This window comes from Solibacillus merdavium (genome assembly GCF_014836935.1).
Taxonomy (GTDB): Bacteria; Bacillota; Bacilli; order Bacillales_A; family Planococcaceae; genus Solibacillus; species Solibacillus ferritrahens.
Genome location: NZ_JACSPW010000002.1, coordinates 230,687 through 318,240, shown reverse-complemented (window position 1 = coordinate 318,240; position 87,554 = coordinate 230,687). Strand labels below are relative to the sequence as shown.

80 protein-coding genes, 2 pseudogenes and 1 other annotated feature (1 of these 83 cut by a window edge) are annotated in these 87,554 nt (G+C 36.6%); of the genes and pseudogenes, 61 read left to right on the top strand and 21 right to left on the bottom strand.

Annotated elements, in window-relative coordinates; all coding sequences use genetic code 11:
• Positions 1–116: 116 nt before the first annotated feature.
• Positions 117–275, bottom strand: coding sequence for a uroporphyrinogen-III decarboxylase (locus H9632_RS04530; protein WP_191702916.1), 159 nt, complete (start codon positions 273–275; stop codon positions 117–119).
• Between the two features lie 252 nt (positions 276–527).
• Between H9632_RS04530 and H9632_RS04525 the strand changes: the two genes are divergently transcribed.
• Positions 528–734 carry a hypothetical protein gene (locus H9632_RS04525; RefSeq protein WP_191702915.1) on the top strand — a complete coding sequence of 69 codons (207 nt, stop codon included), beginning with the start codon at positions 528–530 and terminating at the stop codon, positions 732–734.
• Between the two features lie 157 nt (positions 735–891).
• On the opposite strand, the gene rpsD is transcribed toward H9632_RS04525, so the two are convergent.
• Positions 892–1,494, bottom strand: coding sequence for a 30S ribosomal protein S4 (gene rpsD / locus H9632_RS04520; protein WP_191702914.1), 603 nt, complete (start codon positions 1,492–1,494; stop codon positions 892–894).
• Between the two features lie 547 nt (positions 1,495–2,041).
• Here rpsD and H9632_RS04515 point away from each other — a divergent pair.
• A complete protein-coding gene (locus H9632_RS04515; protein ID WP_225223673.1) occupies positions 2,042–3,895 on the top strand; it encodes a sensor domain-containing diguanylate cyclase in 1,854 nt (617 codons plus the stop codon).
• Positions 3,896–3,933: 38 nt separating this feature from the next.
• Here the strand turns inward: H9632_RS04515 and H9632_RS04510 are convergent, their stop codons facing one another.
• Together H9632_RS04510 and hisJ are read right to left on the bottom strand one after the other, a co-directional pair.
• Positions 3,934–4,416 carry a GAF domain-containing protein gene (locus tag H9632_RS04510; protein ID WP_191702912.1) on the bottom strand — a complete coding sequence of 161 codons (483 nt, stop codon included), beginning with the start codon at positions 4,414–4,416 and terminating at the stop codon, positions 3,934–3,936.
• A gap of 12 nt (positions 4,417–4,428) precedes the next feature.
• Complete coding sequence (gene hisJ / locus H9632_RS04505; RefSeq protein ID WP_191702911.1) at positions 4,429–5,232, bottom strand: histidinol-phosphatase HisJ; 804 nt, start codon at positions 5,230–5,232, stop codon at positions 4,429–4,431.
• Between the two features lie 140 nt (positions 5,233–5,372).
• Here hisJ and ezrA point away from each other — a divergent pair, with 140 nt between their 5' ends.
• The 9 genes from ezrA (at position 5,373) to H9632_RS04460 (ending at position 15,187) form a co-directional block, all read left to right on the top strand.
• The gene (ezrA, locus tag H9632_RS04500; protein ID WP_191702910.1) at positions 5,373–7,076 is read left to right on the top strand and encodes a septation ring formation regulator EzrA; all 1,704 of its coding nucleotides are present in this window, start codon (positions 5,373–5,375) and stop codon (positions 7,074–7,076) included.
• Between the two features lie 207 nt (positions 7,077–7,283).
• Positions 7,284–8,432 carry a cysteine desulfurase family protein gene (locus H9632_RS04495; RefSeq protein WP_191702909.1) on the top strand — a complete coding sequence of 383 codons (1,149 nt, stop codon included), beginning with the start codon at positions 7,284–7,286 and terminating at the stop codon, positions 8,430–8,432.
• Entirely contained in the window at positions 8,429–9,640 is a 1,212-nt protein-coding gene (gene thiI, locus H9632_RS04490; protein WP_191702908.1) for a tRNA uracil 4-sulfurtransferase ThiI, read from the top strand. The genes H9632_RS04495 and thiI overlap by 4 nt, the downstream gene beginning before the upstream one ends.
• A gap of 109 nt (positions 9,641–9,749) precedes the next feature.
• Positions 9,750–9,953 carry an alpha/beta-type small acid-soluble spore protein gene (locus H9632_RS04485; RefSeq protein ID WP_191702907.1) on the top strand — a complete coding sequence of 68 codons (204 nt, stop codon included), beginning with the start codon at positions 9,750–9,752 and terminating at the stop codon, positions 9,951–9,953.
• A 165-nt stretch (positions 9,954–10,118) separates the two neighbouring features.
• Positions 10,119–11,690 carry an acyl-CoA synthetase MbcS gene (mbcS, locus tag H9632_RS04480; protein ID WP_191702906.1) on the top strand — a complete coding sequence of 524 codons (1,572 nt, stop codon included), beginning with the start codon at positions 10,119–10,121 and terminating at the stop codon, positions 11,688–11,690.
• Between the two features lie 160 nt (positions 11,691–11,850).
• A complete protein-coding gene (sppA, locus tag H9632_RS04475; RefSeq protein ID WP_191702905.1) occupies positions 11,851–12,861 on the top strand; it encodes a signal peptide peptidase SppA in 1,011 nt (336 codons plus the stop codon).
• 14 nt (positions 12,862–12,875) lie between these two features.
• The gene (locus tag H9632_RS04470) at positions 12,876–13,367 is read left to right on the top strand and encodes an RDD family protein (RefSeq protein ID WP_191702904.1); all 492 of its coding nucleotides are present in this window, start codon (positions 12,876–12,878) and stop codon (positions 13,365–13,367) included.
• A 182-nt stretch (positions 13,368–13,549) separates the two neighbouring features.
• Entirely contained in the window at positions 13,550–14,056 is a 507-nt protein-coding gene (tpx, locus tag H9632_RS04465; protein ID WP_191702903.1) for a thiol peroxidase, read from the top strand.
• A 189-nt stretch (positions 14,057–14,245) separates the two neighbouring features.
• Positions 14,246–15,187 (top strand): class I SAM-dependent methyltransferase, encoded by a 942-nt coding sequence (locus H9632_RS04460; RefSeq protein WP_191702902.1) that lies wholly within the window; start codon positions 14,246–14,248, stop codon positions 15,185–15,187.
• A 103-nt stretch (positions 15,188–15,290) separates the two neighbouring features.
• Here H9632_RS04460 and H9632_RS04455 read toward each other — a convergent pair whose 3' ends face one another.
• Positions 15,291–15,737 (bottom strand): universal stress protein, encoded by a 447-nt coding sequence (locus tag H9632_RS04455; RefSeq protein ID WP_191702901.1) that lies wholly within the window; start codon positions 15,735–15,737, stop codon positions 15,291–15,293.
• A 324-nt stretch (positions 15,738–16,061) separates the two neighbouring features.
• Between H9632_RS04455 and ald the strand changes: the two genes are divergently transcribed.
• Positions 16,062–17,198, top strand: coding sequence for an alanine dehydrogenase (ald, locus tag H9632_RS04450; protein ID WP_191702900.1), 1,137 nt, complete (start codon positions 16,062–16,064; stop codon positions 17,196–17,198).
• A gap of 76 nt (positions 17,199–17,274) precedes the next feature.
• Here the strand turns inward: ald and H9632_RS04445 are convergent, their stop codons facing one another.
• Both H9632_RS04445 and H9632_RS04440 read right to left on the bottom strand, forming a co-directional pair.
• The gene (locus tag H9632_RS04445) at positions 17,275–18,048 is read right to left on the bottom strand and encodes an SH3 domain-containing protein (protein ID WP_191702899.1); all 774 of its coding nucleotides are present in this window, start codon (positions 18,046–18,048) and stop codon (positions 17,275–17,277) included.
• Positions 18,049–18,535: 487 nt separating this feature from the next.
• Positions 18,536–19,624, bottom strand: coding sequence for a M24 family metallopeptidase (locus tag H9632_RS04440; RefSeq protein ID WP_191702898.1), 1,089 nt, complete (start codon positions 19,622–19,624; stop codon positions 18,536–18,538).
• A 121-nt stretch (positions 19,625–19,745) separates the two neighbouring features.
• On the opposite strand from H9632_RS04440, the gene H9632_RS04435 reads away from it, so the two are divergent.
• Positions 19,746–20,426, top strand: coding sequence for a metal-dependent hydrolase (locus H9632_RS04435; RefSeq protein ID WP_191702897.1), 681 nt, complete (start codon positions 19,746–19,748; stop codon positions 20,424–20,426).
• A 170-nt stretch (positions 20,427–20,596) separates the two neighbouring features.
• The gene (locus tag H9632_RS04430; RefSeq protein WP_191702896.1) at positions 20,597–21,904 is read left to right on the top strand and encodes a DRTGG domain-containing protein; all 1,308 of its coding nucleotides are present in this window, start codon (positions 20,597–20,599) and stop codon (positions 21,902–21,904) included.
• A gap of 76 nt (positions 21,905–21,980) precedes the next feature.
• On the opposite strand, the gene H9632_RS04425 is transcribed toward H9632_RS04430, so the two are convergent.
• The gene (locus H9632_RS04425) at positions 21,981–22,292 is read right to left on the bottom strand and encodes a YtpI family protein (RefSeq protein ID WP_191702895.1); all 312 of its coding nucleotides are present in this window, start codon (positions 22,290–22,292) and stop codon (positions 21,981–21,983) included.
• Positions 22,293–22,384: 92 nt separating this feature from the next.
• Here H9632_RS04425 and H9632_RS04420 point away from each other — a divergent pair, with 92 nt between their 5' ends.
• From H9632_RS04420 to H9632_RS04385, 8 genes are all read left to right on the top strand, one after another.
• Positions 22,385–23,329 (top strand): DHH family phosphoesterase, encoded by a 945-nt coding sequence (locus tag H9632_RS04420; RefSeq protein ID WP_191702894.1) that lies wholly within the window; start codon positions 22,385–22,387, stop codon positions 23,327–23,329.
• Between the two features lie 19 nt (positions 23,330–23,348).
• Positions 23,349–26,423, top strand: a complete 3,075-nt coding sequence (gene dnaE / locus H9632_RS04415) for a DNA polymerase III subunit alpha (RefSeq protein ID WP_191702893.1) — start codon at positions 23,349–23,351, stop codon at positions 26,421–26,423.
• Between the two features lie 233 nt (positions 26,424–26,656).
• Positions 26,657–27,289: a FadR/GntR family transcriptional regulator gene (locus tag H9632_RS04410; protein WP_191702892.1), complete on the top strand. Its 633-nt coding sequence runs from the start codon at positions 26,657–26,659 to the stop codon at positions 27,287–27,289.
• Positions 27,290–27,322: 33 nt separating this feature from the next.
• Positions 27,323–28,195 carry an acetyl-CoA carboxylase, carboxyltransferase subunit beta gene (gene accD, locus H9632_RS04405; protein WP_191702891.1) on the top strand — a complete coding sequence of 291 codons (873 nt, stop codon included), beginning with the start codon at positions 27,323–27,325 and terminating at the stop codon, positions 28,193–28,195.
• Positions 28,188–29,144 (top strand): acetyl-CoA carboxylase carboxyltransferase subunit alpha, encoded by a 957-nt coding sequence (locus H9632_RS04400; protein WP_191702890.1) that lies wholly within the window; start codon positions 28,188–28,190, stop codon positions 29,142–29,144. Before accD ends, H9632_RS04400 begins: the two co-directional genes overlap by 8 nt.
• Before the next feature lie 157 nt (positions 29,145–29,301).
• On the top strand, positions 29,302–30,261 hold the full coding sequence (gene pfkA, locus H9632_RS04395) for a 6-phosphofructokinase (protein ID WP_191702889.1): 960 nt from the start codon (positions 29,302–29,304) through the stop codon (positions 30,259–30,261).
• Between the two features lie 27 nt (positions 30,262–30,288).
• Positions 30,289–32,049 carry a pyruvate kinase gene (gene pyk / locus H9632_RS04390; RefSeq protein WP_191702888.1) on the top strand — a complete coding sequence of 587 codons (1,761 nt, stop codon included), beginning with the start codon at positions 30,289–30,291 and terminating at the stop codon, positions 32,047–32,049.
• A 108-nt stretch (positions 32,050–32,157) separates the two neighbouring features.
• Positions 32,158–32,547 carry an FxsA family protein gene (locus H9632_RS04385; protein WP_191702887.1) on the top strand — a complete coding sequence of 130 codons (390 nt, stop codon included), beginning with the start codon at positions 32,158–32,160 and terminating at the stop codon, positions 32,545–32,547.
• Here the strand turns inward: H9632_RS04385 and H9632_RS04380 are convergent.
• Positions 32,531–33,499 (bottom strand): AI-2E family transporter, encoded by a 969-nt coding sequence (locus H9632_RS04380; protein ID WP_191702886.1) that lies wholly within the window; start codon positions 33,497–33,499, stop codon positions 32,531–32,533. The genes H9632_RS04385 and H9632_RS04380 overlap by 17 nt on opposite strands.
• Positions 33,500–33,760: 261 nt before the next feature.
• Here H9632_RS04380 and citZ point away from each other — a divergent pair, with 261 nt between their 5' ends.
• From citZ to mdh, 3 genes are all read left to right on the top strand, one after another.
• Complete coding sequence (gene citZ / locus H9632_RS04375) at positions 33,761–34,876, top strand: citrate synthase (RefSeq protein ID WP_191702885.1); 1,116 nt, start codon at positions 33,761–33,763, stop codon at positions 34,874–34,876.
• Between the two features lie 79 nt (positions 34,877–34,955).
• Complete coding sequence (gene icd / locus H9632_RS04370) at positions 34,956–36,218, top strand: NADP-dependent isocitrate dehydrogenase (RefSeq protein ID WP_191702884.1); 1,263 nt, start codon at positions 34,956–34,958, stop codon at positions 36,216–36,218.
• 227 nt (positions 36,219–36,445) lie between these two features.
• Complete coding sequence (gene mdh, locus H9632_RS04365) at positions 36,446–37,384, top strand: malate dehydrogenase (RefSeq protein ID WP_191702883.1); 939 nt, start codon at positions 36,446–36,448, stop codon at positions 37,382–37,384.
• 59 nt (positions 37,385–37,443) lie between these two features.
• Here the strand turns inward: mdh and H9632_RS04360 are convergent, their stop codons facing one another.
• Genes H9632_RS04360 through H9632_RS04350 form a run of 3 tightly spaced genes read right to left on the bottom strand, consistent with a single transcriptional unit; the run spans position 37,444 to position 39,939 of the window.
• Complete coding sequence (locus H9632_RS04360; protein WP_191702882.1) at positions 37,444–38,208, bottom strand: ABC transporter permease subunit; 765 nt, start codon at positions 38,206–38,208, stop codon at positions 37,444–37,446.
• An 11-nt stretch (positions 38,209–38,219) separates the two neighbouring features.
• Positions 38,220–39,158 (bottom strand): sulfonate ABC transporter substrate-binding protein, encoded by a 939-nt coding sequence (locus tag H9632_RS04355; protein ID WP_191702881.1) that lies wholly within the window; start codon positions 39,156–39,158, stop codon positions 38,220–38,222.
• A 13-nt stretch (positions 39,159–39,171) separates the two neighbouring features.
• On the bottom strand, positions 39,172–39,939 hold the full coding sequence (locus H9632_RS04350; RefSeq protein WP_191702880.1) for an ATP-binding cassette domain-containing protein: 768 nt from the start codon (positions 39,937–39,939) through the stop codon (positions 39,172–39,174).
• 351 nt (positions 39,940–40,290) lie between these two features.
• Between H9632_RS04350 and H9632_RS04345 the strand changes: the two genes are divergently transcribed.
• The 13 genes from H9632_RS04345 (at position 40,291) to thrS (ending at position 56,484) form a co-directional block, all read left to right on the top strand.
• The gene (locus tag H9632_RS04345) at positions 40,291–41,001 is read left to right on the top strand and encodes a response regulator transcription factor (RefSeq protein ID WP_191702879.1); all 711 of its coding nucleotides are present in this window, start codon (positions 40,291–40,293) and stop codon (positions 40,999–41,001) included.
• Positions 41,001–42,539, top strand: a complete 1,539-nt coding sequence (pnpS, locus tag H9632_RS04340) for a two-component system histidine kinase PnpS (RefSeq protein WP_191702878.1) — start codon at positions 41,001–41,003, stop codon at positions 42,537–42,539. The genes H9632_RS04345 and pnpS overlap by 1 nt, the downstream gene beginning before the upstream one ends.
• A 253-nt stretch (positions 42,540–42,792) precedes the next feature.
• Entirely contained in the window at positions 42,793–43,767 is a 975-nt protein-coding gene (gene hflK, locus H9632_RS04335) for an FtsH protease activity modulator HflK (protein WP_191702877.1), read from the top strand.
• On the top strand, positions 43,767–44,840 hold the full coding sequence (gene hflC / locus H9632_RS04330; protein ID WP_191702876.1) for a protease modulator HflC: 1,074 nt from the start codon (positions 43,767–43,769) through the stop codon (positions 44,838–44,840). The genes hflK and hflC overlap by 1 nt, the downstream gene beginning before the upstream one ends.
• Positions 44,841–45,007: 167 nt before the next feature.
• On the top strand, positions 45,008–45,445 hold the full coding sequence (locus H9632_RS04325; protein WP_191702875.1) for a DNA polymerase I: 438 nt from the start codon (positions 45,008–45,010) through the stop codon (positions 45,443–45,445).
• A 150-nt stretch (positions 45,446–45,595) separates the two neighbouring features.
• Positions 45,596–48,226, top strand: coding sequence for a DNA polymerase I (polA, locus tag H9632_RS04320; protein ID WP_191702874.1), 2,631 nt, complete (start codon positions 45,596–45,598; stop codon positions 48,224–48,226).
• A gap of 12 nt (positions 48,227–48,238) precedes the next feature.
• Positions 48,239–49,111, top strand: a complete 873-nt coding sequence (gene mutM / locus H9632_RS04315) for a bifunctional DNA-formamidopyrimidine glycosylase/DNA-(apurinic or apyrimidinic site) lyase (RefSeq protein ID WP_191702873.1) — start codon at positions 48,239–48,241, stop codon at positions 49,109–49,111.
• Between the two features lie 12 nt (positions 49,112–49,123).
• Positions 49,124–49,720: a dephospho-CoA kinase gene (gene coaE / locus H9632_RS04310; RefSeq protein WP_318247667.1), complete on the top strand. Its 597-nt coding sequence runs from the start codon at positions 49,124–49,126 to the stop codon at positions 49,718–49,720.
• Positions 49,721–49,902: 182 nt separating this feature from the next.
• Entirely contained in the window at positions 49,903–50,922 is a 1,020-nt protein-coding gene (locus H9632_RS04305) for a glyceraldehyde-3-phosphate dehydrogenase (RefSeq protein ID WP_191702872.1), read from the top strand.
• A gap of 274 nt (positions 50,923–51,196) precedes the next feature.
• Positions 51,197–51,664 carry a transcriptional regulator NrdR gene (gene nrdR / locus H9632_RS04300; RefSeq protein ID WP_191702871.1) on the top strand — a complete coding sequence of 156 codons (468 nt, stop codon included), beginning with the start codon at positions 51,197–51,199 and terminating at the stop codon, positions 51,662–51,664.
• A gap of 19 nt (positions 51,665–51,683) precedes the next feature.
• Positions 51,684–53,048: a replication initiation and membrane attachment family protein gene (locus tag H9632_RS04295; protein WP_191702870.1), complete on the top strand. Its 1,365-nt coding sequence runs from the start codon at positions 51,684–51,686 to the stop codon at positions 53,046–53,048.
• Between the two features lie 2 nt (positions 53,049–53,050).
• Positions 53,051–53,992 (top strand): primosomal protein DnaI, encoded by a 942-nt coding sequence (gene dnaI, locus H9632_RS04290; RefSeq protein WP_191700671.1) that lies wholly within the window; start codon positions 53,051–53,053, stop codon positions 53,990–53,992.
• Between the two features lie 560 nt (positions 53,993–54,552).
• The gene (thrS, locus tag H9632_RS04285; protein WP_191702869.1) at positions 54,553–56,484 is read left to right on the top strand and encodes a threonine--tRNA ligase; all 1,932 of its coding nucleotides are present in this window, start codon (positions 54,553–54,555) and stop codon (positions 56,482–56,484) included.
• Positions 56,485–56,592: 108 nt separating this feature from the next.
• On the opposite strand, the pseudogene H9632_RS18785 reads toward thrS, so the two are convergent.
• Both H9632_RS18785 and H9632_RS18780 read right to left on the bottom strand, forming a co-directional pair.
• Positions 56,593–56,679, bottom strand: a pseudogene (locus H9632_RS18785) (manganese catalase family protein); the annotation flags it as partial.
• Positions 56,678–56,764 (bottom strand): annotated as a pseudogene (locus tag H9632_RS18780) (manganese catalase family protein); the annotation flags it as partial. The pseudogenes H9632_RS18785 and H9632_RS18780, both read right to left, overlap by 2 nt.
• Positions 56,765–57,209: 445 nt before the next feature.
• On the opposite strand from H9632_RS18780, the gene infC reads away from it, so the two are divergent.
• The 5 genes from infC to H9632_RS04255 all read left to right on the top strand — a co-directional run bounded on the left by infC (position 57,210) and on the right by H9632_RS04255 (position 59,765).
• Positions 57,210–57,713: a translation initiation factor IF-3 gene (gene infC / locus H9632_RS04275; RefSeq protein ID WP_191700545.1), complete on the top strand. Its 504-nt coding sequence runs from the start codon at positions 57,210–57,212 to the stop codon at positions 57,711–57,713.
• A gap of 35 nt (positions 57,714–57,748) precedes the next feature.
• A complete protein-coding gene (gene rpmI / locus H9632_RS04270) occupies positions 57,749–57,949 on the top strand; it encodes a 50S ribosomal protein L35 (protein WP_036156293.1) in 201 nt (66 codons plus the stop codon).
• A gap of 76 nt (positions 57,950–58,025) precedes the next feature.
• Positions 58,026–58,385 carry a 50S ribosomal protein L20 gene (rplT, locus tag H9632_RS04265; protein WP_191702868.1) on the top strand — a complete coding sequence of 120 codons (360 nt, stop codon included), beginning with the start codon at positions 58,026–58,028 and terminating at the stop codon, positions 58,383–58,385.
• Positions 58,386–58,463: 78 nt separating this feature from the next.
• Positions 58,464–58,730 carry a DUF1294 domain-containing protein gene (locus H9632_RS04260; RefSeq protein ID WP_191702867.1) on the top strand — a complete coding sequence of 89 codons (267 nt, stop codon included), beginning with the start codon at positions 58,464–58,466 and terminating at the stop codon, positions 58,728–58,730.
• A gap of 444 nt (positions 58,731–59,174) precedes the next feature.
• Entirely contained in the window at positions 59,175–59,765 is a 591-nt protein-coding gene (locus tag H9632_RS04255; protein WP_191702866.1) for a peroxidase-related enzyme, read from the top strand.
• Between the two features lie 156 nt (positions 59,766–59,921).
• Here the strand turns inward: H9632_RS04255 and H9632_RS04250 are convergent, their stop codons facing one another.
• Positions 59,922–60,302 (bottom strand): sigma-w pathway protein ysdB, encoded by a 381-nt coding sequence (locus H9632_RS04250; RefSeq protein WP_191702865.1) that lies wholly within the window; start codon positions 60,300–60,302, stop codon positions 59,922–59,924.
• A 90-nt stretch (positions 60,303–60,392) separates the two neighbouring features.
• On the opposite strand from H9632_RS04250, the gene H9632_RS04245 reads away from it, so the two are divergent.
• From H9632_RS04245 to H9632_RS04225, 5 genes are all read left to right on the top strand, one after another.
• Positions 60,393–60,875: a dUTP diphosphatase gene (locus H9632_RS04245; RefSeq protein ID WP_191702864.1), complete on the top strand. Its 483-nt coding sequence runs from the start codon at positions 60,393–60,395 to the stop codon at positions 60,873–60,875.
• Positions 60,876–60,965: 90 nt separating this feature from the next.
• The gene (locus H9632_RS04240; protein ID WP_191702863.1) at positions 60,966–62,054 is read left to right on the top strand and encodes a M42 family metallopeptidase; all 1,089 of its coding nucleotides are present in this window, start codon (positions 60,966–60,968) and stop codon (positions 62,052–62,054) included.
• A gap of 360 nt (positions 62,055–62,414) precedes the next feature.
• The gene (locus H9632_RS04235; protein WP_191702862.1) at positions 62,415–64,160 is read left to right on the top strand and encodes a methyl-accepting chemotaxis protein; all 1,746 of its coding nucleotides are present in this window, start codon (positions 62,415–62,417) and stop codon (positions 64,158–64,160) included.
• 113 nt (positions 64,161–64,273) lie between these two features.
• On the top strand, positions 64,274–67,231 hold the full coding sequence (locus H9632_RS04230; protein ID WP_191702861.1) for an amino acid adenylation domain-containing protein: 2,958 nt from the start codon (positions 64,274–64,276) through the stop codon (positions 67,229–67,231).
• A 63-nt stretch (positions 67,232–67,294) separates the two neighbouring features.
• Positions 67,295–67,819 carry a 4'-phosphopantetheinyl transferase family protein gene (locus tag H9632_RS04225; RefSeq protein WP_191702860.1) on the top strand — a complete coding sequence of 175 codons (525 nt, stop codon included), beginning with the start codon at positions 67,295–67,297 and terminating at the stop codon, positions 67,817–67,819.
• Between the two features lie 75 nt (positions 67,820–67,894).
• Here H9632_RS04225 and H9632_RS04220 read toward each other — a convergent pair whose 3' ends face one another.
• Complete coding sequence (locus H9632_RS04220) at positions 67,895–68,347, bottom strand: CoxG family protein (protein ID WP_191702859.1); 453 nt, start codon at positions 68,345–68,347, stop codon at positions 67,895–67,897.
• 297 nt (positions 68,348–68,644) lie between these two features.
• Between H9632_RS04220 and argF the strand changes: the two genes are divergently transcribed.
• On the top strand, positions 68,645–69,610 hold the full coding sequence (gene argF, locus H9632_RS04215) for an ornithine carbamoyltransferase (RefSeq protein WP_191702858.1): 966 nt from the start codon (positions 68,645–68,647) through the stop codon (positions 69,608–69,610).
• A gap of 275 nt (positions 69,611–69,885) precedes the next feature.
• Here argF and sspI read toward each other — a convergent pair whose 3' ends face one another.
• Complete coding sequence (gene sspI / locus H9632_RS04210) at positions 69,886–70,095, bottom strand: small acid-soluble spore protein SspI (protein WP_191702857.1); 210 nt, start codon at positions 70,093–70,095, stop codon at positions 69,886–69,888.
• Positions 70,096–70,223: 128 nt separating this feature from the next.
• Between sspI and H9632_RS04205 the strand changes: the two genes are divergently transcribed.
• The 7 genes from H9632_RS04205 (at position 70,224) to pheT (ending at position 79,416) form a co-directional block, all read left to right on the top strand.
• Positions 70,224–70,985, top strand: coding sequence for a TrmH family RNA methyltransferase (locus H9632_RS04205; RefSeq protein WP_191702856.1), 762 nt, complete (start codon positions 70,224–70,226; stop codon positions 70,983–70,985).
• A gap of 612 nt (positions 70,986–71,597) precedes the next feature.
• Positions 71,598–72,485 (top strand): cytochrome aa3 quinol oxidase subunit II, encoded by an 888-nt coding sequence (gene qoxA, locus H9632_RS04200; protein ID WP_191702855.1) that lies wholly within the window; start codon positions 71,598–71,600, stop codon positions 72,483–72,485.
• Positions 72,486–72,522: 37 nt separating this feature from the next.
• Positions 72,523–74,487 (top strand): cytochrome aa3 quinol oxidase subunit I, encoded by a 1,965-nt coding sequence (gene qoxB, locus H9632_RS04195; RefSeq protein WP_191702854.1) that lies wholly within the window; start codon positions 72,523–72,525, stop codon positions 74,485–74,487.
• Positions 74,487–75,086, top strand: a complete 600-nt coding sequence (locus H9632_RS04190; RefSeq protein ID WP_191702853.1) for a cytochrome (ubi)quinol oxidase subunit III — start codon at positions 74,487–74,489, stop codon at positions 75,084–75,086. The genes qoxB and H9632_RS04190 overlap by 1 nt, the downstream gene beginning before the upstream one ends.
• 3 nt (positions 75,087–75,089) lie before the next feature.
• Complete coding sequence (gene qoxD, locus H9632_RS04185; RefSeq protein ID WP_191700527.1) at positions 75,090–75,371, top strand: cytochrome aa3 quinol oxidase subunit IV; 282 nt, start codon at positions 75,090–75,092, stop codon at positions 75,369–75,371.
• 68 nt (positions 75,372–75,439) lie between these two features.
• Positions 75,440–75,669, top strand: a binding site (T-box leader).
• Between the two features lie 286 nt (positions 75,670–75,955).
• Positions 75,956–76,993 (top strand): phenylalanine--tRNA ligase subunit alpha, encoded by a 1,038-nt coding sequence (pheS, locus tag H9632_RS04180; protein WP_191702852.1) that lies wholly within the window; start codon positions 75,956–75,958, stop codon positions 76,991–76,993.
• Between the two features lie 17 nt (positions 76,994–77,010).
• Positions 77,011–79,416: a phenylalanine--tRNA ligase subunit beta gene (gene pheT / locus H9632_RS04175; protein ID WP_191702851.1), complete on the top strand. Its 2,406-nt coding sequence runs from the start codon at positions 77,011–77,013 to the stop codon at positions 79,414–79,416.
• 55 nt (positions 79,417–79,471) lie between these two features.
• Here the strand turns inward: pheT and H9632_RS04170 are convergent, their stop codons facing one another.
• Entirely contained in the window at positions 79,472–79,948 is a 477-nt protein-coding gene (locus H9632_RS04170; protein ID WP_191702850.1) for a nucleoside-diphosphate sugar epimerase, read from the bottom strand.
• 126 nt (positions 79,949–80,074) lie between these two features.
• Here H9632_RS04170 and H9632_RS04165 point away from each other — a divergent pair, with 126 nt between their 5' ends.
• The gene (locus H9632_RS04165; protein WP_191702849.1) at positions 80,075–80,614 is read left to right on the top strand and encodes a hydrolase; all 540 of its coding nucleotides are present in this window, start codon (positions 80,075–80,077) and stop codon (positions 80,612–80,614) included.
• A gap of 44 nt (positions 80,615–80,658) precedes the next feature.
• Here H9632_RS04165 and H9632_RS04160 read toward each other — a convergent pair whose 3' ends face one another.
• Both H9632_RS04160 and H9632_RS04155 read right to left on the bottom strand, forming a co-directional pair.
• Entirely contained in the window at positions 80,659–81,201 is a 543-nt protein-coding gene (locus H9632_RS04160; RefSeq protein ID WP_191702848.1) for an ECF transporter S component, read from the bottom strand.
• 150 nt (positions 81,202–81,351) lie between these two features.
• A complete protein-coding gene (locus tag H9632_RS04155; protein WP_191702847.1) occupies positions 81,352–82,737 on the bottom strand; it encodes an amino acid permease in 1,386 nt (461 codons plus the stop codon).
• A 318-nt stretch (positions 82,738–83,055) separates the two neighbouring features.
• Between H9632_RS04155 and H9632_RS04150 the strand changes: the two genes are divergently transcribed.
• The 4 genes from H9632_RS04150 (at position 83,056) to H9632_RS04135 (ending at position 86,877) form a co-directional block, all read left to right on the top strand.
• On the top strand, positions 83,056–83,682 hold the full coding sequence (locus H9632_RS04150; RefSeq protein WP_191702846.1) for a TrkA C-terminal domain-containing protein: 627 nt from the start codon (positions 83,056–83,058) through the stop codon (positions 83,680–83,682).
• 250 nt (positions 83,683–83,932) lie between these two features.
• Positions 83,933–85,132, top strand: a complete 1,200-nt coding sequence (locus tag H9632_RS04145; protein WP_191702845.1) for a quaternary amine ABC transporter ATP-binding protein — start codon at positions 83,933–83,935, stop codon at positions 85,130–85,132.
• Entirely contained in the window at positions 85,125–85,988 is an 864-nt protein-coding gene (locus H9632_RS04140; RefSeq protein ID WP_191702844.1) for an ABC transporter permease, read from the top strand. Before H9632_RS04145 ends, H9632_RS04140 begins: the two co-directional genes overlap by 8 nt.
• 1 nt (position 85,989) lies before the next feature.
• The gene (locus H9632_RS04135) at positions 85,990–86,877 is read left to right on the top strand and encodes a glycine betaine ABC transporter substrate-binding protein (protein ID WP_191702843.1); all 888 of its coding nucleotides are present in this window, start codon (positions 85,990–85,992) and stop codon (positions 86,875–86,877) included.
• Positions 86,878–86,923: 46 nt separating this feature from the next.
• Here the strand turns inward: H9632_RS04135 and H9632_RS04130 are convergent, their stop codons facing one another.
• On the bottom strand, positions 86,924–87,554 hold the 3' portion of the coding sequence (locus tag H9632_RS04130; protein WP_191702842.1) for a coenzyme F420-0:L-glutamate ligase. The gene runs 560 nt beyond the window's last position; 631 of the gene's 1,191 nt are visible here — the last part of the coding sequence; the start codon falls outside the window, past its right edge; its stop codon occupies positions 86,924–86,926.

Sequence of the window (87,554 nt, the reverse complement as noted above, 5' to 3'; positions counted from 1 at the left end):
CCGAAGTCATCTAATCGCAGCTTAAGCACAACTACATGTCTTTTTATTATACTGTCTACAAAATAGGGTTCAGTTCAGCATCTTGTGAGTGTCTTTTTATTTTGTATAGCAAAACATTAAGAAGGGTTGATTACATCAGGACTGTTACCATTTTGAATTTGACTGTTTGATCCGGAAATGTCATAAGCAATTAATGTTACGTCCAACTTTTCTTCCAGTTGTTTGATTGCATTGAGTTTTTCATTATTCAGTTCGGCAAATTTTGCATCTTCCAAAAAATCACATCCTTTAATAAATTATAAATTAAGTATGTGAGATATTTTAATGTTTATTCGTTTGCAGAAATGAGATATTGGGGTATACAAATAGTAACGCAAGATAAGTTATATAAAGTAGATTAACCCCACAACAATACAAAATATTTTTCTCTGAAGTTGAATAAGAAAAAGTAAACTTATCAGATTAATAGTTTGTCCTTTGGTTTCTTATTTGCGTGCAATTGTAGGTAGAAGTTGGGAGGTGTAACAATGGATAAATCTTACAATGTTACTATTTTAGTAGATGGTTTAGGTCCTAATTTAGATAAAAAAGTTAAAGATAATATAAAACTTGATTATCAAACATTAGATTTAATAATCAAATCTCAAGGAGTTTGGTTTGATGAGAAAAGCCATTCAGTTTCAAGTGTTCATATAGGTTTAGAAAATGATGCAACTATTTATATTTCTGAATAAAAAAATTTTTCGTCTAGCCACACCTAATACGGTGCTGGCTTTTTATTATGTATTAAAGGAGGTCACCTTATTGCAAAATACAATAAAAAAACCTAGAAAACATTGATTTAACAACGTTTCTAGGCTTTTCCGAACTACTCTTTGCAGAGCAATCAAATTAACGAGAGTAGAACTCTACGATTAATTGTTCGTTGATTTCAGCAGATAATTCAGAGCGCTCTGGCATACGTACGAAAGTACCTACTTTAGAGTCTGCATCGAATGATAAATATTCTGGTACGAAGCTGTTAACTTCCATTGATTCAGATACTACTGAAAGGTTAGCTGATTTCTCACGTAAAGAGATCGTTTGACCTGGTTTTACTGAGTATGATGGGATATCAACGCGTTTACCATCAACTAAAATGTGGCCGTGGTTAACTAATTGACGAGCTGCACGACGAGTGCGAGCTAAACCTAAACGGTATACTAAGTTGTCAAGGCGAGTTTCAAGTAAGATCATGAAGTTTTCACCTTGTACGCCTTGTAATTTACCAGCTTTAAGGTAAGTATTTTTGAATTGACGTTCAGTCATACCATACATATGACGTAATTTTTGTTTTTCAGTTAATTGTAGACCGTACTCTGATTTTTTACCGCGAGAGTTCGGGCCGTGTTGACCTGGTGCGTAAGGACGTTTTGCGATTTCTTTACCTGTGCCGCTTAATGAAATACCAAGACGACGAGATAGTTTCCAAGATGGACCTGTATAACGAGACATAATTGTGTCTCCTCCTTTAAATTTGGTTTTTGTTGTAAAAGAAAAAACCAGTTGTACCCGACATTAAACGGTATTCTATTTTCATGTATCTTCGCCCATGCAGCCGAGAGGGTTACACAATACACCATTCTAACTAAGATAGAAGGAACAAAATACACGATTAAGTTATACAACTACTGCATTCATTTTACACAAAGGCTATTGTATCTTTTTTTTAACAATACGTCAACAAATAGTAATATTACAGTGAAGCAGTAAATTCCAAGTATGAAGTACTAGGAGAATAAAAGAAGTATAAATTAGAGGAAAGAATATCAATTGGAATAAGTAATCTCACAAAAAGAAAGGATTAGGTAATTATACATATAAGGGAAAATGGTTATGAGGCAGAAAATAATCGTTTTTCCAATAAAAACGATACTATTAGAGGTGTTTATTAGAAAAATATTACAAAAATTAATAGTCAATTAGGCATAAAAAGTGTATACTTAAGAATAAGTATTAAGAAACTGACAATGGTAATAGTGAAAGAAAAGGTGATTTAATGATGGAAAATCAACTGAAGATTGATCAATTTAAATCGAATATCCTGAACCTATATATGAATTCAAATATACAACAAAATAAACTTCAGGACTATTTTCTACTATTGGAAGAGAGCCTGAAAGATTTTTTCAATATGGAAGATTGTTTTTTATTCCATTTGATTGATAATAGCCTAAAACCGGTAAACAATATGGATTGTTATAATATCGATTTTAATTTATTATCCCCTTATTTAAAGGGAAATAAAGTTGTAGAATTACCCAAGTTTCTAGAGGAACTTTCGTATTTCAGAAACCATACGAATTTAATGCCACTTATTAGTAACGATAAAATGGATGGAATCATTGTTTTTAAATATAAAAAAACAACTACCCCTTTCGAAATACAATTAACAGATGACATTATAAGCAATATCTCCTCCATTCATAAATTTTTAGTACAAAATCATGAAGTACATTCAAATGAGCAAAAATACCGTAAACTTTATGGAATGACTGACCTTTTTCATTCCACAATGGATATTGATGTAATTTTGCAAAATGTACTCATTACGATTGAAGATAATTTTTCGGATTTAGAAGTAGAACTGATATTATCAAATGATCAGGATCGTCAAACGAAAATCCAGATGAAGCCGTTTGATTACTTATCAGAGCGACCATCAACAATTGAGGCATTTGTGTCTGGAGAGTTGAAAGAAGATATAGCTACTGAAATGGACTGTCGTTTATTAAATGTACCAATTAAAGGTAAGCAAGCAATATACGGCATTTTACAGGTAAAAGCCCCTATTAACTATTCCTTTACCAATTCAGAAAAAGAGTTCATAAAAATGCTTGCCCAGGCATCGGGCAATTCATTGGAAAATGCCAAACTGTATCATCAATCACATCGTTTAATCAGTGATTTGCAGTTAATTAACGAAACTTCACATCGTTTAAATATGAAGCTGACAATTAACGAAATGCTATTATTTTTACAAAAACAATTATTAAAGTCATTCCAACCGATGGAAGTCGGGTTTTTATTTAAAAGGAAAGATTACTATGAAATGACTGAAGTCTGTACCCCTTATTTTAATAAAGAAGAATCTCAAGTATATATTCAATATGTAGAAAAGCACTTTAAAGTAAAGCAGGATCCATTATTTATCGCTGATTTCAGTCGACTTATTGCGGAGGATATTGAATATAAGTCAGTGATGGTTATCCCAATGATTGTTGAAGAAAAGATAATTGGGTTTAGCATTGTATTGCATCAAGAACCGTATTTCTTCTCCTTCGATAGTTTTAAGTTGATGCAATCCCTTATTCATCATTCCTCTTTAGCCATTTCCAACTCTGTTTTAAGAGAGCAATTACAGGAAATGGTGGATCGTGACCATTTAACAAAACTTTATGCGCGTAGTTATTCCGATACGTATGTTGAAAAATCAATTCAAAAAGATGATTCAGGTATGTTTCTACTAATTGATATTGATAATTTTAAAAAGGTCAATGATAGCTTTGGACATCAGATTGGGGATAAAGTGCTCGTTCAAATTGCTGTTCAACTAAAAAAGAAAATTGGTTTGAGAGGAATCTGTTCGCGCTGGGGCGGTGAAGAGCTCGCTATATATATTCCGAATATTCTAGATAATGAGGCATTAAAAGTTTCGAAAGAGCTTGTTGACATGATACCGAAAGTAACGAATCCATCTGTAACAATTTCGGCCGGCATGGTTACATGGTATAAAAGAAATCGACCGGATTTTCAACATATCTTTTTACAGGCGGATACAGCGTTATACAATGCTAAAAGTAACGGGAAAAATCGCGTTTGTGTGTTTGAAAGTTCAATGGAGCTAAAATGTTAAAGGGAGAACCTGGAAAATAATTCAGGGTCTCCCTTTTTTTACTTAATATGTTTTATGAGCACACTGACAAATCGCTCTAATCCTTCTTTATCTTCCGATGTAAAGCGTGCCTCAATCGGGCTATCAATATCTAAAACTCCAAATACCGTTCCATCTGCAGTTAAAGGAATGACGATTTCCGATTTTGATGCTGCATCACAAGCAATGTGTCCAGGGAAAGCATGGACATTATCCACCATAATTGTCTCATTGTTTACAACGGCAGTCCCACAAACACCACGTCCAACAGGGATGCGAACACAAGCGGGTAATCCCTGGAATGGACCAAGCACTAATTCGCCATCCTTCATTAAATAAAAGCCAACCCAATTTATATCTTCTAAAAAGTAATTTAATAAAGCTGACGCATTGCTTAAATTTGCAATGAGGTCGTTTTCCCCGTCCAATAATGCATCAAGATGTTTTGCAAGTTGTTCGTACTGCTCAGTTAGCGTTCCGCTGTAAGTAATATTTGAAAACATATAAACCTCCGATTAAAAAATAATTTTTTGCTGTAAAACCTCATAATGCTGATGTAAATGCTGTGCAGTATGTGCGTCAGATCCAAAAATAATAGGAATTTTTAATTCTTTTGCGAATTGTACAAATGGTAATGGCGGATAGGGCTCCTTGCAGAATGGTTTACTTAAACCGGCACTATTGAAATCAAGTTCATAATGATGCTGCTTCATTAATATAAGAATTTCCTTAATTTGCAAGGAGTCATCAATTTGTTTTGAATGAGCCAGCTGAAATTTATGAATTAATGTTGGATGACCTATCCGCTTCGGCTTGAATGGACCCAGGTCTGCCAAAATCGATTTTTTAACCGTTTCATAATAGAGTTCATACATAGGGGCGATTCCGCCTACCTTATTAGCAAATTGTAAGTATACTTCGTCGGAAAAGTCAATGCAGACATACTCATCTGCTGTCTGTAAAAAGTGAACTGATAAAATGGCATCATCCAGGAAAGGTCCAAATTCATTTAGAAATTGACGTGTTTGCTGTTCAAAACCGATAATATAATCAACTTCCAAACCGATATTAATAATAATCTTTGATTGATAGTGCTCTTTTAGTGTTTTCAGCTGATGAAGATAGTTTTTCAAATATACTTTATCCATGCCACTGTCCTTATCGGGTGTGGGATCGATAAAGCCATCAGGGAGTGGGGCATGTTCTGTAAAAGATATTTCTTTGAATCCACTTTCAATTGCTTTCTCAATATATTCCTCGAATGAATCTGTGGAGCCATGTGGGCAAAAAGGGGTATGTATATGACCATCGCGCATCATTTTATGCGACCTCCTTCAAAAATATGGGATTTGCAGTAAAAAAACCTGCAAATAGTTCAACAAATAGATTAAAACATGTTATTATTAATAAGACGTATATAGGTAATTTATTGATTTTAATTGGGATTAGGGGGCTTACAATGATAAATTATATCATCATTGTTGTCGTCATACTATTAGCATTATTGATTGTAGGGTTGGTAGTACGACGCAAGCATAATGCAGAAATAGGACGATTAGATAAAGAAAAGTTACAAATCCAACACTATCCAATTTTTGAAGAGTTAGCTAAAGTAAAAGCGCTAAATATGAATGGGCAAACAGAAGAGCTATTTGAAAACTGGCGTAATAGATGGTTGGATGTTGTGGATAAACAAATTCCGAAAATTGACGAATTGTTGTTTGATGCGGAAGAATTTATTGATCGTTTCAAATTCAACAAAGCTACACATGCAGAACGGGAAATTGATCAGGAGCTTACAAAGTGCGAGCAAGTTCGTGTACAAATTATTACAGAGCTAGATGAATTAATTGGCAGTGAAGAAAAAAACCGTATCGAAATTGAGCAGTTAAAAGAATATTACCGTTCTGCTCGTAAAACGATTTTGGCACATCAACATTCATTTGGTCCCGCTCTAGAGGAATTGGAAAAGAAGCTTGAGCAGTTTGTACCAAAGTTTGAAGAGTTTGATGAGTTAACGAAAGACGGTAACTACCTACAGGCTCGTGAAATTGTACTTCAGCTGAATGATGAAGCTCAAACTATATTCAACCTACTGAACGAAGTACCAACATTACTTACAGAAATACAGACAAAAATTCCGACAGCGATTCATGAGTTGCGTAATGGGCAGCGTGAAATGGAAGAGCAAAACTATTATTTGCGTCATTTAGAGCTGACAGAATACTTGGATGGGCTTGAAAAAGAATTAGACGTATTGAAGGAAGCTATTGCCGAGTTAAACCTACAGACTGTATTGCCTCGCATTCAGACTATTAATGATGAAATTGATCATTTCTATAATTTACTAGAAAAAGAAGTAATGGCAAGAAAATATGTCGAACGCAATTGTACGGGTATGTATAGTACGATTAATGAAGTGATGCGATTAACAAAAGATATTAGCGATGAAGTGGCCTATATTCAGCATAGCTATCGATTGCAAGACAAAGAGGCTGAAATTCCAAAAGTCGGTTTGAAGCATTTGGAAGTTTTACAAAGACGCTATGAATTATTGTCTACACGTGTACAGGAAGAAAAGTCCGCATATTCAAGCCTTCAGGAAGAATTGAAGGAAATTACGGATGAAATTGAGCGCATTGCAGAAGAACAAGAGAGCTTTTCAAATAAATTAAAGAATTTACGGATTGACGAGAATAAGGCAAGGGCTGAATTGGAAACTTTAAAGCGTTTGCTGCAAAATACAGAACGCTTGCTAGGGCGCGCTAATATTCCTGGGATACCAGAGGAGATGGATGCGCGATTGGAAGAAGCGGCAGAACGTATTTTTGTGGTGGTGCAAAGTTTACAAGAAGTACCATTAAATATTGTACAGGTAAATCAACATTTACTAAGTGCAAAGCAATCCATTGAAGAAACACATGAAAAAGCACAGGAAATGATTGAGAATGTTTTAATAATCGAGCGTCTCATTCAGTTTGGAAACAGATATCGCGCAAATAATCGCCAAGTTCATGAAAGTTTGCTTGAAGCAGAGGATGCATTTAAAAAGTTCCGCTACATAAAGGCATTGGAAGACGCAGCTAGGGCAGTTGAAATTGTAGATCCTAATGCTATTAATCGTATTGAAGAGCTTGTACAAGAACAACTGATTTCAAAATGATAAGCATAACGGTTACATGTTGAACGATTTAGCGTTATAATAAATAAGCAAATTAAAGAGGTTGTGGTAATGGTTTAATAGACTATTACCACAACCTCTCTGCTTGATATGAAATTATCTATAAAGCATTGCGTTGCATTGATTAGGGGATCTCCTATCCATCCTTGTCGTAAAGCTGAATAGTTTAAAAAAGAAGGTAGAGTATAGATGATTTATTTAGATAATAGTGCCACAACAAAACCACACGAGGATGTTCTAAAAACATTCTTGGCAGTGAATGAGCAATATTTTGCAAATCCGGCTTCCATCCATCGTGCCGGTGTTGAGTCAAATGCGTTATTAACAAAAGCTCGTGAGCAATTAGCAAATATTTTGCATACTGAAGAAAAAAACATATTATTTACTTCTGGGGGAACAGAGTCAAATAATGCCGCAATTTTTGGTCTTGCAAAATCAAGTAATTTTAGAGGCAAGCATATTATTACGACTGAAATAGAGCATCCCTCGATTTTGGAAGCCGTTAAGCGTTTAGAAGAAGAAGGCTATGAAATCGACTATTTAAAAGTAAATAAATATGGGATTATATCTTTAGAGGAATTAAAACAAAAACTTCGTAAAGATACCATTATCGTGAGTATTATGCATGTAAACAATGAAATGGGTGCAATACAGCCAATTAAAGAAGCAGCACAAATAATTCATAAACAATGTCAAGCGATGTTCCACGTTGATGCGATTCAAAGTTTTGGTAAGTTGCCTGTATTGTTTGAAGGCGATGAAGGTCCGGATGTTATTTCTGTTTCAGGTCATAAAATCCATGGTCTAAAAGGGAGCGGTCTGTTAGCATTTCGTAAAAAACCACAACTGAAGGCATTTATCGTTGGCGGGGGACAAGAATTTGGTTTACGAAGTGGAACGGTTCCAGTACCACAAGCTGCTGCATTGGCAAAAGCGGCGCGTTTAGCTGTTGAGAATATGCCTGTACATGTCCAGAACTATAAAAAATGGTCAGCAGAACTTCATCATTTCTTTGAGCAATTTGACCAAGAGGTATATATACTTTCGCCAAAAGACGGAGCACCACATATTTTGTCGTTTAGTGTAAAAGGTTTAAAAGGTGAAATTTTAATTAATGCATTACAAAAGCGTGATATTATCGTTTCAACATCAAGTGCTTGTTCATCTAAACAAACGAAAACAAGCCATGTTGTGGAAGCGTTGAATATCGATAGTCGATACAAAAACGGCGTATTGCGTCTAAGCTTCGGCACAAATAATACAGACGAAGATATTGCTGCTTTTAAAAAGCAATTTTCAGTCGTTATGAAAGAGTTAAAAGGAGAAATTACGCAATGATTTTTAAAGAAATTTTAGTTCGCTACGGCGAATTATCAACAAAAGGACGTAACAAAAAAGATTTTATTAGCCGTTTACGGGATAATGTACGTTATTCATTCAATGATATTGCACCACTGAAAATTCGTGCAGAACGTGATCGCATGTTTATTGAAATTGAAAACAAAGAAAAATTTGCTGTACTAATGGACCGTTTACCAAATGTATTTGGTATCCAATCTATCAGCCCTGTTGCATCTTGTGAAAAAGATTTAGATGTAATGAAAGCATTAGCAATGGAAATTTTAGAAGACTACCGCGAACGAGGTGATTTAACGTTTAAAGTGGAAGTGCATCGTACAGATAAAACATTCCCACTGGATACGCATGAATTGCAGCGTGAAATGGGTGCAGCTCTATTACCAAACTTCCCTAACTTTAAAGTACAGGTGAAAAATCCGGATGTTGCACTACGTATTGAAGTACGTGATGATGCAATCTATATGATGGCACAAGTAATTCAAGGTGCTGGAGGAATGCCAATCGGTTCAAATGGCCGAACACTGTTAATGCTTTCCGGTGGTATTGATAGCCCCGTTGCTGGGTATTTAATGATGAAGCGTGGCGTTAGATTAGATGCCATTCACTTCTTCAGTCCACCATATACGAGCGATAATGCATTGCAAAAAGTAAAAGAACTTGCAAATGAATTAACTAAATTCGGTGCAAATATTCGTCTGCATGTCATTCCATTCACAGAATTACAAGTAGCTGTAAAAGATGCGGTTCCAGATAATATGTCTATGACTTCCACTCGTCGTATGATGATGAAAGTTGCTGATAAAGTTCGTGAAGAAATTGGTGCACTAGGAATCGTAACAGGTGAAAGCCTAGGGCAAGTTGCTTCCCAAACTTTAGAAAGCCTAACTGCTATTAATGATGTGACAAATACGCCAATTTTACGTCCGTTAATTTCAGCTGATAAAAATGACATTATTAAAATTGCGAAGGATATCGGCACATATGAAACATCAATACAGCCTTTTGAAGATTGCTGTACGATTTTTACACCATCTAGTCCGAAAACTAAGCCAAAATTAGAAAAAGTACTTCATTTTGAAAGTTTTACGGAATTTGATGATTTAATTGAGCGAGCAGTGAAAAACCGCGAAGTTCATGTGTTTCCACAAAAAGAAGTAAAAGAAGATAAATTTGCTGATTTACTATAAGTTTATACTATAGAAATGATTTCCTAATCGAACTATAAATTACCTGCCTTTTTTGTGTATTAAACTTTTCTCCTGGTGCATTCTAATGTCACAAGGAGGTGAGCAACACATGGCAAACAACAATAGTTCAAACAAATTACGTGTACCTGGTGCACAACAAGCGCTTGACCAAATGAAATACGAAATTGCACAAGAGTTTGGTGTACAATTAGGAGCAGAAGCATCATCTCGTGCAAACGGATCTGTAGGCGGAGAGATTACGAAACGCCTAGTTCAGATGGCTGAGCAACAATTACGTGGTGGAAACCAATAATAAAATTTATGAAAAAGGACCGTTACTTTATGTAGCGGTTCTTTTTTATTTTGCAGGTAATAAAAAAATTTATCCATTAAAAATGGCGGAATATTTTGATATTAATGATTTTCATTATTATACTAAATGAGTAAGATCTTTTTTAAACAAAGGGGAGATTTAAAAATGAATCAAGACTATTTAGTAGCACCGGCAAATTATAATATTGTGGATGAATTTGAAAAGCACGAAAATAAAGCGAACAAAATAGCATTGATTTTCCAGGAGGAAAATGGAAAGGAAAGTCGATATACATATGAAGAACTTTTGCTGCAAGCAAATCAAGCAGCAAATGCCTTTTACGCGAAAGGCTTAAAAAAAGGTGATGTTATTTTAATTATGTTACCACGCTGTCTGGAAGCATATGTTTCTTATATCGGCGCATTAAAAGCAGGACTAGTAATAATTCCAAGTTCAGAATTACTAAGAGCAAAGGATATTGAATATCGATTGAATCATTCTGAAGCAAAAGCAATTATCGTAATGGAGCAGTTTGTAAAAGAATTTGAAGGTGTTGAAAGTTTATCTAATGTTGAACGCTTTATTGTTGGAAACAGCAAAGAAGGCTGGACTTCGTTAATGGAGCTTGCTCAGCAACAATTAAAAGAATTTAATTCTGTTAATACATCATCAAATGACTTAGCATTTTTAGCTTATACATCCGGTACAACGGGAAATCCAAAAGGTGTAATGCATTCACATGGATGGGGATATGCGCATTTACGCACGACAGCGGCAGAGTGGCTTGGTGTACAGGATGGAGATACAGTTTGGGCAACAGCTGCACCTGGTTGGCAAAAATGGATATGGAGTCCGTTCTTGGCGGTGTTAGGGAGTGGCGCAACAGCATTTGTATATAAAGGGAAATTTGAGGCTAAGCAATATTTGCATTTAATTGAGCAGCATAAGATAAACGTGCTTTGCTGTACACCAACTGAATACCGAATGATGGCTAAATTAGATCAATTAGGTTCATTTGATTTAAATTCATTGCGAAGTGCAGTATCAGCTGGTGAACCGTTAAATCGGGAAGTAATTGAAACATTTAAGCGGGAGCATAATTTAGTAGTGCGGGATGGATATGGGCAAACGGAAAACACATTGCTAATAGGAACATTGCTAAATACAGAATTACGTTCCGGCTCAATGGGAAAACCAACGCCAGGTAACATTATTGAACTGGTAAATGAGGAAGGTGAGCCGGTTCCAGTAGGTGAAGTTGGGGATATTGCTGTACACAAATCAACTCCAGCGCTATTTAAAGGCTACTATAAAGACCCAGAGCGTACAGCAATTCAATATCGTGGTGATTGGTATATTACAGGTGACCGTGCTACGAAAGATGATGACGGTTACTTTTGGTTTGAAGGGCGCAATGATGATATTATTATTTCTTCTGGCTATACTATTGGTCCATTTGAAGTGGAAGATGCTTTAACTAAGCATCCTGCTGTACAAGAGTGTGCTGTTGTGGCAAGTCCTGATGAAGTACGGGGAAATATTGTAAAAGCGTTTATTGTACTAAAAGACCAATCGTTGAAAGATAGCCCAACAATCGTAGAAGATTTACAAAATCACGTTAAACAACTGACAGCACCATATAAATATCCACGTGTTATTGAATTTCTAGATGAATTACCTAAAACAATTTCAGGGAAAATACGTCGTGTCGAATTGCGTTTAAAAGAGTTGAAATAACAATTTCCGATATTATTTCCTGGGGAATATTGAAAAAAGGTGGCGAATATTGCCGCCTTTTTTTAGGAAATAACGATGGATATAAAACTCTAGTACTGAATTATCTTTTCATTGAAACTTTTTTAATATACCATCGTACATATAATAAGGAGGCGAAGGCATGAATACAAAACGAGTAGTAGCTTTAATAATAGCTGCCGTATTATTATTTTTCTCAATTGGGATTAATACGATTATTACTATTTTTAAAACCGATTTCTTTAGTAGCTTTGATACTATGATGGGGTCAGGTGCTCTTACATATGAAAATGTAATCGAATCAGGTGATTTTACGGAGCGCATTGCCAATTTGAAAGTTGATGGTGTAATTCAGGATGTTGGAGAACCAAGTATTTGGGAAACTGTTGATTATAATCATCAAGCATTTCTGGAACAGTTGGACGCTGTTTTAAAAGATGAAACGGTTAAGGCAGTTCTTTTAACGGTTAATACACCAGGTGGTGGTGTAATCGAATCAGAAGAAATATACCAAAAGTTATTACAAATTAAAGAAGAAAAACAAATACCGATTTATGTAACGATGGGGGCGATGGCTGCTTCTGGTGGCTATTATATCTCAGCACCAGCAGATAAGATTTTTGCCCAGCGCGAAACGATTACAGGATCAATTGGTGTAATTATGCAGTCAATCAATTATGAGAAATTAGCTGAAAAAATCGGAGTCGAATTTGAAACGATTAAATCTGGCGAGCATAAGGATATGTTCGGAGGGTCACGCCCATCTACTGAAGAAGAGCTAGCAATGCTTCAAGAGATGATTGATGAATCTTATGAACATTTTGTCGATATTATTGAAACTGGACGTAATATGTCGGAAGCAGAAGTGAAAAAGGTTGCTGATGGTCGTGTATTAGGTGGTTCACAGGCATTAAGAGCAGGCTTAGTAGATGAAATCGGTAATGAAGAAGCAGCTATCAATGCATTACGTGCAGACTATAGTTTGGAAGATGCAGAGTTGTTTGAATATACGATGGATACATCGAGCTGGGGGTTATTTTTAGGTGCCAAATTAGGCTCAATGTTCAGCCCATCAGCAGAATCACAAGTTTTATCTAAAATTATTTCATCAACGAATTCACCGCGTATGATGTATTTATACGGTGACTACTAATAGGGGGGAAAGCAATGACTGAAGCAATCGAAGTAGTTGATACAACATCTGCCGAAGAGCTGCCTTCTATTAAACAAAAAACAGCGGGTTTTTGGATGCGTTTTTGGGCTTTTGTATTGGATTCCCTTGTCATTAGTGCAATAGTAGGTATATCTATAAAGCCAATATTTGCTTTAATGGATTGGGACACAGCTAGCAATGTTTGGTATGCGCCAATGACCATTATATCTGGAATTATTTTTTATGCTTATTTTGTCCTGTTGACGAAGTTCTTTAAGCAAACATTAGGGAAAATGGTTTTTGGCATAAAGGTTGAAAAGGAAAATGGCGAATCATTGGACTGGATGACTATTCTGTTTCGTGAAGTAGTAGGCAGATTTATTAATGGAACATTATTGTACTTACCATATTTAATCGTCGCTTTTTCACCGAATAATAAAAGTATTGCAGATTATTTTGCGGATACTGTTGTCATTCATGAAAGAATTTATACTAAAGATGTTTAAAAAATATTAGAAGGGGAATTGTAAATTATCGACACCTTCTATAGAAAAGAAAGGGTTGCTTCGTGATCAATTTGATACCGAGCAACCCTTTTCTTTATTTAGTAAGTGAATGTAAGCTCAGTTAGTTGCATTTTTCAAATCATGTTTAGTAATATTAGGGAATATAAAGGAGGCGTATAGTTATGGCACAAGTAACATTTAAAAACGGTCCGGTAACATTAATCGGCAATGAGGTAAAAGTAGGGGATCAAGCCCCAGATTTTAAAGTATTAGCAAACGATTTATCAGAGGTAACACTAAAGAACTCTGAGGGTAAAATTCGCTTATTTTCAGTTGTACCATCATTAGAAACAGGTGTTTGTGACAAGCAGACACGTACATTTAATGAAGCAGCAGCCAATTTAGGTGAAAATGTAGTCATTTATACAGTTTCAATGGACTTGCCATTTGCTCAAAAACGCTGGTGTGGAGCAGCAGGTATTGACAATGTCGTAACCGTATCTGACCACCGCGATGCATCTTTTGGTGAAGCGTATGGCGTACATATGAAAGAATTACGCCTATTAGCACGTTCAATTTTTGTAGTTGATGAAGCAGGCAAAGTAACTTATGTAGAATATGTTCCAGAAGGTACAGACCACCCTAACTATGACGCAGCAATTGAAGCTGTAAAAGCCATTTCAAAATAATTTCGTTTTTTACGATTTTGTTGTAAAGTAAATAAATGAAGATGGATACCCACTCAATGATTATTGAGTGGGTTGTTCATTTGTGGATTGGAAAATAGATTTCAAAAGAGAATCCACAGTAAAGAGGTGGTGTCTCACTTTTTAGTGGGTATCGTTTCTTTGATGAATAGGAATGAGGGAGTTATTTTTATGGAGAAGTTTGAACAAATCTTTAAATACATTAATGACCATGCTGAAACTATTGTTGCCCAAGAAGAGCAGGATTATTTAGAAGCGTTGTTACAAACATTGGAAGAAACACTTGATGGGAAATTTGAGTGGCAAGTAGAAGGTGCAACTAAGGAAGATATGCGTAAAGCTATCCAAATTGCGATTCTTAAAGGTATGCGTAAAAGTGCTCAGCCAAATCACCAAATGACCCCTGACACGTTAGGACTGATTGTGAGCCATTTTGTGGAGCGCTGCTTTGAACAGGAACTCACTGAGCGATCAATATCAATAGTAGACCCAGCCTTAGGGACAGGAAATTTACTGTTTACATTAATGAATGCGTTTGAAGGTAAAGTGGAAGCTACTGGGGTAGAAGTTGATGATGTGCTAATTCGATTAGCCGCAGCAACTGGAGACTTAGTTGAACAACCTGTAACACTATTTCGCCAGGATGCACTCGAGAAGCTACTAGTCGATCCGGTAGATGCAGTGGTATGTGACTTACCTGTAGGTTATTATCCGAACGAAGAGGTAGCACTTGATTATGAATTATGTGCAGCAGAAGGAATGAGTTATTCACACCACTTATTTATTGAGCAATCGCTGAATTATACAAAAGAAGGCGGCTTTGCATTTTTCTTAGTTCCATCTAACTTATTTGAATCTGACCAAGCAAAGCAATTGCATCAGTATATTAAGGGCCATGCGTGGATTCAGGCTGTCATCCAGCTCCCTGAAAATCTATTCGCTTCAAAAGCACATGAGAAAAGTATTTTAATTTTACAGAAGCAAAGTACACAACTAAAAGCACCACGCGAAGTGTTATTGGCAAAAGTACCTAATATGTCCAATAGAGAAGCGTTGGCAATGTTTTTTGAAAAGGTACGTATGTGGAAAGAAAGCAATAATCAAAAACGTTAATATACATCATGATGTTAGTTTAACTGAAGAAACAGATATTATAGAGCCAAAAATGCCATCTACTCAATGTGAGAAGATGGCATTTTACTTTTAAACTATGAAATCATTCTGGAGTACGAATTACTAATACGTCACATTTAGCAGTACGAACGATTGATTCTGAAACTGATCCGATTAAGAAACGTTCTACAGCGTTTAAACCAGTAGCTCCACAAATGATTAAATCTGCTTCTACAATATTTGAAAGGTCTTTTGTAATAATATTTTTAGGAGAACCATACTCGATGATAAGATTTACATTCTCAACACCATCTTCTTCTGCTTGCTTTTTATAGCCATTCAGTAGTTCTTCAGCATGTTGTTGAGCACGCTCAGCAATTGAACGATCATAAGCTTCGATAGCAGCAAAAGAACGTGTATCGATAACGTTTACTAAATTAATTGTTGCACCTTCATTGCGTTTTGCTACATCAATTGATTTACGGAACGCATATTCAGCCTCTTTAGAACCGTCTACCGCTACTACAATGCTTTTATAATGATTTGCCATTTCCATTACCTCCTAATTTTTCTATGACTTCATTATAACAAATGTTTTTCGAATAGAAACACCTAACCCCGAAAATTAAAAAAATTACCATTGTTATGTCACGATTTAGGTTGGAAATGTACATAATTTGTTCAAATACTATGATAATATATTTTTATTACAATATTTAATATAATTTCTAATTTAAATATTGTCAGTGAAGCGTACTATTCTGAATAAATTTTATATTTAAAATAAATCTACTATTTTTGTGTTAAAGTTGGTAGAATGGATTTGAATTATGTTATGCATTTTTCTAAGCGATGTTTATAGGGAGGAATTACGTTGAAAATCGGGGTACCGAAAGAGATAAAAAATAATGAGAATCGTGTGGCAATGACACCAGCAGGAGTATTGTCATTAATTGCTAATGGTCATGAAGTGTATATTGAAAAAGGTGCTGGGTTAGGTTCAGCATTTACAGATGATGACTATATTGCAGCTGGCGCAAAAATTGTAGATACAGCTGCAGATGCATGGAATGCGGAAATGGTTCTGAAAGTAAAAGAACCTGTTAAGAGTGAATATAGTTATTTCCGTGAAGGTTTAATATTATTTACTTATCTACATTTGGCACCAGAACCAGAACTTACAAAGGCTTTACTAGAAAAGCGTGTTACAGGGATTGCATATGAAACGGTTCAATTACCAAACCGTTCATTACCATTATTGACACCGATGAGTGAAGTGGCAGGTAAAATGGCGACTCAAGTTGGTGCGCATTATTTAGAGAAATACCAAGGTGGAAAAGGGATTTTACTTGGGGGTGTCTCAGGTGTTCCACGCGGGAAAGTAACTGTAATTGGTGGCGGTATTGCTGGTACAAATGCAGCGAAAATTGCAGTAGGTATGGGCGCGGATGTAACAGTGATTGACTTAAGCCCAGAACGTTTACGTCAGCTTGAAGATATATTCGGTCGTGATGTACAAACTTTAATTTCTAACCCATACAATATTGCTGACGCTGTTCGCTCGGCAGATTTAGTTATTGGATCTGTTTTAATTCCTGGAGCTAAGGCACCGAAATTAGTTACAGAAGAAATGATTAAATCTATGTCACCAGGATCAGTTGTAGTTGATATTGCGATTGACCAAGGTGGTTGTTTCGAAACTTCTGAAAAGGTTACGACACATGACAACCCAACATTCGTTAAACATGACGTAGTTCACTATACAGTTGCAAATATGCCTGGTGCAGTGCCACGTACATCTACACTGGCATTAACAAATAATACAGTGCCATATGCACTGCAAATTGCCAATAAAGGATTTATTAAAGCGTGTTTAGACAATACAGCATTAAAGCTTGGTTTAAACACGGTAGATGGGCATGTTGTCTATGAGGCGGTAGCAGATGCACAGGGATTACCTTATGTAGCTGTAGATGACGTTTTAGGCGTATTGACAGGATTAAACAGCTAAAAGTAATATAAAATGTTTTAAACAAAAAATACTCGGATGTTAACCAATTAACGTCCGAGTGTTGTTTATTGATTATTTAATTCACCGAAACAAGCTCTGCTGTAATTTCACCTTCAAAGTTTTTAACTCGAATTATACCGTAATCTTTTGCTAAATAAAGTTTAGATCCATTTGGATATTTGATGACTACAACATTCTTAAAAGTCCCTGCTTTAGTCTTTAAAGTAGTCGATGTACTTTCAACAACTACTTCTGTTTTCGTATTCGATTCAATTCCATAATCCGTATCATAAATTGTCGACTTTTCCTTCATCGGATAACTTAAAGAAAAGAAGAAAACATCAGAATAGGCTACACCAAGTTCGAAACTATTTTCATTTTCGATATATGTGTATCCAATAAAATCTTCTTCCATTAAGCTAACGGAATTCCTTATATCTGGATTGATGGAAGCTTTATACGTAGTTTTTGCTCCTCCTTCAAAAGAAGGTTCATACGTATAGTTTCGATTAGCTTTAGGGAGTAGACCATTCGTAATAACAGGTGGTTTTTTAGGTTCAAATTTTTCCGGTTTTTCCGTCGTTAAAGTTTTTGAATGAATATAACCTTTATTGCCGTTATGTGTTATATAAGCCCATTGTCTATCTTTTGAAAGTACGGTAACTTTAGAAAAGTTTTCAATGAGTGATAATTGTTTTGCACTAGGTGATGGCGCATCACGTAAAAAAATATTTTCTTCTGCATTAATAAACTGAGTCGACTCGGCATGTGCTGGCTGCGTTTGTAATAAACTAATTGGCATTAGAAGCATAAGCAGGATGATTAGCATAAATAACCATAATTTTTTCATGATGCACTCCCTTTCTTGATTTTAATTTTCTCTATAAAATACCTATTCCTTAATTTTACCTATAGAAAACGAGTAAAAATATGGGAATAACCTTAAAAGTATATAAATCCGAGTAGTTCAATATCGCGAAAACATTGATATGCCTTCACTTAATAACAACTCCTCACAGCGAAAGATTATTATCAAATCCCCTACAAAAAATATTCTCATGGACAATTATATTACTGAGACTTTTCTTTATTCCTACTTTATTTTAAAAATAAAATACTAAATATGTTCTAAATCTTATAAGTGCCTAAGATTGAATAATTGCGGAAATAGAGGAATAGCATAATGTCTCTCAAAAAAGGGTTGTATTGAAGTCCAAAATGAACTAACAATACAACCTTTTATGTGTTAAATATTTTTTTGAACGATTGCTGCTAAAGCGAGGACTGTGTCAAAGCTGTTACCTGGGAATTCAGCTATGCTGACATAGCAATTAGATTTATAAAATTACTAATTCCTTAGTAAACTTCGTTAATATTTCTACGCCGTCGTTTGTTACGACTACATCATCTTCAATACGAACTCCGGCTGCGTCTGATTTATAAATCCCTGGTTCGATTGTAAATACTGTACCGGGCTGTAAAGTCATTTCATTTGTTCCTGTAATTGATGGGAACTCATGGACTGAAATTCCAAGCCCATGACCTAAACGGTGAGTGAAATATTCACCATATCCTGCATCAGTAATTATATCACGGGAAATTTTATCTAGATCCATTGCGCGAACACCTGGTTTTACTGCTTCGATTGCTGCTTCATTAGCGTGGCGTACTGTATTGTAGATTTTCATTTGTTCTTCATTTGGCTGACCGAATGCTACTGTTCGTGTAATATCTGAACAATACCCTTCATAAATAACACCTAAATCGAATAATATGAAGTCACCTTTTTGAATTTTGCGATCACCCGGAGTACCGTGTGGAGAAGCTGTTTTTTCACCTGCAAGTACCATCGTATTGAAGCTCATCGCATACCCTTTTGCCTTAATGGCAGATTCAATTGTATTTAAAATTTCCATTTCTGTTTTGCCTTCAGCGATTGCGTCACAGCCTACTTCAATTGCAAAGTCTGCTAATTGTGCGGCTTTACGTAATTTCACAAGCTCTTCTTCGTCTTTACAAATACGGAGTGCATTTACCTTTTCGTCGATATTTGTAAATTTCAAAGTATCAAAACGATCTTGGATTGCTTCTAAACGTTCAACTGTTAAATGGGATTTTTCGATTGCCAATGTATTAAATGCTACGTTTCGTGCTCGAACGGCCTTTGCCACAACATCCCATGCATTTTCAGTATCTTCATGTCCAATTACTTCATAAGACCATCCCGCTGCTACAACGTCTGGTATTTCCATTTTTGGACAAATTAAAAAAGGCTCTGCGTTTTTAAATACCATGACACCGAGTAAACGTTCATGCGGATCACTTTTAAAATTAGAAAAGTAAAACACATTATCGGGAGTAGTGATAAAAGCAGCATCCCACTCATTTTCTACTAAATATTGCTGTAATTGATTTTGCTTTGACATATTAAAAATCCCCTTTATTTCCTAAGATTGAATTCATAATAAGCATATCAAAAAAAGGAGATTTATGCATAAGTATCGAATAGATCAGAGGTGACAATATATCTTTTAGGAGGGTAATTTTATGAAAGTTTCATATCATGGGCATTCAGTTATAAAAATAGTAACGAATGGTACAACTATTTTAATAGACCCTTTTATAAATGGAAATGGTCTTACAGATTTAAAAGTTGCAAACGAAAATCCGGATGTTATTTTATTGACACACGGCCATAATGATCACGTAGGAGATACGGTTGAATTGGCCAAAAAGAATAATGCGCTTGTTGTTGCACCAAATGAGCTAGCCGATTATTTAGGCTGGCAAGGGTGCAATGTTCATAATATGCATATCGGTGGCGCGCACGAATTTGAATTTGGGAAGGTTAAGTTTACACAGGCTTTCCATGGTTCTTCATATGTAACGGAGAATAAGGAGATTATTTATACGGGCATGCCTTCAGGAATTTTATTTACAGCAGAAGGAAAAACAATTTACCATGCTGGTGATACGGCATTGTTTGGAGACATGGAACTGATAGGAAAACGACATCCAATTGATGTGGCTTTCCTGCCAATCGGGGATAATTTTACAATGGGACCAGAAGATGCAGCGTATGCAGTAACATTATTAAAACCAAAAATTGTTGTCCCGATACACTACAATACATTCCCACCAATTACACAAAACCCTGGCGAATTTGCGAAGCTTGTAGAAGGGGCGGAAGTCCAAATTCTAAAGTCAGGTGAATTTGTAGAATTTTAATATAAAAAAGCAAACTGCCCAACCTTGTAAACCTGGTTGGGCAGTTTGTCTTATTTTTTGTTGTTTTTTATAAGCAAAAATGGGGGTATAGATATGGAATATATATAATTGCAACGTTTAAATATGGTACACTAAGGACATAAATGAATGATGAGAAATAGGTGATGTAATTGTCAACAAAACACGAGAAAATATTACAATACATTGAATCACTACCAGTTGGCGATAAAATATCTGTCCGTCAAATTGCAAAGGAAATGCAAGTAAGTGAAGGGACAGCTTATCGTGCGATTAAAGAAGCTGAAAATCGTAGGCTAGTTAGTTCAATTGAACGTGTAGGAACCATTCGTATTGAAAAGAAAAAGAAAGAAAATATTGAACGATTAACATTTGCGGAAATTGTAAATATTATTGATGGTCAAGTGTTGGGTGGGAAGTCAGGTCTACATAAGACGTTAACTAAATTTGTAATCGGTGCGATGAAGCTTGACGATATGATGCGATATACAGATGCAGGAAGCCTTCTGATTGTTGGAAACCGTACACAAGCTCATGAATATGCATTAAAAACCGGTGCGGCCGTATTAATTACAGGTGGTTTTGATACGACGGATTTGAATAAAGCATTGGCTGATGAATTGGATTTACCGATTATTTCAACAACATACGATACGTTTACAGTAGCTACAATGATTAACCGTGCTATTTATGACCAATTAATTAAAAAAGATATTTTACTTATTGAAGATGTATACGTACCAATGGAGGATACTGCCGTACTAAGAAATAGTGATACCATTGCAGACTTCCATAGACAGAATCGCCGAACAACACATGGGGCATTCCCTGTTTTAACACATCAAAATAAGCTAGTTGGTATGATTACGAGTAAAGATGTTATTGGGAAAGAAGAGTCAGAACCGATTGATAAGGTTATGACAAAGAATCCAATTGCTGCTTCCATGAAAACAAGTGTAGCCTCTGCAGGCCACCGAATGATTTGGGAAGGGATAGACTTGCTTCCGGTCATAGATGAAGATGGGCTGTTAAAAGGGGTTATTAGCCGTCAGGACGTTTTAAAGGCGATACAATTAGCACAGCGTCAGCCACAGCACGGAGAGACAATTGATGATTTGGTTAAAAATGAGATGCGTGTTATGGGTGAAGAAGAAATCGCTGTGGAGTTTACAGTCACACCGCAAATGACAAATCAATTTGGCGCGATTTCCTATGGTGCCTTTACCATTTTACTTTCGGAAGTTGGAGCTTTTGCATTGAAACGTCGTAAGCGTGGAGAAGCTGTTGTAGAAAATATGAATATTTACTTTATCAAGCCTGTACAGATGGAGAGTGTGTTAACGGTCCGTCCAAGAATTTTGGACATGTCCCGTAAATTTGTGAAGATGGATTTTGAAGTATTTAGTGGAGCAAATCTTGTTGGAAAAGCGATGATGACTTTCCAACTATTAGAACGATAATGTAAAAGTGTTATTGAATTTAAATAATAAAAAGGGGTGTCCTCAAGGTCAACACCTTTAGAAACACCCTTTTCATTTACTTATTTAATTCATATTCTTCATGTACGTAACGTCCTTCATGACGCATACGTTTATAATTGTTTACACCTAAACCGGCACCTAAAACAATAAATACTGCTGCAATGGCAAATCCAATTATATCGGGATATAAGATTATTGCATTAAGGCCGAAGAAAATCAAAAATGATGCAAGTGAAACACCTGCTTTTGCAGTATACCATTTTCGGCGAATAGGCAAAGTAGAGCGGAATTGCTTCGTTTTAAAATAAAAGTAAAATACAAGTGATGCTACAATACCAGCAACGAACAGAAAATTTAAATAGACCATAGTGAACCTCCTAGTAGCCAAACTACTAAATATTGTAACGATTTTTCATAAAAAATGATATAGGTTTTCACTATGTACGAGGGGGAAATGTTGTGAAACGTCAAATAATTGACAAAATTAAACAATATGACACAATTATACTTCACCGCCATGTACGACCAGATCCAGATGCATATGGATCTCAAATTGGTTTGGCAGAATTAATACGTGCGAATTATCCGGAGAAAGAAGTATTTACAGTCGGTGAACATGATCCGTCTTTATCGTTTTTAGCTTTCCCGCAAAATATAGAAGATACGAAGTTTAATAATGCACTCATTATTGTAACTGACACAGCAAATACAGAGCGTATTGATGACGAACGCTATAAAAAAGGTGACTCTATTATTAAAATCGATCACCATCCAAATGACGATGCATATGGTGATTTACTATGGGTTGATACTAATGCAAGCTCATGCAGTGAGATGGTTTATGAACTTTTTGAAGAAGGCAGAGAGTATGCCAATTGGCAAATGTCCGATGCAGCAGCACGACTCTTATTTGCAGGCATTGTTGGAGATACGGGTCGTTTCCTTTTCCCAAGTGCGAGTCCAAAAACATTTGAAACTGCAGGTCAGCTAGTCCAATATAATTTCGACCGCAATCAAGTATTTGATGGTATGTACGAGATGGAACGCAAACTTTTAAATTTACAAGGGTACGTATACCAGCATTTTGAAATGGATGAAAACGGCATGGCCTACATTAAATTGCCTTCATCTATTTTAAAGCAATATGATGCTACACCTTCCGAAACATCCCTATTAGTTGGCTCGTTGGGCAATGTGAAAAATATCCGTGCATGGGTTATGTTTATCGAAGACAATGATACAATTCGTGTTCGTTTACGTTCGAAAGGTCCGATTATCAATGGGCTGGCAAAAAAATATAATGGCGGAGGACACCCGTTAGCATCCGGTGCAACAGCCTATACTTGGGAAGAGGCAGATCAAGTAATTGATGATTTAAAAGCTATTTGTAAAGAATATAAATAATATGTTGGAGGGATGAAGCGTGACTGTATATCCACAAATACGGACAAGTGCCGATTTATTAAAAAGTACAATTCGTCTTGAAGAGCTCATCCCTTTTTTACATCAACAAAAGGCAAAAAGCTGTGCAATCGTCAATACGAAATTGTACGGACTTTTGCCTTTTTGGTTTGAAATGAAAAGGGCCGGCATACATCCGGTAATTGGGTTGACAATACAGCTAGAATGGACAGAAGAACAGTCATTGCCGCTTGTATTATATGCGAAAACAAACGAAGGCTATCAAAATCTATTGAAGATTTCCAGCAGTATTGCGATTCGATCGGATCAAACAATTCCTTTAAGATGGTTGCTGGCCTATGGAAAAGGAATAGTCTTTATGATTCCCGCTCTTGATTTACAAGGAAGATGGCTGCAGCAAACGGCTGAGAATACATTGCTGGAGATTAAAAATGCTTATTCTAATGAGCTATATATTGGAATATCACGTGGATCAAATGAAGGCCCATTTGAAAGACAAGCTGTAGAATTTGCAGTGAAAAATGGGTTGCCAATTGTTGCGACACATGAATCACTATTTTTGAAAGAAGAGGATTTTTTTTCATATGAAGTTGCCCAAGCCATCGAAACAGGTGTGAAACTTAATGAAGCAGCAATAAACAATAAACAGGAAAGCTATGTATTAACTGCAGAGCAATGGCAAGGGAAGTTCCAGGATGAACCACAATGGCTCTTACAAATGGAAAGTTTATTAATGAGCTGTCAAGTTCAATTAACTACGAATGATGTTTATATGCCAAGATTTCCTCTACAGAAAGGGGATACGGCAGAAAAGATATTGCAGCAGCAAGTAGTTGCTGGACTGCAGCGCAGATTAAAAATGGATTCATTGCCGAGTCAGTATTTGGAACGGATGAACTATGAGTTGGACGTCATTCAATCAATGGGGTATTCTGATTATTTTTTGATTGTTGCTGACTTTATGCGATTTGCACGAGAGGAACAAATATTAACAGGTCCAGGACGAGGCTCTTCTGCGTCATCGCTCGTTGCCTATGCACTTGAAATTACACAAGTAGACCCTCTACAATATGATTTACTATTCGAGCGCTTTTTAAATCCTGAGCGCATAACTTTACCGGATATCGATATTGATTTTTTGGATACGAGGCGTCATGAAGTAATTCAATATGTGGCGAAAAAATATGGGAAGCAGTATGTCGCGCAAATTATTACGTTTGGTACGCTATCGGCAAAAGCTGTTGCACGAGATGTCGCCCGAATGTTCAATTTTGAAAGTGAAACATTGGAGATGATTTCAAAACTTATTCCAAATAAACCAGGTATTACGTTACAGGAAGCATATTCGAAATCCGAAAATTTGAGGGAGTGGATAGCAGCAGAGCCAATACGCCAAAAGTGGTTTAAAACGTCGCTTCGATTGGAGGGGCTACCACGAAATGCTTCGACCCATGCAGCGGGCGTCGTATTAAGTCCGGTCCCATTAGTAGATATCGTTCCGATTGAAGAAGGTCATGAAGGAATTTATTTGACACAATGGCCAATGCTTGAAGTTGAGCAAACAGGCTTGTTGAAAATTGATTTTTTAGGACTGCGCAATTTAACGATTCTTGAACAAATTAGGAAATCTATTCAGTTTACACATGATGTTCGACTGGATTTTAATCAAATTCCACTTAATGACGGGAAGACATTTGAACTCCTACAGCATGGAGATACTGCTGGTATTTTCCAGCTCGAATCAGATGGAATGAAAAATGCTCTACGGGAAATAAAACCAACTCACTTTTTAGATATTGTGGCAGTAAATGCATTATATAGACCCGGCCCAATGGAATTTATCCCGCTTTATGCAAGAAGGAAGCATAAAAAAGAGCAGGTAATGATGCCGCATCCGGATTTAACGCCAATTTTGGAAGAAACACATGGGGTTATCATTTACCAAGAACAAATTATGCGTATAGCCAATGTAATGGCAGGCTTTTCGTTTGGACAGGCTGATTTGCTCCGCCGTGCTGTAAGTAAAAAGAAGCGGGATGTGTTGGAACAGCAGCGTGCATCTTTTGTGAAAGGTGCAATGGCAAAAGGCTATACAGAGCAAGTAGCAGAAGAAGTTTATGCATTAATTGTACGCTTTGCTGATTATGGTTTCCCAAAAAGCCATGCAGTAGCATATAGTATCATTTCGTATCAAATGGCATATTTAAAAGCAAATTATCCTGTTAATTTCTATGCTGCTCTTCTTACAAATGCAACGGGCAATACAGAAAAGCTTGCACAAATTTTAATGGAGGCAAAAGCAAGGGGCATTGAAATTCTGCCGCCATCGATTAATCGAAGTATGCGCCATTTTAAAGTAGAGGGCGGGAAGATTCGTTTTAGTTTTTCTGCGATTAAAGGAGTACCTCAGCCATTTTTGCAAAAGTTGTTAATTGCCCGTGAAGAAAGACAAAAACCGTTCGAATCTATATTTGATTTAGCGGTTACCATGACGACAGCGAATTTCAACCGTAAAATAATCGAACCGTTGATTAAAGCTGGGGCACTTGATGAATTTGGAAAAGATCGTGCTACATTACTTGCTACAATTGAAGGAGCACAAAAACAAGCTGATTTTGTGCGACCGGGCGGAGATGATTTATTTGAAGGCGCTCTACTTGCATTTGGTAAGCCGAAATACAATGAAACATCACCGATACCGGAAAAAATAAAGCTACAATACGAAAAAGAAGTACTCGGTTTTTATTTATCAGATCATCCAATTGTTAAAGTACGCAAACATTTCCCGGAAGTTACAGCAACAGTTCAAACATTATCCCAACTGAAAGAAAATGCTTACGTAAAAATGATTGGCCAAGTTCAGGAAATGCGTCAGCTTCGTACTAAGCGAGGAGAACTGATGGCATTTGTCCAATTGGAGGATGAATATGGGGCGGTCTCTTTAACACTTTTTCCGAAAGAATACGAGAAAGTCGTTGGTAAATTACAGGAGGATACTTTGCTCTATATTGAAGGGTTTTTCGAACATCGCTTTAATAAATCACAAATAAAGATCAAGGAAATTATTATAAAATAAATAGTATTATAGAGCGTTTCTAATAAAATTAGAAACGCTCTTTTTATATTACTTCATCAAATTTTATCGAAAAAACATAAAAATAGTTATATATTCGCAAATTTTATTATATATAAGATTATAGTTTTATAATTTCCCTTTACAACTTCAAAAACATTTTGTATCCTTACTGTATAAACTGGTCTGACCACTTTTGATAAATTATGAATGTTGGACCCGATGAGGTGAAAAGTGTGGAAGAAAAGCCCGCAAAAAAAATATTCATACAAATTGTAAAGCAATTGCATGATTTAATAGCTGAACAAAATATTCAGGAAGGGCAAAAGCTGCCTTCAGAAAGAGTGTTAAGTGAACAGCTACAAGTGGGAAGGTCTTCTGTCAGAGAAGCTTTACGTAGTTTGGAATTGCTTGGTTTAATTGAAACAAGACATGGTGGAGGTACTTATTTAGCCAGCATGAAGCACCATCAATTCGTTGAAATTGTCGGTTCGTTTATTCTGCAGGATGAGAAATCTATAGCTGATGTCCATGCGACAAGACAAATGCACGAAAAAGAAGCAATTCGTATCATTTGTCAGTCTCCTGTTTTCTGCGCATTACCGATTTGGAAAAGTTTTTTTGTGAAGGTGGAGCTTGGGGAATCATTAAAGAGAGAAGATATACTTCGAGAATGTATTGTTATTTCCGGGAACCGACTTTCATTAAAAATTTGGCTGCAGCTCCTTGCATTTAGCGACAAGCTGCTCGCGACTGATATAACTGCCGAAGAGAAAAGGGAAGTAAAGACTTTACTAGCTTCTATGCAGATGGGGTATTCACAGGAAGCACTTGATGCATACGAAAACTGGATGGCCATTATAAAATAAACATTTTTCAAATCAATTCAAAGGGGGATTACGATGTCAATTCGTGATTTATTTACAATTAGCCGCAAAAAAAATACAGATAATATAACAAAAAGAGAAGATGAAAAAGCCTTTCCAGAAGGCATCGTTACAAAATGTCCAAAATGCAAAATGATTCATGTAACAAAGGAAATAGAGAAAAACCTGAAAGTATGTACGAAATGCCAGCATCATTTTAGTTTGACAGCAGAAGAAAGAATTGCATGCTTTCTAGATAAAGGGTCATTTGTGTCAATGGATGATCATCTTCAAACGACAAACCCTTTAAATTTCCCTGCTTATGTGGAAAAAATAGAAATCGATAAAAAGAAAACAGGTTTGAATGAAGCAGTTTTAACAGGGGTAGGAGCATTAAAAGGCATGCAGGTCGTCGTTGCAGTAATGGATTCACATTTCCGTATGGGGTCGATGGGATCTGTTGTAGGAGAAAAAATTACGCGAGCTGTAGAAAAAGCAACAGAACTTAGAGTGCCATTTATTATTTTTACTGCCAGTGGTGGAGCTCGTATGCAAGAAGGCGTACTTTCCTTGATGCAAATGGCGAAAACGAGTGTTGCATTAAAACGTCATAGCGAAGAAGGCTTGCTTTATATTTCTATTATGACGCATCCTACAACAGGAGGTGTTTCTGCAAGTTTCGCATCGATTGGGGATTATAATATTGCCGAACCCCAAAGTTTAATTGGCTTTGCAGGGCGTCGTGTCATCGAGCAGACAGTAAGGGAAAAGTTGCCTGATGATTTCCAAACGGCAGAATTTTTATTGGACCATGGTCAACTTGATGCCATTTTTAATCGATTGGAAATGCGAGATAAAATTGCAACAATTGTGAAGTTACATGTACAAGGAGGCGTATCCCATGTCTAAATTAATGGCGTTTGAAGAACCAGTTGTGAAGCTTCGAGAAAAAATTGTGGAGTTAAAAACGATTGCAACAGAAGCGGAAGTCGATATGAGCGGTGAAATTGAGAAGCTAGAATCGAGATTGCAGGAGTTGGAGAAAAATGTTTATGCGAATATGGAGCCATGGGACCGAGTGCAAGTAGCCCGACATGCTGAACGCCCGACAACTCTTGAGTATATTGAACGGATATTTGATGATTTCATTGAACTGCATGGGGATCGTACATTTAAGGATGATGCATCAATTGTTGGGGGGATTGCCTCATTTAATGGGCAGGCAATTACGATTATTGGTCACCAACGCGGAAAAACGACGAAAGAGAATATTCGACGTAATTTTGGTATGCCACACCCGGAAGGATATCGTAAAGCATTGCGATTGATGAAGCAAGCGGAGAAATTTAATCGTCCTATTATTTGTTTTATTGATACGAAAGGTGCCTACCCAGGGAAAGCAGCTGAGGAGCGCGGTCAAAGTGAAGCTATTGCACGCAACTTATTTGAAATGGCTGGTCTCCGGGTACCGATTATTAGTGTTGTTATAGGGGAAGGCGGTAGTGGTGGTGCACTTGCATTAGGCGTAGCGAACCAAATTTTAATGCTTGAAAATGCGACCTACTCAGTTATTTCTCCAGAAGGAGCGGCATCGATTTTATGGAAAGATGCAAGCTATGCTAAGCAAGCAGCAGAAGCTATGAAAATAACAGCCCTTGATTTAAAGCAGCTTGAAATTATTGATGGCATTATTCCGGAAGTTGCCGGAGGAGCGCATAAAGATAAGGAACAGCAAGCTATAATAATGAAAGAATACATTACAAATACTTTAAACGATTTAAATAAAGAAAGTGCCGAGCAATTAGTGGAGAATCGTTATACAAAATTTAAGAACATCGGTCAATATATTGAACAATAATATTGTTTAACTAATGATTGAAGAGCTAAGAATGCGTGAAAGCGCATTCTTTCGTTATTTTCAAATGCTTTACATTTTTGTTTTCTAGAATAGTTACATATAAGTGGGTTTTCTGTTAATGTGAATAGTAACAGTCGTAATAGGAGGAAAAGGTCGTATGAAGAAAATTGCGGTTTTAACGAGTGGTGGAGATGCACCTGGGATGAATGCTGCTATTAGGGCAGTTGTTCGTAAAGCACGTTTTCACGAGGTAGACGTTGTCGGAGTTTATCATGGCTACGAAGGTCTTTATAATGGGAAATTTGAACTTTTAGATATTGGTTCGGTTGGCGATATTATACAACGAGGCGGTACGAAATTGTACTCTGCACGTTTCCCTGAATTTAAACAGGACGAATTCCAATATAAAGCAATTGAACGTATGAAAGAAGAAGGTATAGAAGGCTTAGTAGTGATTGGTGGAGATGGTTCTTATCGTGGAGCAATGCAATTAACTGAAAAAGGGTTCCCTTGTGTCGGCATACCTGGAACAATAGACAATGACGTACCTGGAACAGAATATACGATTGGCTTTGATACCGCATTGAATACAGTTGTTGATTCAATTGATAAAATTCGTGATACTGCAACAAGCCATGAAAATACATTTGTTATTGAAGTAATGGGACGTGATGCGGGCGATATAGCACTGTGGTCAGGTTTAGCAGCAGGCGCCGAATCTATTTTGATTCCTGAAGAATCATTTGAAATAGAGGATATTGTAATCCGTCTTGAACGAGGGGCAGCTCGCGGCAAGCGACATAGTATAATAATTGTAGCTGAAGGTGTAATGAATGGACATAAGCTGGCGAAGCAACTGGAAGAACGTACAGGTGTAAAAATTCGTACATCTGTTTTAGGTCATATACAACGCGGTGGTTCTCCATCTGCCCGTGATCGTGTGTTAGCAGGAAGATTCGGTGCAAGAGCGGTTGAATTGTTATTGGAAAATAAAGGCGGTAGAGCAGTTGGCGTGAAAAATCATGAAGTTATAGATTATGATTTAAGGGAAGCATTTGAAACAAAGCACAAGGCAGATTTAAGTTTGTATTCATTATCAAAAGAACTTTCAATTTAAAGTGCATAAAATGGAGATGACAAAACTATGAGAAAAACTAAAATTGTTTGTACAATCGGACCAGCAAGTGAATCACCAGAAATGTTAAATAAGTTAATCGAAGCAGGTATGAATGTAGCACGCTTAAACTTTTCACACGGAAACCATGAAGAACACGCTGCTCGTATTGCAGCCATTCGTGATGCGTCAGAACGAATGAAACAACCGGTAGGAATATTATTGGATACAAAAGGCCCGGAAATTAGAACACATTCGATGGAAAACGGAGAGTTGCACTTAGTTTCAGGACAAGTTATCGATATTTCAATGACAGAAGTGTTGGGAAATGAATCACGATTCTCAGTGACTTATGATCAATTAATAGAAGATGTTGACCAAAACGATAAAATTTTATTAGATGACGGTTTAATTGAACTGCGCGTGTTGGCTAAAGACTTGGAACAAGGATTAATCCATACAATCGTAGAAAATGCCGGAGTTTTGAAAAATAAAAAAGGTGTTAACGTACCGGGCGTATCTGTCAAATTACCAGGTATTACGGATAAAGATGCAGCGGATATTCTATTTGGTATTGACCAAGGGATTGATTTTATCGCTGCTTCATTCGTACGTACGGCGAAGGATGTTCTGGAAATCCGTGAGTTACTGGAGCAAAACGAAGGAGGTCATATTCAGATCATTCCTAAAATTGAAAACCAAGAAGGTGTAGATAATATTGATGAAATTATCGAAGTTTCTGATGGTTTAATGGTAGCTCGTGGAGATCTAGGTGTAGAAATTCCAGCAGAAGAAGTACCACTAGTACAAAAATCATTAATTCGTAAATGTAATCAAGTAGGTAAACCTGTAATTACGGCTACCCAAATGCTAGATTCTATGCAACGTAATCCTCGCCCTACACGTGCTGAAGCGTCCGATGTTGCAAATGCGATTATGGATGGTACAGATGCAATTATGCTTTCAGGAGAAACGGCTGCCGGTTTATATCCTGTAGAGTCGGTAGCAACGATGAACAAAATAGCAAACCGTACAGAAAATGCCCTCGATTACCGAGCAATTGTCGCACAACGTAGTCGCGAAAAAGAAGCGAACATGACAGAAGCAATTTCTCAAGCTGTTGCCTATACATCGATTAACCTAGGAGTTAAAGCAGTATTAGCCCCAACAGAAAGCGGCAATACAGCTAAAATGATTGCAAAATACCGTCCGGGTGTATCCATTATTGCTGTGACAAGCCAACCTTCTACAGCTCAGAAATTGACGTTAGTTTGGGGTGTTAAACCAATTTTGACACAACGTGTTTCAACGACAGATGAAATTTTGGAGCTTTCGGTAGACGAAGCATTACAATATGAATATGTTAGCCATGGAGATGTTGTTGTTATTACAGCAGGAGTTCCGGTAGGGGAAGCTGGTACTACAAACTTAATGAAAGTCCATGTGATTGGAGACCTATTGGCTCGTGGGCAAGGCATTGGGAGACATTCTGTAGTCGGTAAGGCAATTGTCGCAAAAAATGCAGGCGAAGCTTTAACTTATGATACAGAAGGTGCAATCATTGTCACAGTCGGTTCAGATCGTGAAATGATGCCGGCAATAGAAAAATGTGCGGGTATTATTACTGAAGAAGGCGGCTTAACATCACACGCAGCAGTAGTAGGCTTAAGCTTAGGCATTCCAGTAATTGTTGGGGTGAAAGAAGCTACAACATTAATCCGCCATGGTCAGGAAATTACAATGGATGCTGAAACAGGTGTCATTTATAAAGGACATGCAAGCGTTTTGTAATAAAATGAATGAAAGCTACTCTGTTAAGTGTAAACTTGCAGAAGTAGCTTTTTTTTGAAACTTTTTCACTCTTTAAACGTATTAAATAGAAGAAGAGGGGGCTATTTTGTGAGAAAATTTTTATTTGGATTACTTGCACTCGTAATCGCTGAAATTGCCTTATTTATCGTAATTGGTAAAGCAATCGGTGTTTTATATACTTTACTATTGATCATTTCCACATCTGTAGTTGGGCTGCTTATTGCAAAACAACGTGGGACAAAATCCGTACAGGATATTCAGAAAAGTTTGCAGCAAGGACAACCTCCTGCTGTTGCAATGATTGAAACATTCATGATTTTTATTGGTGGAGCTTTATTAGCGTTACCAGGCTTTATTACAGATATTATCGGGTTGTTTTTCGTATTGGGAGTTACACGTAATTTATTTAAACCAGTTGTTTTTTACTTTTTACGCAAAAGAATGAAAAAAGGACAGGTTGTCATCTTGCAAAGGTAGGATGTTGCTTTAATTTAATCGCAACCATCAAAAGTATTGGGCTGACGATAATTCCATAAAAACCAAATAATAAAACTGAGGCAGCGCTGATTAAAAAGGTGTGGATCATACGTAGATGCAATGTATGGGACCAAAGCATCGATTCAGTTAGCTGTCTTATTGTTTGTACAATAAAGTAAATGCCTAAAATAGTTGCTCCCATAAGTGGATTGCTGATAATAAAATAATAGATGGCGACTGGTATTAAAAAAATACCGATTCCTAAAAAAGGCAAGCAGTCTGCTACAGCAATTAAAAATGCTTTTATAATAAATGATTCAAAATTTAAAAAGTAAAATGAACCACAAAGAAGCAAAAATGTCATAGTAAATAACTGTAATTCCACAACGATAAAGCTTCCAATAAGCTCCATGCCTTTTTGGAAATACCGTGACCAGGCATCCCGATATGCTTTAGGGATATAAGCAAAAAACCATAGCCTGTTTTTATAGCTTTCAAATAAGGCAAAATAAAATGTTACTACGAATATAAAAAATTCAAACAACGATTGAAAACTGTTTTTCAGCATAGTAACAATTAAAAATAAAAATTCATTTAAAAAATTTTGAAGTTTTTCTATGATAAATGGAAGCAGAGGATGCTTAATATAATTGTCTTCCAAAGATAGAAGTGTTGATTGTATTAGAGGCAGTAAGGTTATGAAGCTATGAATTAGTAACAGGATAATCGATACTACTACTGCAAATATAAAAACAGATAAAATAATTACAACAAGAAAAAACGGAAGTTTAAATTGTTCTTTAAAAAAAATGAAAACAGGATATAATAAATAAGCAAAAAATAGTCCGAAAATTATAGGCGGTATGAAATAAAAAAGGACAAAATAAAGTAGAAGAATGATAATATTCCTACTTTTTACTAGCAATTGATTTGTTTTATTTGTATAATCCACATATACCACTCCTAAATTATGCCATATATATCTCGTTGTTAACGATAAATTCTCTTTCGGACGCTAAATCTATCATCTATGCTATTTTTTCTTAAAATCCGAGTAATTCATTCACAAAGCCGTCAAAATTTATTATAATAAAATATGTAAGCGATTTACTTATAGGTTCAACTGAGCAGAACAATATGAGTGTGCCTCTTTTTAATAGACTGAAAAGAAAGCACTTACAAAATTAATTTATTAAGTGAAGGAGCGATTTTTATGTCAGCAACTAAAGGTTTAGAAGGTATCGTAGCAGCAGAATCAAAAATTTCTTCAATTATCGATGATACACTTACATACGTAGGTTATGGAATCGACGATCTTACTAACAATGCAACTTTTGAAGAAGTAGTATTCTTATTATGGAACACACGTTTACCGAACGCTGAAGAATTAGCTAACTTAAAACAAGAATTAGCTAACAACATGGATATCCCGGCGGCAATTACAGATTTATTCAAATCTATGCCTTTAAACACAGTACACCCAATGGCTGCATTACGTACAGCTGTATCAATGCTTGGCGCATTTGATGAAGAAGCAGATGTTATGGATGCGGAAGCTAACTACCGTAAAGCAATCCGTTTACAAGCGAAAATTGGTACAGTAGTAACTACTTTTGCACGTGTACGTCAAGGTAAAGAACCAGTTGCTCCAAAACCTGAATTAGGTTATGCAGCAAACTTCTTATATATGTTAACTGGTGAAGAGCCAGAAGCAATCGCAATTGAAGCATTCGATAAAGCGTTAATTTTACACGCTGACCACGAATTAAATGCTTCTACATTCACAGCTCGTGTATGTGTTGCTACATTATCTGATGTTTATTCAGGTGTAACTTCAGCTATCGGCGCATTAAAAGGTCCATTACATGGCGGTGCGAACGAGCAAGTTATGAAAATGTTAACTGAAATCGGTTCTATCGATAAAGTTGAAGCTTGGGTACAAAACAAATTAGATAACAAAGAAAAAATCATGGGCTTCGGTCACCGTGTATACCGTGGTGGAGACCCACGTGCACCTCACTTACGTGTAATGTCTGAAAAGTTAACTAAATTAACTGGTAAACCAGAGTTATATGATATGTCAGTTAAGATTCACGATATGATTGTTGAACAAAAGAAATTACCTGCAAACGTAGATTTCTTCTCAGCATCAGTATATGATTCTTTAGGTATCGAGCATGACTTATTCACTCCAATCTTTGCAGTTTCTCGTACTTCAGGTTGGGTAGCGCACATTTTAGAACAGTATGCAAACAACCGCTTAATCCGTCCTCGTGCGGAATATGTTGGTCCAGATATGCAAAAATACGTACCAATTAACGAGCGCTAATTAAAAAAGTATGTTAAAATATCTAGGACTGTGAATTGACACAGTCCTAGATTTATGATTATTAGGAGGCAAATTTCCAATGACTAACAAAATCGTAGTAGAAAACGGTTCTTTAATCGTTCCAAACAATCCAGTAATCCCTTTCATCGAGGGTGACGGTATCGGTCCAGATATCTGGGCAGCAGCATCTCGTGTAATCGACGCAGCTGTAGAAAAAGCTTATAACGGTGAAAAGAAAATTGAATGGTTAGAAGTTTTAGCTGGTGAAAAAGCATTCAACCAAACTGGTGAATGGTTACCAAAAGAAACTCTAGAAAAAATTAACGAATACTTAATCGCTATTAAAGGTCCTTTAACAACTCCAATCGGTGGCGGTATCCGTTCACTTAACGTAGCTTTACGTCAAGAGTTAGACCTATATGTATGCTTACGTCCAGTACGTCACTTTGACGGTGTACCTTCACCAGTTAAACGTCCAGAAGACGTAAACATGGTAATCTTCCGTGAAAACACTGAAGATATCTATGCTGGTATCGAGTACAAAGCTGGTTCTGACGAGCAAAAGAAATTATTAGCATTCTTACAAAACGAACTAGGTGTTAAAAACATCCGTTTCCCAGAAACTTCTGGTTTAGGTATCAAACCTGTATCTAAAGAAGGTACTGAGCGTTTAGTACGTTCTGCTATCGAGTATGCTATTCAACATAACAAACCATCTGTTACTTTAGTACACAAAGGTAACATCATGAAGTTCACTGAAGGTGGATTCAAACAATGGGGTTACGATGTTGCTGAAGCTGAATTCGGCGATAAAGTATTCACTTGGAACCAATACGATGCAATCAAAGCTGAGCAAGGTGAAGCTGCTGCTAACGAAGCACAAACTGCTGCATTAGCTGCTGGTAAAATCTTAATTAAAGATTCTATCGCTGATATCTTCTTACAACAAATTTTAACTCGTCCAAATGAGTTCGACGTAGTAGCTACTATGAACTTAAATGGTGACTACATCTCTGACGCATTAGCTGCTCAAGTTGGTGGTATTGGTATCGCTCCAGGTGCTAACATTAACTACTTAACTGGTCACGCTATCTTCGAAGCTACTCATGGTACTGCTCCTAAGTATGCTGGACAAGATAAAGTAAACCCATCTTCAGTATTATTATCAGGCGTATTAATGCTTGAGCACTTAGGATGGCAAGAAGCTGCGGACTTAATTACAAATTCTGTAGAGAAAACAATCTCTTCTAAGTATGTAACTTATGACTTCGCACGTTTAATGGATGGCGCTACAGAAGTTAAATGTTCTGAATTCGCTACAAAATTAATCGAAAACTTCTAATTTAAAGCTTAATTTTTTGCCTTTATATGTGAAATTGTGAACAAATTGTTTAGTAATGAATAATATTATATTTATAATTTCGGATTTATAGAGGGAAATATTGACTTTATAAGTTATTCGTTCCAAAATAAATAGTAGTTACAAAAGGGAGAGAGCATTATGTTTTCTCCCTTTTTTGTACATATTTTTATGATGCTAAGATTATTATTCTAAAGGAGCGATTCATAATGACACTTAAACGTAAAAAGATCTCAGTAATTGGTAGTGGCTTTACCGGTGCAACAGCGGCATTTCTAGCTGCACAAAAAGAATTGGGCGACATTGTAATAGTAGACCTTCCAGCAGCTGAAAATCCGACTAAAGGAAAAGCATTAGATATGTGGGAAGCAGCACCTGTTCAAGGCTTTGACTCCTATGTAAATGGTACATCATCTTATGAAGATACTGCTAACTCGGATATCGTATTAGTTACTGCAGGTGTTGCACGTAAGCCAGGTATGAGTCGCGACGACTTAGTTCAAATTAATCAAGGTGTAATGAAAACTGTAGCAAAGGAAATTTCCTGCACTTCTCCAAATGCAATTATTATCGTCTTAACGAATCCTGTAGATGCGATGACTTATACAGTATTTAAAGAATCAGGATTCCCGAAAAATCGTGTCATCGGTCAATCGGGTGTATTGGACACGGCTCGTTTCCGCGCGTTCATTGCAGAAGAATTAAATGTTTCGGTAAAAGACATTTCGGCTTTAGTATTAGGTGGTCATGGTGACACGATGGTACCTTTAACACGATATGCATCCGTTGGCGGAGTACCTTTACAAAGCTTAATTCCTGCAGAACGTTTAGAGGAAATTGTGCAACGTACCCGTGTAGGCGGCGGTGAAATTGTTAATCTTCTAGGGAATGGTTCAGCTTATTATGCACCCGCTGCGGCAATGGTAGAAATGGCGGAAGCGATAATAAAGGATCAAAAACGTGTATTACCGGCAATTGCTTATTTAGAAGGTGAATACGGTTATACTGGAATTTATCTAGGCGTACCTACATTGTTAGGTGCAGGTGGAATTGAAAAAATTTATGAGCTAGAGCTGACAGACAATGAAAAAGCAGCATTAGATCATTCTGCGCATGCAGTTGAAGACGTTATGAAGGCATTGAAATAGTATAAAATAAAAAGGGCTTTTCGGTTTTTACACCGAAGCCCTTAATTTTGTTTATTGGTTTATTGATAAACCGGATTCCATTTTAATAATTTTTTCTCTAATAATTTTGCAATAGAATCCGCAATTTTACCTAAAATAGCATATAAAATAATCGCCAACACGACAATATCAAGTTGCATATATTCCCGCGCATTCATTGACATATAGCCGATACCAGAACTTGCCGCTACGGTTTCTGCAACAATTAAAGTAAGCCACATTATTCCTAAAGAATATCGAATACCGACCAATATCGATGGCATAGCTCCTAAAATAATTACTTTAAAAAAGAGCTTGAACTTTGATAGATTATAAATTTTCCCCATTTCGATTAACCTCGGATCAACATTACGGATGCCGTGATACGTATTGACATAAATCGGAAAGAATACACTGATTGCCACTAAAAAGATTTTCCCTTCCTCTCCTACTCCAAACCAAATAATAACCAATGGAATGAGTGCCAAATTAGGGATATTCCGCAGCATTTGAATAGTTGTATCTAAATATCGCTGTGCGAATGGAACAATTCCATTTAAAATACCGATAACAAAAGCGATACTACCGCCTATAAGGAACCCTATTAAAGCACGCGTTGTACTAATTTGAAGATGTTCAAACAGTACCCCAGAAACTGCTTGTTCATAACCTGCTTTTACTACATCAGAAGGGGCAGGTAATATTGTGTTTGCAAGGATACCTGTTTTATTTGATACTTCCCATATGACAACAATCAAAATAGGAATTATCCAGGGCTCAAGCAAATGAATCCATTTTTTCTTCATTTTCTCACCTCTTATGGTTTCCAAATATAGTTTTCGATATTTTCTACAAGGTTAGTCGTTAATTCAATATCGTAAAGATCTTCGTTTAACCTCTGCAAATCTGCCTGTGCGGACTCATCTAGATAGGTTGCAACTGAAGAACGGCGTCCAAGGCTTGTTGACCAAATATCTGCTGAAATACCTGTATTTTCTTCAAGTATAGAGGCTGCCTCACTTGAATCCGTATCAATAGCTTCGCCGACTTTTGCTAGCTCCTCAACATAAGCAATGACTGCATCTTCGTTGGATTTGATAAATTTTTCTGATGCATAGTAGAAACTGCGATGCTCCACAATTCCCTCTGCTGTAGTTAATATTTTATTGCCTTTACTTTCTGAAACTGTCATATACGGGTCCCAAATAGCCCAAGCATCAACATCGCCATTTTCAAACGCAATATTCGCATCAGCAGGGCTTAAAATTACTGATTGTACATCATCCAGTGTTAAGTTAACGGTTGCTAGTGCGGAAACTAATAAATATTCAGAGATTGAGGCTTTATTATAAGCAATCTTTTTTCCTTTTAATTGTTCTATAGACTGGATGGCGTCATTATTTTTAACTAAAATCCCTTCCATTTGAGGAGATGAATTTTCGGCTGCTATGTATTTGAAATTCATCCCTTTTGATAATGCCATTACAGAAGGAGCATCACTTGCATTTGCAAAATCGATGGCACCAGAGTTTAATGCCTCGAGTATTGAACTGCCGGTATTAAATTCTGACCATTCAACTGAATAACCTAATTCTTTTAAACGAGATTCAAGATCGCCGTTCGCTTTTAATAGCAATGTTGTGCCGTTTTTTTGGTAGCCGATTCGAACCTTTTTATTTTCCGCATTCGATGAGGAGCATCCAACCAAAATAATTGATAAAGTTAAGACCAAAAAGATTGAGAATAATTTTTTCACTTGTAATACCTCCTTAAATAATCGCTTGTAATTCTTTTGGTTTAGTTGATTTTTCGTTTTGTTGACCTAATAGATGCTGAAGCAGAATTTCCTCTAGCTCCGCAAACTTAGGATTTGAACGTGTTCTTGGACGGGGGAGTTTTACTGGTAAGTCCAATGCCAAATTCCCGTCTTCTATTAAAATAATTCGATCTGCCAATGTAATCGCTTCTGCAACATCATGTGTAACGAGCAAGGACGTATATTTTTGGTTTAACCATAATTCTTCAATTAAATTTTGCATTTCCAGTCGGGTCAGTGCATCCAATGCACCAAGCGGCTCATCCAATAATAAAAGTCTTGGCTTGGCGCTGAGTGCTCGGGCTAATGCAACACGTTGCTTTTGACCACCTGACAGCACATGAGGCCATTCGTTCGCGCGGTCCTTTAAACCTACTTGGTCGAGTGCTTTTAATGCGAGCGGTTGCCAATTCTTTATTAACTTTGTCCCTACCCCCACATTTTCCAAAACTGACAGCCACGGAAGTAATCGATCTTCCTGAAACATTACACGAACGCCTGAAAAGTCTTCCTGTTGAATACCGTCCTTTAAAGATTCACCATCTGTTTTTTGTTCCAAGTTCGCGATAATACGGAGAAGCGTACTTTTTCCGCATCCGCTTTTCCCAACGATTGCAACGAATTGTCCGGCTGGGATTATTAAATTAATGCCTTTCAACACTTCATTTTTACCGAAACGTTTCGTTAAATTTACTAACTCAATATTGATTCCATTTGTCATGGAAGCACCTACTTTCTATTGTTATATTTAACATATTGAAATACTAGGAATTAATATTAAAAAATTTATATGCGTTTTTTCTTTAACATATAAATAATTTTCTAAATGTTAACACAATAATAAATATTCGGTCAATAATAAATATTATTTTTCCTATTGAAATAATGGGTATTAGAAATTCTTCTCAGTTAAATGGTGTTGACACAGATGAATAATTGTACTTTTCAAAAAAAGTTGATACTATGAAGATAGTGCTTTAATCAGTACATATTTATAGAAATAGTTGATAGTCAACCACTTGGAAAATTGATTTTGAGATGGGGGTTTCAAATCGATTTGGAGGAACTTAACATGGTTAAAACGGTTTTAGTAGTAGAAGATGAAATGCCAATCGCAACATTATTGAAGTATAATTTGGAGCAAGCTGGCTTTGAAGTTCTTTTAGCACATGATGGCCAGGTAGGTCTAGATACCGCAGTTCAGCAATCACCAGACTTAATATTACTGGATTTAATGTTGCCGAAACTGGATGGTGTGGAAGTATGTAAAGAATTACGTCGTTTACGCATAAATATACCGATTATTATGTTGACAGCAAGAGATGATGAATTCGACAAAGTATTAGGTCTAGAGCTAGGTGCAGATGACTACATGACAAAACCATTTAGCCCTCGAGAAGTAATCGCACGTGTTAAAGCAGTATTGAGACGTTTTTCAGGACCGGTTGTGGAAGAGACAATAGAGACTAATGAAGTCGTATATTCATTTGGCAATTTAAAAGTCTTCCCGGAGCGATTTGAAGCATTTATTGATGAAGATTCTTTAGAATTTACACCGAAAGAATTTGAATTACTAGTATACTTACTTGAAAATAAAAATCGTGTATTAACACGTGATCAATTACTAAGTGCAGTTTGGAACTATGATTTTGCAGGAGATACAAGAATCGTAGACGTCCATATTAGCCATCTTCGAGATAAAATTGAAGAAAATAGTCGTAAACCACTTTATATTAAAACAATCCGTGGTTTAGGATATAAATTTGAGGAGCCAAAAAAATAATGAACGGAATGAAAAATCGTTTGTTTTATTCGTTTATTTTTGTTATTGGATCAAGTTTAGCTGTTCTAGGGCTGTTCATAGGGCAGCTTTTTCCTTTTTTTATTGGTGAATATATTAACGAAGCGACAAATGTTTCAGAATACAAATTTAAACAGGTAGTTGAGGAACAACAGATTGAGCTGACTACCGCCCAAAAGGAAGCTCTTCTAAATGCCTCTATGATTGATGTTGAGGCAGACTCTTTAAAAGATATTAAACAGAAAATGTATGTACTTATAACGGCATTGTTATTAGGTGGATTTATTATAACCGGAATTATGGCTCATCGTGTCGCCAATAATTTTATAACCCCGATTGTTAATATTACTAAGACGGCAAGAGAGTTATCCAAAGGCAACTATCGTGCGCGAGCTTTTGCGAATGGGCCAAGAACAATTGTGGAATTACGAAACTCAATTAATATTTTAGCTCGCAATTTACAAGATATAACAAAGACGCGAGCCATCGAGGAAGAACGTTTAAAAACATTAATTGAAAATATGGGTAGTGCGCTAATGATGATAGACCGTGAAGGGAACATTTCTATTGTTAATAAAAAGTTCCAAACACTTTTCGAGCTTCCAAAAGAACAGCTTATTGGTAAGAACTTCATGATGTTAGGATTACCTAAGGAGCTGGAGCAGTTTATCGACCATGTGTTTTTAACGGAACTGCCATATCGTCAGCAGCTCGTAATGGAAATTGCTGCCGAAGAATATTATGAGCAAGTATATGGGGCACCGGTAGTAGGGGAACACGGTCGTTGGCTAGGGGTCGTAATTGTCATGCATGATGTAAGTGAGCTTGTAAGATTGGAGCAGATTAGAAAAGATTTTGTAGCGAACGTATCGCATGAGCTGCGTACACCAATTACATCGATTAAAGGTTTTTCGGAGACCCTTCTTGACGGAGCCTTTAAAGATGAGCAAATGCTGCTTTCGTTCTTGAATATCATTTATGACGAAAGTAACAGAATTCAAGTACTTGTTAATGATTTACTGGAACTTTCCAAAATTGAGCGCCACGGCTTTACGCTTGATGTGACCCCAACAAAGCTTCAGGATATTCTAGTGCGGGTAGTTGATTTAACGAGTTCACAGCTGGAAAGCAAAAATATGCAATTTGATGTGAAAATTGAGCAGGATGCGGTTATTTTAGGTGACGTTAATCGATTAATGCAGATTTTCACGAATTTAATTAATAATGCGATTGCATACTCAAAAGAAGGGACTACCGTTACATTATGTATTAGTGCGAATGAACAATACGGGATATTTGAAGTAAAGGACGAAGGAATCGGGATTGAAAAAGCTGAGATTTCACGTATTTTTGAACGCTTTTACAGGGTGGATCGTGCACGTAGCCGGAATTCTGGAGGTACAGGACTTGGTTTATCCATTGTGAAGCATTTAATTGAAGCTCATCAAGGGAAAATTCAGGTAGCAAGTGAGATTGGAAAAGGTACAAGTATTAAAGTGTTTTTACCGTTGAATCGCTAAAGCTTAACAGTAGCTTTACAAAAATATTATATAGCCTTTATATTGGGGTGATATATTTTTTATAGAAACCCCCGTTTCAAAAAAAAGGTAATACACCTAAATGGTAAACACGACCGTGCAAAGAGCTATGCGTTTTTTGCATGGTTTTTTTGTGTTTCACTATACTTCACATGTTTCTAAAAATATTTGAAACTTTTACAATAGATGGTGCGTAGAATAAAAGGAAAATTAAAAAAGCGGGAGGTTCTTTACGATGAGTGTAAAAAGAACATTATTATGGGTAGCGCTTATCTTGTTTGCCATAGTGGCAATTATAGCTGTTACGACATCGTGGTATACGGTGGATGAATCGGAGCAAGCGGTTGTAGTTACATTTGGTCAGGCAGATGAGACGATTCAGGATTCAGGGCTGCATTTCAAATTACCATGGCCAATTCAATCTGTTGAAAAGTTATCAAAAGAAACATATAGTCTGCAGTTTGGCTACAAGCAAAATCCTGATGGAACGGTAGAAGCATTTGATAAAGAAACAAAAATGATTACAGGTGATGAGTATATTGTATTAACAGATTTAGTTGTACAATGGCGAATTGTTGAACCGAAAAAATATTTATTCAGTTCGCAGGAGCCACGAACGGTTTTACATAATGCGACGTCAAGTGCAATTCGTTCAATCATTGGTAGCTCTACAATCGACCAGGCATTAACGGATGGAAAAGCAGATATTGAAGCTGAAACACGTGAATTACTTGTCTCGTTAATCGAGAAATATGATATCGGTATAGGTGTTGTAGGCGTTAAGCTACAGGATGTAGAAGTACCAAATCAAGAGGTACGTGCAGCATTTACGGATGTTACAGATGCGCGTGAGATGAAAAACACAAAAATTAATGAAGCGGAAAAATATAAGAACCAACGTATAAGCGAAGCAGTTGGTGAAGTTGCTGCAATAAAATCAAGAGCTGAAGGTGAGAAAGAATCACGTATTCAGCAAGCTACAGGGGAGGTTGCATTATTTAATCAGCTGTATGAAGAATACCGTTTAAATAAAGCGATTACTCGAGAGCGTTTAGTACTGGAAACGTTGGAAGCTGTATTACCAAATGCACAAATCTATATCATGAACGATGATGGAAGCGGTACAATGAAATACTTACCACTTCAGCCAATGCAACAAAATAGTTCTTCTACTCCTACAGAAGAGAAGAAAGAAGGGGGCAATAACTGATGAGCAACAACAAAAATAATTTCGAAGGCGATTTAGATGAATTTGTAAAAAAATTATTTGGAAACAAAAAAGATTCGAAAACGGTGAAGGAAACTACACCAAAAAACGAAGAGAATCTAAATGCCAGTAACAGTGACCATTCTTCAAATAAAGGGCCGACACCTATCAAGAAGACGAAAAAGCCCCTTAACATAAAGCAGTGGGTAACATCAGCGATTATTTTAACAGTGGTATTTGCAACATTAATCGTAGTACTAGCAAATTTATATGTAGTAAAAGAAAATGAATATAAGGTTGTTCGTCAATTTGGTGAAGTCGTGAAATACGAAAGTGAACCTGGGCTTCATATGAAAATTCCATTTATCCAAAGTGTGACAACATTACCGAGCAATTTAATGACACATGATATGACGGAAGAAGAAATTAGTACGAAAGATAAAAAGCGAATTATTATCGATAATTATACAATTTGGCGTGTTACTGATCCAAAGGCATTAATTTCAAATGCTGGTCAATTATTAAATGCGGAAAATCGTATGGAAGAGCTTATTTATTCGGCGCTACGAACAGAGTTTGGTCAAACGGACTATGGCGATATTATTAATGAAAAAACTTCAGAGCGAGGTAGTATTAACGATCGTGTAACGCAACGTGTCAATGAATTAATTACTTCATCAAACTTTGGGATTGAAGTAATCGATGTTCGTATTCGCCGTACAGATTTACCGGAAGAAAACGAACAATCTGTATATACACGAATGATATCAGAGCGACAATCAATTGCACAAAAGTATCTTTCTGAAGGGGACGCTGCAAAACAAAGCGGTGATGCAAAGACTGACCAGGAAGTTCAAGTTATGTTGGCGACAGCAAATAAAGAAGCAGCAGTAATTCGATCAGAAGGTGAAGCAGAAGCAGCTCAAATTTATAACGCAGCCTATTCGAAAGATCCTGAGTTTTATAGTTTATTCAGAACATTAGAATCGTACAAGAAAACAATTGGTGATGAGACAATGATTATTATTCCGTCAGACTCACCATATGCCAAATTATTATCAGGTCAATTAGAATAAAAGGTAAGATTAGCTATTTAGAATGTGAACTCTTTCTAAATAGCTTTTTTTATTGCAAAAAAAGCTATTTTACAATATTTACCTTCACTGAAAATTTGAATTATATTATTTAAAATTATTATTTTATTGTTATAATAAGTGAGTAATATAATTAAGGGGGATCAAATTTGAGTAGAAAAATACAAAATAGTTTACTTGCTTTCATTATGGCAACATCTGTGACAGCACTATTTTATCAAACGAACTTAAGTTTCATGAAAGTGGAAATTTATCATATACCTGTGTTATTTATTGTGATTTTGTTATTGAGTGCCTTTATAGCAGAAGATGTTCGTAATTCGTTTAAAAAAGTACTATGGTTTGAAAAACGTGAAGATAAGCGTCCGATTTGGCAGGTTGGAGTAGGAATGATTTTTTACTTTGCGCAAATTGGTTTTGTTGAAGTATTTGCACGTGGATTAATGCAATACGATTTAGGTGGTATGCCAATGTATATCATCATTCCATTTTTAAATGCATTTTTACTAACAGTAATATTTGAAGAAATATTCTATGAGGAAAAACGAGATGTTGTAGAGAATTATAAATTTAAAAAGTTAAAGTAATGATTGCTCCTTAATTTTAAGGGGCTTTTTTTGTTGGTTTGTTGCTTAAAAAATCTTGTTAATTCCTCATTAAATATTGGCAATTCGGATGAACAATCGCTAAAGTAGAAAGAGAACATATAATCGTACCAAACTGATGGAGGAACTTGAATGACAAAACAAAAATTACTTTTACTAGATGGCAACTCATTAGCATATCGTGCCTTTTTTGCATTACCGTTACTAACGAATGATAGTGGTATTCATACAAACGCAACTTACGGGTTTACGACAATGCTGCAAAAAATTATCGGTGAGGAAAATCCAACGCAAATGCTCGTTGCTTTTGATGCAGGGAAAACAACTTTCCGTCACAAATCATTTGATGAATATAAAGGCGGTCGCCAAAAAACACCACCTGAGCTATCAGAACAATTTCCCTATATTCGTAAACTGATCGATGCGTATAATATTAAACGCTACGAGCTTGAAATGTATGAAGCGGATGATATTATCGGAACTTTGGCGAAGCAAGCTGCAGGGCAGGGAATAGAAGTAATTGTTGTTTCCGGAGATAAAGACTTAACTCAGCTCGCTACTGATGATGTAACAGTTTATATCACACGTAAAGGGATTACGGATATCGAAAAGTATACTCCAGAACATATAGAAGAAAAGTACGGATTAACGCCCAATCAGATTATTGATATGAAAGGGCTTATGGGTGACCAATCCGATAATATTCCCGGTGTACCTGGTGTTGGAGAAAAGACAGCCATTAAATTGTTAAAAGAGCATGGCTCAATTGAAAAGATATATGAAGCAATCGATTCTTTGAAAGCTTCAAAAATGAAAGAGAAGCTTGTTGATAATGAAGAAATGGCTCATTTATCGAAAAAGCTGGCTACGATTCATACAGAAGTACCGTTAACAATTACGCTTGATGAATTGGCTTACGCTGGTCCAAACGAAGAAGCACTTATGGGAGTTTGGCAGGAACTTGGTTTTAAATCATTAATTGAGAAAAGCGATTTTGAAACAGAACAGGTGGAGCAGGTCGAATTAAAGTACGAAATGGTGTCTTTGATTACAAAGGACATGCTGAAAAATACAATGGCAATTCATCTAGAGTTGGAAAATGAGCATTACCATAGTTGTGAGGCAATTGGCTTTGCCATGACAGATGGAGAAAATACATTCTATTCAACGATTGAAAACGTAGCAGAAAATGAAGACTTAAAAGCATGGCTAAATGATGAGACAAAGAAAAAATATATAGCCGATAGTAAAGCAACACAGGCTATGCTCCATCGTTTAGGTATTGAGTTAAAAGGTGTGGAGTTTGATTTATTGTTAGCTTCCTATATTTTAAAGCCTTCCATTTCAGGTGATGATGTAGCAACACTGGCGAAAGAATTTGGCTATACTGCTGTTCAATCAAATGAAGCAGTATACGGAAAAGGGGCAAAATGGGTTGTACCCCACGCTGATAATGTGGCGGAACATGTAAGCAGAAAAGCAGTAGCCGTTTGGAGCCTGCAACCAGTTCTGGAACAAAAACTAAAAGATAATGAACAATTTGAGTTATATAAAGAGCTGGAGCTGCCGCTTGCCCATATTTTAGGTAAGATGGAGAGCGAAGGCATCACGGTAAATGTAGATACATTACATCAAATGGGGGACGATCTTAAAGCCAAACTTGAAATAATAGAAGCTTCAATTTATGAACTTGCTGGTGAGAAATTTAATATAAATTCCCCGAAACAGCTTGGTGTTATATTATTTGATAAATTAGGCCTTCCTGTTATTAAAAAAACAAAAACGGGTTATTCAACAGCAGCTGATGTACTGGAAAAGCTGCAGTCCGAACATGATATTGTAAAGCATATTTTGGAATATCGTACCCTTGCAAAACTGCAATCAACCTATATTGAAGGTTTGATAAAAGAGGTTAAGGAAGAGGATTCAAAAGTCCATACACGTTTCCAACAAGCATTAACTGCGACAGGGCGATTGAGTTCTACAAATCCAAATCTACAGAATATCCCTATTCGTTTGGAAGAAGGACGGAAAATCCGCCAAGCATTTGTGCCGTCAAAAAAAGACTGGGTATTATTTGCTGCTGACTATTCGCAAATCGAATTGCGGGTATTGGCACATATGTGCCAAGATGAAGTGCTTGTAGATGCGTTTAAGCAAGGCATGGATATTCATACCCGGACAGCAATGGATGTATTTGGAGTAAGTAATGCGGATGAAGTAACAAGCTTAATGCGTCGAACAGCAAAAGCTGTTAACTTCGGTATCGTATATGGAATCAGTGATTATGGTTTATCACAAAGCCTTGATATTACACGGAAGAAAGCAGCTATTTTTATTGAAAACTACTTACAAAGCTTCCCGGGTGTAAAATATTATATGGATTCTATTATTGCAGAGGCGAAGAAAACAGGGTTTGTTACTACGATTTTAAATCGCCGCCGCTACTTGCCGGACATTACAAGCTCGAATTTCAATTTAAGAAGCTTTGCGGAACGTACGGCGATGAATACCCCAATTCAAGGAAGTGCTGCAGACATTATTAAAAAAGCAATGATTGATATGAATACACGCCTTGAGCAAGAAGGATTAAAGGCTAAGCTATTATTACAAGTACACGATGAGCTGATATTTGAAGCACCAAAAGAAGAAATAGAAATTTTAGAGCGAATCGTACCAGAGGTTATGGAAAATGCAATCGAGCTAATTGTGCCGCTGAAAGTTGATTTTTCATATGGTCCAACATGGTACGATGCTAAATAAGGAGTACCATTTATGCCGGAATTACCAGAAGTAGAAGGTGTCGTACGAGATTTACGACCAATAGTAGAAGGGAAAACAATTGCAACTGTCACATTTTCAGACATTGTTTATGCATCCCATGAAGCAGGTAAACAAGCAATTGTAAAAAATGCGAAACCCTATCAGTTCGAACAGCTATTGACTAATATGAAAATTGAGAAACTAGAGCGTCGATCAAAATATATTTTCTTTCATTTAAACAAAAGTGGAGAAAGTTTCATTTTAGTTAATCATTTAGGGATGAGTGGGGCATGGTTTGTTGTAAATGATGTGTTAGAAATTACAGAAGAAAAATTCAGAAAGCATATTCATGCGGTTTTCACTTTAGCGAGTGGAGAATTACTTGTCTATGCAGATATTCGCCGCTTTGGTGAATTGCGCTTTATTAAAGAACTTGCGGACCATCCACCTTTACTTAAAATGGCACCGGAGCCATTTGATGACAGTGCATGTGATTTTTTCCTAACGCAAAGTGAAAAGCCGAAATTTGCGAAAAAGGCGATTAAAGAAGTCATTATGGATGGCCAAGTTATTTCAGGCTGTGGGAATATATATGCAACTGAAGCTTTATTTAAATTATTCATTCATCCAGGACGTGTGACAAGTGACCTAAGTAGAGAGCAAAAAACAGAGCTCTTTCAAGTGATTTGTGATGTACTGCAGGAAAGCATTGATTCTGGCGGCTCTACTATATCTGACTATCGCAGTATTAACGGTGGGGCAGGTACGATGCAGCATCGCTTGAAAATGTACGGGAAAAAACAATGTGTGATATGTGAAACAAATACAGAGTCCATCGTTATCGGAGGAAGGACGTCAACATATTGTCCTCAATGTCAAAAGTAAAGGGGAATTACTGTGATTATAGGTTTAACAGGAAGTATTGCAAGTGGAAAAAGTACAGTCGCAAAAATGATTCAGTCATATAACTTACCAATTGTTGATGCCGATCAAGTTGCACGACAAGTCGTAGAGCCAGGAAGTCCAACGCTTTTGAAAATCGCTGAAGTATTTGGACAGGATGTCATTTCTGAAGATGGTACAATGGACCGCGCTAAAGTAGGAAGTCTTATATTTCATGATGAATCGAAGCGTCAACAACTAAATGCCATCATTCACCCTGCGATTCGTGAGGAAATGATTCGTCAGCGTGATGAATTTATTTCTTACGGTGAAAAAAATGTATTTATGGATATCCCTTTATTATTTGAAAGCAAGCTCGAGCATTTTGTTGAAAAAATTATAGTAGTTTCGGTAACGGAGGGCGTACAATTAGAACGCTTAATGGAACGGAACGACTTGACAGAAGAAGACGCTAAGGCACGTATTGGCACGCAAATTCCTGTAAAAGATAAAGAAGCGCTTGCTGATGCAGTTATTTATAATAACGGTTCATTGGAAGATACGGCCCTTCAATTGCAAAATATTTTATATGAATGGAATGTTTTGAAATAAAATAATGCCTTGCCCGTTTTATGTGAAGTGGGTTAAGGCATTTATTTTTAGGGTATGTATTATCTGAAAATAACAACTTTTTTTATGTGTGTTAAATATGTTCACCTTTTTAGAATATGTGTTATACTAATCAACGAATAAATAAAACGAATGAATCGTACTTTTAGGAGGATTTAAATAATATGACAGTTTCTATTGCAATTAATGGTTTTGGCCGCATTGGTCGTATGGTATTCCGACAAGCGATGATGCGCGGTGATGTGAATATCGTAGCAGTAAATGCAAGTTACCCATCTGAAACGTTAGCACATTTAATTAAGTATGACACAAATCATGGTGTATTCCCAGGTACTGTTGAAGCGGTTGAAGGTGCATTAATCGTTAACGGTAAACGTGTTGAACTAGTTAGTGAACGCGATCCATTAAAATTACCTTGGGCAAAAATGGGAGTAGATATTGTAATCGAAGCTACTGGTAAATTCAATGACCGTGAAAATGCTGCAAAGCATATAGAAGCTGGCGCGAAAAAGGTTATTTTAACAGCTCCAGGTAAAAATGAAGATATTACAGTAGTGTTAGGTGTAAACGATGATAAATTAGATTTATCAAAACACGATGTCATTTCAAATGCTTCTTGTACTACAAACTGCCTAGCTCCAGTAGCAAAAGTATTAAATGATGAATTTGGTATTGTAAATGGCTTAATGACAACTGTACACGCTTATACAAATGATCAAAATAACATTGATAACCCACATAAAGATTTACGTCGTGCTCGTAACTGTGCATCGTCAATTATTCCAACTTCAACTGGTGCAGCTAAAGCTTTACGCTTAGTGTTGCCAGAATTAGATGGCAAAATTCACGGTATGGCCTTACGTGTACCTACACCAAACGTATCATTGGTGGACTTAGTTGTAGATTTAGAAAAAGATGTAACAGTAGAAGAAGTAAATGCTGCATTTAAAGCAGCTGCTGAAGGCAAAATGAACGGTATTTTAAACTTCTCAATGGAGCCATTAGTATCTTCAGACTATAATACGACAACATATTCTTCTACAGTTGATGGACTAACAACAATCGTTTTAGGTGACCGTAAAGTAAAAGTAATTGCTTGGTATGATAACGAATGGGGTTATTCTGCACGTGTAGTAGACTTAGCAAATAAAATTGCCAAAGAATTAGTAGCGGTGAATGCATAATTTAATTTCTTTTTACGAATAAAAGAATGAAAAGTCTTGATTGTAAATTCGGAAAGTGATTCTTTTGGCATATATAGTGCCGGGATATAACTAAACTATTGCCTTTTGTAGAATATTTATTTTTACAAAAGGCATTTTCTATTGTGTGAATCGATAGGGCACTATATAATTGAATCACTTTCCTTTTGGAAAATTTCGACGCGCATGAAGAACTATTTCACGCGCGTTGTTTTTGTTATAATATAGATAAACTAACATTTAGGAGAAATAAAATATGAGATGTCCAGCTTGTCAATACAACGGTACACGTGTTGTAGATTCAAGACCTGTTGATGATAATAAAGAAATTCGAAGACGTCGTGAATGTGAATCGTGTGCTTTCCGTTTTACGACATTTGAAAAAATAGAAGAAACACCATTAATCGTTGTGAAAAAGGGTGGCTCACGTGAAGAATTCAGCCGTGAAAAGGTATTGCGAGGACTAATACGGGCATGTGAGAAGCGGCCGGTTGCTTTAGATCAATTGGAAGAGATTGTATTATCAATTGAAAAGGAATTACGTCGACTTGGCAATGCAGAAGTACGCTCGGAAGATGTGGGTGAAATGGTAATGGATCGCCTTGCAAAAGTTGATGAAGTTGCATATGTACGATTTGCATCCGTTTATCGACAATTTAAGGATATTACTGTATTTATTGAGGAACTAAAAGAAATTATGACACGTCAGTCAAGTGACAAATAAGTTTTAGGAGGGGGACAAAATGGTTCATTTTAAAGAAATACAGCCAACAGATCATTTTGAAATAACGCTCCCTCACGCATTATCTACAAATGAACGTCAATTATTAACATTATTTTATCAGCCCCTAACAGGACCGGAGCCGATAAGTTTATTTTTAACGCTCTGGGCGGAAGCTGAAAATCATACGCCTCAGCAATATAATCATTATTATTTGATGCATGTATTGTCCATGCCTTTAAAGAAGATTTTTGAAGCACGAATCGCATTGGAAGCGATTGGTTTAATGCGCACTTGGAGAAAGGATACTGCTAATGAACGCTATTTTATATATGAATTAGTAAGACCACTCGATGCACCGAGCTTTTTTAAAGACCCGCTATTATCGATGTTCCTATTTAGTAAAATTGGTGAGGGAGCTTATCGAAAGTTACGTCAGCGCTTTTTAACTCAGCCAAATAAAGAACAGTATGAAGAGGTCACACGTACATTTATGGATGTGTACCGTCCGATTAATCAAAATCTGCCTCAGGATGAATTGGAAACAATGACACCGAAGCAAAGTGACTATCCTTTTTATTATGAGCAATTTGATTTTAAGCTACTGCAGGCTGGCTTATCTGAGCAGTTAATACCGAGTGCAGCATTAACAGTGAAAGCACGGGAAACAATTGCAAAGCTTGCCTTTTTGTATCACCTCACGCCATTGCAAATGCAAAAAGTGGTAATACAAGCATTGGACGAGCAAAATAAACTAACGACCGAGCGTTTAAAACGTTGTGCAGCGGATTATTATAAATTGACCGTTTCTACAGAAGCTCCGGTCATGACAAAAGTATTTGATGCAAAAAATAATGATACTTTACACGCGGAAAACTTAACGAAGGAACAAGAACTTCTGCATTATTTGGAAACAACGCCGCCTGTTCAAGTGTTGCGTGACATCAATAATGGGAAAGAACCAATTCCTTCCTCAATTCAACTTGCAGAAGATTTAGTTGTAAAGTATAGCATGCCTATAGGAGTGGCTAATGTACTGCTCGAATATGTCATGTTATCGACAGATATGAAATTACCGAAAAGTTATGTAGAAAAAATCGCAGATCACTGGAATCGTAAGCAATTGAAGACGGCTAAAGAGGCGATGGATTTAGCTCGTGAAGAACGTGATAAATATACGAAATGGAAACAGGAAAGTTCAGTGGTCAAACAACCGGCCAATTCCCAAAAGAAGCCCTCGTACAATCGTAAAAGTGGACGAGATGAACAAGTTCCTGACTGGTTTTACAAGCGCAATGAGCAGCAACAGCCAGAAAAAGATAGTGCAGTGGATTTCGAGCAGGAGCGCTTAAAAATATTACAAAAGCTTGATAGGGCAGGTGAATAACAATAGAACCGATTAATAATCAATTAAATCAAATTAAGAAAAAAATGCCCTCTTTTGAAGAACGTTTTGAAGCGATGCGCAGAGAGACGATCGAACATCCGAAAGTTCAACAGTTTTTACGTGAACATGAACAGCAAGTGACGAAAGAAATGGTTGAAATTAGTTTACCTAAATTATACGAATTTATTTCACAGTCAACGGGATGTTGCGGAAATGGTCATACAGGACAATGTACAAATTTATTGCAAGGTTATCTTCCAAAACTATTTATAACGCATAATGTCATTGATATTACGTATGTTCCTTGTGAGCAAAAGCTTCGTGAAGATGAACGACGTGATGTAGCCAATATGATTTCGAGCATGCATATGCCAAAAGATGTATTAAAGGCAACATTAAAAGATTTGGCAATCGACAATCATTCCCGACTTAGTATTGCAGAACAAGCAGCAGAATTTGTCGCGACTTATAAGCGAACGGGAGAATTACCGAAAAAAGGATTTTACTTGTACGGGAAATTCGGTGTAGGAAAATCCTTTGTACTTGGAGCGATTGCAAATGAGCTTGCAACACTAAAGGTAAGAACAGTTGTCGTATTTGTTCCTGAGTTTTTACGAGAAATGAAAAATGCGATTAGCGACAATACATTGAATGAAAAAATAGACTATGTTAAAAAGGCGCCTGTATTAATGTTGGATGATATCGGCGCAGAGACGATGTCGGCATGGACACGTGATGAAATACTTGGGACGATTCTACATTACCGAATGAGTGAAGAATTACCGACATTTATTACATCGAACTTTGATTATAAAGGGCTGGAGCATCATTTAGCGCAATCACAACGTGGTGATATCGAAGTCGTAAAGGCTGCTCGTATTATGGAACGAATTAAAGCTGTGACAATTCCGGTTGCGATGGATGGAGTCAATCGTCGAGAATAAAAAATAAAAGAAAAATTTACTTTTTACCAGTTGCAATTGTTATAAATCGAGCGTATACTTTGAACGTAATTAAACAAAAAATGCATTGAAAAGGACAACAAGTTTAACGAACTAGCTTTTAGAGAGGGAAGTCATGGCTGCAAGCTTCCTAGCACAGGCGTTTTACTTTACTACCTTCGAGCAGTGGCGGGGCCAATCCGTCAACGTTTCTCAGTACGTTAACTGACCGAGAGCTTCTTATTCGTATTGACGAAGAAGGAAGAAGGGTGGCACCACGAGCATACAGCATCGTCCCTTTTATAGGGACGGTGCTTTTTATTTTGCCTTAATATGCAAATATTTTGACTGGTAAGAAATATTGGGAGCAAATTAATTTATAGCTATAGATTAGTTGATTGTAGTGTAGGGCGGCGACTCCAGCGGGAAAAGCGTGACGCCTGAGACTACAGGCTCAGGCCACGCCCGCGGAAAGCGTCCGCCCGAAACGGAAATCAACGGATTAGGATGACGACACTTTGCTACTCTCGATTAAATGAAACCCTTATAAGGAGGACAACAACATGTCAGAAATGATCAAATTAACTTTCCCAGATGGCGCAGTAAAGGAATTTGCCAAAGGAACATCTACATTAGACGTTGCAGGCTCTATTAGCCCAGGTTTAAAAAAATCAACATTAGCCGGTAAAATCAACGGCACACTTATCGATGCTAAAACAGGTCTTGAACAAGATGGTTCAATCGAAATTATTACTAACAAGTCGGATGAAGCGTTAGAAATCCTTCGTCACTCAACTGCTCATTTAACAGCACAAGCAGTAAAACGTCTATACCCAGATGCTAAATTAGGTATTGGTCCAGTCATCGATTCAGGCTTCTACTATGATATTGATTCACCAACACCAATCACAGCTGAAGATTTACCAGCTATCGAAAAAGAAATGAAAAAAATCATTGCTGAAAATATTGAAATCGAGCGCAAAAATGTTTCTCGTGATGAAGCACAAAAAATTTACGAGGAAGTTGGCGACGAGTATAAATTAGAATTACTTGAAGCTATTCCAGCAGATGATCAAGTATCAATCTACTACCAAGGCGATTTCTTTGACCTTTGCCGTGGTGTACACGTACCATCAACTGGGAAATTAAAGGAGTTTAAACTATTATCTTTAGCGGGTGCATACTGGCGCGGAAACTCGGATAATAAAATGCTACAACGTATTTATGGTACAGCATTCTTTACAAAAGATGAGTTGAAACATCACCTGCAAATGCTTGAAGAAGCAAAAGAGCGTGATCACCGTAAAATCGGTAAAGAATTAGATTTATTCATGACTTCTCAAACAGTAGGGCAAGGTCTACCATTATGGTTACCAAATGGTGCAACAATCCGTCGTACAATTGAGCGTTACATCGTAGACAAAGAATTATCTTTAGGCTACAAACACGTTTATACACCAGTACTTGGTTCGAAAAAATTATATGAAACTTCAGGTCACTGGGAGCACTATCAAGATGGTATGTTCCCTCCGATGGAAATGGATAACGAAACATTAGTGTTACGTCCAATGAACTGCCCTCACCATATGATGGTATTCAAAAACGGTCTGCACTCTTACCGTCACTTGCCAATCCGTATTGCAGAACTTGGGACAATGCACCGTTACGAAATGTCAGGTGCGGTATCTGGTTTACAACGTGTACGCGGGATGACTTTAAACGATGCGCACATTTTCGTTCGTCCAGATCAAATTAAAGCGGAATTCAAAAAGGTAGTTGAATTAATCCTTGAAGTTTATAAAGACTTCGAATTAAAAGATTTCTCATTCCGTCTTTCTTACCGTGATCCGAACAACACAGAGAAGTATTTTGATGACGATCAAATGTGGGAAACTGCACAGGCAATGTTAAAAGAGGCGATGGATGAGCTAGGTTATGATTACTTCATCGCAGAAGATGAAGCAGCATTCTATGGTCCAAAATTAGATGTTCAAGTAAAAACTGCTATCGGTAAAGAAGAGACATTATCGACTGCTCAGCTTGACTTCTTATTACCACAACGTTTTGATCTTTCTTACATCGGTGAAGATGGTCAACCACAACGCCCAGTAGTTATACACCGTGGTGTTGTATCGACAATGGAACGCTTTGTAGCATTTTTAATTGAAGAGTACAAAGGGGCATTCCCAACTTGGTTAGCACCAGTTCAGGCAACTATTATTCCTGTATCAAACAGCGTTCATTATGACTACGCTCGTGAAGTTCAGGAAAAATTAGCAGCTGCTGGCGTACGTGTTGAAATGGATGATCGAGAAGAGAAATTAGGCTACAAAATCCGTGAATCTCAAATGAAGAAGATCCCTTATATGCTCGTACTTGGAGATAAGGAAGTAGAAGATAATGCAGTAAATATTCGTCGCTACGGTTCGAAGGATTCAGAAACAATCAGCTTTGAGCAATTCTTGGCAGACATTACTGAAGAAATAAAAAAGTAATATAGCAACGGGGAGCTTGGAACAAAAGCTGTCTCCATAATAAAAGCAGTTCAAATTTTACGATAAGTAAAAAATTTGAACTGCTTTATTTTTGTGCCTAGAGATTATCATATGATAGAATCTTGATACTTGGAGACGACCTTGTGAATCAGCATTTAAGTTTGCGCGGAAATCAGCAAGTAAGTTTCCGCTCGAGCACTTCCTGGATCTGACGTGCTAATAATGGATCGGGTCTTTCAACTTTTACCTCAAATTGCAATTCTTTTTGATGTCTAAACATTTTATAGATTCCTCCTATCGGTAAATTTTGAATCTATAACTAGATACCACGGAAAAAGAAAATAAAACATTGAAAATTTAAAAAAATTATAAACTTAAAAGATTATATTATAAAGCATATTAAAATGCTTGACGTTATTTTTAAAGCATGCTAAGATTGTTTAAGTTATGAATACAAAAGTTTGCAAGTAGAGGCTGCCCGCTTCTCACCTGATTAAGTGCTTTTATAAGTTACGAGCAGGTATTAGACACGTTGAATTGTTTTGCGCAGGACTGCGTATGCACATATAGCGGGCGGACATCTCAAATGTCCGTCCTTTTTGTTTGAATAAAACGAAAAGTACATATGGACATAACGCAGAGGTGTACCGTTCGACCGGGTTATACTTTACACCAACTCATGTATTCCGACAAACATTTGGAGGTGGATTAATATTAGCAAAGACATGTATGTAAACGAAGGCATTCGCGCACGCGAACTTCGTCTAATCGACCACAATGGTGATCAACTAGGTCTAAAAACGCGTACAGAAGCGATGGAGATTGCCGCTCGTGCTAACTTGGATCTTGTCCTTGTGGCCCCTCAAGCCAAGCCACCAGTCGCTCGTGTTATGGACTATGGTAAATTTAAGTTTGATCAGCAAAAGAAAGACCGTGAAATTCGTAAAAATTCTAAAGTTATCGTTATGAAAGAGGTTCGCTTGAGCCCAACGATCGATGAACATGATTTTCAAACGAAATTACGTAACGCGATTAAGTTCCTTGAAAAAGGTGACAAAGTTAAAGCATCAATTCGCTTTAAAGGTCGTGCAATTACACACAAAGAAATCGGTCAACGTGTGTTAGATCGCTTTGCTGAAGCGTGTGCTGAAGTATCTACGGTTGAACAAAAACCGAAGATGGAAGGCCGAAGCATGTTCTTAGTTCTTCAACCAAAGAATGAGAAATAATACTGATGTATAAACAAGTTTAGGAGGAAATCGACATGCCAAAAATGAAAACTCACCGTGGAGCTGCGAAACGTTTCAAAAAAACAGGTACTGGTAAATTAAAATTTGACCGTGCTTATGGCTCTCACTTATTCGCTAACAAATCAACTAAAGCAAAACGTCACTTACGTAAAGCGAAAGTTGCATCTTCAGGCGATTTCAAACGTATCCGTACATTATTAACTTACATGAAGTAATCTTTGACCGTTTTAAAGATTATTAAAAAAACAAAAAAACAACTACATTCGAAAGAATTAGCAGGAGGTAATTACTATGCCACGCGTTAAAGGCGGAACAGTAACACGCGCTCGTCGCAAAAAAGTTTTAAAATTAGCTAAAGGTTACTACGGTTCAAAACATACATTATACAAAGTAGCTAACCAAGCAGTAATGAAATCAGGTCAATATGCATACCGTGACCGTCGTCAAAAGAAACGTAATTTCCGTAAATTATGGATCACTCGTATCAACGCAGCTGCTCGCATGAACGGTTTATCTTACTCTCGTTTAATGCACGGCTTAAAAGTAGCAGGTATCGAAGTTAACCGTAAAATGTTAGCTGACTTAGCTGTAACTGATAGCGCAGCATTCACTCAATTAGCTGACGAAGCTAAAAAAGCAGTCGCTAAATAATTAGCAATTACTTTTATAATTAGACTGGTAGGGAATTTTCCTTATCAGTCTTTTTTCAAATTGAGGAGGAATATGTTGATGGCATTGGCAGCACTTTCATATTTAGTAGTCGTTTCACTCATTTTGTGCATCTATATGTATATTGATAAAGAACGTGCAAAAAAACAGGAGTGGCGCATTTCAGAAAAAACATTGCTGACGCTTGGATTATTAGGTGGAGCATGCGGTGGTGTGTTAGGAATGTATTTATTCCGGCACAAAACAAAGCACAATAAATTCGCATTCGGATTTCCATTAATGGCTGCAGTACATATTTTTCTATTAGTACAGTTATATAGTATTTAATTAAACGCATTAAGGAAGTGTTTTCCTTAGTGTGTTTTTTGTTATGGGGCATTTATTGTTTCTACTTTTTGAGGAAATTTGGCGAATATCTGGATGATAGGAGCGATTATATAAAAATTTTGGCTATTATACGTTGAATTGACGAATATCTTCTAGTGAGTGACGATTATCGGGTGAGCAGTGACGATTAAATTTGTGATACTGACGATTAAGTGGACAATATTGACGATTATCCTTTATAAAGCGGCTAATATACTTCACGGCTTTAATCCTTATTCCTACAAAAGCGGTTTGTATTGTAAATAGTTGTAATTTATAATGTATTCAGAAGGCTTATTATAAGGAGGAATTTTTCATGACAGTTGCCACACAATTAAAGCTTTGGAATCAACTAAGAGAATGGAAGTCCCGTGTATTTACAATTATATTAGTTGGTGAAAAATAATGAGCAAATACAATGAACAGTTGTCGCATTTACAAAAGCCTAATGAAAAGGAAATTCCGAATGATTTACAGAAAATTTTCGACGACCATGTAGAAAAGCAATTGGAGCAAAATGGTTTCGTAAATAATTTATTTAAAGTGCTTCCATTAAATGCTGCGCAATATAAAGGATTTTTAGATTTCAAATATACCTTGTTTAATGAAGAAACATGCTATTTATCAACAGCAGATAAAGAAATGATTGGACTTGTTGTGTCTTCAACCAATAATTGCAGTTACTGCTTAACAACACATAGTGATATATTGCGTGGGCTGACGAAAAATCCAGGGTGGGTAGACCAGCTTTCATATAATTATCGTTCTGCAAAACTGACAGATAAGCAGCGCGCATTATGTGATTATGCATATCGTGCGACGCGTTATCCCAATGAAATTACTACAAAAGAAGTAGATTTATTGCGTGAAGCTGGTTTTAATGACCATGAAGTTTTAGAAGCGGCATTTGCAGTAGGCTTCTTCAACTACACAAATAGATGGGTAAGTACAATAGGCGCGATTGCCAACGAAGGACATTACGGACATAACCGGTAAATAAGCGGATGCTACAGTTCAATGTAGCATCCGTTGTTACTTCTAAATGATAGAAATAATAGCATTAAATTATGACTACTAAACAAGGTTTATTCATGATACGGTTGTAACCTCAAAAAAATAGCGAATCACAATTCCGTGATCCGCTCATAGTATTCAATCTTGCATTAATTGCTCAATTGGATTTTTCCAGTTAATTTTCGCGTTAGGATAATTCATTAAAATTTCTTTTTCCAAATATAAAAAATCCTCTTTCGTAAAGCCTTGAAGTTTCATCTCATCATGGACGAAGACGAAAATGCTGACGACATCAAATGCATTTTCAGTCGTACCTAAATATTTCTCTCCTTCAAATAATGCTCCTTTATACGTAATGAAAAAGTTTTTCCGAATGTTCTTCACATCATCATAAAAATAATAGTGTCCATTTTCATAGGCCTCATCTAATTTACGCTTCGGGTCAGTTAAGTAGCGTACCCCTTTGTAAAATATGTAAATGATGAGAAGGATAATGGCAAACCGTAATAATACAGCCATAATACTTCCTCCTTGCTAGCGGTGTTTCTCTGCTATACGATTAAGTAGTAGAAAAAGTTTCAATATTTTTAGCAAAAGAGGGATTTTATTATGGAATTTAGTCAATTATTTGAAATGCAGAAGCAGCTTGACCGGTATATTGAAGAAACACAAAATATACAACATGACGTTTTTGATGAAAAAGGACTGGCGTTATTGGTTGAGCTTGGAGAGTTGGCAAATGAGACGCGCTGTTTTAAGTTTTGGTCCACAAAAGGTCCGTCGGAGCGAAGTGTTATTTTGGAGGAGTTTGTAGATTCCATTCATTTCATGCTATCACTTGGGTATATGCGTGATTTCAAACTGGATGAATGGCCCGTTGTAATGGAGAAAGCGGATTTAACAAAGTGTTTTATTAATGCAACACAAACGGTTCTTACCTTCTTGCAGCACCAAACAGAGGAAAACTATAAAGACATTTGGACACAGTATAGCTTAATTGCCTACAATTTAGGTTTCACGGTAGAGGATATTATAGAGGCATATAAACTAAAAAATGAAAAAAACTATGAACGTCAACGGAATGGCTATTAAAACAGTTTTAATTGGTCAGCAATAAACTATTTCACATTTCGAAATATTGGCGCTATAATAGGTAAGAGTAACTATTAGGGGGATATCCACATGACAAAGCTAGATGCTACATTACAAATGTTTAAAGATTTAACAGATGCAAACGGAATTCCAGGAAACGAACGCGCTCCACGTGAAGTAATGAAAAAGTATATTGAGCCATTTGCAGATGAAATAGAAACTGATAACTTAGGTAGCTTAATTGCCAAAAAAGTGGGCGATGAAAATGGTCCAAAAATTATGGTTGCTGGCCACTTAGATGAAGTTGGTTTTATGGTAACTCGCATTGATGACAAAGGTTTTGTATTTTTCCAAACAGTGGGCGGCTGGTGGAGTCAAGTTATGCTTGCTCAACGTGTTACAATTACAACACGAAAAGGGGAAGAAATTATTGGGGTTATCGGTTCAAAACCACCACATATTTTACCGGCAGATGTCCGCAACAAAGTAGTGGATATTAAGTCGATGTTCGTTGATATCGGCGCTACTTCCAAAGAAGAAGCGATGGAGTGGGGAGTGCGTCCAGGGGATATGATCACGCCGTACTTCGAGTTCCATGTAATGAAAAATGAAAAGCATCTTTTGGCTAAAGCATGGGACAATCGTATTGGCTGCGCCATTGCAATCGATGTTTTAAAAGCATTAAAAGACGAAAAGCATCCGAACATCGTATACGGTGTCGGGAATGTGCAAGAAGAAATCGGCTTGCGCGGTGCAAAAACGTCAACATTTAAAGTACAGCCGGATATCGGTTTTTCTGTAGATGTAGGTGTTGCTGGAGATACGCCAGGTGTAACATCAAAAGAATCTACTTCAAAAATGGGTGAGGGTCCACAAATTGTTGTATTCGATGCATCGATGGTTTCTCATACAGGCTTACGCGAATTTGTACTTGATGTGGCAGAAGAAGCAGGTATCCCATATCAATTCGAAGCGATGGCAGGCGGGGGCACGGATGCAGGCAGTATTCATATTACTGCAAACGGTGTTCCATCATTAGCGATCGGTGTTGCTACACGCTATATTCACTCGCATGCAGGTATTTTACATCGTGATGACTATGATAATGCCGTAAAATTAATCGTAGAAGTAATCAAGCGATTAGACCGTGAGACAGTAAATAAAATTACGTTTGAATAATTAGAGTTTAAAATGATTCAATTAAATTTAAAAGGTGGGTTTGTCGATAAAAAGACAAACCCACCTTTTTGTTAAGAGGCTGAATGCTAATATTTCGGCTTCTTTTGTTTTTATATTAAATGAATTTATATTGGAATTATCTGAATTTTAATAAATATATGTCGCTTAGGTATATTTTACTAAAAAATGAATAATTTATAAAAATATAAAACGTTACAAAGGGACTATGCTCACTCGAAAAGAAGTAGTTTCAATGATATAGTTTATAACTGGGTTTAAAATGATTTACATGATTTTATTGCCAATTTTTAACGGAATAATTAATGGAAACAAAATAATCAGGAAAAAGGAAGGATAAACATGTTTCGAAATCTAACATTTTTCACAAAAAACATATTAGTTACTATAGTAACAATTTTATTTGTAGGGACAGTTCTTATTGGTATAAGTTATGTTGTACAGGGATATTTATTAAAGGAACAGTTAAGAGAACAGACACAGGATATTTCTGAGTCTTGGTACGAAAAGCTAGATGGAAATGAAGTTGAACAATTAATACAGGAAACAAATATTCAAAGTCCTGTACATAAAAAATATACAGATATGTTCAACAAAATGAGTGAATATAATCCTGTAGTAGCACAAGGCTATATTTATGGGGTTGAATTAGCAGGAGAAAAGAACAATGAAACGTCATTAATTTCATTCGATGATGCGATTTGGGAAATGTTTAAAGGGGAAGGCCTACAACCTGGTACTTTATACGAACAGCCGGATATTGTCGTTGAGGGATTAAATATTTTAAAAGAAACAGGCAAACCGCAATTTACAGAGATTTATAAAGATGACTATGGTACATGGTTAACGTTTATGTACCCAATTTTCAATGCACAAAACGATTTAATTGCCTATTATGCTATTGATGTAAATGCTTCAAGTGTTGGTGAAGGTCAAATGGGATTGTTAATGTGGTCATCAATCATACTGGCAATATTATTAATCATTGCAATTCTTGTGCAGTATTTCGTTATTAAATCCCAGCTAAAACCTTTAACTTACTTGTTGGCAGGGATTAATAAAGCAAGTAAAGGCGATTTAACGGTTAATATACCAGAAGGAAAAGATGAATTGGGCACAGTAAATGCACGATTCAATGAGATGATTTCCTCATTAAGTAATATTGTAAACAGTGTGAATGTTTCAGCTGGGAAAGTAAAAGAAGACTCCATTCAATTGGAAAATGCTTTTATGTCAACATTTAATACATTTGATAAAATTACCGGCGCGGTTACAAACATGAAAACGAATTTAAAAGGGCAAGAAACTTCAATTGAAGAGGCAGCATTATCGATGGAAGAGATGTCTGGACAAGTTCAGCAAATTGCAGTGGATGTAACTGATGTATACAAATACGCTGAAGACGTTACTGCATATTCGAATGATGGTAGCAAGGCAATCGCAGATGTAACGAATCAAATGGAATCCATTGTAGTAAATGTAGAAAATTCGAATCAAAATATTGGTACTTTAGTAAATTTATCCGATGAAATCGGTAAGTTTCTACAGATTATTACAGATATTTCAGATGCGACTAATTTATTGGCATTAAATGCAAGTATTGAAGCTGCGCGTGCAGGAGAACATGGAAAAGGGTTTGCTGTAGTCGCACAGGAAGTTAAAAAGCTATCTGAGCAGTCAGCTAAATCAACAGAAGGCATTCAAGAACTGATTGGACGTGTACGAGAAGCGGTAACAGAAGCACAAAAGTTTATGGAAAGCATAAAAATTGGTGTAGATGGTGGGAAAAAATCTACTCTGCATACAAACGAAATGTTCAATAAAATCTATGAATTTAATAAAGAAATTACGGATAAATTGCAATCAGTATCTTTGGCTACAGAGGAAATTTCCGCAGGCGTAGAAGAATCTACAGCCATGATTATTACATTATCTACAAATGCTAGCGAAATTGTAGACGGATATGAAGGTATAGCTACGAATGTAGAAAACCAACGTGGTACTTTAGGCAATATCCGAAATATGTCTGAGAACTTAAAAGTCACTTCCGAGGAATTAGAAGAAGTTGTTAGTACGATTAAAAATTAAAGAGTTTTAATCGCATATTAAATTTCAGAGGAGGCATTTGAAAGTTAAATGCCTCCTTAATTAGTTTATATAGGTGAATGAATACATATATTTTTGGAAAGGATGATAAGTTAATGGATACTATTTTACATAAATTTAATGAAATTGTTTTAAAGCAAGGGGATGCAATTGCTTTAAAGGAGAGAAACCGTCAACTGTCATTTACTGAATTGGATAATGAGTCCAATAAAGTAGCTCGTTATTTAATCGACAATGGTTTTGAAAAGGGTGGCTTTGTAGCAATTTATTTAAAAAGAAGCGTCGATACGGTTGTTTCATTATTAGGTATTATAAAAGCTGGTGGAGTGTATGTTTCTTTAGATCCATCTCACCCAAATGAGCGAAACAGCTATATTATAGAAGATATTAATACTTCATTTATTATTACAAATGCGGGTGCAGAGCAAAATCTAAGTTTCTTACAGCATAATCCCTCAATGAATATTTTGCAGTTAGAAAAAATCTATGCCAATAAATCAGCCGATTTATTTGGAGATGTAAATGATCGAGTGGAAGATCCGTGCTATACAATCTTCACATCAGGTACAACTGGTAAGCCAAAAGGAACTTTAATTCGCCAAAAGGGAATTTTAAACTTAGTGGATTATATGCAAAAAGATTGGCAAGTAAATGACCAGGATAGAATATTACAATTTGCTACATATAGCTTTGACGCGTCTGTATTAGATACATTTTTATCATTATTAACCGGTTCAATGCTTTATTTAATAGATGACGAAGAACGAATGGCTGAAAGTAATTTTCTTAACGTTGTAAAAAATGAAGGGATTACTATTATTCCGGTATTACCGACTGTTTTCTTTAATCGAATTGTAAATCATTTAACAGAAGAAAATTCAGATTTATTTACCTCTGTAAAACTAGTCGGTGTTGGTGGAGAATTATTAACAGGTGACTTGGCAAGAAAATTCAAATCATTTGTTGGTGATAAAACGAGATTCTTCAATTTATACGGTCCTACTGAAATTACAGTCATGGCAACAGCTTATGAAGTTCCAAAGGACCTTTCAAATGATGTCTATAGTGTTCCGATTGGTAAGCAATTACCAGGTAATAAAGTCTACATAGTCAATGAGGATGGAAAACAATGTGAAGTAAATGAAGTGGGTGAGCTATGGGTAGCTTCTGTCGGGATTTCCTTAGGTTACTTACATAATGAAGAAAAGACAAAAGAAGTATTTGTTCAAAATCCTTTTGATTCCAATATTTATGAAGGAATCGTTTATAAAACAGGGGACCTTGTAAAGCAATTGGCTGATGGTAACATTGAATTCGTTTCACGTAAGGATACGCAAGTTAAAATCCGTGGACATCGAATTGAAATAGCTGAAATTGAAACGAAGATGAATGAAATTGATGGAGTAAATAATGCAGTTGTAGTCGTTGAAAAAGAAGAAGATGATCAAATATTAAAGGCCTTTTTCACTTCTACCGATCATATTGATCATTCATCCATTATCGAGATATTAAAGGCAGATTTGCCGAGCTATATGCTTCCGGCTAAGTTGAAGCAACTGGAAGATATTCCATTTGCACCAACAGGTAAAGTGGATAGAAAAGCACTGGAGAAAATTGAAGCTGATCGTGTGTCTTTGATGGGTTCAAGAGAAATAATTGCACCGCGCAATAAAGTAGAAAGCGACCTTGTTGCTGTATGGCAAAAAGTACTGAAAATTGATTCGGTTAGTGTAAACGATAATTTATTTGATATTGGTGGACATTCGTTAAAGGTTATTGAAATTTTAGCTCATGTAAAACAGACATATCCTGCATTGACGATTAAAGATTTTTTCGATTTAAAAACAATAGAAAATTTAGCTGAAAAAGTAATCAAAACTTCAGTAAATAAAGAAGTTGAATTTAATGGGGAGTTTACGAAGTTAACAGAATGGCCGATAATGTCAATCAAAGAAAAAGTAATGCCAGTGAATAGAGTATTGGTTACAGGAGCTACCGGATTTTTAGGTAGTCATATTGCCAAAAAATTGCTGGATGAAGGGAAAGAAGTAGTTTTACTTGTCCGTGGAGAAAACGCCGAGCAACGAGTATATGAAACAATGCAAAAATACTTCAATTGTAATATGCATTCTCTTATTACGGTTATTAGCGGGGACTTAACTAAACAATTTTTAGGTTTATCGAAAGAGGTCTTTACAGAGCTGGCCAACAAAATCGATGCCATTATCCATTCAGCAGCAGATGTAAGACACTTTGGAAATCGGGAACATTTTGAAAAAGTGAATGTACAAGGTACTAAAAATATATTTGAACTAGTAAGTATAAATTCAGATATCACGTTCCACCATATTTCAACAGTAGGCGTTGTACAGGATCTATTAATAGAAGGAAAATGGAATGACGTGAAATATATGTCAGAGATCCCTGAAGATTTACAGCTGGATAGTGTTTATACAGATACGAAAATGAAGGCTGAAAAATGGATTTTGGACCAAGCAAAAACAGGTAAACAAGTATTCGTATACCGAATGGGTAACTTAGCAGGACGCTACAGTGATGGACATTTCCAAAGCAATATAGATGAAAATGCATTTTATCGAATGTTAAAGCTGATGATTTTAGTGAATAAAGCGCCAAATGTACAATGGATGGTAGATTTCACGCCAATTGATTTTGCAGCAGATGTAGTAGTGAAATCAGCATTGACAGCTGAGCATGCTGTTCGTGTATATCATGTTTGTCACCCAAATCCGATTCCGTTTGCACAATTCGTTTCAATATTAAATGAACTGGATTTATCAATAGAAATGGTCGAGAAATCATTTTATGAAGACTATATTTTAAGTGGCAATATGAGTGAAGAAATAAAAAATCTAGCCGTTGCACAATTAGATGGCGACGGAGCAAATGATACTAACGCAATTTTTGATAGCCAACAAACGATGCAGCTACTAAAAATTGAACATTTACCTAAAATAGAAAAAGAGTACATCGGTAAATTAATTCAATATGCTTCAGAACAGCAATTTATTAAAGTAGCTGTATACGCATAATCACAAGGGATGTATTAAAAGTCAAAAACTTTTAATACATCCCTTTTTAGGAGAATTTATGTTATGAAAGTATATTTGGAAAATAAGTGGAAGACAAAAGTGGATTCTAACAGCCCAAAAGAAATATGGGCGACCGAATTAATAAAAGACCGGTTAGGTAATGTGGCCATTCAAAAAGATTCAAATGGGAAGCCTTTTATTTTAAATTCTTCTTCTTTTATAAATTGGTCACATAATGATGATACGTTAATTTATGTATTAAGCGAGCAAGGTAAAGTAGGCATAGATATAGAAAAAGATGATTTAATCTATAATGAACATTTGTATTCTTGGATTTTGCATAAAGATGAAATACAAAAAATAAAAGAAGGAACTACATTTTCTGAGATTTGGACGAGGAAAGAAGCCATATTGAAATGTACGGGAGAAGGTATTAATGAAAACATGGCTCATTTCAGTAGTTATCAAAAGATGAGATTCACTGTAAAGACTATTTTTATGAATAATCTATGTATTAGTATATGCAGTGAATTTGATGAGAAAATTGAATTTTTAATGGATTATACAATATCCTCTAGCATAGAGTAATTGAAGTTAACGTAAAAAACATTAATTTTCTCGGAAGGAAAAAATTAATGTTTTTATTTTACCCACATCCTCTAGTTACTTTACGCTATGTAACTCAGTGAGCTTTGTTTCAATAGAATTGATTAAATCTTTTGTTGCTTGCGGTACGAAGGTTTCTAAAACAGAGTTAATCATTATGCCCATAAATCCACCTGCAGATAGATCCAAGCTACCCGTCACTTGCACAGAATCACTACTGTTTTCAGAAAGCTTAAAGTAGCCACTGCCTTCAAAGTTATCGGAAAGCCCTTTTAAGTCGAATTTCACTTCAGACAGCTCAGTGAATTCTTTCATATCAACCTGAAGCTTAATCGTCTTTTTCGTAAAGCCTAAATCTGCTAAGTAAATCCACGTAAACTGTGATTCATTTTGTACTTCATGCGCAATATAACCCGGCATTAAAGGTGCCCAATTATTATAATCCTTTAAAAAGTCCCATGTAACTTGATTAGATAACGGTAAATTAACTGTATGTGTAGCATTTGGCATAATGATTCCTCCTTATAATTCTTTACTATCGTTTTAAGTGAATTTCCACAAAAAAACAACTCTTTAAAATATTATGCTTAAAAGTTAATGGAAATTCAATGGTAAATTAATAATTTTCTACCTGTAAAACACAAAATTGTCGTTTAAGTAATTTTTTCGTCATAACCGTCTAGATAGTGAATATGTATAATTATTGAATAATTTAATTAATTATAAAAATTTATATTAATTCGCTTGATTTAATAAATATGCATATGTATAATGAAAATCAAGATAAAGCTTACAGAGGTGTGTTATATGAAATTATTGGAAGAGGTTCAATTGAAGCCTGTTGAAAGTCTGAAGGGAAAAGACTTATTAACACTACTTGATTATACAAGTGAGGAAGTAAAGCAATTACTTGAGCTTGCTACACAACTGAAAACAGTTACTAAAGCGGGGAAATGTCCACGTCTACTAGAAGGTAAGACACTTGGCATGATTTTTGAAAAAAGCTCCACTCGTACTCGTGTATCCTTCGAGGTTGGCATGATACAGTTAGGTGGATATGGAATGTATATGAATGCGCGTGATATGCAAATAGGGCGTGGGGAACCAATATCAGATACAGGGCAAGTATTGTCTGGGTATTTGGATGGTATTATGATTCGTGCTAATTCCCATGCGATGGTTGAAGAGTTAGCTGAGTATGCTACAGTACCGGTTATTAACGGTTTAACAGATCTCGATCATCCTTGTCAGGCATTGGCGGACCTTGAAACAATTGCTGAAAATAAAGGCGAGCTAAAAGGATTGAAAATAGCGTACATTGGTGATGGCAATAACGTGGCGCATGCGCTTATCGTTGCTGCTGCGCATGTTGGAATGCATGTATCTGTTGCGACTCCAGTAGGGTATGAATGTAATGAAAGTATTATCGAAAAAGCGCAATACATTGCTTCCCAAAATGGGGGGACAGTATTCGTAACGAATGACCCAGTAGAAGCAGTAACTAATGCTGATGCCATATATGCAGATGTATGGACTTCAATGGGTCAAGAAGAGGAAACGGAAAAACGATTAAAAGACTTTACTGGTTATCAAATAAATGATGCACTAGTTGCGCATGCTAAGCCAGATTATATGTTCTTGCATTGTTTACCGGCACACCGTGAGGAAGAAGTTGCGACATCAGTTATTGATGGACCAAATTCCTATATATTTGAGCAAGCGGAAAATCGTTTACATGCTCAAAAAGCAGTTTTAGTATCTTTATTAGCTTAAAGATCAAGTAGAGGGTGTACTGCGGGTTGTAGGCACATCTGCTTCCATACAGATTTGCAAGCAGGTAGAGCGAGCAAATTATGTAGTAGTCCAATACGAATCATAACGGGAGACGCTGTGACGATTTATAGCAGGATTACAGGTGATGTATGTATTCAAGATGGAATGCTTCATCGCTACATAGTAAAAGCAATCTGGGAGACGCCAGATTGCTTTTTGTTTGTATAAAAAAATGTAAACATCACTTTATATACTAGCAATGGAACATACTAATTTTAATTAACAAATTGTTGGGCCAATTTTTGGGTGAATTCATTACGTTCATTTTCACTTGCGCTCTTCCACCATGTTTCTAAAAATACTCCTAGTCCAGGCAATAAATGTTCCTCACCTCGTGCAATTGCATCATTAACAATATCCTGAAATTCTGCTGCATCAGAACCCATTACGTTTGCAGTAATAGCTTGCCGAATCTGAAAATCCATATGAATATGAAACCTCCTTTTCCCATACTTTGTACCAATTTATCAACTTTATACATTGCATCGCGGTATAGATTACGAAAAATTTATGATAGAATGTAAATTCGAGTACTGAAAAAGGACGGGAAATTATGAAAAGAATTGAATCAACACAAAATGGTCTAGTGAAGCATTGGAAAAAGCTTGTTACTCAGCGTAAAGAGCGGGAAAAAACAGAAGAATATATAGTAGAAGGATTCCACTTAGTAGAAGAAGCTTTAAAGCACAAAGAGCAAATCGTTCAAGTTATTGTTCGAGAAGGCGTTGATTTGCCGTTATTATGGGCGATTGACGATGTGACATTAGTATATGTTAACGATGCAGTTGCAAAGGAAATTGCAGAAACTGAAAAATCCCAAGGTGTATTTGCACATTGTAAACAGCGCCCTATTCCGCAGGATGAACAATATGATTGGCGCAAAGTGCTCTTAGTGGACGCAGTACAGGATCCTGGTAATATAGGAACAATGATTCGAACTGCTGATGCAGCGGGAATAGATGCAGTCATTTTAGGAAAAGGATGTGTCGATGCTTTTAATCCAAAATCATTGCGTTCTGCACAAGGCTCACATTTTCATATTCCAGTTATCCGAGGGGACTTAATGGAATGGATTGAAAATTTACAAGCGGATGGTGTTCGTGTATACGGTACTTCATTAGAAGAATCGATATCCTATAGAGAAATTGAAAAAAGTGATGCATTCGCACTAATAGTAGGGAATGAAGGGAGCGGTATAAATCCGCAAATTTTGGCTAAGACAGACCAAAATGTAATTATTCCGATTCTAGGTGGTGCAGAATCTTTAAACGTAGCTGTAGCTACCGGGATTTTATTATATGCTTTTGTAAAATAAAACAAAAAAATATACAGGGGTTTCATAGAATCTTCACACCTATGAAACCCCTGTATTTTGGTATTTACAGGCAGTTTTATGTAAATAAATCCAGTAAAATAGGGCAAATGGATTTTTCTGATTAGTCCCAAAAGAATTACTTCATTATGTTCATAGAAATGTCATTTTTGAAATCGAACAGTTTATTTGCTCGCAATTACGCGGTTTTACTGTGTTTTTCGACATTATTTTAAAATACTAATAAATAAAGGTGCGAAAATAGTAAGAAATAAGGTTTTTTTCCAATTTGATGTTTTGACACTTATTTGTTGTTTCACTAAAATCTAAGTAGGTTAGACAAGCGCTTTAAATTTCCGCACGAAAAATAAAAATATAATGCTTTCGAAAATTTTGTGCAAACTGTTAATTATGGACTTCAATCTAAAATTCCAACTTGGTAATGATGGATTGGGGGATTATCCATTGTATTTAACACTATATGCATAGTGTTAAAAGTTGTAAGTGAATTTATTCAATTGAATTGCACTATTTTCACTATTTTATTTTCGCTCTCAGATGAAAGCGCTTAAGCAAGATCTAACAAGCTTTATTTAATTGGAAAGGAGTCCAACTATGAAAGTAAATATGAAGGGAACATTACTCTCTTTCATGGGACTAGGAGCTATTTTATTAGCAGGCTGTAACGACAAGTTAGCAGTACTTGATCCTAAAGGTCCTCAAGCTCAAAGACAAGCCGACGACACAATGTTATTAATTTATTTGATGTCAGGGATTGTTCTAACAGTATTAGCAATTATGGTATTTATGTTAGTTAAGTACCGCGCTTCAAAACAAAGTCCAGATTATGAGCCACCGCACATTCACGGTCACTGGCTTGTAGAAACAATTATGATTGGTATTCCTGTAATTATCGTTATTTTCTTATCGTTCGTATCTGTTAAGAGTAACTATATTGTAGAAAATGTTCCTCAAGCATACGAAGATCAGGAACCATTAGTAATTTATGCTTCATCATCCAACTGGAAATGGCATTTCAGCTACCCAGAGCAAGGAATTGAAACAGTAAACTACTTATACATTCCTGCTGGACGAGCAATTGAATTTAAACTATATTCTTACGGTCCAATTACAAGTTTCTGGATTCCACAACTTGGTGGTCAGAAATACGCGATGGCAGACATGGTAACAACTTTACATTTAGCTGCTGATAACCCAGGCGAATTCTGGGGACGTAACGCGAACTTCTCAGGTCGTGGTACAGCAGAAAATATATTTGATGTAACGGCCTTAACGCAAGCAGAATTTGACGAGTGGGTAACAGAAGTTCATGAAACGGCTGCACCTCTAACAGAAGAAAAGTTTGAAGAATTATTGGAGCCAGGTCATCTTGGTAAGTCAACTTACACAGGTACTCATTTAGAGTTCTCACCAGCTCCTGAACACAACCACGATTCTTCAGATGAAGATGAAAAAGAAGAAGAGGATCACTCTTCACATTAATTTTTGAAAGTAAGCACTTTTGAAAGGAGTAACTACTATGTCGGAATTTTTTGCACAGTTTGCAGTTCCACACCCAAGTACCTTGATTTATATCGCAATGGCTTCAATAGTTTTAGGAAGTATCGCGTTAGTAGCTGTTGTTACTTACTTTAAATTATGGGGTTACTTATGGCGTGAATGGATTACAACTGTTGACCATAAAAAAATCGGTATCATGTATTTAATCGTCGCTTTAGTAATGCTATTCCGCGGCGGTGTCGATGCCGTAATGATGCGTTTACAGTTAGCTGTTCCAGAAAACAGCTTCTTAGATGCACAACACTATAACGAAGTATTTACAACTCACGGGGTAGTAATGATTTTATTCATGGCAATGCCATTCATTACTTTCTTCTTTAACTATTTAGTACCATTACAAATCGGGGCACGTGACGTTGCGTTCCCACGTTTAAACAACTTAGCATTCTGGTTATTCTTCATGGGTATGGGATTATTTAATATCTCATTCATTATCGGTGGATCACCTGATTCTGGATGGACTTCTTATTTCCCATTAGCGGGTAATGAGTTCAGTACATCCGTTGGTACAAACTACTACATGCTCTCGCTGCAAATCGCGGGTCTTGGTACGTTATTGACAGGTATTAACTTCATAACGACAATCTTTAAAATGCGTGCACCAGGTATGACATTATTCAAAATGCCAATGTTCACTTGGTCAGCACTTATTGCAAACTTAATTATCGTATTTGCATTCCCAGTATTAACAGTAGCTTTAGCTATGGGTACGATGGATCGTCTATTCGATACTAAGTTCTTTGCTATCGGAGACGGTGGTATGGACATGCTTTGGGCCAACCTATTCTGGGTTTGGGGTCACCCTGAAGTATATATTTTAATCTTACCGGCATTCGGTATTTTCTCTGAAGTTATTTCGACATTCTCACGTCGTAATTTATATGGCTATAACTCAATGGTATGGTCAATGATCGTTATTTCAGTATTCTCGTTCGCTGTATGGACTCACCATTTCTTTACAATGGGTCAAGGTGCATTCACGAACTCGATTTTCTCAATTACAACAATGGCTATCGCCATCCCAACTGGGGTTAAGATTTTCAACTGGTTATTCACAATGTATAAAGGGAAAATTGAGATGACAACGCCGATGTTATATGCGATGCACTTCATTCCTTTATTTACATTAGGTGGGGTAACAGGTGTTATGCTTGCGATGTCAGCAGCTGACTACCAATACCACAACACAATGTTCTTAGTAGCTCACTTCCATAACGTGATCATTCCTGGTGTTGTTTATGCGATGTTAGCAGGTTTAACGTTCTACTGGCCAAAAATGTTTGGTTTCATGTTAAATGAGCGTATCGGTAAAGCAACAGTTTGGGTAATGTCTACAGGTTTCGTACTAGCGTTCATTCCAATGTACATTACTGGTTTAGATGGTCAAGCTCGTCGTATGTACACATATTCAGAATCAACAGGTTTCAGCATGTTAAACATGTTATCATTCGTTGGTGCTGGTATTATGTCTGTTTCATTCTTAATGCTTGTATGGAATATTTGGTACAGTTTCAAAAACTCTCCACGCGACATCGGTTCAGATCCATGGGATGCACGTGGTCTTGAGTGGGCGACACATACGCCAATTCCACACTATAACTTTGCAATTACTCCAGACGTAACTGATTCAACTTCAGAAGCATTCTGGGATTCTAAGAAAAATGGCACGAAGTTATTCAAAGGTGAAATTAAAGATATTCACATGCCAAATAACTCAGGTCAAACATTTATATTATCAGTATTCTTCTTCATCGGTGGTTTCGCTCTAGTATTCAGTATGTTTACTTTAGCAATCATCAGCTTAATCGGTATTTTAGCTTGTATGGGTTACCGTTCTATGGAGGACGACCATGGCTATCATATCCACAAACATGAAGTGGAAGAAACAGAAAAAAGCTATGACAAAAAAGGAGGTGCGAAATAATGGGTAAAGTAAATAACAATGTTCCTTTAGAGTATTCTACTGAAGAAAATAGCTTAAAAATCTTTGGTTTTTGGACTTTCCTAGGTGCGGAGATTATGTTATTCGGAACATTATTCGCATCGTACTTCACGCTAGTGGATCGTACAGGTAACGGTCCAACTGCTGCGGAAATTTTCGAAATTACTCCAGTATTAGCAGAGACATTCATCCTGTTAACATCAAGTTTTACAATTGGTTTAGCCATACATGCCATGCGTCTAGGTAGTAAAAAAGCGACGTTGACATTTATGGGGATTACATTACTACTTGGTGCGGCATTCTTAGGTGTAGAGATTTATGAATTCGTACACTATGCACATGTAGGTGCAGGTATTACTGTAAGTGCCTTCACTTCAATTTTATTAACAACTTTAGGAACTCATGGTCTTCACGTAACGTTCGGTTTATTCTGGGGTATCTTCCTTATGATTCAAATCGCTAAACGTGGTCTGACTTCTGTAACAGCGGGTAAAGCATTCGTATTCTCACTTTACTGGCACTTCCTAGATGTAGTTTGGATCTTCATCTTCAGTTTCATTTACTTGAAAGGAATGATGTAATCTATGGCAAAGTTCTTTCCAATAGGCCAAATTATGGGCTTCGTATTTTCACTGATTTTAACAGTGATTGCAATGCTTGTTTACTTCACAGATATGTCATTCACAACTGGAATGATCATCCTGTTAGTAACAGCATTCATTCAGGCAGGTTTACAGTTCATGGTATTCATGCATGCTGGTGAAACAGAAGACAAATGGGCTATCTACTCAAACATCATTTACGGTATTGGTTTAATTGTACTTACTATTTTAGGTACATTGTTAATTCTAATCTGGGATATGTAATCGTTAAAATTTCTCCAGCTAGTTGAAAAGTATTCAGTAATACATTAAACTAGGTGGAGAATATATTACGAAATGCTTTGACCGGGAAGAGTAGGTATACAACATTTGTTTTAGGGAATGCAAGCCAATGACTGAAAGCTTGCTAACAAATTGTATAGTGAAGTTCACCCCGCGAGCAGCATCCGGGATCCACTTGTGGTGAAAGGATTGCCGGCTAGACATAGTCGTTAGCTCCAATGAAGTGATTGCTTAACGCAATAACTAGGGTGGTACCGCGAAACTCGTCCTCGTCCCTTTCTTAGGGGACGAGGTTTTTTTATTTTCAAAAATGTAAATAAAGTTGTAAATTTGATTATTTATTAACACAAACTAGTTGATTGGAGTGGAGGTTCGACTCCTGCGGGAATAGCGTGACAGTGCTTCTGCGGTGGCCGCAATAAATTGCCGCCATCCTCGGCGCAAAGAATTAGAGACAAACAAGTTTGACTCTAATTCTTGCCCGCGGAAAGCGTAACCGCAACGGAAATCAACGTATTCAAAGGCAGAACATTATTTGCAAAACTTAATAAGGAGGACTTTGTAAAATGGAACAACAATTAAAGCAATTAGAACAAGAAGCATTAGCCAAAATTACTGATGCTGGCGATTTAAAAGCATTAAACGAAGTTCGTGTTGCGTACTTAGGTAAAAAAGGACCAATCACGGATCTTTTAAAAGGAATGGGGAAACTTTCAGCTGAAGAACGCCCGAAAATGGGTGCCCTTGTGAACACCGTACGCGAAAATGTAACAGCTGAGCTTGAGAAAAAGGTAGCTGCATTAGAAGAGGCGGCAATTTTAGCACAGCTTGAAAACGAATCAATCGATGTAACATTACCAGGTGCAAAAGTACGTGCAGGAAACCGCCATCTTTTAACACGCGTAATTGAAGAAATTGAAGATTTATTCCTAGGAATGGGATACGAAATTGTAGAAGGTCCGGAAGTAGAAAAAGACTACTATAATTTTGAAGCGATGAACTTGCCTAAAGGTCATCCAGCTCGGGATATGCAGGATTCATTCTACATTTCAGAAGAAACATTATTACGTACACATACTTCACCAGTACAGGCACGTACGATGGAAGCCAAAAAAGGCGAGCCGATTCGTGTAATTTGTCCAGGTAAAGTATTCCGTCGTGATACAGACGATGCAACACATTCTCATCAATTCATGCAAATTGAAGGTCTTGTAATTGGTGAAAATATTCGCATGTCAGATCTTAAAGGTACTTTGGATGCCCTTGCGAAAAGAATGTTCGGTGCAGAACGCGAAATTCGTTTACGTCCATCATTCTTCCCATTCACAGAGCCATCTGTAGAAGTGGACGTATCTTGTCATAAATGCTCAGGTAAAGGCTGTAACGTATGTAAACAAACAGGCTGGATCGAAATTTTAGGTGCCGGTATGGTACATCCGAACGTACTTGAAATGGCTGGATATGATTCAACGGTTGTTTCAGGTTTCGCATTCGGAATCGGTGCCGAGCGTATCGCAATGTTAAAATACGGTGTGGATGATATTCGTCATTTCTATACAAATGACACGCGCTTCTTATCACAATTCCACCAGGCAGAAGTGTAAGAAGGAGGACAATATAAATGTTAGTTTCATTAAAATGGTTAAGTCAATATGTAGATATTTCTTCTTTAGAAGCAAATGAATTAGCAGAAAAAATTACGCGTGCGGGGATTGAGGTAGACGCAGTAATTGACCGTTCACTAGGGATGTCAAATGTTGTAGTTGGTCATGTTGTATCAAAAGAAAAGCACCCGGAAGCAGATAAATTAAATGTGTGCCAAGTAGACGTTGGCGAAGAAGAACTTCAACAAATCGTTTGTGGTGCTCCAAATGTAGATGCAGGTCAAAAAGTAATCGTAGCGCGTCCAGGTGCGAAATTACCTGGAGGCATTAAAATTAAAAAGGCAAAATTACGTGGTCAAGAATCGAACGGTATGATTTGTTCACTTCAAGAGTTAGGCATTGAAGGTCGGCTTGTGCCAAAAGCTTATGCTGAAGGAATTTATGTTTTACCTGCAGATTCAACTCCAGGTGCGGATGCATTAGAAGTTTTAGGCTTACGTGATACAGTACTTGAGCTTGGTTTAACACCCAATCGTTCGGATGCATTAAGTATGCTTGGTGTTGCTTATGAAGTAGCAGCAATTTTATCTCAAGATGTAAAATTACCGAAAATTAATTATACAGCTTCAGCTGAAAAAGCGGCAGATGTATTAAAATTAACAGTAGAAGATAAAGAAGCAAACCCAATGTACGCAGCGAAAGTTGTGAAAAACATTGAAGTAAAAGAATCTCCATTATGGTTGCAGCATGCGCTAATGGCAGCAGGTGTACGCCCACACAATAACGTAGTCGATATTACAAACTACGTATTAATGGAGTACGGTCAACCATTACATGCGTTCGACTATGACAAGTTAGCAACTGGTGAAATCGTTACACGTATGGCTCGTGAAGGGGAAGTGATGACGACTCTTGATGATCAGGAGCGTAAATTACAACCACATAACCTTGTTATTACAAATGGTCAAGAAGCTGAAGCAGTAGCAGGTGTTATGGGCGGTGCTAAATCAGAAGTATCAAATACTACAACGACAGTAGTAATCGAATCTGCATACTTCAACCCAGCATCTGTACGTCGTACTTCAAAAGAAATTGGCTTACGTTCGGATTCTTCTGCACGTTTTGAAAAAGGTGTAGATCCGAACCGTGTCCTTCCTGCTGCTGAACGTGCAGCACAGTTACTTGCTGAATTAGCAGGGGGAGAAGTACTGGAAGGTACAGTGCTTGTTGATGAGTTAGATAAGACACCAGCCCGTGTAGTTGTATCACCTGACTTCATTAATGGCCGCTTAGGTATGAAGATATCTTTAGAGGATATGCTGTCCATTTTAGAGCGCTTAAAATTTGATGTGGAAGCAGTTAATGGTTTATTAATCATTGATGCTCCGACACGACGTCAGGATATTAAAATTCCGGAAGATATCGTGGAAGAAATAGCACGTATGTATGGCTACGATGAGATTCCTGTAAGCTTACCGGCGAGTGATCAAGTTGGCCGCTTAACGCCATATCAAGCAGGACGCCGTATTGTACGTAATGTTATGGAAGGAGCAGGTCTATACCAAGCAGTAACTTATTCTTTAACTTCTGCTTCCCATGCTCAAAAGTTTGCTCTAAAAGCTGAAGAGACGACAAAGTTATTAATGCCTATGTCTGAAGAGCGCTCTACACTACGTCAGAGCTTAATGCCTCACTTAGTAGAGGCGGCAAGCTATAACGTAGCACGTCAGGCGGAAACAGTGGCATTATATGAAATTGGTTCTGTATTCCTTGGTCAAACTGCGGAAGAACTTCCATTTGAAGAAGAGCACTTGGCACTTGTATTAACAGGTAAATGGATTGATAATACATGGCAAGGTGAGAAGAAAAACGTTGATTTCTTCGTTGCAAAAGGTATTGTAGAAGCGGTATTTGCAAAATTAGGCTTATCTTCTCGTGTAGGCTATGTAAAAGCGCAAGTAGACGGCTTACATCCTGGTCGTACAGCTGATGTATTATTGGATGGCGAGAAAGTTGGGGTCATTGCTCAGCTTCACCCACAAGAGCAAAAGGCATTTGATGTAAAAGAAACGTATGTAGCCGAATTAAACTTGCATGCCATTTTAAGTGCGACACAAGAAGAGCTTGTTTATTCAATGATTCCGCGCTTCCCGGCAATGAGCCGTGATATCGCATTAGAACTGGATATAGCGACTCCAGCAGGCGAAATTGTAAGCATTATTAAAGGTGCAGGCACTTCTTTATTAAAGGATGTAAAAGTATTTGATGTATATGCAGGGGAAAAAATGACGGCTGGTAAAAAATCAGTGGCATTCTCATTAACATACTTTGACCCAGAGCGTACACTAACAGATGAAGAAGTAGTTGCAGCACATAATAAAGTATTAAAAGCATTAGCACAAGCTGGCGCAGAAGTAAGATAATTTCATAAATATATTTAAAACCCGAATGCACAATTTTTTAGCATTCGGGTTTTATTTACGGTTGAATTTGTTTATCAGACTTTGTCATTCCTACAATTGTGCCGATTAGACCACTGATTGTATGTACGATGCCAAAAGTGTAAAAGTTTAAAAAGACATGGTTTGTATATTCATTTAAACCTGGAAACCCAAAAATGACAGAGCCGGGTGTACTCGTGTCGCCTCCAAGCGAAGCATATACACTATCTTTAAAGTCAATTGCATAAAAAATCAAAACAACGAGCAGAGCAACGCCAAATATAAAATAGATCATCCGCATTATATGATCTTTAGCATTGCGCGCGCTTACAACAAAAAAGCGATATGTAATAAATAAGCTTAATAATATAAATGGTGCGACAAGTGCTAAACCAAGTGCACCAAGATTACCGCCATCGGCAACATCATCTGGCTTAACCGTAAAAAAGTGCTGAATAATCATTACACCAAATAAACTAATGCCCAAACTTATGAGCCAACTAAGACGTAGCATGTAAATCCTCCATTTCTATTATCACTATACATGGTACTCTATTTCGTTTCAATGCAGACTATAGGATTCTTTTATCCGATAAATTCAGTATAATATAGTAGAATGATGTAAAGGGGAGGAATTTTAATGCTTAAAAAAGAAGAAGCGGTACTAGTACTTATTGATATCCAGGGGAAATTGGCCCAAATTGTCGATGAAAGTGAATTTATCATAAACAATATAGCCAATGTGGTACAAGGGGCAAAGCTACTTGAGTTACCAATTTTATGGCTTGAGCAGTATCCTAAGGGGCTCGGAGCAACAGATGAACGTATTGCAAAACATTTAGAAGATGAAAAACCAATCGAAAAAATTACGTTTAGTGCATACGATACAGAGGAGTTTGTACGTGCTTTAGAGCAAACGGGGCGCAAAAAAATTCTACTAGCTGGCATTGAAACACATATTTGCGTCTATCAAACGGCTGCACATTTACTTGCGAATGGCTATGAAGTGGACGTGCTGGCAGATTGTGTATCGTCACGTACTGCACGGAACAGTGAAATAGGCATACAGAAAATGGTACAACTTGGAGCTACCTTAACAAGCGTAGAAATGGCCTTATTTGAAATGCAGCAAGTGGCAAAAGGCGACGTATTTAAAACAATCAGTAAATTAGTGAAATAAGAGGGAAAAGGTTAGCGACAACAAGTGATCGCTAGCCTTTTTAATTATTTAAAAATCGACAGCTTTTTCAATGCAATGCAAACAGGTATAGCAATAATAAGTCCGACTGTATTTTGTACGAGATTGCCGGGAATAGAAGCTAACGGAATAATCCAGTTTCCATACAACACACGCTCGCAAATATAATAGCCGCCCAACATAAAGGGAATCGATACTACAACCGCAATAATATTGTATATAAAACTATCACCATTTTTGCCGTTTACCCTAGCAATTTTACCTACGATATAGCCTTGAATTCCACGTGTAATGAAAGTGAAAGGCGCCCATAATGTCCACCCGGATAGAATATCAAACAAGGCCATTCCAAATGCTCCTGCAATTGCTCCCTTTTTAGGGCCAAATAGTATCGCTACAATAAAAAGCATTGCCGATCCCAAATGTACGAGGCCACCGTTTGCTGCTATAGGCAATCGAATATTAATAAAGAATGTTGCGGTAAAAACTAGAGAAATAAGTAAGCTCGTAATAATTAAATCCTTTGTTTTGTCGGATGAGGCAGATACAGACCTTGTTGTTGTTTGCATAAATAATTCTCCTTCTATTTGAAATTATCTATCATATTAGCAATATATTGGCACCTATAAAAGGTTCAAAAATAAACAATTTGATAAGGTCAGAATACAAAAAAAAGCCTATGTTGAATGAATGAACATTTAACATAGGGCTAGGATAAATTAACGATTTAAAGTTGATTTTCTTTTTCCATAAAGTAAATAAATAATAAGTCCAATAATGAACCATATGCCACAAGCAGCCCAAGTCTGCATGGACAGCTGTGTAATTAGGAAAATACATAAAATCAGCGATACGATTGGCAAAACAGGATAGAAAGGCACTTTAAATCCATTAGGCGGCAAGTTTTTGTTTTTTCTTAAATTCAAAATACCGGCTGAAACGAAAATAAATGCAATTAATGTTCCCATGTTTACTAGTTCTGCTAAAGTCTCCAACGGAATAAATCCAGCAAAAAAAGAAATGACAATTGTAAAAATCCATGTATTTTTCACAGGAGTTTTACGTTTTGGACTTAATTGTGCAAATATTTTTGGCATTAAACCATCCCGGGCAAATGCCATTAATAGACGAGTTCCCCCGTACATCATCACTAAAATAACGGTCATCATTCCAATTACTGCGCCTAAAGAAATAATGCCAGCTGCCCACTCTTGATTGATGACTTGCATCGCAAAAGAAACGGGATCTGTCACATTTAAATTTGTGTAAGGGACAATACCTGTTAATACTAATGAAACGACCACATAAAGCAATGTACAAATAAATAAGGAACCGATAATTCCAATTGGCATATTACGCTGTGGGTTTTTAACCTCTTCGGCTGCAGAAGAAACTGCGTCAAATCCTAAGTAAGCGAAAAATACGAGTGCAGCACCAGTAAATACACCGCTCATACCGAATGGTAAAAAGGGTGTCCAGTTTTCCGGCTTTACGTAAAATACACCGACACCAATAAATAATAAAATAACGCCCACTTTTATCGCAACTAATAATGCATTGAATCTTGCAGATTCTTTCATTCCCAAAGTTAGCAAAATTCCGATTACAAAAATAATGCAAATAGCTGGTAAATTAATGTAAGTGCCTTCTTCGGGGCTAAATGCTCCAGTTAAAGCTAAAGGAATGTGAATATTAAACCCTTCTAATAGTGAAGTGAAGTAACCCGACCATCCAGTAGCCACTGCTGCTGTAGCAAGTCCGTATTCGAGTAACAATGACCAACCAACTAGCCAAGCGATGATTTCACCAAAAACGATATAACTATAAGAATAAGCGCTACCTGTCACTGGGACAGTCGAAGAGAACTCTGAATAACAGAGCGCGGCCAATGCACACACTATAGCTGCAATGACGAAAGAAAAAATGATGCCGGGTCCTGCATGAAGAGCTGAAACAGTTCCTGGCAAGATGAATATACCTGTTCCGACAATTGCTCCTACACCGAGTAATATTAAATCAAATGCACCCAATGTTTTTGGAAGTTGTAAATTATCGCTTTTATGCAAAAGGTCCTTAATCGGTTTTTTTCTAAATAATTTTTTCATTATTTCACCTATTTCTAATTTAACAATATCAAAATTTTAGCATCATTAATCGTAATAATAAAGAAGTTTATCAAGTTGAAGCGTTAAAGTGAGATTTTTCGTCAAAAAACAGAAAAATAAGGCGTTAAGAGAGAATGGAATGACAGAGATAAAAGTATTATTTGTTTATGTTTAAAATTTTATGTAAAATTAATACTATTTAAATAAGAAACATTGAAAAGTAAATTTGCGGTTATGAAAAAAACGTATATAATTTCGATAGAGTAAAGATATTGAAATATACTTATCTTTTGAACATAGCACAAAGGAGTGCAAATAATGGAGAAAAAAATCCAAATTAAACAGCCAAAGTATCAAGTGATTGCAGAAGATATTGCAGCGAAAATTGTTGAAAAAAAATATATTGTCGGGGAAAAAATTTATGCACGTTCATCACTAGCTTCTCAATACAATGTCTCTTCGGAAACAGCGAGAAGAGCAATTGCCGTTTTACAGGATTTAAATATCGTTGAGGCAACAAAAGGAAGCGGTGTAGTAATCGTTTCGTACGAAAATGCAGCCAAATACATTCAACGATTACAGGGAGTAAAGTCAATACGAGATTTGCAAAAGCAATTAACAGATAGTATTGGAAGACAGATTGATGAATTAAATAACTTCCAGGAAACGCTAGTAGAAATGGTTAATCGGACAAGCAGATATCAATCAATAAATCCCTTTGTCCCTTTTCAAATTGATATTACGGAGCAATGCCCTTATTTATCAAAAAATATTGGGGAAATTAACTTTTGGCAACAAACTGGAGCAACAATTATAGGCATCAAAAAGGATCATGAATTAATTGTTTCTCCTGGTCCGTACGCCACAATATCTGCTGGCGATACATTATTTTTTATAGGTAAAGATGAATGCTACTCAAATGTGAAACACTTTTTACAACTTTAAAGTAACCATTTCATTTAGCTTTAGTGAAGCTTGTCATATTTGTCATAAAAACAAACTACTACCGGAATCTCGCTCGGTAGTAGTTTTTTCTGTTTCATGAAAACTATTTCTTTTTTTGAATTTTAAAATTAACACTTCTTATTTGACAAAAGTAACAACGCCTATTAATATTGGAGTTGTTGCCTGTAACAACCCGATAGAATAAAAGAGTTGTTACTTGTATGAAATTTATAATTATAGGAAGTGGATTATGGGGAAAATTAAGATTGAACGAGTCACAAAAGTATTTGGGAAAAACACATCACAAGCATTGAAATTAGTTAAGCAGGAAAAATCTAAAGAACAGATTTTAAAAGAAACAAATGCCACTGTAGGTGTATATGAAGCAAGTTTAACGATTGAAGAAGGTGAGATTTTCGTGATTATGGGGCTTTCAGGAAGTGGGAAGTCAACATTAATACGACTGTTAAACCGATTAATTCAACCAACAAGCGGTGATATATATATAGATAACCAGAACATTACAAACTTGAATAAAAAGAGCTTACAAATTGTCCGAAGAGAAAAAATGAGCATGGTGTTTCAAAACTTCGCATTATTCCCACAACGTACAATTTTGCAAAACGCAGAGTATGGCCTAGAAATCCGAGGCATTCCGAAAGAGGAAAGACGATTAAAAGCAGAAAAGGCTTTACAAAATGCAGGGTTGCTCTCCTATAAAGACCAATATCCAGATCAATTATCAGGTGGTATGCAACAACGTGTAGGACTTGCACGTGCTTTAGCAAATGATACAGAAATTATTTTAATGGATGAAGCTTTTTCTGCTCTTGATCCGCTCATTCGAAAAGAAATGCAAGATGAGCTATTAGAATTACAAGCTAATTTACAAAAAACTATTGTCTTTATTACACATGATCTGAATGAAGCACTTCGTATTGGTGATCGAATTGCCATTATGAAAGATGGGAAAATTATTCAAGTTGGAACTGGGGAAGAAATTTTAACAAATCCTGCAAACGAATATGTCCGATCATTCTTAGAGGATGTAGACCGTTCGAAAGTATTAACTGCGGAAAATGCAATGATTCGACCAATGACAATTCAAATTGATCATGAGGGACCAAAAGTAGCATTACAGCGTATGAAAGAAGATAAAGTGAGTGTATTACTCGCAGTAGATAAAGCTCGAAAATATTTAGGCTATATTACTGCTAATGATGCACTGAACCTAGCGAAATCTGGCGAAAAATCACTGAAGTCGATTTTACGTAACGATATGCCAATTGTAGAACCATCTACAGTTATTCAGGAAATTTTATCGGTTATTTCCGATTCACCGACACCAGTTGCTGTTGTTGAAGAAGGGAAACTGCGCGGTGTCCTTATTCGTGGAGTTGTACTAGAGTCATTAGCCTCTGAAAAAAATGGGGGTGTAGACAATGAGTAAACTATTAAATTTAGCGACGCCAATTCCGGTAGCTGAAAATGTAGAAAAACTAATGGATATTGTGACAGATACGTTTTCTTCCCAATTCCGTTTTATTCAAAATAATGGTGCAGATTTAATGGATTTTGTGACATCCACATTAACATCCATTCCACCATATGTATTTATGTTAATCGTTGCAGTTTTAGCGTTTTTCGCAACGGGTAAAAAGTTCGGCTTAGCTATTTTCTCTATTCTTGGTCTACTATTTATTTTAAACCAAGGGCTTTGGGATCAGTTGATGAATACATTTACACTTGTAATGTTTTCAAGTTTAATCGCGATTATTATAGGTATACCACTTGGCATACTCATGTCGAAATCTAAAGTGGTAGAAGAAATATTAAAACCAATTTTAGACTTTATGCAAACAATGCCAGGGTTCGTTTACTTAATTCCAGCGGTTGCATTTTTCGGAATTGGTGTCGTACCAGGTGTATTTGCCTCAGTAATCTTCGCATTACCACCAACTGTACGCTTCACAAATTTAGGTATTCGCCAAGTTCCAAAGCACTTAATCGAGGCAGCGGACTCTTATGGTAGTACGTTTACACAAAAGTTATTAAAAGTAGAATTACCACTTTCCAAGGCTACTATAATGGCCGGCATTAACCAAACAGTACTATTATCTTTATCGATGGTTGTTATTGCATCGATGATTGGTGCACCGGGATTAGGCCGTGAAGTATTATCAGCATTACAACGTGCACAAATTGGGAACGGATTTGTTGCAGGTATTAGTTTAGTTATCTTTGCGATAATCGTAGACCGATTAACACAAAGTTTAAATAAAGATAAATCAAATGGGGGAAAATAAAATGAAAAAATTAAAATGGATGCCTGCAGCTACTGCTATGAGTGCAGTACTTTTATTAGCAGCTTGTGGAAATGATTCAACAGACACAAAGGATGCTACATCTTCAAAAGACCTAGGTTCAATTGATTTAGCATACGTAGAATGGGATTCAGAAGTTGCCTCTACTTATGTAGTAGCAGAAGTACTGGAAAGTGTCGGTTATGATGTGGACATTACGCCATTGGATAATGCTATTATGTGGGAAGCTGTTTCAAAAGGAGAAGCAGATGCGATGGTATCTGGCTGGTTACCAGCTACACATGCAGCACAATTTGAAAAATATGGTGCAGATATAGCCGATTTAGGACCAAATTTAAAAGGGGCAAAAATTGGGTTTGTCGTACCAGAATATATGGAAGTTACGTCAATTGCTGATTTATCGACAGAAGCATCATCAACGATTACAGGAATCGAAGCTGGAGCTGGGGTAGTGGCGGCTGCTGAAAGAGCACTTGAAGCTTATCCAAATTTAGCATCATGGTCATTACAAACGTCTTCATCAGGTGCGATGACGGTTGCTTTAGAGCAAGCGATTAAAAATGAAGAAGAAATCATTGTAACAGGTTGGAGCCCACACTGGAAATTTGCTAACTATGATTTGAAATATTTGGAAGATCCTGAAGGTGTATTTGGCGGGGAAGAAAATATTCATACATTTGTTCGTCCAAACTTAGAACAAGAATCTCCGGATGCCTTTAAAATCCTCGATGCATTTGAATGGACTACAGAAGACATCGAAGAAGTAATGCTGGATATTTATTCAGGGACGAAACCTAAAGAAGCAGCCCAAAAATGGATTGAAAGCAATGAAGACCGTGTGAATAACTGGACAGAAGGTATTGAAAAATAATTAAAAATAGCAGAATGGAAGCGTATTGCGGCCATTCTGCTTTTTTTTATTTTGTATAGTTATCGAAGTAGCCTTGAATATAAATCATTGGTGTTCCTTTATCGCCTGATCCTGAAGTTAAGTCAGACAATGAACCGATAAGGTCAGTCAGCTTACGAGGTGTAGTACCTTGGGCAGCCATATTACCAGTTAAATCTTCTTCTTTATTATTAATATAATCTTTAATAGCGTCTTTTAATGCTTCACCATGTAAATTTGCAAAATCATTATCAGCTAAATACTTCAATTTGATCTCGTTCGGAGTACCGTCAAGGCCTGGCGTGTAGGCAGGAGATACAACAGGGTCTGCAAGCTCCCAAATTTGGCCTACTGGATCTTTAAATGCACCATCACCGTAAATCATTACTTCTACAAGTTTGCCAGTAGCAGCTAAAATTTTTGCTTGAATGTCATCAACGATTGGTTGACAGTTATCCGGGAATAATTTTACGCTATCTTCCGTCGATTTGTTTGAACCAAGTAACCCGTAGTTAGAGTTAAAGCCAGATCCGTTCACAGATTCCGCTAAAATATTGTCTAGACCGTAGATTTTTTCTGCACCGGCAGCTTTTAAAATACGTTTTGTACGGAAACGAGAGTGAATATCACATGTTAAAATACTTTTCGTATAATCTAAA

What these genes read in the sequence shown, in the direction of transcription:
- H9632_RS04525 (WP_191702915.1), top strand. Translation starts at nt 528, where the DNA reads ATGGATAAATCTTACAATGTTACTATTTTAGTAGATGGTTTAGGTCCT.
- rpsD (WP_191702914.1), bottom strand. Translation starts at nt 1,494, where the DNA reads ATGTCTCGTTATACAGGTCCATCTTGGAAACTATCTCGTCGTCTTGGT.
- H9632_RS04515 (WP_225223673.1), top strand. Translation starts at nt 2,042, where the DNA reads ATGGAAAATCAACTGAAGATTGATCAATTTAAATCGAATATCCTGAAC.
- H9632_RS04510 (WP_191702912.1), bottom strand. Translation starts at nt 4,416, where the DNA reads ATGTTTTCAAATATTACTTACAGCGGAACGCTAACTGAGCAGTACGAA.
- hisJ (WP_191702911.1), bottom strand. Translation starts at nt 5,232, where the DNA reads ATGATGCGCGATGGTCATATACATACCCCTTTTTGCCCACATGGCTCC.
- ezrA (WP_191702910.1), top strand. Translation starts at nt 5,373, where the DNA reads ATGATAAATTATATCATCATTGTTGTCGTCATACTATTAGCATTATTG.
- H9632_RS04495 (WP_191702909.1), top strand. Translation starts at nt 7,284, where the DNA reads ATGATTTATTTAGATAATAGTGCCACAACAAAACCACACGAGGATGTT.
- thiI (WP_191702908.1), top strand. Translation starts at nt 8,429, where the DNA reads ATGATTTTTAAAGAAATTTTAGTTCGCTACGGCGAATTATCAACAAAA.
- H9632_RS04485 (WP_191702907.1), top strand. Translation starts at nt 9,750, where the DNA reads ATGGCAAACAACAATAGTTCAAACAAATTACGTGTACCTGGTGCACAA.
- mbcS (WP_191702906.1), top strand. Translation starts at nt 10,119, where the DNA reads ATGAATCAAGACTATTTAGTAGCACCGGCAAATTATAATATTGTGGAT.
- sppA (WP_191702905.1), top strand. Translation starts at nt 11,851, where the DNA reads ATGAATACAAAACGAGTAGTAGCTTTAATAATAGCTGCCGTATTATTA.
- H9632_RS04470 (WP_191702904.1), top strand. Translation starts at nt 12,876, where the DNA reads ATGACTGAAGCAATCGAAGTAGTTGATACAACATCTGCCGAAGAGCTG.
- tpx (WP_191702903.1), top strand. Translation starts at nt 13,550, where the DNA reads ATGGCACAAGTAACATTTAAAAACGGTCCGGTAACATTAATCGGCAAT.
- H9632_RS04460 (WP_191702902.1), top strand. Translation starts at nt 14,246, where the DNA reads ATGGAGAAGTTTGAACAAATCTTTAAATACATTAATGACCATGCTGAA.
- H9632_RS04455 (WP_191702901.1), bottom strand. Translation starts at nt 15,737, where the DNA reads ATGGCAAATCATTATAAAAGCATTGTAGTAGCGGTAGACGGTTCTAAA.
- H9632_RS04445 (WP_191702899.1), bottom strand. Translation starts at nt 18,048, where the DNA reads ATGAAAAAATTATGGTTATTTATGCTAATCATCCTGCTTATGCTTCTA.
- H9632_RS04440 (WP_191702898.1), bottom strand. Translation starts at nt 19,624, where the DNA reads ATGTCAAAGCAAAATCAATTACAGCAATATTTAGTAGAAAATGAGTGG.
- H9632_RS04435 (WP_191702897.1), top strand. Translation starts at nt 19,746, where the DNA reads ATGAAAGTTTCATATCATGGGCATTCAGTTATAAAAATAGTAACGAAT.
- H9632_RS04425 (WP_191702895.1), bottom strand. Translation starts at nt 22,292, where the DNA reads ATGGTCTATTTAAATTTTCTGTTCGTTGCTGGTATTGTAGCATCACTT.
- accD (WP_191702891.1), top strand. Translation starts at nt 27,323, where the DNA reads ATGTCAATTCGTGATTTATTTACAATTAGCCGCAAAAAAAATACAGAT.
- H9632_RS04400 (WP_191702890.1), top strand. Translation starts at nt 28,188, where the DNA reads ATGTCTAAATTAATGGCGTTTGAAGAACCAGTTGTGAAGCTTCGAGAA.
- pfkA (WP_191702889.1), top strand. Translation starts at nt 29,302, where the DNA reads ATGAAGAAAATTGCGGTTTTAACGAGTGGTGGAGATGCACCTGGGATG.
- pyk (WP_191702888.1), top strand. Translation starts at nt 30,289, where the DNA reads ATGAGAAAAACTAAAATTGTTTGTACAATCGGACCAGCAAGTGAATCA.
- citZ (WP_191702885.1), top strand. Translation starts at nt 33,761, where the DNA reads ATGTCAGCAACTAAAGGTTTAGAAGGTATCGTAGCAGCAGAATCAAAA.
- icd (WP_191702884.1), top strand. Translation starts at nt 34,956, where the DNA reads ATGACTAACAAAATCGTAGTAGAAAACGGTTCTTTAATCGTTCCAAAC.
- mdh (WP_191702883.1), top strand. Translation starts at nt 36,446, where the DNA reads ATGACACTTAAACGTAAAAAGATCTCAGTAATTGGTAGTGGCTTTACC.
- H9632_RS04360 (WP_191702882.1), bottom strand. Translation starts at nt 38,208, where the DNA reads ATGAAGAAAAAATGGATTCATTTGCTTGAGCCCTGGATAATTCCTATT.
- H9632_RS04350 (WP_191702880.1), bottom strand. Translation starts at nt 39,939, where the DNA reads ATGACAAATGGAATCAATATTGAGTTAGTAAATTTAACGAAACGTTTC.
- H9632_RS04345 (WP_191702879.1), top strand. Translation starts at nt 40,291, where the DNA reads ATGGTTAAAACGGTTTTAGTAGTAGAAGATGAAATGCCAATCGCAACA.
- pnpS (WP_191702878.1), top strand. Translation starts at nt 41,001, where the DNA reads ATGAACGGAATGAAAAATCGTTTGTTTTATTCGTTTATTTTTGTTATT.
- hflK (WP_191702877.1), top strand. Translation starts at nt 42,793, where the DNA reads ATGAGTGTAAAAAGAACATTATTATGGGTAGCGCTTATCTTGTTTGCC.
- hflC (WP_191702876.1), top strand. Translation starts at nt 43,767, where the DNA reads ATGAGCAACAACAAAAATAATTTCGAAGGCGATTTAGATGAATTTGTA.
- polA (WP_191702874.1), top strand. Translation starts at nt 45,596, where the DNA reads ATGACAAAACAAAAATTACTTTTACTAGATGGCAACTCATTAGCATAT.
- mutM (WP_191702873.1), top strand. Translation starts at nt 48,239, where the DNA reads ATGCCGGAATTACCAGAAGTAGAAGGTGTCGTACGAGATTTACGACCA.
- H9632_RS04305 (WP_191702872.1), top strand. Translation starts at nt 49,903, where the DNA reads ATGACAGTTTCTATTGCAATTAATGGTTTTGGCCGCATTGGTCGTATG.
- nrdR (WP_191702871.1), top strand. Translation starts at nt 51,197, where the DNA reads ATGAGATGTCCAGCTTGTCAATACAACGGTACACGTGTTGTAGATTCA.
- H9632_RS04295 (WP_191702870.1), top strand. Translation starts at nt 51,684, where the DNA reads ATGGTTCATTTTAAAGAAATACAGCCAACAGATCATTTTGAAATAACG.
- thrS (WP_191702869.1), top strand. Translation starts at nt 54,553, where the DNA reads ATGTCAGAAATGATCAAATTAACTTTCCCAGATGGCGCAGTAAAGGAA.
- infC (WP_191700545.1), top strand. Translation starts at nt 57,210, where the DNA reads ATGTATGTAAACGAAGGCATTCGCGCACGCGAACTTCGTCTAATCGAC.
- rpmI (WP_036156293.1), top strand. Translation starts at nt 57,749, where the DNA reads ATGCCAAAAATGAAAACTCACCGTGGAGCTGCGAAACGTTTCAAAAAA.
- rplT (WP_191702868.1), top strand. Translation starts at nt 58,026, where the DNA reads ATGCCACGCGTTAAAGGCGGAACAGTAACACGCGCTCGTCGCAAAAAA.
- H9632_RS04260 (WP_191702867.1), top strand. Translation starts at nt 58,464, where the DNA reads ATGGCATTGGCAGCACTTTCATATTTAGTAGTCGTTTCACTCATTTTG.
- H9632_RS04255 (WP_191702866.1), top strand. Translation starts at nt 59,175, where the DNA reads ATGAGCAAATACAATGAACAGTTGTCGCATTTACAAAAGCCTAATGAA.
- H9632_RS04250 (WP_191702865.1), bottom strand. Translation starts at nt 60,302, where the DNA reads ATGGCTGTATTATTACGGTTTGCCATTATCCTTCTCATCATTTACATA.
- H9632_RS04245 (WP_191702864.1), top strand. Translation starts at nt 60,393, where the DNA reads ATGGAATTTAGTCAATTATTTGAAATGCAGAAGCAGCTTGACCGGTAT.
- H9632_RS04240 (WP_191702863.1), top strand. Translation starts at nt 60,966, where the DNA reads ATGACAAAGCTAGATGCTACATTACAAATGTTTAAAGATTTAACAGAT.
- H9632_RS04235 (WP_191702862.1), top strand. Translation starts at nt 62,415, where the DNA reads ATGTTTCGAAATCTAACATTTTTCACAAAAAACATATTAGTTACTATA.
- H9632_RS04230 (WP_191702861.1), top strand. Translation starts at nt 64,274, where the DNA reads ATGGATACTATTTTACATAAATTTAATGAAATTGTTTTAAAGCAAGGG.
- H9632_RS04225 (WP_191702860.1), top strand. Translation starts at nt 67,295, where the DNA reads ATGAAAGTATATTTGGAAAATAAGTGGAAGACAAAAGTGGATTCTAAC.
- H9632_RS04220 (WP_191702859.1), bottom strand. Translation starts at nt 68,347, where the DNA reads ATGCCAAATGCTACACATACAGTTAATTTACCGTTATCTAATCAAGTT.
- argF (WP_191702858.1), top strand. Translation starts at nt 68,645, where the DNA reads ATGAAATTATTGGAAGAGGTTCAATTGAAGCCTGTTGAAAGTCTGAAG.
- sspI (WP_191702857.1), bottom strand. Translation starts at nt 70,095, where the DNA reads ATGGATTTTCAGATTCGGCAAGCTATTACTGCAAACGTAATGGGTTCT.
- H9632_RS04205 (WP_191702856.1), top strand. Translation starts at nt 70,224, where the DNA reads ATGAAAAGAATTGAATCAACACAAAATGGTCTAGTGAAGCATTGGAAA.
- qoxA (WP_191702855.1), top strand. Translation starts at nt 71,598, where the DNA reads ATGAAAGTAAATATGAAGGGAACATTACTCTCTTTCATGGGACTAGGA.
- qoxB (WP_191702854.1), top strand. Translation starts at nt 72,523, where the DNA reads ATGTCGGAATTTTTTGCACAGTTTGCAGTTCCACACCCAAGTACCTTG.
- H9632_RS04190 (WP_191702853.1), top strand. Translation starts at nt 74,487, where the DNA reads ATGGGTAAAGTAAATAACAATGTTCCTTTAGAGTATTCTACTGAAGAA.
- qoxD (WP_191700527.1), top strand. Translation starts at nt 75,090, where the DNA reads ATGGCAAAGTTCTTTCCAATAGGCCAAATTATGGGCTTCGTATTTTCA.
- pheS (WP_191702852.1), top strand. Translation starts at nt 75,956, where the DNA reads ATGGAACAACAATTAAAGCAATTAGAACAAGAAGCATTAGCCAAAATT.
- pheT (WP_191702851.1), top strand. Translation starts at nt 77,011, where the DNA reads ATGTTAGTTTCATTAAAATGGTTAAGTCAATATGTAGATATTTCTTCT.
- H9632_RS04170 (WP_191702850.1), bottom strand. Translation starts at nt 79,948, where the DNA reads ATGCTACGTCTTAGTTGGCTCATAAGTTTGGGCATTAGTTTATTTGGT.
- H9632_RS04165 (WP_191702849.1), top strand. Translation starts at nt 80,075, where the DNA reads ATGCTTAAAAAAGAAGAAGCGGTACTAGTACTTATTGATATCCAGGGG.
- H9632_RS04160 (WP_191702848.1), bottom strand. Translation starts at nt 81,201, where the DNA reads ATGCAAACAACAACAAGGTCTGTATCTGCCTCATCCGACAAAACAAAG.
- H9632_RS04155 (WP_191702847.1), bottom strand. Translation starts at nt 82,737, where the DNA reads ATGAAAAAATTATTTAGAAAAAAACCGATTAAGGACCTTTTGCATAAA.
- H9632_RS04150 (WP_191702846.1), top strand. Translation starts at nt 83,056, where the DNA reads ATGGAGAAAAAAATCCAAATTAAACAGCCAAAGTATCAAGTGATTGCA.
- H9632_RS04145 (WP_191702845.1), top strand. Translation starts at nt 83,933, where the DNA reads ATGGGGAAAATTAAGATTGAACGAGTCACAAAAGTATTTGGGAAAAAC.
- H9632_RS04140 (WP_191702844.1), top strand. Translation starts at nt 85,125, where the DNA reads ATGAGTAAACTATTAAATTTAGCGACGCCAATTCCGGTAGCTGAAAAT.
- H9632_RS04135 (WP_191702843.1), top strand. Translation starts at nt 85,990, where the DNA reads ATGAAAAAATTAAAATGGATGCCTGCAGCTACTGCTATGAGTGCAGTA.